Source organism: Enterobacter cloacae complex sp. CARB60 (genome assembly GCF_036487345.1).
GTDB classification, from domain to species: Bacteria; Pseudomonadota; Gammaproteobacteria; order Enterobacterales; family Enterobacteriaceae; genus Enterobacter; species Enterobacter asburiae_D.
Map to the genome: position 1 here is coordinate 2,869,483 of NZ_JAZKLC010000002.1, position 113,696 is coordinate 2,983,178.

A 113,696-nucleotide genomic window follows, 5' to 3' on the forward strand; every position below is an offset into this window, starting at 1 on the left:
TCTTTTTGCCCAACCTGATGATCGTTGCCACCAGCTTTCTGACCCGCGACGACGCTAGCTTCGTTTCGCTGGTCTTTACGCTGGACAACTACGCGCGCCTGCTCGATCCGCTCTATTTTGACGTGCTGCTGCACTCGCTCAATATGGCGCTGATTGCCACCCTTGCCTGTCTGGTGCTGGGATATCCCTTCGCATGGTTCCTCGCGGGCCTGCCGCAAAAGGTGCGGCCCCTGCTGCTGTTTTTACTGATCGTTCCGTTCTGGACGAACTCGCTCATTCGTATTTATGGCCTGAAGATCTTCCTCAGCACAAAGGGCTATCTCAATGAGTTTCTGCTGTGGCTGGGGGTGATTGATACACCGATCCGCATCATGTTTACCCCGAGCGCGGTGATTGTGGGCCTGGTCTACATCCTGCTGCCCTTTATGGTGATGCCGCTCTACTCCAGCATTGAGAAGCTGGATAAACCGCTGCTGGAAGCGGCAAAAGATCTGGGTGCCAACAGGCTGCAAACCTTTCTTCGCATCATTATTCCGCTGACGATGCCCGGCATTATCGCGGGCTGTCTTCTGGTGATGCTCCCGGCGATGGGCTTGTTCTACGTGTCGGATCTGATGGGCGGCGCGAAAAACCTGCTGATCGGTAACGTAATCAAGAGCCAGTTCCTGAACATCCGAGACTGGCCGTTCGGGTCCGCCACCAGCATTACGCTGACGGTGGTAATGGGCCTGATGCTGCTGGTCTACTGGCGCGCCTCACGCCTGCTGAATAAAAAGGTGGAACTCGAATGATCGGTCGACTGCTTCGCGGCGGTTTTATGACCGCCATTTATGCCTGGCTCTATATCCCGATCGTTATTTTGATCGTGAACTCGTTTAACAGCTCGCGGTTCGGGATTAACTGGCAAGGGTTTACGACCAGCTGGTACAGCCTGCTGATGAACAATGACAGCCTGCTGCAGGCCGCTCAGCACTCGCTGACGATGGCGATCTTCTCCGCCACCTTCGCGACGCTGATTGGCTCGCTCACCGCCGTGGCGCTGTACCGCTATCGCTTTCGCGGCAAACCGTTCGTCAGCGGCATGCTGTTTGTGGTGATGATGTCACCGGACATCGTGATGGCCATTTCGCTGCTGGTGCTGTTTATGCTGCTGGGCGTACAGCTTGGCTTCTGGTCGCTGCTGTTTTCCCATATCACCTTCTGCCTGCCGTTTGTGGTGGTGACCGTCTTCGCGCGCCTGAAAGGGTTCGACGTGCGCATGCTGGAGGCGGCGAAAGATCTGGGTGCCAGCGAGATGACCATCCTGCGTAAAATCATCCTGCCGCTGGCGATGCCTGCCGTGGCGGCCGGATGGCTGCTTAGCTTCACCCTGTCGATGGATGACGTTGTCGTATCCTCCTTCGTCACCGGGCCGAGCTATGAAATTCTGCCGTTGAAGATCTATTCAATGGTGAAAGTCGGCGTCTCACCAGAGGTTAACGCGCTGGCGACCATTCTGCTGGTATTGTCGCTGGTTCTGGTGATCGCCAGCCAGGTTATTGCTCGTGATAAAACAAAATCTCAGGGGACAATGAAATGAAAAAAATGCTCGCCGCTGCGGCGCTGGTGCTTGGCATGGGTGCCGCGCACGCTGATGACAGCAAAACGCTCTACTTCTACAACTGGACCGAATACGTGCCGCCGGGCCTGCTGGAACAGTTCACGAAGGAGACGGGCATCAAGGTGATCTACTCGACCTACGAGTCGAATGAAACCATGTACGCCAAGCTGAAAACGTACAAAGACGGCGCGTACGATCTGGTCGTTCCTTCCACCTACTTTGTCGACAAAATGCGCAAAGAGGGCATGATCCAGAAGATCGATAAAACGAAGCTGAGCAACTTCAGCAATCTCGATCCAGAGATGCTCAACAAGCCGTTCGACCCGAATAACGACTACTCCGTTCCGTATATCTGGGGTGCGACCGCGATTGGCGTGAACAGCGAGGCCGTCGATCCGAAAACGGTGACGAGCTGGGCCGATCTGTGGAAACCGGAATACAAAGGGAGCCTGCTGTTAACCGACGACGCGCGTGAAGTGTTCCAGGTGGCGCTGCGCAAGCTGGGCTACTCGGGCAATACGACGGATCCGAAAGAGATTGAAGCGGCGTATAACGAGCTGAAAAAGCTGATGCCTAACGTGGCGGCGTTCAACTCTGATAACCCGGCTAACCCGTATATGGAAGGCGAAGTGAATCTGGGGATGGTGTGGAACGGCTCCGCGTATGTGGCCCGCCAGGCCGGTACGCCGCTTGAGGTGGTCTGGCCGAAAGAAGGTGGGATCTTCTGGATGGATAGTCTGTCGATTCCGGCCAATGCGAAAAACGTTGACGGGGCGCTTAAGCTGATTAACTTCCTGCTGCGCCCGGACGTGGCGAAACAGGTTGCCGAGACGATTGGCTACCCGACGCCAAACCTCGCCGCACGCAAGCTGCTGAAGCCTGAAGTGGCTAACGATAAATCGCTCTACCCGGATGCCGAAACCATCAGCAAAGGTGAATGGCAGAACGATGTCGGTGACGCCAGCCGCCTCTATGAAGAGTATTACCAGAAATTAAAAGCGGGCCGCTAACCGGTATCGCGTTCCTCCTCACGCCGTCTGTACGGCGTGAGGAAGGATTAACTGACCGTATTCTCTCCTGCCCAGATCGTCGCCTTTCGCATCGCCTCAACCACATCCTCATCCGACAGACCCAGCGCCTCACGAACCCGGGTCGCCTCGTCCCACTGCTGCTGTTCATAGTAACGGCAAAGGCTCACCATATCGGCTAACCGTCCCTCCTGGTGGCACAGCGCATTGCTCACGCTCTGCGGCACCGCAATTTGCTTCATCAACTCGGCCATCGGCAGCTCAAGGAGGGTATCAAGCAGGGAAAACAGGCCGCACATGAAGGCATTTTCAGCCAGCGCCGGTTCTTTCATCGTCTCAGCTATCAGCTCACAGAACTTACCGCGCATCATACTCAGCGGGTAAAGCTCGCTGACGGTGTCATTGCCCGCACTGGCGAGGACCACCACGGCAACAAACCGTCGGAGCTGGTTTTCACCGAGATATCTGAGCACTTCACTCAGGGTTAACTTACTGAAATTACAGGCACCGATATGCTTAAATGCGGTGTGTTTCATGTAGCGCATGATTTTCCAGGACAGCGTGAGATCGGTTTTAATCAACGACTCAACGATCCGAAAATCAGGCTTATTGCGTCCGACCTCCATTTGCAGCCGAAAAATCGCCAGCTGATTTTGCGATAGACGTTTATATTTAATCACCTCGGGACGGCAGAAAAAATAGCCCTGAAACAGCGAGAACCCCTCTTCTCTGTATTGGTTGAATTCCTCTTTAGTCTCAATTTTTTCAGCGAGATATTTTATATGCGCGGTCTGTTTCTTACGCGATGCGAGATACTCTCTAATTTGCGCTAAGGTGTAATTTCTGACGTCGAATTTCAGTATCGAAATATAGGGTAAAAAATCATCCCATTCTGGTGCAAGGGTGAAATCATCAAGCGCAAACTGATAGCCGTGCGCATTCATCTCCCTGACGGCCTGCAGCAGTTCAGCCCCCGGCACAGCATCTTCAAGGATCTCAATGACCACGCTCTCTTTATCCAGCGCTTCTCCACTGCGGTCAATGACCATTCGTGACGGGAAATTAATAAACGACGTATGCGCCCCGGCGATGCGCTGGGACGGCACGCATAAAAACTGATCTGATATCATTCTGGAGGTGGCATATTCAGCCGACACGTCCGGAAAACGGTTTGTCATCCCATCTCTGAAGAGCAGCTCATAGGCCACCGTATTCATTTCAGGGTTAAAAATGGGTTGTCGCGCAATAAATCCGTACATATCCCATCCTCCTCTACAACTTTATTATTTATTAGCATCCTCTTTCTACACGACGATAACGAGCATTATCGAGCACTATTTTGATTGAATGCACAAAATAAAAGCATCCACACTAATTAACGGGATTTATATGTTCAGGATTTAAATTAAATATACCTGGCGATCTACAGAAAGAGGAAAAAATATCCGATAAGGAATATGTGCCTGCCCGACATGCACAATATTACGGGAGAAGAGAATGAAAGACGCCATGGTCCGAAGACAAAAAATAAGAGTCAAGACGTTGATGCTATTGTCCATTTTCCTCACCGTGACGGTGGGCTTTACGGCAACGATCGGGTTTATGATGTGGCAGTGGATGGCACAGCAGGAGGTTCTGGCCAAAAAACATATCCGCCAGATTGCCGAGGTGCAATCGTTGCAGGTGAGCAAACAGCTGGATTCTGCACTGACTGCCGCCCGGGACATGGGCAACAGCGCCCTGGCGCTGCGCGAGGCGGGGGTAACCGATCGCCAGAGTCTGAACCAGCTGCTCATCCACTACCTGTCGGCTCATCCACAGTTTCTCTCTATGTCGATGGCCTTTGAGCCCAACGCGTTCGACGATAAAGATGCCGCCTGGGCCGGTCAGAGCGGTGAAGATCCTGCCGGACGTTACGCCCGCTACGTTGACCGGGACGCCACCGGCAAACCGGCATTACACCTGCTGACGGACATCGAAACCCCCGGCAGCGGTGATTATTATCTGCTGCCGAAACAACGGCATAAAGATGTGATCATCGAGCCCTATATTTATCCCTACAACGGCGTGGACGTGATGCTCACCTCGATTGCCGCCCCCATCATGCGCGACGGTCAGTTTCTGGGCTCGGTCACTTCTGACTTCTCCCTCGCCACGCTGCAATCGACGATCGGCGCGATTAAACCGTGGAACGGCACTGGCTACGCCCTGCTCCTCTCCGCGGGTAATAACGTGGTGTCCAGCCCGGACAAGCGCGCGGCAGGCAAGCCTTACGCCGGTCAGATTACCGGTCATGACGTCACCCGGGTAAACGATCCGCTGCTGAAGGAGGACGTGTTTATCACCTGGCAGGACATCGCCGTCGGTAATAGCCAGACGCCGTGGAAACTCGCCATTATCACCCCGGTCAGCGAAGTGATGGCCGAAGCGCGCGCATTTTTACTGAAAGCCATCGTCCTGATGGTGTTAAGCATCGTGGCGGTTAGCCTGGTGATGGCGCAGATCTTTACCCGCAAAGTTGACCGTCCGGTAGGGGGTGAGCCTTCGGAAGCCGCCGGGATCGCCCTGGCCGTTGCCCGGGGGGATCTGAACAACACCATCCCGGTTCGTTACGGGGATACCCACAGCATTTTTTATGCCCTGCACACCATGCAGATGCAGCTCAAGCGCATCGTCGACAATATCAGCGAAGCCAGCCATTCCGTGCACGGCGGCACCAGCGAAATTTCGGCGGGCAACCTTGACCTCGCCTCGCGAACCGAAGAACAGGCGGCTGCAATTGTTGAAACGGCAGCCAGCATGGAAGAGATTTCGGTGACGGTGAAAAATAACGCCGACAACGCCCATAAGGCGACCACGCTGACCGATCGCGCCGCAAGCCTCGCCGGGCATGGCGAAACGCTGGTGAACGACGTGGTCGTGGTGATTGGGGAGATTGATGAGAGCGCGCGTAAGATCGGTGAGATTAACAGCATTGTCGACGGTATCGCCTTCCAGACCAATATCCTGGCGCTGAATGCTGCCGTTGAAGCGGCACGGGCTGGCGATCAGGGGCGCGGCTTCGCGGTCGTCGCAGGGGAAGTCCGCAATCTTGCCCAGCGAAGCGCTAACGCGGCAAAAGAGATCTCTCAGCTGATTGCCGAGTCCTCAGGCCGCGTAAGCAAAGGCGTTGAGCTGGTCAATGAAACCGGGGTGATGATGAAACAGGTGATTGAAGCGGTGTCGCATGTGCATCTGGTCATCAACGATATCGTTCAGGCGCTGGACGAGCAAAATCGGGGGATTAGCCAGGTGAGCACCGCCGTTAACCAAATGGACAGTACAACCCAGCAGAACGCCTCTCTGGTTCAGCAGATCTCTGCGGCAGCACTCTCGCTGGATGAGCAGGCTAAATCGCTCGAGAAGACGCTGGCGTTCTTCCATTCATAACTAAACGGGCACCCGCTGGGCGGGTGCCCGTTTACGCTCTTACCGTTACAGCCCTTTCAGCAGCTTGTCGACAAACTCCGGGACGACCGTACTTGCCAGACCGTAGTGTTTCTCTTCAAACTCGCTGCCCACCTGGCTTGGCTCAAGATTGAGTTCAACCGTATGCGCACCGTGCAGGCGCGCTTCGTGGACAAACCCCGCAGCCGGGTAAACATGTCCGGATGTGCCGATGGCAATAAACACGTCGGCCATCGCCAGCGCGCTGTAGATCTCATCCATTCCCAGCGGCATTTCGCCGAACCAGACCACGTGCGGCCGCAGGCGCGACGGGAACTGGCAGCAGTGACACTTATCCTCTGGCAGCACGTCCTCTTTCCAGTCCAGCACCTGACCGCTCCAGGCGCAGCGAACCTTGAGCAGCTCGCCGTGCATGTGAATGATGTTCTTATTACCGGCCCGCTCGTGCAGGTTGTCGATATTCTGCGTCACCAGCAGAAAACGATCGCCGAGCTCCTCTTCCAGCTTCGCCAGCGCCAGATGCGCCGCATTCGGCGCAACTTCAGGCTGCTGAAGCTGACGACGGCGGGCGTTGTAAAACGCCTGCACGAGATCCGGATCGCGGGCAAAGCCTTCCGGCGTGGCCACATCCTCTACGCGGTGCTCCTCCCACAGCCCGTCCGCCGCGCGGAAGGTTCGAATTCCTGACTCGGCGGAGATGCCCGCCCCGGTCAGCACCACCACTCTGGGTTTATCCATCGCTTCTGGCATCATTCTGTCTCTGAAAAAGATCCGCTGGCGCAAGCGCTCACGCAAGCGGCGTTTGTTTTTGCGAAAACGGCTGAGTCGACCCTGGCGACGCGACAGCATAGAAACCTCGTAAACTAATCGGTGAGATGAAGGAATGCGGCTCCGCGCATGCCTCCTGCGTCCCCGTGTCGCGCGCGTTCAATACGCGGCACGCGGGCAACCGGCAATAAATGTCGGGGCAAACGCCCGGACAACCGTTCCGTAATCGCGGTAAAGTTTGAAAGCCCTCCCCCGATCACCAGCAGATCCGGGTCGACGATGGTGAGAATATTTCCCAGACACACCGCCAGCAGATCCAGATAGCGCTCGACGTGCTCACGCGCCTGCGCATCCCCTTGCTCCCACAGGGTAATGATTTGAGGGGCCTCAAGTTTCTGATGATAGAAGTGTTCGTAAAGCCATGCAAACCCGCGGCCGGAGAGATAGTTCTCAATACAGCCGTGCTGGCCGCAGCCGCAGCGGGTCAGCGGAAAATCGCGCCCCACCACTTCCAGGGCATCCACCGGCAAGCGGATATGGCCAAACTCACCGGTAATGTAGCTGCGCCCGGTAATCGGCTTACCGTTAATCACAATCCCCCCGCCGACGCCGGTACCGAGGATCAGCCCCATCACCAGCGGATAGTGGCGGAATTCATCATCCCAGGCTTCGGAGAGCGCAAAGCAGTTGGCATCGTTGTCTAAACGCACGTCGCGTTCAAGGAGGGCAGAGAGATCGGCGCGCAGCGGTTTACCGCTGGCGGCAGGCACGTTGGCGGCATACAGCGTGCCGTCGTCGGTTTCGGGCATCCCGGGGATGCCGATGCCGACGCTGCCTTTCACGCCAAAGCGTTCATCGGCCTGCGCCACCAGCGCGACAATCGCGGTTAAAAATTCGTCGTAGCTTTCGCGCGGCGTGGGAACGCGGGTTTCCCACTGCAGTTTGAGGTCTTTATCAAACACGCCGAGCGCAATCTTGGTGCCGCCAATATCAAATCCATAATACATAATGCATTCCTCTTTCGACCTGGCGGCCCGAAAGCCGCTAGATCATGACGTAATTACTGGCCACTTAATACCCTCGCCGGATCGATTCGGCTTGCGCGACGCGCCGGATACCAGCTTGCCAGCAGACTCAGTAAAAGTGCTGTAACCAGCACATAAAAAACATCCAGCCAGTGCAGTTCAGACGGCAGGAAGTCAATAAAATAGATATCACCGGACAGGAACTGGTGGCCGATAAGCTTTTCGATCCCGTTGATAATTGGGGTCAGCTGCAGGGAAACCACCACGCCAATCACCACGCCGCAAAGGCTGCCAAACAGCCCGGCCAGCAAACCGTACCAGACGAAGATGGCGCGAATAAGACCGTCTTTCGCCCCCAGCGTACGCAGCACGGCTATGTCGCCGCTCTTGTCCTTGACCGCCATCACCAGCGTCGAGACGATATTAAAGCACGCCACACCAATCACCAGCACCATCGCCAGATACATAATGGCGCGGATCATCTGGATATCACGGTACATATACCCGTAAGTGCCGATCCAGCTTTTGATGTAGACATAGTTATTGGTCACGCTGCCCGCGTCGCGTACCAGCTTGTTGGCGTTAAAGACGTCGTTCACCTTAATGGCAATACCCGTCACGCTGTCGCCCATATCGAGATACTGGCGCGCATCTTCCATCGGCACCATGGCGAAGCTGTGATCGAGCTGACCGCTCAGCTGAAGAATACCGGTGACGTGCAGGCGCACGCGCTTAGGCTGCTGCAGCTTGTGGTCGGCGCTGGCGTTCGGGATCATGATTGACACCCAGTCGCCCTGCTTGACCTTCAGGGCATCGGCAACGCCTTTACCCATGATGATCTGCTGCTCGCCGGCCTTAAAGTTGGCCCACGCGCCGTTCTGCACATAGTTTGGCAGCGCGCTGAGACGCGCTTCCTGGACGGGGTTGACCCCTTTCACCTGAATGGCGCGCAGGTTTACCCCGCTCTCCACCAGCCCGGTAAAGTTGATGTAGGGCGCGGCCGCGGCAATGCCCGGCACTTTTTCAACTTTGTTGAGCGCATCGCTCCAGTTCGTCCACGGCTGGTTAACCGGCTCGATCTCCCCGTGCGGCACCACCGCCAGAATGCGGTTATTCAGCTCGCGCTCAAAGCCGTTCATTGCGCTCAAGCCCACAATCAGCACCGCCACGCCCAGCGCAATACCGATGGTCGAGATGACGGAGATCAGCGACACCATGCCGCCTCGACGGCGGCCGCGGCTAAAACGTAAACCGATGAGTAACGATAACGGTGACGCCATTACTCTGCTCCCATCAGGGTCAGTTCCGCATTCAGATGGCCGTCGCGCATCTCAAGCTGACGCCCCATGCGTTTTGCCAGCTGCAGATCGTGTGTCACGACCAAAAACGCGGTGCCCTGCGAGGCGTTCAGCTCGCCCAGAAGCTGGAAAATACTGTCCGCATTGCGGGCATCCAGGTTACCGGTAGGCTCATCCGCCAGCACCAGACGCGGGTTGTTAACCAGCGCACGGGCAATCGCCACGCGCTGGCGCTCGCCGCCGGAAAGCTCAGAGGGACGGTGGTTACCGCGATGGCCCAGCCCTACCGCTTTCAGCATGTCGCTGGCGCGAGCGTTTATTTCTGCCGGTTTCTTTTTACCAATCAGCAGCGGCATCGCCACGTTTTCCAGCGCCGTGAAATCCGGCAGCAGGTGGTGGAACTGGTAGATAAAGCCCAGCTCGCGGTTACGCAGCTCGGCCTTCGCCGCGGAGGACATTTTGCTCATCGGCTGGCCGGAGAAAATCACGTCGCCTTCGGTTGGCGTATCCAGCCCGCCCAGCAGATGCAGCAGCGTACTTTTGCCCGAGCCGGAGCTGCCGACAATCGCCATCATCTCGCCTTCACCCACGCTAAAGCTCACATTGTGCAGCACGTCGGTTTGCACAGTGCCTTCCTGATAGCGTTTGGACAGGTTGTCGCATTGCAACAGGATCTTATTCATAACGTAAAGCCTCAGCGGGTTGAGTGGCGGCGGCGCGCCAGGAAGGATAAAGCGTAGAAAGCAGCGCAATGGCCATCGCGGCCAGCGCAATACCGACCACCTGCAGCGGCTCGATAGCCACCGGCAGCGCCGCGCCGTCAAGCAGCGCGCCGATGATCGGCATTAAGTTATTAAGCTGGCTGGCAAGCAATGCCCCCAGCACGGCGCCGAGCAGCGCGCCGATGATACCGGCACTGGCCCCCTGCACCATAAACACCGCCATGATCTGGCGCGGCGTGAGCCCCTGGGTTTGCAGAATGGCGACTTCGCCCTGCTTCTCCATCACCATCAGGCCCAGCGAGGTGATGATGTTAAATGCGGCCACGGCCACGATCAGGCTCAGCAGCAGCCCCATCATGTTTTTTTCCATCCGCACGGCCTGGAACAATTCGCCTTTACGCTCGCGCCAGTCCTGCCATTTGGTACCGTCCGGCAGTTTTTGCTGGCTGAGGGTATCGACCTTCAGCGGCGCGTCGAGCCACAGGCGCCAGCCGGTGATATTCCCCGCCGGGTAGCGCATCAGGCGTGAAGCATCCTGAATGTTCACCAGCATCTGGTAGCCATCGACTTCGCTGTTGGCGGCAAAGGTACCAATCACGTTGAACAGGCGCTGGCTTGGCAGGCGCCCCATCGGCGTAAACTGGCTGGCAGAAGGCACCATCACGCGCAGCTGGTCACCACGGTTGACGCCAAGCTGGCCGGCAAGCTGCTCACCCAGAATCACATTGTATTTTCCGGCTTCCAGATCGGTCTGCTTCACGTTAACCAGATACGGCGTCAGCGGATCGTTTTGCGCCGGGTCGATACCCAGCATCACGCCGACCGCCACGCTGCGGGCGCTTTGCAGCACCACGTCGCCGGTCGTCAACGGCGCTACGCGCGTGACGCCCTGTAACTTCGCCGCGCTTTCCGGCAGCTGTTGCGGGTTAACCGAACCGTTGGAGGATGAGAGAACGGCCTGCGGCATCAGCCCCAGGATGTTGTTTTGCAGCTCGCGTTCGAAGCCATTCATGACGGAAAGCACCGTCACCAGTGCCATCACGCCAAGCGTAATGCCAATAGTCGAAAGCCAGGAGACAAAGCGACCGAAGCGGTCCGCGGCGCGCCCACGCATGTAACGTAAGCCTATGAAGAGTGCGACAGGTTGATACATGAAATCCGTCTGTTTGCTGATAGCAGACCCACGAGTATATAAGCGAATCCGTTAAGCGTAAATGACTGAAACCGTAAGCTTTGGTAATCATTTTTCCGAAAAATTCAGATAAATCAGGGTGCTATTGTCTGAATGCTCACCTCGCAACCTCCACCTTTTCCGAAAAACCTCCTGATACAGACTGTTACCCATTACATCCTGGTTACGTTTTACAACAATTGTTCGTTCGTTTATGGCAAAAAGGTAGTGGCGAACAATGAAGCAAAAAGCATTATGGATTAACCAGATAAAAGGGCTGTGTATCTGCCTGGTGGTTATCTATCATTCGGTTATCACGTTTTATCCGCATCTGATCGGGCTGCAACACCCGCTCTCCGGCCTTCTCGCCAAATGCTGGGTCTATTTTAACCTCTATCTCGCACCGTTTCGTATGCCGGTCTTCTTCTTTATCTCCGGCTATCTGATCCGTCGTTATATTGACGAGGTGGACTGGCGGACCAGTCTCGACAAACGGATCTGGAGCATTGTCTGGGTCCTGGCGCTGTGGGGCGTCCTGCAATGGCAGGCGTTGACCCACCTGAACGCCTGGCTGGCGCCCGAGCGCGAGCTTGCCACCTCGTCGAACGCGGCCTACGCCGACTCGTTCTCGGGCTTTGTGCTGGGGATGGTCACCGCCAGCACCAGCCTGTGGTATCTGTATGCTCTGGTGGTCTACTTTACGCTGTGTAAACTGCTGAGCCGCTGGAAGCTGCCGGTACTGGGACTGCTGGCGCTGGCAAGCATCGCGATTAACTTCCTGCCGCTGCCGTGGTGGGGAATGAACAGCGTGGTGCGCAACATGATCTACTACAGCCTCGGGGCGTGGTATGGCGCAGAGCTGATGGCGTGGATGAAAGGCGTTAACCTGCGCCGCATCTGGCTGGCAACCGGCGCTTTCGCCGCCGTCTCCGTGGTGCTGTGGTTTGCTAACGTTCCGCTGCTGCTCTCATTGCTGTCGATTGTGCTGATCATGAAGCTGTTCTACAGCCTCGAGCAGCGCTATGCCGTTCACCCGAACAATCTGCTGAACGTGATTGGATCAAACACCATTGCGATTTATACCACCCACCGCATCCTGATTGAGGCCTTTAGCCTGTTCCTGATTGGCGAGATGAATGCCGCATACTGGCCGGTCTGGGCTGAGCTGTGCTTAATTCTGGTCTACCCGTTTGCCAGCCTGCTTGTCTGTACCCTTGCCGGGCTCGGGGTGCGTAAAGTTTCTACCGCCCTGTTTGGGGACGTTTTCTTCTCTCCTCCGTCTACGCTGACCCTGTCACCTTCAACGCGTTAATGCCCTCTCCGCCCCCGTTTCGGGGGCGTTTAGCCCTGCCGTGCGGTTACGATTTGCTTATGTAAAACGATCGAGGATAATAAAGACATTGCGTATCAGTGATATGCCCCAATACTGTTGGTATATCCATAAGAGACTCTGACATAGCCATGCCTGAACACTATCGTTATTCCTTACCTGTCAAAGCGGGCGACCAGCGCCAGCTGGGTGAACTCACGGGCGCGGCGTGCGCCACGCTGGTGGCGGAAATCGCCGAGCGTCATCCAGGCCCGGTGATTCTGGTTGCCCCGGATATGCAAAACGCCCTGCGCCTGCACGATGAAATTCGCCAGTTCACCGATAGCCTTGTGTTCAGCCTGGTCGACTGGGAAACGCTGCCGTATGACAGCTTCTCTCCGCATCAGGAGATTATCTCCTCGCGCCTGTCGACGCTCTATCAACTCCCGACCATGCAGCGCGGCGTGCTGATTGTGCCGGTGAACACCCTGATGCAGCGCGTCTGTCCGCACAGCTATCTGCACGGTCACGCGCTGGTGATGAAAAAAGGCCAGCGCCTGTCCCGGGATGCCCTGCGCGCGCAGCTTGACGGTGCCGGCTATCGCCACGTCGACCAGGTGATGGAGCACGGAGAATACGCGACCCGCGGCGCGCTGCTCGATCTTTACCCGATGGGCAGCGACCAGCCGTATCGTCTGGACTTTTTCGATGATGAAATCGACAGCCTGCGCGTATTCGACGCCGACACGCAGCGCACGCTGGAAGAAGTGGAGTCCATCAACTTACTGCCCGCGCATGAGTTCCCCACGGACAAAACCGCTATCGAACTGTTCCGCAGCCAGTGGCGCGATAGGTTCGAGGTGAAGCGCGACGCGGAACATATTTATCAGCAGGTCAGTAAAGGCACGCTTCCAGCCGGGATCGAATACTGGCAGCCGCTGTTCTTCAACGAGCCGCTGCCGGCCCTGTTCAGCTACTTCCCGGCGAATACGCTGATTGTTAACACCGGCGATATCGACGCCAGCGCCAGCCGCTTTGAAAGCGAAACCCGCGCCCGCTTTGAAAACCGTGGCGTTGACCCGATGCGTCCGCTGCTGCCGCCGGAAGCGCTGTGGCTGCGCACCGACGAGCTCAACGCCGAGCTGAAGCGCTGGCCGCGCATGCAGCTGAAAACCGATTCGCTTGCCGATAAGGCCGCCAACACCAACCTCGCCTTCCGGACGCTGCCGGACCTGGCCGTTCAGGCGCAGCTGAAATCCCCGCTGGATAATCTGCGCAAGTTCCTGGAGTCGTTTACCGGCCCGGTGGTGTTCTCCGTTGAGAGTGAAGGCCGCCGCGAAGCTTTAGGTGAGCTGCTGGGACGCATTAAGGTGGCGCCGAAGCGCATCCTGCGTCTGAGCGAAGCGACCGGAAACGGTCGTTACCTGATGATTGGTGCCGCCGAACACGGGTTCATCGACACGCTCAACAACCTGGCGCTGATTTGCGAAAGCGACCTGCTGGGTGAGCGCGTCGCGCGCCGCCGTCAGGACAGCCGTCGGACCATCAACCCGGACACGCTGATCCGTAACCTGGCCGAGCTGCATCCTGGCCAGCCGATTGTCCACCTGGAACATGGCGTTGGGCGCTATCAGGGGATGACCACGCTGGAAGCGGGCGGCATCAAAGGTGAATACCTGATGCTGACCTACGCTAACGACGCCAAACTGTATGTTCCGGTATCGTCCCTGCATCTGATCAGCCGCTACGCGGGGGGCGCTGAAGACAATGCGCCGCTGCACAAGCTGGGCGGCGATGCCTGGGCGCGCGCGCGCCAGAAGGCTGCGGAAAAAGTGCGCGACGTGGCGGCCGAGCTGCTGGATATCTACGCCCAGCGCGCGGCCAAACAGGGCTTCGCCTTTAAGCATGATAAAGAACAGTACCAGCTGTTCTGCGACAGCTTCCCGTTTGAAACTACGCCGGATCAGGCCCAGGCCATCAACGCCGTGCTGAGCGACATGTGCCAGCCGCTGGCAATGGACCGCTTAGTCTGCGGCGACGTCGGCTTCGGCAAAACCGAAGTGGCGATGCGCGCCGCCTTCCTTGCGGTGGAAAACAACAAGCAGGTGGCGGTGCTGGTGCCGACCACCCTGCTCGCTCAGCAGCACTTCGACAACTTCCGCGACCGTTTCGCCAACTGGCCGGTACGTATCGAGATGCTGTCGCGTTTTCGCAGCACCAAAGAACAGACGCAGATCCTGGAGCAGGCCAGCGAGGGTAAAATCGACATTCTGATCGGCACCCACAAGCTGCTGCAAAGCGACGTGAAGTGGAAAGATCTGGGGCTGCTGATCGTCGACGAAGAGCACCGCTTCGGGGTGCGCCACAAAGAGCGCATCAAAGCGATGCGCGCCGACGTCGATATTCTGACCCTGACCGCAACGCCTATCCCGCGAACCCTGAACATGGCGATGAGCGGCATGCGCGATCTGTCGATTATTGCCACGCCGCCGGCGCGCCGTCTGGCGGTAAAAACCTTTGTTCGCGAGTACGATAATCTGGTGGTGCGTGAGGCCATTCTGCGTGAAGTGCTGCGCGGAGGGCAGGTCTACTACCTCTATAATGACGTGGAAAATATCCAGAAAGCGGCGGACAGGCTGGCGGAGCTGGTGCCGGAAGCGCGCATTGCTATCGGTCACGGGCAGATGCGCGAGCGCGAGCTGGAGCGGGTCATGAACGACTTCCACCACCAGCGCTTTAACGTGCTGGTGTGCACCACCATCATTGAGACCGGGATCGACATTCCGACGGCGAACACCATCATCATAGAACGCGCGGATCACTTTGGCCTGGCGCAGCTCCACCAGCTGCGCGGCCGCGTCGGGCGTTCGCACCATCAGGCGTACGCTTGGCTGCTGACGCCGCATCCGAAAGCGATGACCACCGACGCGCAAAAGCGCCTGGAAGCCATCGCCTCGCTGGAAGACCTCGGCGCAGGCTTTGCGCTGGCCACGCACGATCTTGAGATCCGCGGTGCTGGCGAACTGCTGGGTGAAGACCAGAGCGGCTCCATGGAGACCATCGGCTTCTCGCTCTATATGGAGCTGCTGGAAAACGCGGTTGATGCCCTGAAGGCCGGGCGCGAGCCGTCGCTGGAAGATCTCACCAGCCAGCAGACCGAGGTCGAGCTGCGTATGCCTTCCCTGCTGCCGGACGATTTCATTCCGGACGTGAATACCCGTCTCTCATTCTACAAGCGCATCGCCAGCGCGAAGAAGGAGAACGAGCTGGAAGAGATCAAGGTTGAGCTAATCGATCGCTTTGGTCTGCTGCCCGATGCGGCGAGAAATTTGCTGGACATCGCGAGACTGCGTCAGCAGGCGCAAAAGCTGGGGATTCGCAAGCTCGAAGGTAATGAAAAAGGCGGCGTGATCGAATTCGCCGAGAAGAATCACGTCAACCCGATGTGGCTGATCGGCCTGCTGCAAAAACAGCCGCAGCATTTCCGTCTGGATGGTCCAACCCGTCTGAAGTTTACCCAGGAGCTGACGGAGCGCAAAACCCGTATGGACTGGGTGCGTAACTTCATGCGTCAGCTGGAAGAGAACGCGATCGCTTAACCTCCATTACCCTGTTACCTGAGGAATTTCATGTAGTTTATTAACCGGAAGCGATGAAAGTTGCTTCCGGGAAATGAATAGCTTACAGCGACACCCTGGTCCGGCTGTAAATCGCTGAGGCGTTTCCTGCAGGCCGGGGCGAGGCGCAGGGATGCGCCGAGAGGGCGGGCTTTACAGGGATGTTACCTCCGCCCGTACCCGATAAGCCGGAAGGAATAAGCCGAAGGTACCGCGAAGCGGCGATTTACCGCCGGGAGCCCGGGTCGCCAGGGTGGTGGCGACTGAGCCACCCTGGCACGTTCACAGGTCATGTCGTTACAGAGTAGTAAAGAACATAAAGTGAACGGAATGACCACCAGAGCCGTATGTTCCCCCTCACCCCAGCCCTCTCCCTCAATGGAGAGGGGGGCGTCCGTGCAGGCATCATTTTATGGGGATCCCTTCCCCCTGTTAGCCGAGCGCTACGGGGGGACAATTTACAAACTCTTTGCACTTCACCCGATCTTCCCGACATACCCATTCGCCATAATTATGTTTAACGCCTTATAAAACAATAACCTTATCATTTGCATGGATTATGGTGATGATGACCTCTTCGCGTTTTACTCGCTGGATGACCCTGTTTGCGCTGGCAGCCACCGTCGCGGTTGCGCTTCCCGCTCGGGCAAACACCTGGCCCCTTCCCCCTCCCGGCAGCAAGGTGGTGGGTGAAAACCGCTTTCATGTGGTTGAAAACAATGGTGGTTCACTGGAAGCGGTTGCCAAAAAATATAACGTCGGTTTTCTGGCCCTGCTGCAGGCGAACCCCGGCGTCGATCCGTATGTCCCGCGCGCGGGCAGCGTACTGACCATCCCGTTACAGACTATCCTGCCGGACGCCCCGCGCGAGGGGATGGTGATAAACCTGGCGGAGCTGCGTCTGTACTATTACCCGCCGGGTAAAAACGAAGTGACCGTCTACCCTATCGGTATTGGTCAGCTGGGCGGCGACACGCTGACGCCGACGATGGTCACCACCGTCTCGGATAAACGCGCGAATCCAACCTGGACCCCGACGGCCAACATCCGTGCCCGCTATAAGGCCCAGGGGATCGATCTTCCTGCCGTGGTGCCGGCAGGCCCGGATAACCCGATGGGGCACCACGCGATCCGCCTTGCGGCATACGGCGGCGTCTACCTGCTGCACGGAACGAATGCGGACTTTGGCATCGGCATGCGCGTCAGCTCTGGCTGTATTCGTCTGCGCGATGACGATATCAAAACGCTGTTTAACGTCGTTACGCCGGGAACCAAAGTAAATATTATCAATACGCCGATTAAAGTTTCAGAAGAGCCCGGCGGCGTGCGGCTGGTTGAGATTCACCAGCCGTTATCGAAAAACATTGGCGACGATCCGCAGACGCTGCCCATTAACCTGAATGCCGCGATGGTAAGCTTTAAAACGAATGCGAATACCAATAGCGTGGTGATGGAGCGCGCGATGGAAGCGCGGTCTGGCATGCCGACCGATGTCACCCGGCATCACGACGTCGTCCAGCAGTCGATGTAAATCAGAAATAAAAAACGCCCTGCTAAGCAGGGCGTTTTTTATTGCAGTGACATAAATGAGGGTTTATGCCCGGCTTATTTGTAGATGACAGCCGTACCGTGCAGGGTGTTAGGACCGGTCACGGAGGTGATGCGGTAAGATTTTGCACCCATCTCTTGCGCTTTTTGTGCCAGCTGATCTTCCAGGGAACCCAGGTTAGTCCCGGCAGAGGCAGAGATTGTCCCGACTTTATGCTGGTCAGCAGGGGTGGATTGCACTTGTACAGCAGCAAAGCTTGCGAAAGAGAGTGAACTCAGGACAGCGGCAGCGATGAGAGTTTTGACGTTTTTCATGATGTTTACCTTTAGCAGATGAATTTGGGAGGTCGTTAATCATTTAGTTAACGATCGATAGGTAAATCATAAATGTGATCCAGGTCACGCGTCAACATAATTTTATAACGAGCGTTAACTTAATTTTAAAATTCTTATTTTTCATACATATATGATTAATTTATTTTTAAGCATTCTGCACTGGTGGTGGGTTGCGTTTATTTTTATAATGGTCATTCACCAAACCAACAGAGGACCACCGGCAAATGACAACCGATGTCACGAGTTGTGCGAAGAAAAGCCGTGGCCGACCAAAAGTGTTTGACAGGGATGCAGCGCTTGATAAGGCCATGACTCTCTTCTGGCAACATGGGTATGAAGCAACCTCGCTTTCCGATCTGGTAGAAGCCACCGGAGCCAAAGCGCCGACGCTGTATGCCGAATTTACCAATAAAGAGGGGCTGTTCAGGGCGGTGCTGGACAGATACATTTCGCGCTTTGCGGCGAAACACGAAGCCCAGCTGTTCTGTGAAGAGAAAAGCGTTGAACAGGCGCTTCGCGACTATTTCACCGCCGTCGCGACCTGTTTCACCAGTAAAGAGACGCCTGCGGGCTGCTTTATGATTAACACCTCTGCCACCCTTGCGGCGTCCTCTAAAGAGATTGCCAATACGGTGAAATCGCGGCATGCCATGCAGGAGGAGACGCTCAGCGCATTTCTGGCGCAGCGCCAGCAGCGCGGTGAAATCCCGGCGCAATGCAACCCTCAGCTGCTGGCGCAATACCTGAGCTGTATTTTGCAGGGGATGTCGATCAGCGCCCGTGAAGGGGCCACGCTGGAGAAACTGCAGCATATTAGTGAAACCACGCTGCGGCTGTGGCCTGAGCTACTGAAAATCTGACGCAAAAAAAAGCTCCTCAGCCTGAGCGCATGAGGAGCTAAATTCAGAGAACATCTTTTTTACACTTTGTTATTCAGAACCAGCTGGCCATTTCCATCCAGTGGAATTTGCGTGCCCGGGTCTTTATCCATGCGGATTTTGCCCTGCTGATCGCCAATTTTGTACGTCACGTCATAGCCCAGCATTTTTTCCGACTTGTCATAGACGGTTTTGCAGCGTTGCTGAGACGTGGTGTAGGTATCGTTATCCTGCATCGCGCCCTGCACCTGGTTACCGGCATAGCCGCCACCCAGCGCGCCGACCACGGTCGCCACATCTTTACCCCGGCCACCGCCAAACTGGTGACCAATCACCCCACCCGCTACCGCACCCAGAACAGAACCGGCAATGCGGTTTTCATCCTGTACCGGACGACGGTGCGTCACGGAGACGTTGCGGCACTCCTGACGAGGGGTTTTCACGGTTTCTTTAATCGGTGTAGCAGAAACCACCTGCGCATACTGCGGGCCACGATCTAATACGTTGAGACTAGCAACGGCAGCCACACCTAACGCAGCCGCGACGCCAATCCCTATACCCGCCAACATTGATTTATTCACGGGACTTCCTCCTTTGTTGCTATTGGTAACAATTTTGCAATGGAGGCAACGCTTCGCCAATAAGATAAAGGATCAAAAAAGGGGCGTTGAGAGGAGATATATTGTATTTAGGAGAACTCTTAAGCAGTCAAACTGTGATCTACAGCATGAAATGCTAAAAACTCCCTCCGGAGGGCCCGGAGGGAGTGGAAGATTAGTGCAGCTTCAGACGCGGACGGATCACGCGGTTGATTCTGCCCACCAGCATCATCAGCCCGGTTTTGAAGTAGCCGTGCAGCGCAATCTGGTGCATACGGTACAGGGAGATATACACGAAGCGGGCAATACGCCCTTCTACCATCATTGAGCCACGCATCAGGTTGCCCATCAGGCTGCCGACGGTAGAAAAGTTTGACAGCGACACCAGTGAACCATGGTCTTTGTAGACATAGGCTTTCATTGGCTTGCCTTTGTACTGCGCCAGAATATTGTGCAGCACCAGGCTTGCCATCTGGTGAGCGGCCTGCGCGCGCGGCGGCACGAATCCGCCTTCAGGACGCGCGCAGGAGGCACAGTCACCGATAGCAAAGATTTCAGGGTCACGCGTGGTTTGCAGCGTTGGCTCGGTTACCAGCTGGTTAATGCGGTTCGTTTCCAGACCGCCGATCTCTTTCATAAAGTCAGGCGCTTTGATACCTGCCGCCCAGACCATCAGATCCGCTTTGATATACTCGCCGTCTTTGGTGTGCAGACCGCCTTCGTCGGCGCTGGTCACCATGGTTTGCGTCAGCACCCGCACGCCCAGCTTGGTGAGCTCATTGTGCGCCGCACCGGAAATACGCGGAGGCAGCGCGGGCAGGATGCGTTCACCGGCTTCAACCAGCGTGACGTTCAGCGCTTCGTTAGTTAGCCCTTTGTAACCGTAGCTGTGCAGCTGTTTCACCGCATTGTGCAGCTCCGCAGACAGCTCAACGCCGGTCGCACCGCCGCCAACAATGGCGATATTCACCTTACCGTTCGCACCCATATTGCTGGTGTACTTCAGGAACAGGTTCAGCATTTCCTGATGGAAACGACGCGCCTGGTGCGGGTTATCGAGGAAGATACAGTGCTCTTTCACGCCCGGCGTGTTGAAATCGTTGGAGGTACTGCCCAGCGCCATGACCAGCGTGTCGTACGCCAGTTTACGCTCGGGAACCAGCAGCTCCCCTTTTTCATCGCGCAGCTCTGCCAGGGTGATGGTTTTGCTTTCACGGTTGATGTCCACCACCGAGCCCAGCTGGAACTGGAAATGATGGTTGCGCGCGTGCGCCAGATAGCTGAGCGCGTCCACGCCCTCATCCAGAGAGCCGGTCGCCACTTCGTGCAGCAGCGGTTTCCACAGGTGGCTGTGGTTACGATCCACCAGCGTAATTTTGGCTTTTTTACCGCGACCCAGCTTCTTGCCCAACTGTGTAGCCAGCTCCAGCCCGCCAGCACCACCGCCTACAATCACTATCTTTTTCAATGGCGTAGTCAACGTGACCCCCTCAAATTATTAACCAATTGTTAATTAAAAGTTATAAAAATAACCCTTAATTAACAACAGGTTACAGCACTGAAACCATTCAGGTGCATTGAGAATAACACGTCAGGCGCATTGGTCATACCAAAATTGATATGCATCAAGTTTTGATGGCTTAAAAGTAGACAATTCTGGTCAAAAAGAAAGCCCGGAACGCTTTCGCGGCCGGGCTTTAATGCCTGCGGGTAATTGATTAACCCAGCGTTTTAAACGCTTTGATACGCTGCAGATGCGGAGAGATGTTTTTGAACTTGTGGGTCTGTTCTTCGTCCCAGACGATCTCATAGTAATGATGCAGCAGTTCTGCTGCCCGATGGCTGTTAAGCGCTTCATCATTACGTGAAAGGATCACCAGGCAGCGATCGCGGTTTTTCTCACGAAAATTGCTGACGCACTTGGTCGCAATATCGACATACTCTTCCGGGCGGTCAATTTTGCCTTCCATGTTCTCGTTCGGGAACAGGTTAGGATTGAACACCACCTGACGGATGTCGCACAGGAAGCCAATCCGCTCCGCCCAGTAGCCACCCAGCCCCACGCCGCAGATCAGCGGGCGATCGTCGACGTTGAGCTGCAACATCTTGTCCACCTCTTTGAGCAGATGCTGCATATCATGCTTCGGATGGCGCGTGCTGTAGCTGATCAACCGTACATCCGGATCGATAAACTGCAGCTGCAGCACCTTCTCATGATTACCAGGACTGTTTGAGTCAAAACCGTGTAAATAGATGATCATCGTCTTCTCACCACGCTACGCCTTCCGGGAGGGTTTACAGGCTGGCTTTATGTGCCTGCCAGCGCTCATTCAGGTCTTCAAGCCGGGCGTTGACCGTCTTCCAGCGCGCCGAATCCATCAGCTCCTGACGGCTAAATGAACCTTTATGATACAATTGTGTAACACGCTCTGCATTGATCGGCGACAGGTTATCCAGCACGCTAACGGCACCTTTACGATTATTGCAGACCAGGATCATATCGCAACCTGCATCCAGCGATGCCTGACCGCGTTCAGCGTAGCTGCCCATGATCGCGGCCCCTTCCATCGATAAATCGTCAGAGAAAATCACGCCGTTAAAACCCAGCTCCTGACGCAGAACGGTTTTCAGCCAGTGCGGAGAACCGCTGGCCGGACGCGGGTCGACGTCGCTGTAAATAACGTGCGCGGGCATAATGGCATCCAGCTTGTTATCGGTGATAAGCGACTGGAAAACCGACATATCTTTGGCGCGAATTTCCGCTTCCGGGCGCGGATCGCGCGGGGTCTCTTTGTGGGAATCCGCCGTCACCGCCCCGTGACCCGGGAAGTGTTTCCCGGTGGTTTTCATCCCGGCATCGTGCATGCCGTCGATGAACCGGGTCGCCACTGCCAGTGCAATACGCGGATCTTCATGGTATGAGCGCTCGCCAATGGCAGCGCTGATATGCCCTACATCCAGCACCGGGGCAAAGCTAATGTCGATATCCATGGCAATCATTTCGCTGGCCATCAGCCAGCCGGCCTCCTGCGCCAGTTTTCCACCCTCTTCCGTGCCGAGCAGCGCGGCAAAAGACTGGGCGGCGGGCAGGCGGGTAAAACCGTCGCGAAAACGCTGCACGCGTCCGCCTTCCTGATCGACGGCCACCACCAGATGATTGCGCGACGCGGCGCGGATCTGACGCACCAGCTCGCGCAGCTGCGCCGGATCGTGATAGTTGCGGGTAAACAGGATCAGGCCGCCCACCAGCGGATGCGCCAGAATTTCACGCTCCTCCGCATCCAGCTCAAACCCTTCTACATCCAACATGACTGGACCCACATCCACCTCTCTTATCCTTTAGTTTGTAACTGACGCCAGGCATCGTCTGCCAGCGCAATAAATTGTTTGTCTTTGGACTGCCGATAGCGCATTTCAAACCAGCCGGCCATTAACATGACGACCCAGGGTCGCCAGCGTCTGACCACACGCCTCAGCGCGTCGGGGTCAATATGTGCCACCTGAGCGTAGTCCCTGATGAGCATCTGCCGCGCGGCTTCACTCTCCGTCCAGACTGCCGCCAGCTCCAGCGCCACATCGCCATCTCCGGCATACTCCCAGTCGATAAGCCTGATGCCCGCTGGCGTATGAACAATATTCCCGGCATGAACATCCATGTGCAACGGCGCGAGCCGAATCGGCTGCGGCTCTCCCGCTTTACGCAGCCGCTTAAGATGTGCCAGCCACATTGGGGTGCGTCTATCAGGCAGGGCTTGCTGCCAGTAATGCTCAAGCAGCGGGAATAACGTAATTCGCCATCCCAGGCGCGGCTGCCGGTGCAGATGATACAGCATCGCCGCAAGCTGTGGGGTGTCCGGCAGCGCGCTTTTAACTTCACCGTCCAGATAGTCGACGGCCATCCAGCCCTGTCTGAAAAAACGGGGTTCAGGCACGAGATCTGACGGAAGACGTCTCAGGGCACGAAACTGACGACGGAAATGGAAAGCAGGCGCGTAGGGATCGTGATTCTGCCGCAAGACCAGACGGTGTTCGCCCTGCTCTATAATGCAACTCGCGCCGCCAAGCCCGGAATGGGCCTGCGGCGCGATAAGGCGATACTGAGGAAAATAGCGCGTCAGAATTTCTTCAAGCGTGCCGTCATTGTTGCGTAACCGCACCTTTACCTGACCAGATAATTTCGCCTGTTTGAACCAGCATCAGCTGCATCTGCAGGGCTGGGGTATTCACGTTACCGGTGGCGTTAGAGTACAGCACATACTGTGCGCCAACGTTTCGGGCAATACCGATCGCCTTGCTACGTGAGCCGAGGCTATCCTGCGGCGACAGGCCCAGCTGCTGTTTGGCTACCGCGAGCTGTTGAGCCGAAACCAGCGTAAACTTGCCGTTGTTTGCCAGGGCATTGCGCAGGGTTTCCGTCGCTTCACCCGCGTTCAGCGAACCGTTGGTACGGTTGTTCACGCTGTCGACCAGCAACACGCTGCCCGCCGTCACGCCCTGCGCCTGCAGCATTTTACCGACCATCGGCTGCATTGCCCCGTTCCAGTCGTAATGGCGCACGCGCGGCGTGGGCTGTGAAGTCTGGTCCGGATGCTCAATCGGGCCTGGCTGGGCCGGAATAGACGGTACAGACGGCACGGTTGGCTGCTGCTGCGTTGGCGGTGTCGGCTGTTCAGTACCCGGTTTAGCCTCTTCCACAGGCGCAGGCTGTTCAGTTCGGGTCACACACCCTGCCAGGAACAGAGCGAAAGCTGTCACGAGCGCATAGCGGCTCAAATTTTTAATCAAGGTTCACCCCTCAGAGATAAAGATAAAGTCTCACCTTATGCGCACCCAGATAGTTGGCGCTGCCATAGAGCGTTACCGACGACCTGGCCGGAATGGTGACGCTGCGCGGCGCCTCCAGCGGATGCATTTCAAGACCTCTTACGTCATACCAGAAAAAACGGTAGTGGACCGTCACTGGTTCATGTCTTTCATTAAAGAGCGTAGAGGAGGCAGATGAGTTGATTTCACTGATGGTCAACGCGGGCTGTTGCGCCGTGATGCCCGCGGCAAGCACGGAGGATTCCATGACCAGCGTCTGTTCATCATTCACGGGGATCGCCGGACGCGAGCTGCACCCCACAATCATCATCGTCATTACCAGCGCTGCAATACGCCCTTTAAGCATGTCAGAGACCTTTATGTGCCAGCATCGGCCCCAGAGGACGTCCACCCAGCAGATGCATGTGAATATGATAAACTTCCTGGCCACCATGACGGTTGCAGTTCATGATCAAACGGTAACCGTCTTCTGCAATCCCTTCCTGTTCAGCGATTTTCGCGGCCACCGTCAGCATACGACCTAACGCCACTTCATGCTCGGTTTTTACGTCGTTTACAGTCGGAATCAGAATATTGGGAATGATAAGGATGTGCGTCGGGGCCTGAGGGGAAATGTCCCGGAAAGCCGTCACCAGTTCATCCTGATAGACGATATCTGACGGAATTTCGCGACGGATAATTTTACTGAAAATCGTTTCTTCAGCCATGACCTTTTCCTTTTTTGTTTAATCTGGCGCAATGCGTCCGCTGTAAACACACTGCCGGGATCGGTGTGTGACACAATTCAAGAGTATGAGCGAGTTTCTCCTGTCCTTTCAACCTCCTCCCTCGATTTCTTTCCTGAATGTTCATCAGCTGGGTGAAGAGTGACCGCTCATATGCCTCAACGGGCTGAAACATTATTTCAGTTCCGGTCGACACATCTGTTTACAGCATTAATAGCAATGCGTATATTTCGCATTTGCATTTTCATGCGCATTTTCAACATAGAAAACGACGCCAGCCCGTTTCTGCGGGACTGACGCATACCCTCTTCACCGTTATAAGGGTTTGATAATGTCTTTCATTAATCACACCAGGGATGGGCAACATCAGCCTGTCGCAACGCCTTCGTTGCTGGCAGTCTGCATTGCTATGGCATTGACGCCAGCCGCCGCTTTCGCTGCATCAACAGCCGAAGATACCGTCATCGTAGACGAAGGTTTTGACAATACACAGGATCCTTCCGCAAACCAGGCTCATGATTACAGCGTAAAAACCACCACCACCGGCACCAAACTGTTGCTGGTTCCCCGCGATATCCCGCAGTCCGTCAGCGTGATCAGCCAGCAGCGCATGGCCGATCAAAACCTGCAGTCCATCGGCCAGGTGTTAACTAACACCACGGGCGTAACGGCGCAGGTGCAGGACAGCGACCGTACCGTATTTTACTCGCGCGGATTTTTCGTTAGTAACTACGCCTATGACGACCTTCCAACCTCCATCAGCGAAGTGTGGAACTTTGGCGATACCGCCGCCGATACCGCGATCTACGACCGTATCGAAGTGGTGCGCGGCGCAACCGGCCTGATGTCCGGTACGGGCAACCCGGCGGCGTACGTCAATATGGTACGTAAGCATGCGGACAGCAATGAATTCAAAGGGAATGTTTCGGCCAGCTACGGCAGTTGGGACAAGCAGCGCTACGTGCTGGATTTGCAGGCGCCGTTGGTGGAGTCCGGTAAGGTGCGGGGCCGCCTGATTACGGGTTATCAGGATAACGACAGCTTCGTGGATAACTACCACTACCGGAAAAAATTCCTCTACGGCGTGATGGACGCGGATGTCACCGACAGGACTACCCTCTCTGTGGGGTATGAGTATCAGGAAAGTAATACCGACGACCCGACCTGGGGCGGACTGCCGACCTGGTACAGCGACGGGAGTAAAACCAATTACAATCGTAGCCAGACCGTCGCGCCTGACTGGGCCTACTCGGACAAGGATAGCACCCGCATCTTCGCTAACCTGACCCAGCGTTTCGACAACGGCTGGGAAGCACACATTAACGGCATGCATGCTGAAACCAACTTCGACTCTAAGCTGATGTATATGTCCGGTTATCCGGATAAAGAGACCGGCACGGGCATGGTGGGCTACGGCGGCTGGAACCGTGGGGAACGTAAACAGGATGCCGTAGATGCGTTCCTGCGCGGCGATTTCGAACTCTTTGGCCGTCAGCACGAAATGATGTTCGGCGGCAGCTTCAGCCGCCAGCGTAACCATTACGACAACTCAATGCCTGACGCGGTTTACGGCATGGTTGATGTGGGTAACTTTAAGAACTGGAACGGTAACATTGCCGATCCGCAGTGGACGCCGTGGAAGCTCTACAGCAAGGACGACATCCGCCAGTCCTCAGCGTATACCTCCGCCCGCTTCTCGCTGGCTGACCCGCTGCATCTGATCCTCGGCGCGCGTTATACCAACTATAACATTCGCTATAACCCGGCGGGCTCCCCGGACACCCGTCTGGAAAGCACTAAAGATGACGTTACGCCCTACGCGGGCCTGGTCTACGACATCAATGAAGACTGGTCGACCTACGTCAGCTATACCTCCATCTTCCAGCCGCAGGACAAGCGTAACGCCAGCGGACGCTATCTCGACCCAACCACGGGCAAAAGCTACGAAGCCGGTGTGAAGGCAGACTGGTTCAATACCCGTCTTACCACCTCGCTGGCGATTTTCCGCATTGAGCAGGATAACGTCGCAAGCAACACGTATACCTACATGCCGAGCGGTGAGTCGATCTATCAGTCGCTGGACGGCGTAGTGAGCAAAGGGATCGAGTTCGAGCTGAACGGTGCGCTGACCGATAGCTGGCAATTGACCTTCGGCGCGACACGCTACATTGCTGAAGATAAGAATGGCAACGCGGTGAGCGCCGATCAGCCGCGCACGACCATGAAACTGTTTACTCGTTATCAGCTGCCAATGCTGCCAGCGCTGACCGTTGGCGGGGGCGTAAACTGGCAAAACAAAGTATGGACGGATGTGGATGGCGCTCCGGCTGGCCGCAACCGTGCGGAGCAAGGCAGCTACGGACTGGTTAACCTCTTTAGCCGTTATCAGGTCACCAAAGATTTTGCCGTTCAGGCGAACGTCAACAACCTGTTCGACAAAGAGTATTACGATTACGTCGGCTCTTATGTGGTTTATGGCGCGCCGCTGAACGTCTCGGTGAGCGCGAGCTACGACTTCTGAGTGACAGAAGCCCGGTGGCGCTACGCTTACTGGGCCTACCCATCACACAGGCCGGGTAAGGCGCAGCCACCACCCGGCACCACAAACCGCAGTAATAAAAAAGGCAGCCATTCGGCTGCCTTAGTCTCCCCAGGTCACAACTTAGTTGCTGCGGATGTACTCATCCATTTCGGTTTTCAGGTTATCGGATTTGGTACCGAAGATTGCCTGTACACCAGAACCTGCAACAACTACGCCCGCTGCGCCCAGTTTTTTCAGACCCGGCTGGTCTACTTTCGCTACGTCGGCAACGCTCACACGCAGACGAGTGATGCACGCGTCCAGGTTAGTGATGTTCTCTTTACCACCGAACGCTGCGACCAGTGCCGGAGCCATTTCGCTGGTAGCGCCTGCTTTGCTGTCTTCTGTCGCATCTTCACGGCCTGGGGTTTTCAGGTCCAGTGCTTTAATCAGCACGCGGAAGATGGTGTAGTACGCAACCGCATAGCACGCACCCACGATTGGGAACAGCCACAGTTTGCTGCTGTTACCGGACAGAACGATGAAGTCGATCAGGCCGTGAGAGAAGGACGTACCGTCACGCATACCCAGCAGAATACAGATTGGGAACGCCAGGCCCGCCAGAATCGCGTGGATAACGTACAGGATCGGCGCAACGAACATGAAGGAGAACTCGATCGGCTCGGTGATACCGGTCAGGAACGAGGTCAACGCTGCGGAGATCATGATACCGCCCACTTTTGCACGGTTCTCTGGCTTAGCAGAGTGCCAGATAGCAATCGCTGCGGCTGGCAGACCGTACATTTTGAACAGGAAGCCACCAGACAGTTTACCTGCAGTTGGGTCGCCCGCCATGTAACGTGGGATATCGCCGTGGAATACCTGGCCTGCTGCGTTGGTGAATTCACCAATCTGCATCTGGAATGGAACGTTCCAGATGTGGTGCAGACCAAATGGCACCAGGCAACGCTCGATGAAGCCGTAGATACCAAACGCCACAACCGGGTTCTGGTAAGCAGCCCACTGAGAGAAGGTCTGGATAGCGGAGCCGATTGGCGGCCAGATGAAGGACAGGATCACGCCAGTGAAAATCGCTGCCAGACCAGAGATGATCGGAACGAAACGCTTGCCCGCGAAGAAGCCCAGATACTCAGGCAGCTTGATGCGATAGAAGCGGTTAAACATATACGTTGCAATCGCACCGGAGATGATACCGCCCAGAACACCGGTGTCCGCCAGGTGTTTCGCGGCGATCTCTTCTGCCGGTAAATGCAGAACCAGCGGCGCAACCACAGCCATGGTTTTCACCATGATGCCGTAGGCAACCACTGCAGCCAGCGCAGAAACGCCGTCGTTATTGGTGAAGCCCAGAGCCACACCGATCGCGAAGATCAGAGGCATGTTAGCAAAGACAGAACCGCCTGCTTCGGCCATCACGTGGGACACTACGGCTGGCAGCCAGCTGAAGTTAGCAGAACCGACACCCAGCAGGATACCTGCGATAGGCAGTACGGATACTGGCAGCATCAGCGATTTACCGACCTTTTGCAGGTTAGCAAATGCATTCTTAAACATAATTGAGAGTGCTCCTGAGTATTTGTGCTTTTTTTACGCTTTCACGCATTGGCCCGGGGGGAGTACCGTGCCGTGGACAGGACATCTAAGCGCCCTTTATTTATTACACAGAGTAAAATAATTCCCTCTGAGTTTGTTTGACGGCTATCACGTTTCAGCTTAAGGCGGTCGAAAAACTTTCAGTTATTTACAAAAAGCATGTCCGGATGTGTCTAAAAACACCCTCACCGCCCCAAATGAGGCGGTGAACTTTACTCGCTTTACTTATTAATTACGAGCCTAAAAAAAACAGGTGTATCAGACAGATTGCAGGCGGGCGGGGTCGATATGGAACAGCGTGGAGAAGTTTTCCGTCGTCACGCGGGCCAGCTCATCAATGCTGACGCCCTTCAGTACGGCCATGTACTCAGCCACATCTCTCGTCATAGCGGGCTGGTTCTCTTTACCGCGATGCGGTACCGGTGCCAGATACGGCGAGTCTGTTTCCACCAGAATGCGATCGAGCGGAACATAGCGTGCAGCATCACGCAGCTGCTCAGCATTACGGAACGTCACGATCCCCGAAAACGAGATATAAAACCCTAAATCAAGCAGCTTACCCGCCGTTTCTCTGTCTTCTGTGAAACAGTGTAGTACGCCACCGCAATCCGTCACGATTTCTTCCCGGAGGATCGCCAGCGTATCCGCACGCGCATCGCGGGTGTGGACGATAACCGGCTTGTTCAGCTCCCGGCCAATGCGAATATGGTTACGGAAGGACTCCTGCTGACGCGGTTTGGTTTCCGGCGTGTAAAAGTAGTCCAGCCCGGTCTCGCCCATCGCCACCACGCCCTCTTCTGCTGCCAGTCGGCGCAGATCCTCAACGTCGTACGCCTCGTCCTGATTCAACGGATGCACGCCGCAGGAGAACACCACGTTATCGCGAACGCCCACCAGCTCACGCATGGAGCGGTAGCCCGGCAGCGTGGTTGCCACCGCAAGACAGAATTTCACATCGCGGGCGGCGGCTTTTGCCAGCACGTCGTCCACGTTTTTATGCAGGGATTGATAATCCAGGCCATCAAGATGGCAGTGTGAGTCGACTAAAAACATAATGTCTCTCTCAGAGATGGGAAACTGGCGGTGTGACGCCGGGTTGCAGGTAATGTTCGATACGCAGTAACTGGTCGGTCAGTAAAAGCTCGCGATTAAGACCGGTCACGGTTAAAAGCTGTTCACGACTCTGGCAAATTTCATGGAGCATCGCGTGAAGAATCTTCCCTGAGAGGCGGTTCGCCAGCGTATTCACCAGCGGCCACGCATCCGGGTTGGTCAGAAGCGTTGCCCCTTGCTGGATTTTGAGCGCATCCAGCAGCAAGGAGGCCAGCCAGTGCAAACGCTCAACGGCCCGATCGCTGTTAAGTGCAGGCAGTAAACTTAGCCAGTCGTGACTGTTCAGTGAAGCGTCGACGGCCCGGCAGAGCGTTTCTCGCTCTGACCAGACGTCAGGCTGCAGTAATGCCAGCGCCGCAGCAGGCGCACCGCTGCTCAGACGCAAGGCGGTCAGCGCGCCCTCAGGTGACGTTGTCACCTCGCGCTCCAGCCAGCTCAGCGCCCACGATTCCTGGGGCACCGCCAGGTGATGGAGACGACAGCGGCTGCGCAACGTGGCAAGCAATCGTCCCGGGTCACGGCATGAGAGGAAAAACCACGTTTTTACCGGCGGCTCTTCCAGGGTTTTGAGCAGAGCGTTAGCGGCCGCCTCGGTGAGCAGCGTGGCATCTTTAAGCCAGACCACTTTAGCGCCGCCCAGCCGAGCGTGTTCATACAATTTTTCACCGACTTCACGCACGGCATCAATACCGAGCGCGCTTTTGCCCTTTTCAGGCTCAAGGGTGTAGTAGTCAGGATGCGTGCCCGCCTGCATCAGCTGACAGCCACGGCATTTGCCACAGCTCTTGTGCCCTTCCGGCTGCTGACACATCAGAAAACGGGTGATGGCATAAATCAGCGCATCATCACCCATCCCTGGCAATGCCTGAATCAGTAACGCATGATGCCCCCGACCCGCCTGATAGCTGCCGATCAGCTGTTCAAAGTGTGGGCGCAACCATGGATACCATTTCATGCCTGCTGCTCCTGCACCCACTGCGTAATGGTATGCTGAATGTCACGCGTGACGTCGTCCAGGGACTGCGTCGCATCAATGGTACAAATTGAGCTGTCCTGTGCGGCCAGTTCAAGATAGCGCGCACGGGTGCGGTTAAAGAAATCAAACGACTCTTGTTCAATGCGGTCCAGCTCGCCGCGCGCGCGGGCACGCTTGAGGCCCACTTCCGGAGTCACATCCAGATAGAGCGTCAGGTCGGGGCGAAAATCACCCAATACGGCATTACGCAGCGTGCCCAGCATTGTCTGGTCGATACCGCGTCCTCCGCCCTGATACGCCTGAGTCGACAGATCGTGACGGTCGCCGATCACCCACTTGCCGTCGGCCAGGGCGGGTTTGATAACCGTCTCAACCAGCTGAACGCGCGCCGCGTAGAACATCAGCACTTCGGCTTTGTCAGTGATAACTTCGTCGCCGACGGATTTGATATCCAGCACCAGGCTGCGCAGCTTTTCAGCCAGCTGCGTTCCGCCCGGCTCGCGGGTAAATACCATGTCCGCCACGCCAAGCGCTTTGAGCGTATCCACCACCACGTTGCGGGCGGTGGTTTTACCCGCCCCTTCGAGTCCCTCAATGACAATGTATTTACTGCGCATTTTTTTCCTTAAGTGCCTTCAGATAGTCCTGAACAGAGCGATTGTGGCTGGCAAGGTTGGTGTTAAAGGTATGCCCCCCTTTTCCATCCGCCACAAAATAGAGATACGGTGTTTTAGCAGGATGCGCGGCGGCTTTGAGCGACGCTTCGCTCGGCGTGGCGATCGGGCCCGGCGGCAAACCGCTAATCACGTAGGTATTATACGCCGTTGGCGTCTCCAGATCTTTTCTTGAGATCTTGCCGGTATAGCTCTCGCCCATGCCGTAGATAACGGTAGGGTCGGTTTGCAGACGCATGCCGATGCGCAGACGGTTGATAAAGACTGACGCCACCCGATCGCGCTCGGCGGCAACGGCCGTCTCTTTCTCGATAATCGAGGCCATGGTGACAAACTGATTTTGATCTTTATAGGGTAAACCATCCATTCGCCCTTCCCAGGCGGCATCCACGGCGGCGACCATTTTTTTGTGCGCCCGCTTCAGGATGGCAACATCGGTCGTGCCTGCCGTGTACATCCAGGTATCTGGCCAGAACCAACCTTCCACCCATTCCGGATGTTCAAGCTTCAGCGCGTCAGCCACCGTCTGATAGCTATCGTCTTTTAACGTATGTTTGATATACGGCGCGTCACGCAGCTGTTTGAGGTAATCGCTCAGGCGCATTCCTTCCACAAACCGCAGGGGAAACTGGGCTTCTTTGCCGCTTTCCAGCAGCTGCAGCATCTCTCTGACGGTCATTCCCGGCGTAAAGCGATAGGTACCGGCTTTAAAATGCGACAGCTCAGGCTCCACGCGCAATAACCACTGGAAGACCCGTGGACGATTGATAATCTTGTCGCCATAGAGCTGTTCCCCCAGCGCCTGACGGCCGGTTCCCGCTTTCAGGGTAAAGATCGTTTCGTCTTTAACCAGGATTTTGCTGTCCGCCAGCTGGCGAACTTTCCATACGCCAGCTCCGCCAGCGACGCCCAGCGCAACGATGAGGATAAGGACAAAGCGCAACATTTTTTTCATGACTATCTGGTTTGCTCACATATCGGGGCTAAAAACTGAAACAGCTCGCGCGAAGACCAGCGTTGTTGGCCATACGCGCGGACGGGTACAACAGGCATCAGCGCATTGCAGATGATGACTTCATCTGCGGTCTGTAGCGCGGCTTCTCCTGCGCTAACTTCGACAACGCGAAAGCCAGAGCGTGCCAGCTGTTGCAGACAAAACTGACGCATTAACCCATTTACGCCAGCGTGCTCCAGCGACGGGGTGAACACATCTCCCCCCTGCCGCCAGAGTAAATTAGCCGCACAGCATTCCGTAATGAACCCTTCGCTGTCAAGAACCAGCGCCTCATCGGCGTCCGTCTGTTCAAGATGAGTACGAATGAGCACCTGCTCCAGGCGGTTGAGATGCTTAAGCCCGGCCAGCATCGGGTTTCGTCCCAGCCGTACCGGGCTCAGCGCCAGCGTGACGCCGTCTTCTCGCCAGCGAGAGTAATGCGCGGGATAAGCAGAAACGGAGAGAATACGCGTTGGGTTGATACACGATGCGGCGCTGTAACCCCGGCCACCGCTACCGCGGCTGATGATGACCTTGAGTACGCCGCTGTGCTTCCCCGACGCGAGCTGGCACATTTCCTGGCGCAGTGTGTCCCAGTGCGTAAAGGGGATCATGAGCTTTTCACAGCCATGCTGCAGGCGTTGAATATGCGCCTCCAGCAGGCAGACATCGCCATCCAGAATGCGCGCCGTCGTAAAGCAACCATCACCGAACTGTATCGCCCTGTCGCTGGCAGGCAGCGTGTCCTGCTCAAGGCCATTGATTAAAAACATGGTGGCTCCTTATGCGTGGGCGTTTAGTCTGGCAGGATGTCATGCAGCCGACAAGAAGATTAGGCTTAATAAAAAAGGCCCGACAAGCGGACCTTTTTAAATGCTATCGGGACGACAGGATCAGATCTTTTTGAAGATCAGAGAGCCGTTGGTGCCGCCGAAGCCGAAGGAGTTACACAGGGTGTACTCCATACCGCTAACCTGACGCGCTTCGTGAGGAACGAAGTCCAGATCGCAACCTTCATCCGGGTTATCCAGGTTGATGGTTGGCGGAACAGCCTGATCGCGCAGCGCAAGGATGGAGTAGATTGACTCTACTGCACCCGCCGCACCCAACAGGTGACCGGTCATGGATTTCGTGGAGCTCACCATTACGCGGCTGGCAGATTCGCCGAAGATAGACTTAACCGCCTGAGCTTCAGCTTTATCGCCTGCAGGCGTAGAGGTGCCGTGCGCATTCACGTAGCCGATTTGTGCTGGGGTAATCCCCGCATCACGAATCGCGTTTTCCATCGCCAGTGCAGCACCTGCACCGTTCTCAGGAGGAGACGTCATGTGGTAAGCATCGCTGCTCATGCCGAAACCAACGATTTCAGCATAAATTTTCGCACCGCGTTTTTTCGCGTGTTCGTACTCTTCCAGTACGATCATGCCCGCCCCGTCGCCCAGCACAAAGCCGTCACGGTCTTTATCCCACGGACGGCTCGCCGCCTGCGGGTTATCATTACGGGTAGACAGCGCACGCGCCGCACCAAAACCGCCGACACCCAGTGGGGTACTGGCTTTTTCAGCACCGCCCGCAACCATAGCATCTGCATCGCCGTACGCGATAATGCGCGCGGCCTGGCCGATGTTATGTACGCCAGACGTACAGGCGGTCGCGATAGAAATGCTTGGCCCACGCAGGCCGAACATGATGGTCAGGTGACCCGCCACCATGTTAACAATCGTGGACGGAACGAAGAATGGGCTGATCTTACGCGGGCCGCCATTCATCAGAGATGTATGGTTTTCCTCGATCAGGCCAAGACCGCCAATCCCGGAGCCGATAGCGGCGCCGATACGGGTTGCGTTCTCTTCCGTAATCTCAAGGCCAGAATCCTGCATGGCCTGAACGCCAGCGACAATTCCATATTGAATGAAGGCATCCATCTTGCGCTGTTCTTTGCGCGAGATGATCTCTTCACAGTTAAAATCCTTTACTAAGCCAGCAAATTTCGTTGCATAGGCGCTAGTATCGAAATGGTCGATTAGGCTGATGCCGCTCTGACCGGCAAGGAGAGCTTTCCAGGTGGACTCTACGGTATTGCCGACAGGAGACAACATGCCAAGTCCGGTCACAACTACACGACGCTTAGACACGTTTGTCCTCCAGGGAGGGATAAAAAAAGAGATTCGTGGGACTAAAAAAGATAAAACTCAGGCGGTCGAATGACCGCCTGGAGATGTTCACTTACGCCTGGTGACCGTTGATGTAATCAATGGCAGCCTGAACGGTGGTGATCTTCTCAGCTTCTTCGTCCGGAATCTCAGTATCAAACTCTTCTTCCAGAGCCATTACCAGCTCAACGGTGTCAAGAGAATCTGCGCCCAGGTCTTCAACGAAGGAAGCGGAGTTCACAACTTCTTCCTGCTTAACGCCCAGCTGTTCGCCGATAATTTTCTTAACGCGTTCTTCGATAGTGCTCATACTCTTAAATTTCCTATCAAAACTCGCTTTCGCGATGGTTTTCGTAGTGTATAAAATGTTGAAAAATTTGCAACTAAATCCCGGCAGTTCGTACCACGATTTTACGTTATTTTGAGGCCATTCGCCCTAATAACGCAAATATTTTTCATCGTGGTTAAACCATATACATCCCGCCGTTGACGTGGAGGGTCTCACCAGTGATGTAACCCGCTTCGTCAGAGGCTAAAAATGCAACCGCACTGGCGATTTCTTTAGGGTCGCCAAGACGACCCGCCGGAACTGCCGCCAGCGTACCCGCACGCTGCTCATCAGTCAGCGCACGCGTCATGTCCGTTTCAATAAAGCCCGGAGCAACAACGTTTACCGTAATACCGCGGGACGCAACTTCACGCGCCAGCGACTTACTGAAACCAATCAGGCCTGCTTTCGCCGCAGCGTAGTTAGCCTGACCAGCATTTCCCATGGTACCAACCACAGAACCGACAGTGATAATACGACCATGACGCTTTTTCATCATAGCGCGCATTACCGCTTTTGACAGACGGAATACAGATGACAGGTTGGTTTCGATGATATCGTTCCACTCGTCGTCTTTCATTCGCATTAACAGGTTATCGCGAGTGATCCCGGCATTGTTTACCAGAATATCCACTTCGCCAAACTCTGCGCGAATATTTTCCAGAACAGATTCGATAGATGCAGGTTCAGTCACATTCAGCACCAGACCTTTACCGTTTGCACCCAGATACTCGCTGATGGCCTGAGCGCCATTCTCGCTGGTTGCTGTACCAATCACCTTCGCGCCGCGCGCAACCAGTGTTTCAGCAATTGCACGCCCGATACCGCGGCTTGCGCCAGTGACCAGGGCGATTTTTCCTTCAAAACTCATGGTATTCCTCTTTTATTGCGAGAGTGCCGCTGACATTGCTTCCGGCTCGTTAATCGCCGAGGCTGTCAGGGTGTCAACAATACGTTTCGTCAGACCGGTGAGGACTTTACCTGGGCCGACTTCATACAGATGCTCAACGCCCTGAGAGGCCATAAACTCAACGGTTTTGGTCCACTGTACCGGGCTGTAGAGCTGGCGAACCAGCGCGTCACGGATAGCTTCCGGCGTGGTTTCGCATTTCACATCGACGTTGTTCACAACGGAAATCGTCGGTGCGTTAAACGCAATTTTTTCCAGCTCAACCGCTAGTTTCTCGGCAGCAGGCTTCATCAGCGCACAGTGAGACGGCACGCTAACAGGCAGCGGCAGCGCACGTTTAGCACCCGCAGCTTTACAGGCCGCGCCGGCACGTTCAACCGCTTCTTTATGGCCAGCGATAACCACCTGGCCCGGCGAGTTGAAGTTTACCGGAGAGACAACCTGGCCTTCAGCGGATTCTTCACACGCTTTTGCAATTGCAGCATCATCCAGACCGATGATGGCAGACATGCCGCCCGTGCCTTCCGGCACCGCTTCCTGCATGAATTTGCCGCGCAGTTCAACCAGACGTACCGCGTCAGCAAACGCGATCACGCCGGCACACACCAGCGCAGAGTATTCACCCAGGCTGTGACCCGCGAGCAGCGCTGGCGCTTTACCGCCCTGCTGCTGCCAGACACGCCACAGCGCAACGGACGCGGTCAGCAACGCTGGCTGGGTCTGCCAGGTTTTGTTCAGTTCTTCGGCCGGCCCCTGCTGGGTCAGCGCCCATAAATCATAACCCAGTGCATCAGAAGCTTCACGGAAAGTCTCTTCAATTACCGGATAGTGTGCTGCCATTTCAGACAACATCCCAACGGTTTGAGAGCCCTGGCCCGGGAACACAAAAGCAAATTGCGTCATTTTTAATTCCTTATCCTAGAAACGAACCAGCGCGGAACCCCAGGTGAACCCGCCACCGAAGGCTTCAAGCAAGACCAGCTGGCCCCGTTTGATTCGCCCGTCGCGTACAGCTTCATCAAATGCGCACGGTACCGACGCCGCAGAGGTGTTGCCGTGACGATCCAGCGTCACCACAACGTTATCCATCGACATGCCGAGCTTTTTCGCGGTCGCGCTGATGATACGCAGGTTCGCCTGATGCGGCACCAGCCAGTCGAGCGCGGAGCGCTCAAGGTTATTCGCTTCCAGCGTTTCATCAACGATGTGTGCAAGCTCGGTCACCGCCACCTTGAACACCTCGTTCCCTGCCATAGTCAGGAAAATCGAGTTGTCCGGATTAACGCGATCGGCGTTAGGCAGGGTCAACAGTTCGCCGTAGCTGCCATCAGCATGCAGATGCGTCGAGATGATACCCGGCTCTTCGGACTGCCCCAGCAGCACCGCGCCCGCACCATCACCAAAAATAATGATCGTTCCACGATCGGTTGGATCGCAGGTGCGCGCCAGCACGTCAGCACCGATCACCAGCGCATATTTAACGGCACCGGATTTCACGTACTGATCGGCAACGCTCAGCGCATAGGTGAAGCCTGCGCACGCGGCAGCGACGTCAAACGCCGGGCAGCCTTTGATGCCGAGCATGTTTTGCACCTGGCACGCCGCGCTTGGGAAAGCATGCGTAGCAGACGTCGTGGCGACCACGATCAAACCAATCTGTTCTTTATCAATGCCCGCCATTTCGATAGCACGCTGTGCGGCTTCGTAACCCATGGTCGACACGGTTTCGTCTGGCGCGGCAATACGACGTTCACGGATACCTGTGCGCGTGACAATCCACTCGTCAGACGTATCTACCATTTTTTCCAGATCGGCGTTGGTACGCACTTGTTTTGGCAGGTAGCTGCCGGTACCTAAAATCTTCGTATACATGTACGCTCAGTCACTTTTAGCTAATACAGATTCCAGGCGAGCGGCAATCCGCTGAGGGACTTGTCGCTGCACCGCCTGCACTGCCTGTTCAATCGCGACAGCAAATGCTCGCTGATTGGCGGCGCCATGACTCTTAATCACGATGCCGCGCAATCCTAACAGACAGGCGCCATTATACTGGTCGGGGTTGAGGTGACTGAATCGCCGCGTCAGGCTCTTTTGTAACCAACGCTTCAATAAAATTAGCCACCAGGCGCTTTTTTTGCCTTCTCCCTGAGATTTCAGCAGAGAAAGGAACATGCGCACGACCCCTTCCATGGTCTTCAACGTAACATTTCCGGTGAAGCCATCGCACACCAGAACATCCGTTTTACCCGTCAACAACTCATTGGCTTCGAGATAACCAATATAGTTGATGGAGGGAACCTGTTTGAGCAATTCAGCCGCTTCGCGAATGCTGTCCAGGCCTTTGGTCTCTTCTTCACCAATGTTCAGTAACGCAACACGGGGAGTGTTGATCCCGACGACTTCTTCTGCCAGCACCGATCCCATCACGGCAAACTGAGCCAGCATAGTACTATCACAGTCGACGTTAGCGCCCAAATCGAGCACCACCGTTTTGCCCTTCTGCTGATGCGGTAACACCGTCACCAGCGCCGGACGCTCAATACCTTCAATAGGTTTGAGCAGTAATTTCGACAGCCCCATCAGCGCGCCGGTATTCCCCGCGCTAACGCAGGCCTGGGCTCGCCCTTCTTTCACCAGCTCCAACGCTATCCGCATAGAGCTGCCACGACTATTGCGAATAGCCTGCGAGGGTCGGGCATCACTGGCAATAACTGACTGCGCAGGAATAATCTGCAGACGCGAACGTTGTTCAAAGTCAGCTTTTGCGAGTAATGGCGTGATTGCGTCGGGATTGCCGACTAAAAGAAGTGTGAGTTGCGAATTAGAATTCAGTGCCTGCAATGCTGCAGGCACTGTCACGGAAGGGCCAAAATCGCCCCCCATGACATCTAACGCCAGGGTTAGACGTGTCAAGGTATCGTCGCAGCCTGGTTCGGTAAATTCCCCGTTTGCACGGGGAAATCCTCACTAAGCCTAATCACGCTTGCGCGTGATTACTTAGTGATAACCTTGCGGCCGCGGTAGAAACCGTCAGCGGTGATGTGGTGACGCAGGTGTTTCTCACCAGAAGTCTTGTCTACAGACAGGCTGGTAACTGCGGTCAGCGCGTCATGGGAACGACGCATGCCACGTTTGGAACGGGTTGGTTTATTCTGTTGTACGGCCATGGACCTTACTCCTCAATTACTTACGCTTTAAGCTGGCTAATACGGCAAATGGGTTTGGTTTTTGCGCTTCATCAGGCAGTTCCCCAAAGACCATGTCCGCCTCGGACACTTCACAGTGTTCAGAATCATGCACCGGAACCACTGGCAAGGTGAGGATGATTTCATCTTCAACCAGAGCCAGAAGATCGATTTCACCGAATTCGTTAACCTCAATCGGCTCATACGCTTCCGGGAGTGCTTCAGCCTGTTCGTCAGAACGAACCGGACTGAAACAATACGTTGTGTGAACATGCTGTACAAACGGTTTCCCGCAACGCTGACACTCGAGCGTTACCGTCACCTTTGCATCACCGGTTAAAACGGCGAGACGCTGGTTGTCGATAGCGAACGACATGGAGCATTCTACATCACTGTCCACACTGACTACGGATTCGGCAATACGCTCAGCCTGATCGGAAGTATAGATACCTTCATAATCGAGGCGTTTTTGAGCCGTACGAACCGGATCAAGAGTCAGGGGTAATTTTACCTTTTGCATAGGGCGCGCATATTAACTTTGTAACGTCATAGAGTCAAAGAAAAAGGCAACCAGAGCTGCCTTTTGCCAATTATTCGCACACATTGCGGCCTGTAGTTTAAAATGGCTGGCATCGATACGCTATATCTGGTGATAAAAATATGCCAAATCTCGTCCTTGCTTCCACTTCACCCTACCGCCGAACGCTGCTGGAAAAGCTCGGGATCCCGTTTGAATGCGCCGCACCAGAGGTTGATGAGACGCCACAGCGGGGCGAGTCACCGCGTCATCTGGTAACGCGTCTTGCTAAGGAGAAAGCGCAGTCGCTGGCCGCACGTTATCCCGCACATTTGATTATAGGCTCCGATCAGGTTTGCGTGCTGGACGGCGAAATCACCGGCAAGCCCCATACGGAGGAGAACGCCTGCCAGCAGCTTCTGCGTGCGCGAGGCACTATCGTGACCTTTTATACCGGCCTGGCGCTCTATAACTCCGCCACCGGTCATCTGCAAACGGAGTGCGAGCCTTTCGATGTGCATTTTCGCCATCTCAGCGAGCAAGAGATCATGGACTATGTGCGACGGGAACGTCCGCTGAACTGCGCAGGAAGCTTTAAAAGTGAAGGACTGGGAATTGCACTGTTCGACAAGCTGGACGGTCGCGATCCCAACACGCTGGTGGGGTTACCGCTGATTGCCTTGTGTCAGATGTTAAGACGAGAAGAGTGTAATCCGCTGACCATGTGACTTTTGCCCAGCGGCGCTTCGCTTGCATGGGCCTACGGGTTTCGTAGGCCGGGTAAGCGCAGCGCCACCCGGCTCATAATCAGCCGCGCAGAACCTTAAGACAGCGTTTCAACTGCTCATCCAGCGGCGCTTCAATACGGATGACTTCCCCCGTATTAGGATGGGTAAACTTCAGCGCTGCCGCATGCAGGAACAGACGCGACAGTCCCGTTCCCGCCAGCTGCTTATCAAACTCGCGGTCGCCATAGCGGTCATCAAAGGCGATTGGGTGCCCTGCAAACTGCGTATGCACGCGGATCTGGTGGGTACGACCGGTCACCGGACTGCAGCGCACCAGCGTGGCAAACTCATAGCGCTCTTCAACTTTAAAGCGCGTCTCAGACGGTTTCCCTTCCTGGCTCACACGGACAATACGTTCACCGCTTTGCAGAATGTTCTTCAGCAGCGGCGCCTGCACCACTTTTACATGGGACTGCCACTGGCCGCGAACCAGCGCCAGGTAATCTTTCTGCATCCCTTTTTCACGCAGCTGTTCATGCAGCGAACGCAGCGCAGAACGCTTTTTCGCCACCAGCAGTACGCCAGAGGTGTCACGGTCAAGACGGTGCACAAGCTCAAGGAAACGCGCTTCCGGGCGCAGGGCTCGCAGCCCTTCAATCACCCCAAAGCTCAGACCGCTACCGCCATGGACAGCCGTTCCTGACGGTTTATTGAGCACCAGAATGTGGTCATCTTCGTAAAGGATCACATCGCTCAGGGCCGCCACTTTCTGCAGCTTCGGGGAAACGGTCTCTTCTTCACGTTCCGCAACGCGCACCGGCGGAATACGCACTTCATCGCCCGCCTCGAGTTTGTACTCGGGCTTCACGCGCTTTTTGTTAACCCGCACCTCGCCCTTACGCAGGATGCGGTAAATCATGCTCTTTGGCACACCTTTCAACTGGGTGCGCAAAAAGTTATCGATACGTTGCCCCGCGTCATCTTCGGCGATAGCAACCATTTTTACGGCTGGAGTCTCTGTTTTCATGGTTGGCGATTCTAAATATCGTCAGCCATTAGCGCCACTCATTTTTCTATGCTTATATTTACTTTTATCCGGCCAGCTTCCCGTTTCGCGCAACCGATTTGGTGGTTATTAAACCAATCGCCGTTCTGAAGTGAAGAAACTGTGAGTAACCGGGTGATAATTGGTAAAAGTCATCTTGCTATAACCCGGCGAGCAGTGGAATAATGAGGCTGTTTTCCGTGTTAAATCCTGGTTAAGTAAGGATGTTGACGGAATGACCAATTTTGTCTGACCGATCATCCACGCAGCAATGGCGTAAGACGTATTGATCTTTCAGGCAGTTAGCGGGCTGCGGGTTGCAGTACTTCCCGGTATAAGGATTGTTCTCTGGAGAGTTCTACCCAGGCAATTCCCCTGATAATTGCGCTGTGTTTCCGTATGAAGCACAGGCAACCGACACTCTGCGCCTCTTAAGCGAGCGACAACCGTGAGGTTGGCGACGTGAACAGACACGAGGCCATCGGTTCATACCCCGGAAAGCGTCACCTTGCCCGCAGCTTTGTCGTCAATGTAAGAATAACGAGTAAGTTACGATGAAAAGAATGTTAATCAACGCAACTCAGCAAGAAGAGTTGCGTGTCGCCCTTGTGGATGGGCAGCGCCTGTACGATCTGGATATCGAAAGTCCTGGACACGAACAGAAAAAAGCGAACATTTACAAAGGTAAAATCACCCGCATTGAACCAAGCCTTGAAGCTGCATTTGTCGATTACGGTGCTGAGCGTCATGGTTTCCTCCCTCTGAAAGAAATCGCCCGCGAATATTTCCCTGCAAACTACAACGCCCATGGCCGCCCAAACATCAAAGATGTTCTGCGTGAAGGTCAGGAAGTTATCGTTCAGATTGATAAAGAAGAGCGCGGCAACAAAGGTGCCGCACTGACCACCTTTATCAGCCTGGCAGGGAGCTATCTGGTTCTGATGCCTAACAACCCGCGTGCGGGTGGCATCTCTCGCCGTATCGAAGGTGATGACCGTACCGAGCTGAAAGAAGCGCTGGCAAGCCTCGAACTGCCTGATGGCATGGGGCTTATCGTGCGTACCGCAGGCGTAGGCAAATCAGCCGAAGCGCTGCAATGGGACCTGAGCTTCCGTCTGAAGCACTGGGAAGCCATTCAGAAAGCAGCGGAAAGCCGCCCTGCTCCGTTCCTGATCCACCAGGAAAGCAACGTTATCGTGCGTGCCTTCCGTGATTATCTGCGTCAGGATATCGGTGAGATTCTGATCGATAACCCGAAAGTGCTTGAGCTGGCGCGCCAGCACATCGCCGCGCTGGGTCGTCCGGATTTCACCAGCAAAATTAAACTGTACACCGGTGAAATCCCGCTGTTCAGCCACTATCAGATCGAATCCCAGATTGAGTCCGCCTTCCAGCGTGAAGTGCGTCTGCCTTCTGGCGGTTCTATCGTCATCGATACCACTGAAGCGCTCACCGCTATCGACATCAACTCCGCGCGTGCAACGCGCGGTGGCGATATCGAAGAGACCGCCTACAACACTAACCTCGAAGCCGCTGATGAAATCGCCCGCCAGCTCCGCCTGCGCGACCTGGGTGGTCTGATTGTTATCGACTTCATCGACATGACCCCTGTACGCCACCAGCGTGCGGTTGAAAACCGCCTGCGCGAAGCGGTGCGTCAGGACAGGGCGCGTATCCAGATTAGCCATATCTCACGCTTTGGCCTGCTGGAGATGTCCCGTCAGCGTCTGAGCCCGTCTCTCGGTGAGTCCAGCCATCACGTTTGTCCGCGCTGCTCCGGCACCGGTACCGTGCGTGATAACGAATCTCTGTCCCTCTCCATTCTGCGTCTGATTGAAGAAGAAGCGCTGAAAGAGAACACCAAAGAGGTTCACGCCATTGTGCCTGTGCCCGTTGCCTCTTACCTGCTTAACGAAAAACGTGCAGCGGTAAGTGCGATTGAAGCGCGTCAGGGCGGCGTTCGCTGCATCATCGTGCCAAACGACCAGATGCAGACCCCACACTATCACGTGCTGCGTGTGCGTAAGGGCGAAGAGACGACCACCCTCAGTTACCTGCTGCCGAAGCTGCATGAAGAAGAGATGGCCCTGCCATCCGATGAAGAGCCTGCAGAGCGCAAACTGCCAGAGCAGCCTGCGTTAGCGACCTTCATCATGCCAGAAGCGCCACCGGAAGCAGCGCTGGAAAAACCTGCTGCCAAACCTGAGGCGCAGAAACCAGAAGTAGCGGCAGCGAAAGGCCAGCCTGCACAGCCGGGTCTGCTGAGCCGCTTCTTTGGCGCGCTGAAGAAGATGTTTGCTGAAGATGACGTTCAGCCAGAGCAGCCGAAAGAAGAGCCTAAAGCGGCCAAACCAGAGCGTCAGCAGGACCGTCGCAAGCGTCAAAACAACCGCCGCGATCGTAACGACCGCAGCGACCGTAATGACCGTAATGACCGTAATGACCGCAGCGAGCGTCGTGACAACCGTGACAATCGCTCTGAGAATGGCGAAGGCCGCGAGCAACGCGAAGACAACCGTCGCAACCGTCGCGAGAAACAACAGCCGAATGTTGAAGATCGTGAAATTCGCCAGCAGGCGGGCGATGAGTCCGAGAAGAGCAAACAGCGTGATGACCAGCAGCCGCGCCGTGAACGCAGCCGTCGTCGTAACGACGAGAAGCGTCAGGCACAGCAGGAAGTCAAAAACCTGAACCGCGAAGAGCCTGTTGAACAGCAGGACGGCGAGCAGGAAGAACGTACTCAGGTTATGCCGCGTCGCAAGCAGCGCCAGCTTGCTCAGAAAGTTCGCTTCACCTCTGAAGTAACCGAAGAGTCAGCCGTTGTCGCGGTTGAAACCAGCGAGAGCACAACCGGTACGCAGCTGGCGAAAGTTGATCTGCCAGCGGTCGTTGAAAACAACGTTGAGCAGGATGATAACGGTGAAAACCGTGATAACGCCGGTATGCCGCGCCGTTCACGCCGTTCTCCACGTCATCTGCGCGTCAGCGGCCAGCGCCGCCGTCGCTATCGTGACGAGCGCTACCCGACTCAGTCTCCAATGCCGCTGACCATTGCCTGTGCTTCACCAGAAATGGCCTCCGGTAAAGTCTGGATCCGCTACCCGGTTGCTCGCCCGGAGCAGGTTGTTGAAGAACAGCCTGTAACCGAAGAGGTGATTGCACCGGCAGCAGCGGTAGAAGACGTCGTGACTGAAGCGGCAACCGTGGTTGAACCTCAGGTTGTTGAAACTGAAGCCCCTCACGCAGTGGAAGTTGAAACCACCCATCCAGAAGTGATTGCCGCGCCGGTTGATGCCGCACCGCAGCTTATCGCCGAAGAAGATGCCGTGGTGGCTGAGGAAGTCGCTGAAGAGGCTGAACCTGTAGCCGCAGTGGAAGACACCGCTGAAACCCTCGTTGAAACCACCACTGAAGAAGTCGTTCAGGACGTTGAGATTCAGGTTGAACCGGTTGTCGAAGAACCGAAAGCGGCTGAAGTGAAACCTGAGCCGGTTGTTTCTGCGCCAGCCGCTGCCCACGTGGCGACAGCACCAATGACGCGCGCCCCGGCGCCGGATTACGTGCCTGAAGCCCCGCGTCACAGTGACTGGGTACGCCCGGAGTTCAACTTTGACGGTAAAGGCGCTGCAGGCGGCCACAGTGCAACGCATCAGGCGACCGCACCGGCAACGCGTCCGCAGTCTGTCGAATAACGACTCTGAAAGTAAAAAGCCGACCTTAGGGTCGGCTTTTTTTATGGCTGCTGCACGGGCTTTCTCATCCCGGTGACCTCCGGCATGACCTGCCGCATCAGCTCCAGAAAACGCCGCAAGCGTGCCGGATAATAACGGGACCAGGGGTAAACCAGATGCACCGGTAACGCCGCTGGCTGCCAGTCTGGCAGCAAATGCACCAGCCGCCCTTCCCGAATATCATCCTGTACCGTCCAGCTGGATACCACCGCCACGCCAAGGCCGGTGAGCGCCGTATTGCGTGCGACATACAGGCTATCGGTGCTGAGGCGTGGGGTAATCGCCACTCGCGCGGTGGCAGGTGATGCATCGTGAAAAAGCTCCACATGGCGCTGGTAGAAAGAGCTAATCGCTATCCAGGGAAACTGCTGCAAATCCTCCGGCGTGGTAACCGTCGGAAAACGGGCCAGAAGCGCCGGAGAAGCCACCACCGAGCGCGGCACTTCCGCCAGCAGCACGGATACGGTCGCCGGATCGACTTCCACGCCCACCCGAATAGCACAGTCAAGGTTGTCGCCGAGGAAGTCCGCCGACCGATCGTTGAGCATCCACTCAATCGAAAGCTGCGGATAGCGTTGCAAAAATTCGGTTACGGGTTTCAGAAGCTGGTCCTGACCAAACGCGTGGGGTGCCCGCACCCGCAGCACGCCTACGGGCTCATCTTCCGTGTGCCCCACCTCATCTTCCAGCGCCAGCCAGCTGTCAATCACCCGACGAGCGTGCTGATAGCAGCGCTCGCCATCATCCGTCAGCCGCGTCGTATGGGTGGTGCGCAGTATCAGGCGCACCCCCAGCATGGTCTCCAGCGACTGTAACCGTCTGCTCACCGTGGCCTGGGTGGTTGCAAGCTGCCGCGCCGCCGCAGAGAGGGAACCCGCCTCCACTATCCGGACAAACGTCCGCATTAACTCCACCCTGTCTATACGCTCAGCTCTTTTCATCGCATTTTCATTTATACGTTCAACGTATAAGCGTTTTACCACCGGGCCCGCTACCGTCGCAAGGCGTACTGATAAAAAATAGCCTCACACGACGAATGAGGAACATCTTATGAACACAACAAACGCCGCCCATGCCGTGAGCCGCTGGGTAATCTTAATGCTGGCGATAGGTGCAGGTTTCAGCGTGGCATCTATCTATTATGCCCAGCCTCTGCTGCCGCTGATGGGCGCAGACCTTCACCTGAGTATCGAAGGAATGGGCATGGTCCCGACGCTCACCCAGGCGGGATATGCCCTGGGGATCCTGTTCCTGCTACCGCTCGGCGATCGCCACGACCGCAGGACGTTAATCCTGATAAAGAGTGCGGCGCTGGCGCTGTTTCTTCTCGGCTGTAGCCTGACCGGGCAGATCCATTCTCTGCTGCTGGCAAGCCTGCTCATCGGCATGGCCGCCACCATGGCACAGGATATCGTCCCTGCTGCGGCCATTCTTGCGCCGGAGGGTAAACAGGGGAAAACCGTGGGCACGGTAATGACCGGGCTGCTGATGGGTATCTTATTATCAAGAACCGTAAGCGGCGTGGTGGGCGAAGCGTTTGGCTGGCGCGTCATGTACCAGCTGGCAGCGGCGAGCATTGCGTTCATCGGAGTGATGATGTGGTTTGTGCTTCCCCGTTTTGCCATTCACTCCACGCTGAGCTACCCCGCGCTGATGCGCTCAATGGAACATCTGTGGCGTCGCTATCCGGCGCTGCGCCGTGCGGCGCTGGCTCAGGGTTTTCTGTCGATTGCCTTTAGCGCCTTCTGGTCTACGCTTGCGGTCATGCTGCTGGAACGCTATCACCTGGGCAGTGCCGTAGCGGGGGGCTTTGGTATTGCAGGTGCCGCCGGTGCGTTAGCTGCCCCGCTGGCGGGGGGTCTTGCGGACAAACTGGGCGCAGGAAAAGTCACGCAGCTTGGTGCCGTTCTTGTGACCGTTTCATTCGCTCTGATGTTCCTGATGCCCGCGTTGAGCGTTCATGGACAGCTGATACTGATCGCCGTCTCTGCCGTCGGGTTCGACCTGGGTCTGCAGTCCAGCCTGGTCGCTCACCAGAACCTGGTATACAGCCTTGAACCGCAGGCGCGGGGTCGTCTCAATGCCCTGCTCTTTACGGTGGTCTTTATCGGGATGGCGCTGGGCTCCGCGTTAGGCAGCAATATCTACTCGCTAGCCGGCTGGACGGGCGTGGTCGCTCTGGCGACAGTCTGTGGCGTCATTGCGCTGGCAATCCGTCTGATAGAAAGCACACGTGTCGCCTCCGCACCGGCGGAAGTTGCATAAAAAAATGCCCAATCCAGACGGATTGGGCAGTAAAACATGCCCAGTTTCAAGACATGCTCTAAGAGGTCAAGATGTTATTTGTTCAGCTGGAACAGAGACATGCCCTGCATATCGCTAAACGCTTTATAAGACGCCTGCAAGGCCGCCTGCTGCATGGTGTAAGAGGAAATCGCTTCGTTCCAGTCAACATCCACCAGGTCACTCATCTGCTTGGTCTGACCCAGGGCGCGGTCATCACCCAGCGTATCGAGTTTTTCCAGCTCGTTCATCTTGGTTCCCACATCCGCAACGACCGTCAGGACATTGTTCTGGGCGTTTTTGATGCCGATTTGCGCATTGGTAATCACCTGGCTTTGCGCCGTTGCGGCAGCCGGATCGTTCTCAATCGGTGTCTTCAGCGACGCAATGGCAGAATCCAGGATTTTGAACATGTTTGTTTCGCCATATCCACCGCCCGGCAGCTGTTCCGCATTACTGGTAATGCTTTCGAAAATTTGCTGTCCGGTATGGCTAATGGTCATATTTCGCGCCGTATCAACCTGCTGCGTGATAGCCTCTGCACCGCCGTTGTAATCCCCGGTCGCGGCATCAAACGGTGCGCTCTCGGTTTTGTATCCCGCAAAGATAAAGCGACCGTTGCCATCCGTCGTGTTGGCCAGGTTCATAAGCTGATCGCGGATCCCCTGAATATCGGTCGCCAGAGAAAGACGGTCGTCATCGCTTAATGTGCCGTTTGAGGCGTAAACCAGCTTCTCGCGCACGCTTGAGATCGCGGTATTCACCTGGGTTAACACGTTATCTTCCAGCGAGACCTTCTGCGTTGCAAAGGTACGCGCGAGTGCGAACTGGCTGTTTTGCGACTGAGATTGCGACAGAACGATGGCCTGCGACGCGGCGATAGGATCGTCCGAAGGACGATTGACGCGCTTACCGGTGGACATCTGCTCACCGTAGCTCAGCCATCTGCTCTGGGAATCGGTGATCCCACGCATGTTCTGCTCATACATCATCTGGGTGCTAATACGCATTGTTCACCTCAACCTTAACGAATGTTGATAATTGCATCGAAGAGCGTACTGGCAGTTTGTAATACCTGGGCATTGGCCAGGTAATACTGCTGATAACGCTGCAAATTGCCATACTCTTCGTCGAGGTTTACCCCAGAGATGGTCTGCTGCTGCTTGATAAGCTGCGTTTCCACATTGGCTTTCGTCTGGCTACTCACCTTCAGTGACGCCGTTGAGCTACCGACGGTACTGACGAGAGAGGCATACGCATCGTTGAAGGTTTTATTCCCACCCACTACTTTGCCGTTTTGCAGATCGAGCAGTTTTTGACCGTTACGGTTGTCACTTTCGCCGCCGTTCTGCACCGATGCCATCGCCAGTTTGGACTCGTCGCTGATCGCGAGATCCATGTTCATGATGACGTTGGAAACAGGCTTCACGGTGAAACTATCTTTGGTATTTGCCGTGCCGCTGACGTTGACGTTAAGGCCATCAAACGACAGATTACCGCCGGCATCCGGGCTCATCGTAAAGCTGGTTTTGTCTGATGTGCGGGTGACCGTCCAGTCAGTGCCGTTAAACTGCAGCTTATAGTCTGTCGCCTGGACCTGTTTACTGTCCGTCACAGAGGCCGTGACAACGGCCGAGCCGCCGTTCTTGCTGTTGGAAAGCACCGCCGGAGAACCAAAGTTGAACAGCTTACCGCCCGCATCACCGTTTGCATCAAAACCGGCTTCATGCTGCGTGTTCATCGCATCGGCAAAGGCCAGCGCCATCTGGTTCAGGCTGTTACGGGCTTTATCCAGATCTTCATTACGGAAGCTCAGTAAACCGCCCAAAGAACCGGTGGTGATAAATTTCTCGGGGATCTCAATATTGCCCGCCACGTCATCGACGTAGGCGATGGTCGTACGAGCCGGATCGGCGCTGGACTTCACGGCCGCCAGCTGGCTGGCTTTGCTGCCCTGCACCAGGCTGTAACCGTTGCCGAGAGAGATATTAAACGTGCCGCTATCCTGTACCGAGACTTCCACGCCCACGATTTTGTTCAGTTCGGTCACAAGCTGATCGCGCTGGTCAAGCAGGTCGTTAGGTGAAGCACCCGCACCGACACCGGTCAGACGAGAAATCTGATCGTTCAGATTCGCAATCTGTGTCGCGTAGTTGTTGATCTGAGACACGCTGCTGGAGATGGCGGTATTAACCTGCGTATCCTGGTCACGGAGATACTGATCGGTGGTTTTAAACTGATTGACCAGACCACTCGCTTTACCCAGCACCGTCTGACGTGCAGCCGGGTCTTCCGCGTTGCTCACCAGGGTTTGCAGGCTTTTGAAAAAGTCTTGCAGGGTGGTGGAGAGCGAGTTGGTGGTATCGGAGAGCACATCGTCGATTTTTGACATCTGCTGATAGCGCGTCGTCAGACCGCTGCTCTGCGTCTGCGCGGCGCGCAGCTGGTTGGTGATGAAGGCGTCATACTCACGCTGTACACCGGAGACATAGACTCCGTTACCCACCCAGCCACCGCCGGTCAGCGTGCTGTTAGATGCGCCCAGCACCGTGGTCTGGCGGGTGTAACCTGCCACGTTATAGCTTGAAATATTATTACTGACGGTATTGAGTGCCGACTGCGCAGCACTGAGGCCACTCATGGCGCTGTTAATCAAACTGGACATGGGGGTTCCTTTTATACGTTCAGACACGAGTCCTGATGAAGGTTATCGGCAACCTCCACCGGGACTTGAGAACTTTCAGAACAGATTTTCAATATCTGTGCTATAGGCTTTGCTGACCTTCTCGCCCATGGATTTCAGCTGCTGGATCATGCTGGTGAGCTTACGCGCATAGTTCGGGTCAGTCGCGTAGCCCGCGTTTTGCAGCGCCTGAGCTCCCTGCTCCGCCGTCGCCGCCTGCGTAACGGCGGTATAACGCGGATTTCGGCTCAGCAGGCCGACATAATCGGACAATGCTTCCAGATAAGAGCTGTAGACGCGGAATTTTGCTTTGACCTTCACCGCCGCACCGTTCTCGTATTCGGTGGTCGTGATCTCCGTTGTCGGCCCCTTCCAGCTGGAGGTGGCCTTCACGCCGAAGATGTTGAAGCTCGGCTCGCCGTTTTCCTTGCGGATCTGGCGCTGGCCCCAGCCCGACTCCAGCGCAGCCTGCGCCAGAATCAGGTGATGCGGCACGCCGCTCTGTTCGCTGGCAAGACGCGCAGGCAGCGAAAGCTGCGCCAGGAAGTCTTTGCTGTCACCGGAGAGCGGCTCATCGCCGCTGCCCGTGGCTTTTGGCATGGCTTTACGCACCAGCTGCGTCAGAGCCTGGTTTTGGTAACTGGTCACCGTTTCCAGGTCGAACTTCATCGGCACCTGCTGCGGCTGCTCCTGAGGCTGAATGCCCTGCGCGGCTGCGGTCTGTTTCACAATCATGTCTGCCAGACCGAGGCCTTTACCGGCGGTCATCTGCTGCGCAATCTGCTGGTCATACATGCTGGTGTAGAGACGCGTTGAATCACTGCTGAACATCCCGTCTTTCGGCAGGGTTTCACGCATGCTTTTCAGCATCATCTGTACAAACATCCCCTCCACCTGGCGGGCGACCGGGCGGATATTCGCCGCCGGGTCTTTTCCTGCTTTGGTTTTCAGTTCGTTGAGCGACTGGGCGTCCCAGGCTGCACTGGTCAACAGTTTGCTATCGGTCAGCATTAGATGATTTCCAGTTTGGCGCGCAGGCAGCCCGCGCTTTGCATGGATTGCAGGGTGGACATCAGGTCCATCGGCGTTGCGCCCAGGGCGTTCAGGGCACGCACCACGCTGTTCAGGTTGGCGCTGGAGCGAACGCTCTGCAGTGACCCGCCGCTCTGACGCATATCAATCTGCGTTTGCGGCGTCACCACCGTCTGACCACCACCAAATGGCGTATTCGGCTGGCTCACGTTCGCGGAGCGGTTTACCGTCACGGAAAGGTTACCCTGCGCGACGGCACAGCTGTCCAGCGACACTTCCCGGTTCATCACCACCGAGCCGGTACGGGAGTTGATGATCACCTTGGCATCCTGTACCGGAACGTTCACTTCCATATTCTGGATATCCGCCAGCATGCGCACCTGGTTGCTGCTGCCGGTGGAGGTACGGATCTGCACGGTGCGCGCATCGAGTGCCGTTGCATTACCGTAGCCGCGGCTGCGGTTGATGGTATCGGCAATTTGCTGCGCCATCGTGAAGTCTTCATTATTGAGCTGCAGGTTAATGGTATTGCCTGTGCCAAACTGGGTTGGCAGTTCACGCTCAATGATCGCCCCGTTGGTGATACGACCGCCGTTCAGCTGGTTCACCTGCACGCTGCTTCCGCCTGCGGATGCTCCCGCCCCGCCAACCAGAATGTTCCCCTGCGCCAGCGCATACACCTGGCTGTCAACGCCTTTCAGCGGGGTCATCAACAGCGTACCGCCGCGCAGGCTTTTGGCGTTACCCATTGAGGAGACCACCACGTCAATGGTCTGCCCCTGACGCGCAAACGCCGGGAAGGAGGCGGTGACCATTACCGCGGCCACGTTTTTCAGCTGCATGTTGGTTCCCGCCGGCACGGTAATGCCGAGCTGGGAAAGCATGTTGTTCAGGCTTTGGGTGGTGAACGGCGTCTGTGTCGTCTGGTCACCGGTACCATCCAGCCCCACCACCAGGCCGTAGCCAATCAGGGAGTTTTCACGTACGCCCTGAACGCTGGTGAGGTCGCGAATACGGTCAGCCTGGGCAAAGGTTGCCACCAGCGCGAGCGCCACGGCGAAGATCGATTTAAACATGGGTCACCTCGCTTACATCGGCGATAAATTAAGGAAGAAGCGCTGCAGCCAACCCATATTTTGCGCTTCATTGATATAGCCGTTACCGACGTACTCAATGCGCGCATCCGCCACCTGGGTGGACGGAACGGTGTTGGTGCCGCTGATGGTGCGAGGGTTAACCACGCCCGAGAAGCGAATGAATTCAGTGCCCTGGTTGATGGCGATCTGTTTTTCACCCACAACGTGCAAGTTGCCGTTAACCAGTACCTGGTCAACCGTGACCGTCAGCGTACCGCTGAAGGTGTTGCTGGCGTTCGCGCCGCCTTTGCCGTTAAAGGTGTTGCCGCCGGACGCGTTCACATCAGCACGCGCGTTGCCGAACAGCCCTTCGAGATAGCGTGGCACGGTATCGAAGCCAAAATTGGTTTTGCCATCGCGGCTGGCGTTCGCCGACGAGCTCTTGCTCGCGCTGACGTTTTCCTGCAGCACAATGGTCAATGTATCGCCGACGTTACGCGGGCGGCGATCTTCAAACAGCGGCTGATAGCCGTAATTAATCGGCTGCGCGGTCTGGAAAATGGAGCCGTTTACCACTGGCGCTGGGCCAGGAACGGGTTGGGCAGTCGTCGCACCCTGGACCAATGGTTTAGACGGGATCAAAGCACACCCGCTGAGGGTGACAGCCAGAACAGTCAGTATCGGATAACGAAACGCCGCGTTTTTTTGCATTGCCTTCATCTTCGAAAACAGGGAGCCGGTGCGGCGTTTACCGCACCGGGCTACACCTTAGAGTTGCGTCAGTTTCTGCAGCATCTGGTCGGTCGTCGACACTGCTTTACTGTTAATTTCATACGCGCGCTGAACCTGGATCATATTCACCAGCTCTTCCGCCACGTTCACGTTGGACGTTTCAACATAACCCTGGTACAGCAGGCCCGCACCGTTCAGGCCCGGGGTGCTCTCATTGGGCGTACCGGAGGATTGCGTTTCGGTGTAGAGGTTCTCACCAATGCTTTCCAGACCGGTATCGTTCATGAAGGTGGTCAGGTTGAGCTGCCCAACCTGAACCGGCGCGGCCTGTCCCTGCTGAGTCACGCTGACCACACCGTCACGTCCGATGGTGATGCTCAGGGCGTTCGCCGGGATGGTAATCGCAGGCTGAACCTGGAAACCGCCCGCCGTCACCAGCTGGCCGTTCTGATCGACCTGGAACGAACCGTCGCGGGTATAGGCAGAGGTACCGTCAGGCAGCTGCACCTGGAAGAAGCCCTGGCCTTTGATTGCCACGTCTTTACTGTTGTTGGTCTGAGACAGGTTGCCCTGGCTGTGCAGGCGCTCGGTGGCCACCGGGCGAACGCCGGTACCGATCTGCAGGCCCGACGGCAGCGTCGTCTGTTCAGAAGACTGCGCGCCCGGCTGGCGGATGGTTTGATAAAGCAAATCTTCGAAAACGGCGCGCTGACGCTTGAAACCATTGGTGCTCACGTTTGCCAGGTTGTTGGCAATCACGTCCATATTGGTTTGCTGGGCGTCCAGGCCTGTTTTCGCGATCCATAAAGAACTGATCATAAGGAGTCCTGTTAACTCATAGCCAGAAGTTGGTTAGCCTTGCCCGCGTTTTCATCCACGCTGCTGATGATCTTCATCTGCATTTCAAAACGACGGGCGCTGGCGATCATGTCGCTCATGGCGGCTACCGGCTTAACGTTGCTGCCTTCCAGAACGCCGGACATCACGCGGATGCTCGGGTCGGCCTGTAACGTGGCACCACGCGTCGCCTGCGCCGCCTGGGTCAGACGGAACATGCCGTCATCGCCACGCTGCACGTCTTTGCCTTCCGCCTTAACCAGCTTCAGACGTCCGACGGGCGCAACGGTGTTGGCCGGGTCGCCCGGGTTCAGCGCCGAAATGGTGCCGTCCGCGGCGATAGTCAGCTCAGAGCCTTCCGGCACGGTCAGCGGGCCCGCTTCACCCATCACCGGATGACCCTGAATCGTCAGCTGGCCGGTCGCGCTCACCTGGATATTCCCGTTACGGGTATAGCCTTCGCTGCCGTCCGCAGTTTGCACCGCCAGCCAGCCGTCCTGCTGCAGGGCAACGTCCAGCGGGCGCGAGGTGTAGTCCATCTGCCCTGGCGTCATATCTGCGCCAGGGGTCGATGCCGTCACCAGCGTACGGGTCGGCAGGGAAAGCCCTTCAACCGGCACCGCGCGCAGCGCATTAAGTTGTGCGCGAAAGCCCGGCGTTGAGGCGTTTGCCAGGTTGCTGGCGGTAACGGCCTGCTGATTGAGCGTCTGACTTGCCGCGCCCATCGCGGTATATATTGCGTGATCCATTGCGCTTTCCTGTTAGCCGCTTAACGCAGGTTAACCAGCGTGTTGAGGATCTGATCCTGGGTTTTGATGGTCTGCGCGTTCGACTGATAGTTACGCTGCGCGACAATCATGTTCACCAGTTCTTTACTCATGTCCACGTTGGAGGCTTCCAGCGCGCCGTTGGTCAGCTTGCCGAAGTTACCGGTGCCTGCGGTACCCAGCAGCGCCACGCCGGAAGACTGGGAGGCAGACCAAACGTTGTCGCCTTCCGATTTCAGGCCTTCGTTGTTGGCGAAGTTAGCCAGCACGATCTGGCCCAGCACCTGAGACTGTTCGTTAGAGTAGCTTCCCACCACGGTGCCATCGTCGTTGATCTGGTAGCTGACCAGGTCGCCTGGCTTGTAACCGTTCTGATTGGTTGCCACAACGCTGTTCGCGCCGGTGTTCTGCTGCATGGAGTTCTGGAAGCTCAGGGAGAAATTCGCAGCCGTCGCACCGCCGACAGAGCCGGTGGTGATGTTGATGGCCGGCGTGGCGTTTGGCGTTCCGCTCAGTGCACCCGCAGCGTCGTAGTTATAGACACCCGCCAGGTTACCGTTCGCATCAAAGTTCATCTGCGCCGCTTTCGTCGCTGTAGAACCTGCTACGCTGCCGTCCTGAGTGTAAAGATCCCATTTATTGTTAGCTGTCTTCACGTAGTAGACATACATGTTATGGGCGTTACCCTGGCTGTCGAAGACGGTCACGGTACCTTTTTTGTTATAGGTATCCGGGTTAGTCGCATCGAACGGGGCAGTTTGAACAGGGTCGGTTGAGTTGAGGTTGATCTGCTGCGTCGCGGTGGTGGTGGCTTTCGCCGACATCAGCGTATTCGGAATGGTGATAGCCTGAGGGTTCGCACCGGTCTGAACGGTTGGAGGCGTTCCCGCTACCGGGTAGCCCGTCAGCTGCATACCCTGCATGTTCACCAGCGTACGGTTTTCGTCCAGCTTGAACTGGCCGTTACGGCTGTAGAACACAGAGCCGTTTGAATCGACCATACGGAAGAAACCGTTCTGGCTAATGGCAACGTCCAGACCGCGACCGGTATTGGTAGTGGTGCCGTCGGTAAAGTCCTGAGTGATGCCTGCAACCTTCACGCCGAGGCCGACTTTGGAACCGGCAAACATGTCTGCAAAGGAAGCAGAACCGGATTTAAAACCATAGGTCGCGGAGTTGGCGATGTTGTTGCCAATGACGTCCAGGTTGGTGGCCGCAGCATTCAGGCCGCTGACCGCTTGAGAAAAGGCCATGACTTACTCCTGATAAGTGTTAAGGCTTAGATAATCTGCCGAACTTCGTCGAGTGTGGTGGTACCAGAGGTACCCAAATCCAGTTTGTTGCCGTCGCTACCTTTAATTACGCCCTGGACCAGCGCGAACTGCAGCGGCTGCGCCACCAGCTGGGTTGTCCCGTTGCTGGCGCTGATCGCCACTTTGTAGGATCCGTTTGGTGCTTTTGTGCCGTCGGTCAGGCTGCCATCCCAGGTAAAGGTGTGAACGCCCGCCTTCAGCTCACCAATATCAATGGTGCGCACGACCGTGCCGTTGCCATCGGTAATGGTTGCGGTAACTTTCTCTGCTGGCTGCTGCAGCTCAACGCCAAACGGCGTGGTGGTCGTGGTGGCGTTGCCATCGGTGGTGCTGGTGCCCGCCAGGATCGTGGTACCCGGGATCATCACCCCGTGACCGATCAGGCTTGCCGCCTGCAGAGACTGGGCGCTATTAATCTGTCCAGAGACGGAACCAAGAGTGGTGTTGAGTTTCTCAATGCCGCTCACGGTGCTGATCTGCGCAAGCTGCGTGGTCAGTTCGTTGTTCTGCATTGGGTTGGTGGGATCCTGGTTCTTAAGCTGCGCCACCAGCAGCGTCAGAAAGCTGCCCTGAAGATCGGAGGCATTGCTCCCGGTGAGGGAGTTAGAACCCGTCGTACTCTTCGTGTTATTAACACCCGAGTTCGTAGGATCATTCACATTTACGGCGATGGACATGCATGTCTCCTTTACTGGCCGAGAGTGAGCGTTTTGAGCATCATGCTCTTCACGGTATTAAGCACTTCGACGTTGGCCTGGTAGCTACGGGAAGCCGACATGGAGTTCACCATCTCACCCACCACATCCACGTTTGGCATCTTCACGTATCCGCTGGCATCCGCGAGCGGGTTACCCGGCTCATACACCAGCCTGTCCGGCGCCTGGCTCTCTACCACATCAGACACTTTCACGCCGCCCGTCGCCGCGCCTGGCGCAGCATCGACCTGAAAGACAACCTGTTTGGCACGATACGGCTGGCCGTCTGGTCCGGTTACGCTGTCGGCGTTCGCCAGGTTACTGGCAGCCACGTTCAGGCGTTTGGACTGCGCGGTTAATGCCGAACCGGCAATATCAAAAATATTCAGCAAGGCCATCTATCAGTTCCCCCCCTGCAGGACGTTCATCATGCCTTTGATTTGTCCGCCGAGTACGGTCAGGCCCGTCTGGTATTTCAGGCTGTTATCGGCAAACTGCGTACGCTCCCGGTCCATATCCACGGTGTTACCGTCGAGTGAGGGCTGATCGGGAATGCGGTAAAGTAAATCGGTCGCTGGCGCGGTCATCGCCTGAGCAGGAATATGGCGAGAGGATGTCATAGCAAGTGCAACACCCGTTCCTTCGGCACGTCCACGCTCCATCACCTTTTTGAGTTCACTGGAAAAATCAATATCGCGCGCCTGAAACCCTGGGGTATCGGCGTTAGCGATGTTGGCGGCTAAAATCTCCTGCCGCTGGGCGCGTAAATTGAGCGCTTCCTGCTGAAAACGTAACGCGGCGTCGAGTTTATCGAGCATGTCTCCTCCGCTGATGGCAAAATTTCAGTTCACAGCTTAAATCTCACCCGGTCTCCCCTATCGACGGAATAAGCGCAAAATGCGTCGCTATTTATTGCGTTGATGCAAAACCACTGCAGGTAGAATTCATTCAACTCTGGAAACGGTGGAACTTGCGATGCAAACGTTAAAACGTGCCCTGATGGCAACTTTCTTGCTGTTTAGCCCTCTGGTACAGGCTGAAGGCTTACAGAATCAGCTGACGGCTTTTTTTGCTGAAAAGCTGGCGGGCTTTAGCGATGAGGTTAACGTTACCGTGCGCACCCCACCGAATCTGTACCCGACCTGTGACCAACCGTCATTCAGCGTGACGGGGACCACCCGGCTGTGGGGGAATGTGAACGTGCTGGCACGCTGCGCCAACGAAAAACGCTATTTACAGGTTGCAGTTCAGGCGACGGGCAATTATGTTGTCGCCGCCGTGCCCATTGCGCGCGGCACCGTGCTGCAGACGAACAGCGTGACGTTAAAGCGCGGCCGTCTGGATCAGCTGCCTCCACGCACCATGCTGGAAATGAACCAGGCACAGGACGCCGTCAGCCTGCGCGATGTCGCCCCCGGCCAGCCGATGCAGCTCTCAATGCTGCGTCAGTCATGGCGGGTAAAAGCGGGTCAACAGGTGATGGTCGTGGCCAACGGAGATGGCTTTAGCATCAACAGTGAAGGGAAAGCGTTAAACAATGCCGCGGTGGCGCAAAATGCCCGCGTCAGAATGTCCTCAGGCCAGGTGGTGAGCGGAACCGTCGATTCTGATGGGAATATTCTGATTAACCTATAATCTTTTTAAAGATTTTGCGGCGCGTGCCGATAAATATTCCATTAATGATGATGTCAGGCGCAAACGCCGCGAACCCTCGATGAGGACAACACTATGAGCATTGATCGTACATCAGCCCTGAAGCCGGTAAGCGCTGTACAACCTCGCGAAACGAATGACGCGACGACGCAAAAAACGCGTCTGGAAAAGCCGTCAACGTCCAACAGCACCAGCGTAACCCTGAGCGACGCGCAGGCAAAACTGATGCAGCCAGGCAGCAACGATATCAATATGGAACGTGTTGAAGCGCTGAAAACGGCTATTCGTAACGGTGAACTGAAAATGGATACCAGCAAGATCGCTGATGCCCTGATTCAGGAAGCACAGAGCTTCTTACAGAGTAACTAACCGTATGAGTCGACTGTCAGAAATACTGGATCAAATGACGGTTGTCCTGAACGACCTGAAAACGGTAATGGACGCTGAACAGCAGCATCTCTCTTCCGGTCACATCAACGGCAGCGCGCTGCAGCGTATTACTGAAGACAAAAGTTCGCTTCTGGCAACGCTGGATTATCTGGAGCAACAGCGCCGCGCTGAGCAAGATCCAAAGCGCAGCGCCAATGACGATATTGTTGAGCGCTGGCAAACCATTACCGAAAAAACCCAGCACCTGCGCGATCTTAACCAGCACAACGGCTGGCTGCTTGAAGGTCAGATTGAGCGTAATCAGCAGGCGCTTGAGGTATTAAAACCGCATAAAGAAACCGGACTGTACGGTGCGGATGGTCAGACGGCGACTGCGCGTATTGCGGGAGTTAAAAAGATTTCGATTTGAAGCCTGTGCGACAAATCATGCAGCGGGGAGCACCATAAGGTGAACTCCCCTTTTGGCGTTTATGCCGTCCGGCGGGCAAACTCTTTCACCTTGAAGCCCAGCACCGCGAGCGTGGCAAAGTAAGCCACCACCCCGACGCCCACCACGGCCATCAGCCGCATCAGACGGTAGGGCATGGTGCCCTGGGACCACTCCGGCATCACGTACATCATGCCGAGCAGCGCGGCTGCCATCACCAGTACCGCAACGATCAGGCGCACCAGGAAACTCCCCCAGCCCGGCTGCGGCGTGAAAATATCCTGCTTGCGCAGCTGCCAGTACAGCAGCCCGGCGTTCAGACAGGCCGCCAGACCAATCGACAATGACAGGCCTGCATGCTTCAGCGGACCAATAAACGCCAGGTTCATCAGCTGCGTCATAATCAGCGTCACAATCGCAATTTTTACCGGCGTTTTAATGTCCTGACGCGAGTAGAACCCGGGCGCCAGCACCTTGACGACAATCAGCCCCATCAATCCGACCGAGTAGGCAATCAGCGCGCGCTGGGTCATTGCGGCATCAAAGGCGGTGAATTTCCCGTACTGGAAGAGCGACACCGTCAGCGGTTTAGCCAGAATACCCAGCGCCACCGCGCTTGGCAGGGCCAGCAGGAAGCAAAGACGTAAACCCCAGTCCATCAGGCGGCAATATTCATCATGATTGCCGCTGGCAAAACTTTTCGACAGCGACGGCAGCAGGATGGTCCCCAGCGCCACGCCCAGCACCCCGGACGGGAACTCCATCAGACGGTCGGCGTAGTACATCCAGGAAACCGAGCCGGACACGAGGAAAGAGGCAAAGATGGTGTTGATGATAAGCGAGATCTGGCTGACGGAGACGCCGAGAATGGCAGGCCCCATCTGCTTGATCACGCGCATCGCCCCGGCATCTTTGAGATTGATGCGCGGCAGCACCAGCATGCCGATTTTTTTCAGATGCGGCAGCTGGTACGCCAGCTGCAGCACGCCGCCGACGGTGACCGCCCAGGCCAGCGCCAGCACCGGCGGGTTGAAGTGCGGCGCGGCGAACAGGGCGAAACCGATCATGCTGACGTTAAGAAACGTCGGCGCAAACGCCGGAACAGAGAAGCGGTTCCAGGTGTTGAGTATCGCCCCCACCAGCGAGGCCAGCGAGATCAGCAGAATATAGGGGAAAGTAATGCGCAGCAGCTGCGAGGTCAGCGCAAATTTGTCAGCCGTATCGGCAAAACCGGGCGCGGTCACCATAATCACCCACGGCGCGGCCAGCATCCCGAGTACGGTCACCACCGCCAAAGCCAGCGTCAGCAGCCCGGAGACATAAGAAACAAAGACGCGCGTCGCGTCTTCACCCTGCTTGCTTTTATATTCCGCAAGGATAGGCACGAATGCCTGAGAAAACGCCCCTTCAGCAAAAATACGACGCAGCAGGTTCGGCAATTTGAACGCGACGAAAAAGGCGTCCGTGGCCATCCCCGCACCAAATACCCGTGCCACAATGGCGTCGCGCGCAAAACCCAGCACGCGGGAAAACATGGTCATCGAGCTGACGGCCGCCAGCGATTTTAATAAGTTCATTAACGTGAATTTCCAGAACCATACGGATTTGTAGGCCGGGTAAGCGTAAGCGCCACCCGGCAAAGCCAACAAGCGGCGCTTAGTCTAACCGGATTTCAACGAATTACTATCCGCAGATGTTACAGCGAGTTATTCGCTCATGGCCTCGCGCCAGAGCCTTTCCACAATACGCTGCGCCAGAATGGCCTGCTCGCCGGACGTTTCAGGAACCGTCTGATTTTGCACGCAGGTGATAAAGTGGCGGGCGCATCCTGCGAAACCGCGCTGCTCCAGGGTGCTCTGCCAGCCTGGCGCCGGGAGCGTCACCACGCCGTTGCCCTTCTCTTCCCGCCACTCGCGCATGTCCGTAATGTCATACAGCGCGCCGTCGGTCACCGCCTGCACGGATTCACGCTGGCTTCCCGCCCGACGGTGCATGCTGGTGGTAATCTGAAGATGCTCAACGGCGAAATGGTGTTCCGCGTAGACCATCTGCCCCTGGTCATTCGTCAACAGGGTACCGCTTTTCAGCTGTGCATTACCGTTGCTCAGCCACAGCGCCGTATCCACAACGTGCAGATAATCATCCAGAAGGGTAAAGCGCAGATCGTTTGGCCCAATGCTGTCGGTACGGTGCTTATCCATCCGCAGCGAGGCGAGCGTGCCCGACTGCGCCTTCAGCTGCTGATAAAGCGGCGCAAAGCGGCGGTTGAAGCCCACCATCAGCGTCAGTTTTTTGCGCGCGGCCAGCTCAATCAGCCGTTCGGCATCCTGAACATTTTCCGCCAGCGGTTTATCCACGCAGACGTGAACCCCCGCATTGAGCAGCTCGCTCACCACCTGATAGTGGGTTGCCGTTGAGGTATGCACAAAAACCGCATCACACTCGCGGGCCAGATCCTGCAGGGAGGCGGCATACGGAATGCGCCAGGTTTCGCAGATACGTTCTGCCTTTTCGCGGGTGGGTGACCATGCCCCTTGCAGGGTCCAGTCCGTCGCCGCACCTAAAACAGGCAGCCAGGCTTTCTGCGCGATGCCGCCCAGCCCCACCACGCCTACGCGTAATTTTTTCACCGTCAGTCTCCCAAATGTGCCAGCAACGCATCCAGACGCTGTTTCAGCCCGGCGACCTCGTCCTCCAGCGCCTCTACGCGCGCGGCAAGACCGTCATTGATTACTGAGGATCCCGCATCGCTCTCCACGGTAGCGACATCGACGTCGCCGCTGAACAGATGCATATAGCGGCTTTCACGTTTGCCCGGCTCGCGGGCCAGACGCACCACGTATGGGCCGTCTTCACGAGAAGCCAGCCCTTCCAGGGTCTGCTCGACCTCCTGCATATCGCTGAACTCATGCATACGGGAAGCACGCGTGCGCAGCTCCCCCGGCGTCTGCGCCCCGCGCAGCAATAGCGTGGTGATGACCGCCACTTCCGCACTGCTCAGCTTCAGGTCACCGAATTCGGAGTTACAAAAGCGCTGTTCGTATTTGGTCACGCGGTTGCCGAAGCCGCTGACGGTGCGCAGATAGTGGCGTTTTACCAACGCATCCAGCACGTCCTGAACGTCATGCTCGCTGAGGTTCATCACCGGCTCGCGGTTGGTCTTCTGGTTGCAGGCCATGGTCACGGCATTGACGGAGAGCGGATACTGCTCCGGCGTGGTGACCTGTTTTTCGAGTAAGCACCCAATCACGCGCGCTTCTGTACCGTTTAGCTTATACTTCATCTTTTCTCCTTAACGACCTGCGGTCCAGTCCCGGGTGGTTAACGCCGTCAGAACGTGGTCGCGCCACTCTCCGTCTATCAGCAGATAGTCTTTGGCGTAACCCTCTTTCTCGAACCCTAAACGCGCCAGCAAATTGCCGCTGCGCTGATTATGCGGCATATAGTTCGCCATGATGCGATGGATATGCTGCGTGCGTTGCATATAGCGGATCGCCACCGTTAACGCCTCGTACATCAGCCCCTGCCCCTGCCATTTCTGGCCGATGGAGTAGCCAAGGTAGCAGGCGTGAAACGATCCCCGCACCACGTTTGAAAAATTGGCGATCCCGATAATCTCTTTCTCTTCAGGATCCAGCAGCGCGAAATAAAACGCGCTGCCCTGCTTGTGAAATTCCGTAATCATGCTGAGGCGCGCCTGCCAGCCGGAAGGGTAACAATGGCTCTCATCCCGAACGGGTTCCCAGGGTTTTAAAAACTGGCGATTCTCGGCGTAATAATCCGCCAGACGCCAGGCATCACGCTCATGCACCAGACGAACGACCAGCCTGTCCGTTGTCAGACGCACTTTTGGCACATTACTGCGATAGCCAAACATCGATACCACTCCTTCCCGTCACTTCTGCTTACCCATTAGCTTTACTATACCTGCGCCCGCGCCGTCTGTGAAAACAGTGACATACCATTTTGTCCTCTTTTCATTATTTTCGATGAGAACTCTCTATCAAAGCACCCTTTTGATAAAAAAATATTGTCACGCCCAGGGGTGGGAAAAAACGCGGCGACACCGCAGAATGTTAGCGTGCTCACCTTCTTATTTTCCCTGGAGGGAAAATGTCCCGCGTATCACAGGCCAGGAGCCTGGGTAAATATTTCCTGCTCGTCGATAACATGCTGGTCGTGCTCGGCTTTTTTGTCGTTTTTCCATTGATATCGATTCGCTTTGTCGATCAGATGGGCTGGGCGGCATTAATGGTTGGCATTGCCCTGGGGTTACGCCAGTTTGTCCAGCAGGGCCTGGGGGTCTTTGGCGGGGCCATTGCCGACCGCTTTGGCGCTAAGCCGATGATCGTTACCGGTATGCTGCTGCGCGCGGCAGGCTTTGCCACGATGGCGGTCGCCCAGGAGCCCTGGCTGCTCTGGTTCTCCTGTTTCCTCTCCGGTATCGGGGGCACGCTGTTCGATCCGCCGCGCACCGCGCTGGTGGTGAAGCTGATTCGCCCGCAGCATCGCGGTCGTTTCTTCTCGATTCTGATGATGCAGGACAGTGCCGGGGCGGTTATCGGCGCCCTGCTGGGAAGCTGGCTGCTGCAGTATGACTTCCGACTGGTCTGCGCGGCGGGGGCGGTGCTCTTTATTCTGTGCGCGCTGTTTAATGGCCTGTTCCTGCCCGCCTGGAAACTGTCGACGGTCAAAGCGCCGGTCCGGGAAGGGCTTGGCCGCGTCCTGCGCGACAAACGTTTTGTCACCTATGTGCTGACCCTGACGGGCTACTACATGCTGGCTGTGCAGGTCATGCTGATGCTGCCGATCATGGTTAACGACATTGCGGGCACGCCGGCGGCCGTTAAATGGATGTACGCCATTGAAGCCGCACTTTCCCTGACGCTGCTCTATCCGATAGCCCGCTGGAGCGAGCGGCGTTTTCGTCTGGAGCATCGCCTGATGGCCGGGCTGTTCCTGATGACGCTGAGCATGATGCCAATCGGCCTGGTGAACTCTCTCCAGCAGCTGTTTACGCTGATTTGCACGTTCTACATAGGGTCGATCATCGCCGAACCTGCCCGTGAAACGCTAAGCGCCTCGCTTGCGGATGCGCGTGCGCGCGGCAGCTATATGGGTTTCAGCCGGCTGGGGCTGGCGCTTGGCGGCGCATTAGGTTACGCCGGTGGCGGCTGGTTGTTTGACGCCGGCAAAGCGTTAAACCAGCCCGAACTCCCGTGGATGATGCTCGGCGCGGTGGGCTTTATGACGCTCCTTGCCCTGTGGTGGCAGTTCAGCCAGAAACGCAGCGCGAGCGGGATGCTCGAACCTGGCGCGTAGCCTTTCCCTCGGGCGGGAGCCCCTCCCGCCCCACTTCTCAGTTTTTTCTGCTGGTTTCTGCCAATTCACACTGACATACTGGCGTAACAGGACAGAAGCGCCGATTTTTCGTTGAGGAACACTATGAAGAAAATTGTCTTTGCCGCGGCATTAGTTGTCAGCGGTCTGCTGGTTGGCTGTAACCAGCTCACGCAATATACCGTCAGTGAACAGGAAATTAATCAGGCGCTGGAAAAACATAACAATTTTTCTAAAGACATTGGCGTGCCGGGGCTAGCGGACGCGCATATCGTGCTCACGAATCTGACCAGCCAGATCGGACGTGAAGAACCAAACAAAGTCACCCTGGCCGGTGACGCGGATCTTGATATGTCATCCCTCTTTGGCAATCAGAAAGCCAACATCAAGCTCAAGCTGAAGGCACTCCCAGTGTTCAACAAAGAGAAAGGGGCGATTTTCCTCCAGGAGATGGAAGTCGTCGATGCGCAGGTTTCGCCGGACAAGATGGCACCGGTTCTGCAAACCCTGATGCCCTATCTCAACCAGTCGCTGCGTAATTATTTTAACCAGCAGCCCGCGTACGTCCTAAGCGAAGACAAAAGCAAGGGTGAAGCTCTGGCGAAAAAATATGCAAAAGGGATAGAGGTGAAACCGGGAGAAATTATCATTCCTTTCACCGATTAACCTGAAGGGCGCTGCGGCGCCCTTTTTTTTACGGAAAAGTGTGCAAACGAAAACGTTTCCGCTTATGATTTGTGTCCGGCAAAAACAGCCATCCTTATGACTGATTCCTGACAAGCCGGAGCTTCCATGACTGCACAACCCCAGGTTCTTAAAATCCGCCGCCCTGACGACTGGCATATCCATCTGCGTGATGGCGATATGCTGAAAACCGTCGTGCCTTATACCAGCGAAATTTATGGCCGCGCGATTATCATGCCTAACCTGGTTCCACCAGTCACCACCGTCGATGCCGCGATCGCCTATCGCCAGCGCATTCTGGATGCCGTGCCTGCGGGACACGATTTTACCCCGTTGATGACCTGCTATCTGACCGACTCGCTGGACCCAAACGAAGTCGAGCGTGGGTTTAACGAAGGCGTATTTACGGCGGCGAAACTCTACCCGGCGAATGCCACCACCAACTCCAGCCACGGCGTCACCAGCATTGATGCCATCATGCCGGTTCTGGAACGCATGCAGAAACTGGGCATGCCGCTGCTGGTCCATGGTGAAGTCACGCATGCCGAGATTGACATCTTCGACCGTGAAGCCCGCTTTATCGAGACCGTGATGGAGCCTCTGCGCCAGCGCCTGCCCGCGCTTAAAGTGGTCTTTGAGCATATCACCACCAAAGACGCGGCAGAGTACGTGCGTGACGGCAACGAACTTATCGCCGCCACCATTACGCCACAGCACCTGATGTTTAACCGTAACCACATGCTGGTGGGCGGGGTGCGCCCTCACCTGTACTGCCTGCCGATTCTCAAGCGCAACATCCACCAGCAGGCGCTGCGCGAGCTGGTTGCCAGCGGCTTCTCCCGCGCGTTCCTCGGCACAGATTCCGCGCCTCACGCCCGCCACCGTAAAGAGGCGAGCTGCGGCTGCGCAGGCTGCTTCAACGCCCCAACGGCGCTTGCCAGCTACGCGACCGTATTTGAAGAGATGAACGCGCTGGAACATTTCGAAGCGTTCTGCTCCCTTAACGGCCCGCGCTTCTACGGCCTGCCGGTCAATGACACCTTCATCGAACTGGAGCGTAAAGCGAGCCACGTTGAGGAGTCCATTGCGCTGACGGATGACACGCTGATCCCCTTCCTGGCGGGCGAAACCGTCAACTGGACGGTAAAACGTTAAAAAATCAATGCCCCTTGTTGTCAAACCGACAATATGCCTGTATAAATAAACAGTATATTACACAGGGGGCATTTATGCGTATTGAAGTCACCATAGCCAAAACAACCGTTCTGCCTGCCGGCGCGCTTGATGCACTGGCAGGCGAATTATCCCGCCGTATTAACAACACTTTTCCCGACAACGCCGGTGCCGTAACGGTGCGTTACGCCGCGGCGAACAACCTCTCCGTCATGGGTGCTGCGAAAGAAGATAAAGACCGCATCAGTGAAATCCTGCAGGAAACGTGGGAAAGCGCAGACGACTGGTTTATCACAGATTAACACTGCTCCCTCATTGTGTTTTTTTGCCGGGTCGCCCCGGCTTTTTTTTGCCTAAAAATTCGGTAAGTTCAAATTAATTCGGCATCTTCTTTAAGAATCGTGAACAAGATGGTGTTTTATTGTTCGAACAATCCTAAAAAGCAGAAAAATGTGTTGCCACCTGTTTATTTTTCCCTTCGGAACCCTTATTACTTGGTATACTGAAGATGCTTTCAGAAAAACATGCATTGAACCTCAAAGCCGTTGTCTTCTAACACGCATTAAGGGGGTTATAATGGAAAAGAATAGTGAAGTGATCCAGACCCATCCACTTGTTGGCTGGGATATCAGTACCGTAGATAGCTACGATGCGCTGATGCTGCGTTTGCACTACCAGACCCCGAATCAACTCAACCGTGAAGAAGCGGAAGTTGGACAGACGCTGTGGCTTACAACAGACGTCGCCCGTCAGTTTATTTCTATTTTAGAGGCAGGTATTGCAAAAATAGAATCTGGCGACTATCAGGAAAATGAGTATAAACGGCACTAAGCTTATGCCCACTTTTCTCTCTACAGGCACCCTCGCGGTGCCTTATTTATTTCTCCCTTGTCTAACCCCGCGTTGTTAATTACTCTGCTAACAAAACATCAGTTTACGAGATGCATATGAGATACGACTTAATCATTATTGGTAGCGGCTCCGTGGGTTCCGCCGCCGGTTATTACGCAACACAGGCAGGCCTGAAGGTCCTGATGATCGATGCCCATCTTCCTCCCCATGCGGAGGGCAGCCATCATGGCGATACCCGCCTCATGCGCCATGCGTATGGAGAAGGCGAGCGCTATGTACCGCTGGTGCTTCGCGCCCAGACGCTGTGGGACGAGCTGGCGAAACAGACCGAAGAGCGTATTTTCGAGCGCACAGGCCTTATCAACCTTGGCCCTGCCCATTCTGATTTTCTCGCCAGCGTCGAGCGCAGCGCGAAAGCCTTTAATCTCGTTGTTGAGAAGCTGGACGCCACGGGCATTACCGCGCGCTGGCCTGAAATTACCGTCCCGGACGATTACATTGGCCTCTTTGAAGCCCACTCCGGCGTATTGCATTGTGAAACGGCGATCAAAACCTGGATCGGTCTTGCCGCGAAAGCCGGCTGTGCGCAGCTGTTTAACTGTCCGGTGGAGGCCATCACCCATGACGAGAATGGCGTCACGGTAACGACGATTGACGGCAACTATTCAGCGTCCCGCCTGCTCGTCAGCGCAGGAACCTGGGTCACTCGCCTGCTGCCGGAACTGCCGATCCAGCCGGTGCGCAAGGTCTTCTCCTGGTTCCAGTCGGATGGTCGCTACAGCGCGCAGAATAAATTCCCGGCCTTCACCGGCGAATTGCCGAATGGCGATCAGTTCTACGGTTTCCCTTCCGAGAAAGACGCCCTGAAAATCGGTAAACACAACGGTGGCCAGGCTATCACCTCCCCTGAAGAGCGTAAGCCTTTCGGCGCTTTCCCACAGGATGGTTCGGAAGCCTTCTCGTTCCTGCGTACTGTTCTTCCAGGCGTCGGTGGCTTGCTGTATGGCGCGGCCTGTACCTACGACAACACGCCGGATGAAGACTTCATCATTGATACGCTGCCCGGGCATGACAGCACCCTGCTTATCACCGGACTGAGCGGCCACGGCTTTAAATTCGCTTCCGTGCTGGGTGAAATCGCCGCGCAGTTTGCCCAGGGTATCACGCCGCAGTTTGATCTGACGTCCTTCTCACTCTCGCGTTTTAACGGATAATCCGCTACGGGCTCCGGACGTCCCGGGGCCCGTTTCATTCACACTGCATTACGGGGCGTTATGCGCAGGATCGTTAGTTTTCTGATGAATAATATTCGCGAGCATTTTATGCTCTATATCTTATTGTGGGCGCTGCTGGCCATTATTGATTTTGTTTACATTGTATTTTATTGAAAAGCAAAACTGACAATAACTGACATTAATTTAATTTTATTGAAACTCTCAATTTCATCTTGCACGAAGACATTGAATTACCTTTATCAATCCTGTTCAAAAGCGCTGAAATAAATAAAATAAAAATCAATAGACAATTATTTCAGTTGCAATATCACATCTTCCCGTTCATTTTTACCCTTCGGTTAATTTGAAAATGGACATTCTGATGCAATTGCGTAACTCCTCCCGGCGCTACGGAATAATATCCATAGCTTTGCACTGGATATTTGCTATCGCCGTCTACGGTATGTTTGGACTTGGGCTCTGGATGGTCACGCTCAGCTATTACGATGGCTGGTATCACCAGGCACCGGAGTTACATAAAAGCATTGGCGTCCTCCTGATGCTGGGCCTGGTTTTTCGCGTAATCTGGCGGCATGTTTCCCCGCCGCCCGCCGCGCCGAAGACCCACGGTAAAATGACCCGCCTGAGTGCAGTTGCCGCGCATATCGCGCTCTATGCGCTGCTCTTCGCCATCCTGATCAGCGGCTACCTTATCTCAACGGCGGACGGTAAGCCGATTAGCGTCTTTGGCCTTTTTGACGTCCCGGCAACGCTCAGCGATGCGGGCGCTCAGGCCGACACCGCAGGGGTCGTTCACCTCTGGCTTGCGTGGAGCGTCGTGATCCTGTCTGTACTGCACGGGCTGGCCGCCCTCAAACACCACTTTATTGATAAAGACGATACGCTAAAGCGCATGCTTGGCCGCTCGTCAGTTGACTCTGGAGCATAAAATGAAAAAACACCTGCTGGGTATCGCATTGGGTTCTCTGTTATTCACCGCCGGTTCCGCCGTGGCGGCCGATTATAAAATTGATAAAGAGGGCCAGCACGCTTTCGTCAATTTCCGTATTCAGCACCTGGGATACAGCTGGCTGTACGGTACCTTTAAGGATTTTGACGGTACATTCACCTTTGACGAGAAAAATCCTGCCGCCGACAAGGTCAACGTGACCATTAATACCAACAGCGTGGATACCAATCATGCTGAACGTGATAAACATCTGCGCAGCGGGGAATTCCTCAATGTCGGGAAATATCCACAGGCTACTTTCACCTCCACGGAAGTGAAAAAAGAGGGTGATAAGCTGAATATTACCGGCAACCTGACGCTTAATGGCGTAACAAAACCGGTCACGCTTGATGCTAAATTACTGGGTCAGGGTGACGATCCGTGGGGCGGTAAACGCGCAGGTTTTGAAGCGGCGGGTAAAATTCACCTGAAAGATTTTAATATCACAACGGATTTAGGCCCGGCGTCTCAGGACGTTGAGCTGGTTATTTCCGTTGAAGGTGTACAGCAGAAATCATAATAGATTCGCCCGGCAGGCTTTTGCCGTGCCGGGCGTTATTATCATTCCGGGTCGGGGATACCCAGTTTGGTATTCAGACGGCCGCGTGATTTATTGAAAATCTTGTTGCCGTTTTCACGTCCTGCGCGACGGCGACGCTGCTCTTCTTCCGGCAGGATGCTCTCTTCGCTGCACAGCTCGCTGCAGCAGCCGTTAAACTTCTCGGCACAGGCCGGGCACTGAATAAACAGCAGATGGCACCCGTCGTTTTTGCAGTTGGTATGGGTATCGCACGGCGCACCGCACTGGTGGCACTGGGCAATCACGTCTTCGGAAATACGCTCGCCCATACGCTCGTCAAAGACAAAGTTTTTCCCGATAAAGCGTACCGGTAAACCCTGCTCGCGGGCGCGGCGGGCGTACTCGATAATGCCGCCTTCAATATGCCAGACCTTATTAAAGCCGTTGTGCTTCATCCACGCGCTGGCTTTCTCACAGCGGATACCGCCGGTGCAGTACATAACGATCTTTTTATCTTTATGTTCCTGCATCATCTCGACCGCTTTGGGCAGCTGCTCGCGGAAGGTGTCGGCCGGGATTTCCATCGCGTTCTCGAAATGCCCCACTTCGTACTCATAGTGGTTACGCATATCAATGAACACGGCATCCGGATCGTCCAGCATCGCATTCACTTCCGCAGCCTTCAGATATTCACCGACATCCGCCGCGTTAAACTCAGGATCGTCGATACCGTCCGCCACGATGCGCTCACGCACCTTCATGCGCAGCACCCAGAAGGATTTCCCGTCATCGTCCAGGGCAATGTTCAGGCGCAAGCCGTCGAGGGCCGGATCGAACTGATAAAGCACGTCGCGGAAGGCACTGACTTTGCTTTCCGGTACGCTAATTTGCGCGTTGATGCCTTCACGGGCAAGGTAGACGCGGCCGAAGACGTTCAGCGCCGTGAACGCCTGATAAAGCGCATCGCGGGTCGCCTGCGGATCGTTGATGGTGAAGTATTTGTAGAAAGAGATGGTTGTGCGCGGTTCGGTTTCAGCCAACATGCGCGCTTTTAACATCTCATTCGACACGCGGTTGTGTAACACTGGCATGGTGTACAGTCCTGGAATCGTTAGAGAGAATGAAAAATCGGTCGGCATCATATAGCAAACAAAACCAATTTACATCCACACAATTTACGCTACATTTCACACACCCTGATTAATCAGGCTTAACAATTGCTGTATTCGTGCACGCTTCGAAAGCAGATATTTTGGCTACGTCTCAAAAAATGAGACACTAGCAAAACAGGACGTTTGAAAAACAGGATAGACATGACCCAGTTACCAAAATTTACTGCCGCCCTTTTGCATCCCCGCTATTGGTTGACCTGGCTTGGCATCGGCTTTTTATGGCTTCTGGTACAGCTTCCCTACCCTGTTATTTTTCGGTTGGGTAAATTTCTGGGCCGTTTCGCGCAACTGTTTATGAAGCGTCGCGCCAGAATCGCGTACCGCAATCTTGAGCTATGTTTTCCGCAGATGAGCGAGTCAGAGCGTCACGATATGGTCGCGAAGAATTTCGAATCCGTCGGGATGGGGCTCATGGAAACCGGTATGGCGTGGTTCTGGCCGGACAAACGCATGGCCCGCTGGAGCGAGGTGACGGGGACCGGCATGGAGCCGGTGCATACGCTTCAGGCCAATCAGACGGGCGTGCTGCTGATCGGCGTCCATTTCCTGACGCTGGAAATCGGGGCGCGCATGTTCGGCATGCTGGCGCCCGGCATTGGCGTTTATCGTCCTAACGATAACCCGGTCATCGACTTAATCCAGACCAACGGCCGCATGCGCTCCAACAAAAGCATGATCGACCGCAAGGATCTGAAGGGCATGATCCGCGCGCTGAAATCCGGTGAAGTGGTCTGGTATGCACCCGACCACGACTATGGCCCACAGGCCAGCGTATTTGTCCCCTTCTTCGCCGTTGAAGAGGCCGCCACAACGACCGGTACCTGGATGCTGGCGCGCATGTCCAAAGCCGCCATCGTGCCTTTTGTTCCCCGCCGTAAGCCGGATGGTTCAGGCTACGAGCTGATGATGCTGGAGCCGGAACTCGCGCCGCCGCTTGACGATGCAGAAACCACCGCGCGCTGGATGAACAGCGTTGTGGAGAAGTGCATTATGCTGGCGCCCGAGCAGTACATGTGGCTGCACCGCCGTTTTAAAACCCGGCCACAAGGCACGCCGTCCCGCTATTAATCCTCCTGCGGCCCTCAGGGCCGCATGCCGTTTTAGCTTTAAAAGCTCCTCCTCATTGCGGCATTCATAACCCAGGCGCATAATTAGCAGGCTTATTACTTTATGCTTCAGGTGCTCTGCACCTCATTATGCGGATTGTTATGTCACCCTCAGATGCCCCCATAAACTGGAAGCGTAACCTCACGGTTGCGTGGCTTGGCTGTTTTCTTACCGGCGCGGCGTTTAGCCTGGTCATGCCCTTCCTGCCGCTCTACGTCGAACAGCTGGGCGTGACGGGCCACAGCGCGCTCAATATGTGGTCTGGCCTGGTATTCAGCATCACGTTTCTCTTTTCCGCGATAGCCTCGCCCTTCTGGGGCGGCCTTGCCGATCGCAAGGGACGTAAAATCATGCTGCTGCGCTCGGCGCTGGGGATGGCCATTATCATGGCGCTGATGGGCGTGGCGCAGAACGTCTGGCAGTTTCTGATCCTGCGCGCGCTGCTGGGCCTGCTGGGAGGATTTATTCCCAACGCGAACGCCCTGATAGCCACGCAAATTCCCCGCCATAAGAGCGGCTGGGCGCTAGGGACACTCTCCACCGGCGGCGTGAGCGGTGCTCTGCTGGGACCGCTGGCCGGTGGATTACTGGCGGATAACTACGGCCTGCGCCCGGTCTTTTTCATCACCGCCTGCGTGCTTTTCCTGTGCTTTATCGTCACCCTGCTCTGTATTCGTGAAAACTTCACGCCTGTTGCCAAAAAAGAGATGCTCCACGCCAGAGAGGTGCTGACCTCGCTTAAAAATCCCAGACTGGTGCTGAGCCTGTTCGTGACGACAATGATTATCCAGGTGGCTACCGGGTCAATTGCCCCTATTCTGACGCTGTACGTTCGCGACCTGGCGGGTAACGTCAGCAATATTGCGTTCATCAGCGGGCTGATTGCCTCCGTACCCGGCGTGGCGGCGCTGCTGAGCGCCCCGAGGCTGGGAAAACTGGGGGACCGGGTGGGTCCGGAAAAAATCCTGATCTGCGCGCTGGTGATTTCCGTCCTGCTGCTTATCCCGATGTCGTTGGTGCAAACGCCATGGCAGCTGGGCTTACTTCGCTTTTTGCTGGGTGCCGCCGACGGCGCGCTGCTGCCCGCCGTACAGACCCTGCTGGTCTACAACTCCACGAACCAGATTGCCGGGCGTATCTTCAGCTATAACCAGTCATTCCGGGATATCGGCAACGTCACCGGACCGCTTCTCGGGGCAGGGATCTCCGCCAGTTTCGGTTTTCGCGCCGTCTTTATCGTGACGGCGGGCGTCGTGTTGTTCAATGCCATTTATTCGTGGTTCAGTTTATCCCGCGCGTTACGACCCGCGACGGAATAAGACGAACGCCTGACGGCTTATTTTCGCATTCATACTTGCAGAATCTTATATTCAGCTATTCTTTCCCTGAAACCTTCTGGAAAACAGGGAGACACCAATGACCATGTACGCCACGCTGGAAGAAGCTATTGATGCCGCTCGTGAAGAGTTCCTCGCCGACAACCCCGGCGTTGAAGAAGAAGATGCTGACGTGCAACAGCTTAATATCCAAAAATACGTTCTGCAGGACGGGGATATTATGTGGCAGGCCGAATTCTTTGCCGATGAAGGGGAAGAAGGGGAATGTTTGCCGATATTAAGCGGTGAAGGTGCGCAGGCCGTCTTTGATGGCGACTATGACGAAATCGAACTTCGGCAGGAATGGCTGGAGGAGAACACCCTGCACGAGTGGGATGAGGGCGAGTTTCAGCTCGAGCCACCGCTGGATACGGAAGAAGGTCAAACCGCTGCCGATGAGTGGGACGAGCGGTAATTTACGCTATTCGTAAGGGCCGTGGCTGGCATCGATCGGCAGCAACAGCGTGTCGAAAATCAGCGAGAACGGCAGATCGAGCACGGTCAGGTAGCGCCATGCGGAATCACGGAGATCCCATTTTACGCCCGGGTAATACTGATTCCCATGGCCTTGCCCTGGAATGGTGCGGCTGATGATACTGCCGCAGCCGCTGAGCAGGCATGCCATCATGACGACGATGATTATTCTCATCTCTAACCTCTAAAAAAATACCGGCCTCACAGCCGGTATTTTATCTGGCAGGTGGCGCTTCGCTTACCCGCCCTGCTTAACAACTTACTTCGCCTTCAGTGCAAGCGGATTCAGCTTCACGTCCTTATAGTAGCTCACCCACGAAGAGTATTTCTCCGGAGCGGACCACACGCGGTAGTGAAGTCGCGCCATTGTCACCGGGTCGCTCAACAGCACCAGTCGACGGTCGCGGTTGAGTTTTTCCGGGGTCTCGTTAAGCGCCTGCTCAACGTGACGATCGCGAGCAATCTCCAGCACCTGGCTGGCACGGTGACGCGCCGTCGCCATTGCCGTTGCCAGGGCGTTGAATGACGGGTTAAACACGGCGTGCATGAAGCCGTCATCCAGCGAGCGACTGCGGTTCTGTTCCAGATAACGATCGGTATCCACCAGCACCTGCGGCGGGGAATACTCTTCCGGGATCAGGAACAGTTTCCAGCGTTTGGTTCGCAGCCCCACCGTTGAACGGCTGGAAATTACGGACACAAACGGCGACAGGATCAGCGAGAAGACAATCGGCGCCAGCCAGAACAGGAAGCGCAGATCCAGCCAGGCCATCCCGGCCGCCCACACCAGACCCAGCAGCAGCTGAGAACCATGGCGCATAAAGGCTTCACTCCACGGCGTGGAGTCATCATCACGCTGCGGCGAGTTCCAGACCACTTCCCAGCCCAGGAACGCACTGACCACAAACACGGTGTGGAACAGCATACGTACCGGCGCCAGCAGCACGGAGAACAGCACTTCCAGCAGCAGAGAAAGGGTCACGCGGAAGAAACCGCCGTACTCTTTCGAGCCTTTGCACCAGATCAGGATGATACTGAGCAGCTTAGGCAGGAACAGCAGCACCATGGTGGAGGCAAACAGCGCAATCGCCAGCTCAGGACGCCACTGCGGCCACACCGGGAACAGCTGGCGCGGTTGCAGGAAGTATTGCGGCTCCGTCAGCGCATGGACGACCTGTAGCGCAGTGGAGAGCGCGAGGAACATAAACCACAGCGGTGCGGAGAGATAAGACATCACGCCCGTCAGGAACACCGCACGGTGAACCGGGTGCATCCCTTTTACCAGGAACAGGCGGAAGTTCATCAGGTTACCGTGACACCAGCGGCGGTCACGCTTGAGCTCGTCCAGCAGGTTTGGCGGCAGCTCCTCGTACGATCCCGGGAGGTCGTAGGCAATCCAGACGCCCCAGCCAGCACGACGCATCAGCGCTGCTTCAACGAAGTCATGCGACAGAATGGAACCCGCAAACGAACCCTCACCCGGCAGCGGCGCCAGCGCACAGTGCTCAATGAACGGCTTCACGCGGATAATGGCGTTGTGGCCCCAGTAGTGCGACTCACCCAGCTGCCAGAAGTGCAGACCCGCCGTAAACAGCGGCCCGTAAACACGGGTGGCGAACTGCTGGCAGCGCGCATAAAGGGTGTCCATGCCGGACGCTTTTGGCGAAGACTGAATAATGCCCGCGTTCGGGTTGGCTTCCATCAGGCGCACCAGACCGCTCAGGCAGTCTCCGCTCATGACGGAGTCAGCATCCAGCACCACCATATAGCTGTACTGGTTACCCCAGCGACGGCAGAAGTCATCAATGTTACCGCTTTTACGCTTCACACGACGGCGGCGACGGCGGTAGAAGATCTGACCTTCGCCCTGCACTTCAGCAATCAGCTCCATCCACGCTTTTTGTTCAGCCACGCAGATATCCGGGTTGTAGCTGTCGCTCAGGATGTAAACGTCGAAATGCTCTGCGTTGCCGGTCGCCTTTACGGACTCCCAGGTAGCACGCAGGCCCGCGAATACGCGGTCAACGTCTTCGTTACAGATAGGCATAATCAGCGCGGTACGGTGCTCGGGATTGAGGGGTTCATCCCCGACCGTTGACGCTGAAATGCTGTATTTGTCACGCCCCATCAGCAGCTGCAGGAAGCCCATCAGCGCGGTCCAGAAACCGGCCGAGACCCAGCAGAAGAGAACCGCGAACAGCAGGAGAATGCCGCTTTGCAGGATATACGGCAGCAGCTGCATGAAGGAGACCCAGATGTCCTGGCCCATCATGTCCGTCGGGTTGATAAACGCCCAGCCCTGGTAAGGCAGGATGGTTTTCATGTACCAGGTCGCGACGACGGTCTGCGCCAGCGTCAGAAGCAGCAGGATATAGCGACGGATTGTCCCCACGGTACGCCATTTCTGTTCGGACGCCTGCTCTTCTTTCGTCAGGCGCGACAGATAGCGCGGCGTCACATCACGCCCGCGCAGGCGATCCCAGAAGCGACCCACCGGGTTGGTGCGCCATGGATCCGGGAACATAGAGGAACGCGTGGCCTTCGGCATCGCCTGAAGCTGATCGCGTCCTTCATCGTCTTTAATCAACTGCCCTTCCGCCAGCGAGTCCGGCCAGGCCTGCTCCAGACGCGCCTTGACTGACCCGAGCGGCGTATCATCATCACGAGAAAACGTATGATGTTCACCATCCAGCGCGGTGTGAACCGCGCGGATGTCGCTCTTAGGCAGTGCCGCTTTTTCAATATCCGTCAGCGGCATGGCATCAATATATTCAGATGTATTATTCATTGGCAGGTAGCTGATAGCTCCAGGTTTCACTCAGCGGCTGATCGTTACTGACCAGCGCAGCACGCATTTCAGTGGTCTGTTTCGGATCTTTCACTTTCACGCGCAGGGTCAGACGCCAGCCTTTGGTTACCGGGTTGTAACGCACGGTATTTTCAACGATTTCACCGTTATCACCGATGCTGGCCTGAGCGGCAACGGCGGTATCCGGTGACAGTTTCTTCATATCCTGGCCTGCGAAGTCCACGACGAACGCCACGGTACCGTCAGGCTGACGGATAAGATTAGACTGCTTCACATCACCCGTTGAGCGGCGAGTCTGCATCACATACGCGTTATCCGGCGCATGCAGCTTATCTTCATCACGGCTGAAGGTAATGGTGTACTTGAAGTTCATCTCTTTACCGGCTTCCGGCAGCTGATCCGGTGTCCAGTAAGCGACGATGTTATCGTTGGTTTCGTCGTTGGTTGGAATTTCTACCAGCTCGACCTTACCTTTACCCCAGTCACCGTTTGGCGTGACCCAGGCGCTTGGGCGCTGATCATAGCGATCGTCCAAATCTTCAAAGCGGGAGAACTGACGACCACGCTGCAGCAGGCCGAAACCTTGCGGGTTTTCCATCGCGTAGCTGCTAACAGCCAGATGTTTCGGGTTATTCAGCGGACGCCAGATCCACTCACCGTTACCGGCATGAATAGACAGACCGTTGGAGTCATGCAGTTCCGGGCGGAAGTTGGTTGCCGGAGACGGCTGGTTCGGCCCAAACAGGAACATGCTGGTCAGTGGTGCAACGCCCAGTTTGCCCACTTTATCACGCAGGTAAACCTTGGACTGCACGTCAACCACCGTGTCACGGCCCGGCATAATCACAAAGCGATAGGCACCGGTTGCACGCGGGGAATCCAGCAGCGCATAAATGGTCAGACGTTTGTCCGTTGGTTTTGGACGTTCAATCCAGAACTCACGAAAACGTGGGAACTCTTCACCTGATGGCAGCGCGGTATCAATAGCCAGACCACGCGCAGAAAGCCCGTACACCTGCCCCGCGCCAATGACGCGGAAATAGCTGGCACCCAGCATGCTGACGATTTCGTCGTTTTTATCTTTGCTGTTGATCGGGTAAAGCACCTTAAAGCCCGCGAAGCCCAGGTCTTTCACCGTATCTTTGTCGTGTTGCACATTGCCAAAATTGAAGTAATCCGGGCTGTACTTGATCTTGCGTACTGCTGTCGCCGTCACTTCATTGATGGCAACAGGCGTGTCGAAGTACATACCCTGATGATAAAACTCAAGCTTGAACGGGGTCTTTATATTGTTCCAGTACGCTTTGTCGTGATTGAACTGGATCTGCTGATAGTCCGCGTACTTCATGTCGCGGAAAACGGAGGGCAAGTTACTTTTCGGCGCTTCGTAGCTCTTGCCTGCCATCGATTTTGCCTGTTTTGCGACATCGTCGATGTTAAAGGCCAGTGCCGATGAGGTATACAGTGATAACACCACTGCAGCACCCAACCAACGCATTTTCATCATCTGTGGTTTATGTTTCATAATAAGTAAGCACTTCCCCCTTTGTGTGCTTATATCGATCCGATCCATTTTAATGGAAACTCAGGCAATCCGACAACATTATCACTGCTTTGTTCAGCTGCTGGCTCATGGAATAAGCAAATGAAAGAACCCGCTTTTCACTTTGCGTGCTTATCCTGGAGACAGGGTGTCGGTCTTGGTGTAGGGTTGGCTTCGAATGTAACCATTATGAGTCTTAGGGATAAGACGAAAAGTCTGAGAATGCACAACGTTATATGAGCACAACACCAATACAACGGGAATATTTCCTCGACTCGATCCGGGCATGGCTGATGCTATTGGGGATCCCCTTTCACATTTCACTGATTTACTCCAGCCACACCTGGCATGTGAATAGCCAGATGCCCTCCTGGTGGCTGACGCTGTTTAATGACTTTATTCACGCCTTCCGTATGCAGGTGTTTTTCGTCATATCCGGCTATTTCTCTTACATGCTGTTTCTGCGATACCCGCTCAAGCGCTGGTGGAAAGTGCGCGTAGAGCGCGTGGGGATCCCCATGCTGACCGCAATTCCGCTTTTGACGCTGCCTCAGTTCATTATGTTGCAGTATGTAAAGGGCAAGGCGGAGAACTGGCCGAATCTTACGCCGTATGAAAAGTACAATACGCTGGTCTGGGAGCTGGTGTCTCACCTGTGGTTCCTGCTGGTCCTGGTGGTGCTCACAACGGTGAGCCTGTTGATTTTCAGCCGCCTTCGCCACCATCTAAGTACGAAAGCCGACACCTTTTTCGCCAACGTTACGATGGGCAAACTGTCAGTGCTCTTCTTGCTGTTGGGGATTGCCTATGCCGCCGTGCGGCGGACCCTGCTTATCGTCTACCCGCCGATTTTGAGCGACGGGCTATTTAATTTTGTGGTGATGCAGTCGCTGTTCTACATTCCGTTCTTTTTAATCGGCGCGCTGGCCTTTATTCATCCGAAGCTTAAATCGCTGTTTGTCACCCCGTCACCGTGGTGCGCGCTGGGAGCCACGCTCGCGTTCGCGGCCTATCTGTTGAATCAGCGCTACGGCAGCGGCGACGCCTGGATGTATGAAACGGAAAGCGTGATCACTATGCTGCTGGGCCTGTGGATGGTGAACGTGGTATTCGCGCTGGGCCACCGTTTGCTGAACTTCAAGTCCAGCCGCGTGACCTACTTCGTTAATGCTTCGCTGTTTATCTATCTGGTGCATCACCCGTTGACGCTTTTCTTCGGGGCTTACATCACACCGCACATCGCTTCGAACACGCTGGGCTTCTTTACCGGGCTGGTGTTTGTGGTGGGGGTGGCAATCGTACTCTACGAGATCCATCTGCGGATCCCGCTCCTGCGTTTCCTCTTTTCAGGAAAACCACCGGCGAAAGCTTCATAAACAACGCGGCGCACTCGATGCGCCGCGTTTGCTTCAGCTTTCCAGCTCTTGTCTGCGCTGAGTCAGAAGCCGCTGATAAAGATGCGTGGTGTCGTCGTCGAAACAGACAAAAATCACCTTCTCCGGCAGCGGTTTTAAAGACAGATAGCGATAAACGGTTTCTACGGCGATCGTAGCGGCGGCGGCCTTAGGGTAACCATAGACGCCGGTGCTGATGGCCGGGAACGCCATCGTTTTATAGCCGTTGTCGGCGGCCAGTCGCAGACAGTTTCGGTAAGCCTCTTCCAGAATACTCGCTTCGTGCTGGTCGCCGCCATGCCAGACGGGCCCTACGGCATGAATAACCGCTCTGGCGGGCAGATTGCCCGCAAGCGTAATCACCGCGTGACCGGGAGGACATTCGCCCTGCTGTTGCCGCACGGTTTTACAGGCTTCCAGCAGCTGCGGTCCGGCAGCACGGTGGATAGCGCCGTCCACGCCGCCTCCCCCCATCAGGGATGGATTGGCCGCATTGACGATAACGTCGACGTGCATTGTCGTAATATCGCCATGAATAATGTCAATTTGCGGTTTCATAAAGCCCCTCTGCAACCCGCCATTTTCTTAAGTGTATCGCAGAGGAGACCGGGAGAAAAAACTATCAGAAAAAATCCTCTTCCACCGCAGGGCGGGAGAATGCGCATTAGTGATACTGGATTTCGACAACCGCGAGCGTTTTTTCAGGATTAAGGTATTTCATATTGAGCGTCGCCAGGCTTGAGTCGCTCACTTTCCCGTTAAGCGCCTCTTCATAGCTGACCATACGCGTTTGCATACGGTTATTATTTGGACATGACATTGCAAACTGTTGCTTCAGGGGAGTGACTTCACAGGGGTCTGCGACAATGGCACCGCGAAAATGAATGACACCACCGTCAACAATCGTGGCCGAATAAGCCGGGATACTCAAAGCAGAAACGACCAGACCCAGACCTGCCGCGAGTCGAGCAAAATAATTGTTCATTATAGATACTCCTCAATGAAAATCGTCCATGAGGGGTAAACGCGCTTCATTTATTACGGCAAACGAAGTTTCACGTTACGGAACATAACGACCTGGTCCCTGATATCAGCATAGCTCAACGGCGCAGACCCGCCACATTCGCAACATATTGATTTCATGAATATTTAAAGCGAACGTTCCGCTGGCGACCACTGTTGTGATAAATGTAGCGATTTACCGTCTGAAACGGTGACAACGATTTTTACCGTGTCTCCCGCGCTTATATTTAAACTCAGGCGCATTAAATCAATCGTCTGATTAGCGGGTATAAAAAGTGTGTTTTGCTGTCGGGAAGAGCTTTGTCCCCCCTGCCCTTCTCGCACGGAAACGATCTGAACCTGACAATCACACGATTGCGCCAGAGTGACCTGGGGAATAATGGTGGTCATATTTTCCTGCTGTGACGTTTTGAAGGTTATCTGGCTGGAAAGCGCGGCAAGGAGAATTAAGGTATTCATGATGAACTCCCGAAAAAAAACAGGGCTGATGCCCTGTTTTTTTTTGTAGCACAGATTTCAGTATTAATACTGATGAGCTGTCGCGTGGTTACCAAAACCGATCTGGGTCACGTTTACAGTAGAGTTAGACGCAGTCTGGTCTACCAGTGCACCGTTAAGACCACCATACTGGCTAACATTCATTTTGGAATCTTTACTGTTCCACTGATCAAGGGTTGCACTGTTACCAAAACCGTTCTGGGTCAGGTTGATGCTACTGTCATCAGACCCCTGGCCAACGTCGGCACCGTTACCGCCACCCGTCTGGCTAATATTCAGGACGGAATTTCTGGCGTTTGTCTGCAGAGCCAGCGCGGAGTTACCGCCACCGTTTTGATAAATATTCAGGGTTGAATTTGGGCCGCCATATCCGCCATGTCCATGCCCATGTCCATGACCCCAACCGCCCTGATCGATCAAACCAGCCATAGCACTACCAGAAACTACGATTGCTGCAAGTGCTGCCACTTTAATAAATTTCATGGTAAACCCCCATCGGATTGATTAAATTCGTCGCGAAAAGCTAGCGTTGAATAACGCGAATAGCCATCTGCGACTGTTTCTGTACTACAACTGCGGTTTTCTGCGTACCGTACTGCGTAATACTTGCTCTATTACCCGACCCTTTCTGGATAATTTTCGCACTATTACCATATCCATCTTGCGTAATACCTGCATCATTCGCGTTACCGCTCTGATCGATCCAGGCTATATTGTAACTCCCTGATTGATCAACCCTGGCTCTATTGCCTGCCCCATCCTGGGAAACAATGGACATTAATTTTGAACCGTCCTGGCGTACCTGAGCGTCGTTAAATACACCCTGTTGACCAATAATGGCTGCCTGATTTAGTGATGAAAGACTTAATTCGTTAACCGCAAAGTTATATTCAGGATTTGCCATATCTGAATTAGCTGCAGTTACCAATCCAGGCGCACTCAGTAATGTAAACATCATAAATAACGATGTGTTTTTCATGTTGTCACCCTGGACCTGGCTATTTAATCACACCATAACCCAATAACACTGTTGCTTGTTAAAACGACTCGTATTGTGTTAACGCGTCGTTACGGTGAAGAGTATGTCCGCTGAAACATTTTAAATATCTCACCCGCGCGGCTTATTTTTATTTATCGGATCACCACAAAGTCGTAATTTACATCAAAAATCACTTTAATCAGGCCAGCTTATATTTTTTATTAAATGTGTCTTGCAAAGGTGTTGTACAACGAGACGAAGGCTGTCCGCGCCTCTCTCGGATTGTTTAAACGTAACGGCAGGAGAACATCTTTACACAGTGCGTGACACGCAGCCTGTTTTCTTAAGCCAGACAGTCGTTCATTCCTGGACTTAGAAATATTCTGCAACTCATACTTAATAAACGTTTTAGATAAATAATAAAAAACCATATATATCATGCAATTAAAAATATTTGTATGATTTTTAAAATCTGTGCATCTCTATATAGATGTACAACTTTCTCATCAATTCTTGCCATTCATTATCGTCTGATTTCACAAATTAATATTGATTTTTACATTATGTTACATGTTTAACACTTGCTTTAAACTTCGTAAAAGCTAGATTGAAATTAGATGTACGAAATTGGTTTTATATTTACCTCCCTGCGGAGGTTATGGTCTGATTCTACACACAGCAGTGCAACATCTGTCAGTACTTCTGGTGTCCTCTTTTAAACAGGAGGACAGCTGCCAGGTGCCAAAAAAAGTGGGGTTTCATCATGTATAATGAAGTCCATAGTTTACATGGTCATACATTACTGTTGATCACAAAACCTTCTTTGCAAGCGACAGCGTTATTACAACATTTAAAGCAATCTTTATCACTGAACGGGAAATTGCATAATATTCAACGTTCTTTTGATGATATTGCACCTGGCAGCATCATTCTGCTCGATATGATGGAAGCTGATAAAAAGCTTATCCATTACTGGCAAGATATTTTAAGCAGGAAAAACAATAATATCCGCGTGCTATTATTGAATACACCTGATGAGTACCCTTTCAGAGATATTGAAAGCTGGCCGCATATCAATGGCGTGTTCTACGTCACTGAAGAAGAAGACCGGGTGGTAGAGGGGCTGCAAGGTATATTGCGCGGAGAGTGTTATTTTTCGCAAAAACTTGCCAGCTATCTCATCACGCACTCCGGAAATTATCGCTATAACAGCTCAGAGTCAGCGCTGCTCACGCACCGTGAGAAAGAGATCCTGAACAAGTTACGCATTGGTGCTTCAAATATTGAAATCGCCCGTTCGTTATTTATCAGCGAAAATACGGTAAAGACGCACCTTTATAATCTTTTCAAGAAGATAGCTGTGAAAAACCGAACTCAGGCTGTTTCGTGGGCAAACGATAACCTCAGGCGTTAAACACATGAAGCGCACGTTGAGTTGGATCGCCGCAGCGAGTTTCCTGCTCGCTGCAGGGAATCTGAAGGCCGTCGAGGTCGAAGTTCCCGGATTGTTAACTGACCACACTGTCTCCTCTATCGGGCACAGTTTTTACCGCGCCTTCAGTGATAAATGGGACAGTACTTACAAGGGTAATATAACAATCAACGAGCGGCCCAGTGCACGATGGGGGAGTTGGATAACAATAACGGCTAATCAGGACGTTATTTTCCAAACCTTTTTATTCCCCACAAAAATGGACTTCGATAAAAACGTAGCCATAGCACTGGCACAATCAGAAGACGCTATCAATCGCCTGCAAATAGATAAAGCCCTATTAAGCACCAGCGATTTAGCAAAAGACGAGTTCTAGCGAACCGATATGCGGAGGCTGTCATGCGTATTGCATATGCAGTTGTTTCGATAATGCTGATAACACCCATAAGCTGGGCCGGAAACATGACGTTTCAGTTCCGTAACCCTAACTTTGGCGGTAACCCTAACAACGGCGCGTTCATGTTGAATGAAGCTCAGGCGCAAAATTCCTATAAAGATCCAAGCTTTAAGGATTTTAACGTTGATACCCCGTCTGCACTGGATAATTTCACTCAGGCTATCCAGTCGCAGATTTTAGGTGGGTTACTGACCAACATTAATACTGGGAAACCCGGCCGAATGGTGACTAACGACTTTATTGTCGATATCGCCAACAGAGACGGACAACTGCAGTTGAACGTGACCGATCGTAAAACCGGAAAAACCTCAACGATTCAGGTTTCCGGCCTACAAACTAATTCAACTGACTTCTAAACAATAGCTAAATAAGGACAACGATCATGCAGCGCTTCCTGATATTTGTTGCAGTGTGCTTATTGAGCGGTTGTTTAACTGCTCCACCTAAAGAAGCTGCAAAACCAACATTAATGCCTCGGGCCCAGAGTTATCGTGATTTAACGCATTTACCTTCCCCTACGGGGAAAATATTTGTCTCTGTATATAACATTCAGGATGAAACCGGACAATTCAAACCTTATCCGGCAAGTAACTTCTCCACGGCAGTGCCGCAAAGCGCCACCGCCATGCTGGTTACCGCGCTCAAGGATTCGCACTGGTTTATTCCTCTGGAACGTCAGGGGCTACAAAACCTGTTGAATGAACGCAAAATCATTCGTGCCGCACAGGAGAATGGCACCGTCGCGGACAATAACCGGACGCCGCTGCAATCCCTGGCGGCAGCGAACGTGATGATTGAAGGATCGATTATTGGCTACGAAAGTAACGTTAAATCGGGTGGTGCAGGAGCACGTTACTTCGGTATCGGTGCGGATACCCAGTACCAGCTCGACCAAATCGCCGTTAACCTGCGTGTGGTCAACGTCAGTACGGGCGAAGTGCTCTCTTCGGTGAATACCAGCAAAACCATTCTTTCTTATGAAGTCCAGGCTGGGGTATTCCGCTTTATTGATTACCAGCGCTTGCTGGAGGGTGAAATTGGCTACACCTCTAACGAGCCGGTCATGATGTGTCTGATGTCAGCCATTGAAACCGGCGTGATTTTCTTAATCAATGATGGTATCGACCGCGGGCTGTGGGATCTGCAAAACAAAGCAGAAGTCCAGAACCCGATACTGGTGAAATACCGCGATATGTCAGTCCCTCCGGAATCCTGACAGGAAGCGCATAAAAAAGGCGAGATAACTATCTCGCCTTTTTTTATTCACTCACTGCAGTAATGTTTTGCGCTTTTTCCCGCCGGGACGCCAGCCAAAGACCGCTGTTTTTCATGGCATAGCCAAACAGCAACCCCAGCGCCAGTGAGGGAACAACCAGCTTCCAGTCCCCCTGCCCTGCAAAGGTCGCACATGCTCCCATAAAGGTGCCCGGCACAAACGAAAGCAGCAGATGCTTAGCCTGGATGCACATTAAAAAGGCAACGACACCCGTCATCACGTATCCCAGTATTTCCAGATGCGGCGCCAGCGCGCTGCCTTTCATGATTACCAGCGCCCAGATAACACCGCTCATCAGCGTGCAGCCTGAGATAAAGAGCCCTTTGATTCCCCCCTGCGGGCAGGCGAAATAGGCGGTGCAGCCGAGGAACCCGGCCCAGCTGAGCAATCCGAGAGACACGGCCACCCATCCCCAGAGTCCGGAGAGAATACCTGTCGTTATTGCGATACAAAGTAATATGTTCATGGTGCGCATCTTAGCAGAAGCGCACCATAGAAATGAGATCGGCAGCACATTACGTGCAAGTTGAAAAGTTGAGTTGCAGAATTTATGTGACCTAAATCACTCTTCGTTCTCTTCTTCCAGCTCATCCCACATTGCCGCGATAGCGTCGCGGGTCAGCGGGGCCAGCGTTCTCCAGAATGGCGAGGTGGCATGCGCTTCAACTTTACCCAGGAAAGTCCCGACCCACGGCAGCAGGTACGTTTCGAACAGGGTTTCGATGGCTTCGTTCTCATCATCACCGGCGTTGTCTTCGATCCAGGACGCCGCCAGCAGCAGCGTACCGATATGATCGGCTGGCGTATCGCTCAGCGGCATACCGCGCGTGGAGAGGAAAGCACGGACTTCGGCTTCCGTTGCCCCGTCCTGCCAGGCTGAACGGTATGGCGAAACGCGGCACTCATCGCCGACGAACAGCGCATTGTAGTCCGTCGCAATCTGCTGCATGTCGCAGCTTTTTTGCAGACGTTCCAGTAAATCATCCTGTTCCAGCGGCCAGTTCTGCGCCAGTTTACCTTCACGGATTAACGTAAAAAGGGGAACCAGCAGCGGGTCTTGCGGCTGGCGATAGTAGAGCGTACCCAGCACGCGGCAAAGGATGGAAAACTCGTTCATTTTTATGATTCCATTACACAATTAAAGATCGGCAAATTCGGCAATCGGTTCCATTCCGCGCGACTCGAGGAAATCGAGCATGCGGCGTGGGGTCACGTTCAGGATTTGCGCTTCCGGGAAGTTAACATCATTCAGCACTTTCAGGCACTCGCTGAAATCACCCAGCGTAAACGCGGTATGAGAGTCTGAGCCCAACGCTACCATGCCGCCCGCATCACGCACGGCGGCCGCCACTTCGCGACAGTTGGCTTCACTGCCCTTACGCGAATGAACAAAGGAGGAGTTATTAATCTCCAGCGCTACGCGGTGCTTCGCCGCCGCCTGTGCGACAGCCTGAATATCAATCGGGTACTTCGGGTTGCCCGGGTGACTGATAATATGCACATTGCCGCTGGCAATGGTGGCAATCATCGCCGCAGTGTTGGTGTCTTTATCCTGAGGCGGGAAAACCGGCTCATGGAAACCGGCGAGGATAAGGTCAAGAGACGTCAGCATCGGGCCGGTGCAGTCGATCTCACCGTCGATATTTTTGATGTTCGCCTCAATGCCGCGCAGTATCCCAATGCCGTCCACCAGACGTGGCCAGATCCGCATATTCACAAAATGCCAGTAATGCGGCGCATCCGCCATGTCCGGGCCATGATCGGTGATCGCGAACAGCTTAATGCCTTTAAGCTTCGCCTGGGCGATATAATCATGGAGGTTGCTATACGCGTGGGTGCTGGCGACGGTGTGCATATGCAGGTCAACGGGATACATCTCTCTCTCCTCTGCGGTTTTTCCAAAGGATAGCAGTTATCAGCGGCGAATATTAGCAAAAACCCGGCGAACGCCGGGTTTCTCTCAGTAGCCGCGCTGTCTGTCGACCTGTCCGGTGACCGCGTTACCCTTTTCCATTTCGCTGATGGTATGGGATATATACGCCACCGCTTCTGCCGGACGCGTCACGGCAGCCACGTGCGGCGTCATCGCCACGCGCGGATGCGCCCACAGCGGGCTTTCCGCGGGCAGCGGCTCACGGCTGTAAACGTCCAGCATGGCGCCTTTTAGCTTTCCGCTGTCCAGCGCCTTCAGCAGATCGCCTTCCACGACATGGACTCCGCGCGCCAGATTCATTAAATAGCTCTGCTCGGCTAACTGGTTCAGGAGAGTACTATTGATGATGCCCACCGTTTCGGCGGTGTTCGGCAGCAGGTTGATAAGCACGCGTGTCCCTTTCAGGAATGCAGGAAGCTCATCCGTTCCGGCAAAGCTCTCAACGCCCGGATAATCCTTACGGCTGCGGCTCCAGCAGCGCAGCGGGAAGCCCCACGGAGCGAGTGCTTCTGCCACTTTTGAGCCGAGCACACCTGCGCCGAGGATCCCGACGGTAAAGTCTTCATGTCGATAATCCGGCAGCGGCTCCCAGTGGGCCTGCTGTTTAAAGGCCTGATAATCGTCGAAGCGGCGGAACCAGTGCAGCACCTGGCTCACGGCATATTCCTGCATTTGCAGGCCCATTCCGGTGTCTTCGAGACGGAACAGCGGAATATTTTCAGGCAGCATTTCTGGATGCGCTTTCAGTTTACTGAGAATCGAATCAACGCCCGCACCCAGGGCGAAAACCGCCTTCAGTTTACGCCCCTGCAGCATCTCAACCGGCGGATGCCAGACCAGCGCATAGTCGGCATGTTCATTATCGCCACGCTTCCACTCGCGAACGCGTGCGCCGGGCAGCGCCGCCGAAAGTGCGTCGATCCAGTAAGCGGTATCAAATGTAGGGTGATAGAAGAGAATATCCATGGTCATTCCTGCCTCTTGTTGCGCTGTTTTGTTTTCATTTTCAAGTGGATTGCCAGCATAACAAATTTATCAGGAAACCGCGTTGCTGATAAAAGAGGCGCTTTGTGCACATTTCGGAATCAGGTTGCTTGAAGTTTGTCTAAACGCGCTAAATTACTGAAAAAGTGAGTTGACGGCAGTTCGGCTTTTCCTTACATTAGCGCCCGTCCCGGCAACAACGGGATGACAATATGGTGAGGTGTCCGAGTGGCTGAAGGAGCACGCCTGGAAAGTGTGTATACGGCAACGTATCGGGGGTTCGAATCCCCCCCTCACCGCCATATTTGAGATGAGAGCTCGTACGAAAGTACGGGCTTTTTTCTTTTATATTCTCCGACAAGGGGGGGATGAGAACCCCCGACCGGGGTTCGACAACTGGCGACAGCCAGTTGGACAGACTGAGAGCGAAGCGAACAGGCTGCCCGCAGGGCGAGCGAAGCGAGTCAATCCCCCCCGTTGATATATGCAGCTCGGTGCGGCCTGAGCCCCTCACCCTGACCCTCTCCCCAGGGGAGAGGGAACTGTTATTCTTCCACCATCCGCGCATACTCTTCGGTAAGAAAATCCACCAGCGTCCTGACCGACGGCAGCATGCCGCGCCGCGAAGGATAAACCGCGTGAATCACTTCCCGACGGGGTTCCCACGCGTCCAGCACCCGTACCAGTTCCCCTGACGCAAGCTGATCCTTCACCATCAATATCGGCAACTGTACAACGCCTACGCCCGCCATCGCCGCTTCCCGCAGTGCCAGCATGTCGGTGGTAATAAAGCGCGGGGCGTAGTGGATCTCCGCTTTCGCTCCCGCAGGACCACTGAGTTCCCATTTATGCACCTGTTTACCGGCCCCCATACTTAAGCCAGGCCATTCACTGAGCTCAGAAGGCATTCGAGGTTTACCCATACGTTCAATCAAGTGCGGACTCGCCACCAGGCAATGCCCCCTGTCAGCCAGCACCCTTAAGACCAGATCGCTGTCATCAAACGGACGCGGGCGCACGCGGATCGCCACATCAATGCCTTCGCCAACAAGATCGACCCGACGATTGGTGGCCTCAAGCTGGAGATTAATCCCGGGATAGCGCGCCATAAACCGCGCCAGCATTGGTCCCACGTGGACGTGCAGTAACGTGACGGGACAGGTGATCCTGACGACGCCGCGCGGCTCAGCCTGCAGCGCAGCAACGGCCTCTTCTGCCGCTTCTGCTTCTATCAGCATTGCCTTACAGTGCTGATAGAAAGTCTGTCCCACTTCCGTCACCGTAAACTGCCGCGTAGTGCGCTGTATCAACCGCACGCCAAGCCGCTCCTCCAGCTGCGCGATCCTGCGGCTCAGTTTGGACTTGGGTTGGTCAAGCGCCCTTCCCGCCGCCGCAAACCCCCCGTAGTCCACCACCTTCACAAACCAGACGAAGTCATTGAGATCCTGCATAAATCCTCATCGTTCTATTTTAGGAACAGTGAATGCCATTTTCACTATCTACCGGGATATTAACTCTGAATATAAGCTAATTACATCAACAGAACATCAGGAGTTAATCATGAAAAACGTAACAGGCGTTTATACCGCCCCCCGCCAGCACTGGGTTGGCGATGGTTTCCCGGTCCGCTCGATGTTTTCTTACCAAACCCACGGCGAGCCGCTGAGTCCGTTCCTGCTGCTGGACTACGCGGGCCCGTACACCTTTCCGGCAGATGGGGCGAAACGCGGCGTAGGCCAGCACCCTCACCGGGGTTTTGAAACGGTCACCATCGTCTATTCCGGTGAAGTAGAGCATCGCGACTCCACGGGCAAAGGCGGCGTTATTGGCCCCGGCGACGTGCAGTGGATGACGGCAGGCGCAGGCATTTTGCACGAGGAGTTCCACTCCAGCGCGTTCTCGCAGAAAGGCGGAGAACTGAAAATGATGCAGCTTTGGGTCAACCTTCCGGCGAAAGACAAGATGGCGGCACCGGGCTACCAGAGCATTACGAAGGACGCGATCCCGGTCGTGACGCTACCGGATAACAGTGGTTCGCTGCGCGTCATTGCCGGTCGCTACGACACGGTAACCGGCCCGGCGCACACCTTCTCACCGCTCAACGTCTGGGACATCGCGCTGAACCAGGGAAGCCATCTGACGCTCAATCAGCCCGAAGGCTGGAGCACCGCGCTGGTCGTGCTTGAAGGCAGCATCACGGTGAACGGCACAACGCAGGCAGGTGAAGCCCAGCTGATCGTATTGAGTCAGGAAGGCGACAAACTGCACCTGGAGGCAAACAGCGATGCCAAAGTGCTGCTGATGGCCGGAGCGCCGCTGAATGAACCTATCGTGGGCTATGGCCCGTTTGTGATGAACAGTAAAAGCGAAATCAACGAAGCCATTCGTGATTTCAACTCCGGCCGCTTCGGCCAGATCTGAAGGTAATAAAGGAGAAGAACATGTCTACACCTGCGAATTTTAACGGCACTCGTCCGGTTATTGATGTGAACGATGCGGTGATGTTGCTTATCGATCACCAGAGCGGCCTGTTCCAGACCGTTGGAGATATGCCAATGCCGGAACTGCGCGCCCGTGCGGCTGCGCTGGCAAAAATCGCGACCCTGGCGAAGATCCCGGTTATCACCACCGCGTCCGTCCCACAGGGACCGAACGGACCGCTTATCCCGGAGATCCACGCTAACGCGCCGCATGCGCAATATGTTGCCCGTAAAGGTGAGATCAACGCCTGGGATAACCCGGAGTTCGTGGCCGCGGTGAAAGCGACCGGACGCAAGACGTTGATTATCGCGGGCACGATTACCAGCGTTTGCATGGCCTTCCCGTCAATCAGCGCAGTGGCGGACGGGTATAAAGTGTTTGCGGTGATTGATGCCTCCGGCACCTACAGCAAGATGGCGCAGGAGATCACCCTGGCGCGGGTTGTGCAGGCCGGTGTGGTGCCAATGGATACGGCGGCGGTGGCCTCTGAGATCCAGCGAACCTGGAACCGTGAGGACGCGGCTGAGTGGGCTGAGGTGTACACCCACATCTTCCCGGCTTACCAGCTGCTGATCGAAAGCTACGGCAAAGCACAGGAAGTGGTTAAAAACAGCGAAGTGCTCGATTCACAGCGCTAATCCCCTGCTCCACGGCGTAAAAACCGTGGAGCTGATTAATGCTTAACCGAACAGGCACTAAAGCTGAAAATCTGCTTGACCGTATTAGCGCAACTCCCTATAGTAGCGCCCCGTTGCCCCCCAAGCGGTCAGGCAGCAAAACAATATGGTGAGGTGTCCGAGTGGCTGAAGGAGCACGCCTGGAAAGTGTGTATACGGCAACGTATCGGGGGTTCGAATCCCCCCCTCACCGCCATATTTGAAGAAGAGCTCGCATGAAAATGCGGGCTTTTTTTTTGCATTGCCTGATACGGGTATTGTAGGTCGGGTAAGCGCAGCGCCACCCGACAAAAAGCCCGCACAAAAAACAAAGCCCGGTTTCCCGGGCCTTGAACACAATAGCAAACTCAATAATACGCTTGCAGCGTGCGCTGACAGAGCGCCGAGCGCACGCAGTCATCTTTGGTGAAGCGTACCACCCCAATCATCTCATCTTCCTCAAAACGTGACATGGCGTCGCTCAACCCGGATTTCACGCCGGATGGCAGGTCACACTGGGTAATATCGCCGTTAACGATAACCGTCACGTTCTCCCCGAGGCGCGTTAAAAACATCTTCATTTGCGCAGCGGTCACGTTCTGAGCCTCGTCAAGAATGACGACCGCATTTTCAAATGTACGTCCGCGCATATAGGCGAACGGCGCGATTTCCACCTTGCCAATCTCTGGTCGCAGGCAGTACTGCATAAAGGATGCACCCAGCCGCTTCACCAGCACGTCATAGACGGGCCTGAAGTACGGGGCAAACTTCTCCGAAATATCTCCGGGCAAGAAGCCGAGATCTTCATCAGCCTGCAGTACCGGACGGGTAACAATAATTCTCTCCACGTCCTTATGGATCAATGCTTCCGCCGCTTTGGCTGCACTAATCCAGGTTTTCCCGCATCCGGCTTCACCGGTTGCAAAGATGAGCTGTTTACTCTCGATAGCATTCAGGTAGTGCGCCTGAGCCTCATTGCGCGCCACAATTGGAGAATTATCACGGCTGTCTCGGGCCATGCCAATTGCTTCTACGCCACTCATCTGCACAAGCGAGGTGACCGATTCTTCTTCACGCTGTTTATGGCTACGTGAATCCCGTCTCAGCACACGTTTTGCTTCGCGACGAGCTTTGATCACTGCTTTTTGTCTTCCCATGGATAGCACCTTGAGTTGTTGGTATTCATCACACGCGCCAGCTTCGGCACGATTATGCGCACGAACATCAGAGGGTTGGCTTCCTTGTAAGCCATTGCTTGCTTTATCGGATGACGATACGGAACAGCTACGCGCACCGTTCTGCACGTCGGTCGAATCAGATTCTGGAGGAAGGGGGGAGAATTTAGTGGTGAGGAAATCGCTGCCGGAGTCTGAGCCTCCGCGCCGGGTGCTGCGGTTGTTATGTTTACCTTGTCCAGTACAGGACGCAACCATTCGCGATCTCCATAGTGATTCAGCATCACTGCCGGGAACTACCGCTGTCTTATCTTAAGTACATCAGGAGTTATCATAAATGCAACATTTATTTTACCTGAATGCAACTTTTAAGACTGTCCCTACAGGTGGAATCAGTCTCATATAGAAATATTACAGAAATATAACAGGAGGATAGTCATATGAAAAAATAATGTCCCCGCGAACTGTCGCAGGGACGATTATCAGGCCTCGATAAGACCTTGAGCGAGGTACGCGTTGCTGTCGCGCACGCCCGGCAGGGCAAAGAAATAGCCGCCGCCGATGGGCTTAATGTACTCTTCCAGCGCTTCGCCGTTGAGCCGCTTCTGTACGGTCAGGAAGCCTTTTTCCAGATCGTGCTGATAGCAGACGAACAGCAGCCCCATATCGAGCTGGCCGGAGTTGGTCACGCCCAGCGAATAGCTGTAGCCCCGACGCATCATCAGGCTGGACTGCGTCTCTTTGGTGCGCGGATTGGCCAGACGAATGTGGCTGTCCAGCGCGATGGTATCGCCATTGGGATCGCTGGCGTAGTCAGGCACGTCGTGCTCGTTCTTCATGCCGAGCGGTGCCCCGCTTTGCTTATCCCGACCAAAGATCGTCTGCTGCTCTTTCAGCGGCGTGCGGTCCCAGAACTCCACGTGGAACTGAATAATGCGCACCGCCTGATAGCTGCCGCCCACCGCCCACGCCGGTTCGCCCTGATCTGCCGTCACCCATACCACGTCTTTCATCAACGCCGCATCGCTGCTGTCCGGGTTGGCCGTACCGTCCTTAAAGCCCAGCAGGTTAACCGGGGTCTCTTTGCCTTTGCTTCGGGCGGCGTGGTCAGAGATAAACCCTTCCCGCTTCCAGCGCACGCTCAGCAGATCCGGCGTGTGCTTGATAATATCGCGCAGGGCGTGGATCACCGTGTCCTGGGTATTGGCACAAATTTGCAGAAGCAGGTCGCCATGGCACAGCGCCGCGTCGAGGGAGTCATTCGGGAAGCGCGTCATTTTCTGCAGCGCTTTCGGCTTCTGTTTTGCCAGCCCGTAGCGCGCGTCAAACAACGACTCACCGAGCGAAACGGTAATGGTCAGGTTATCCGGGGCGATAAACGGCCCCAGAATGCCGGAGTCCATCGGCGGCAGCCGCGGGTTCGGCGTATCGGGCGCCGGTCCGCCCGCGGTAAGAAACGCGATGCGCGTCGTCAGCAGGCGGAACAGACGCGCCAGATCGGCTTTATCGCTGGCCAGCGAATCAAAGGCCACCAGCATCATAGACGCCTGCTGCGGCGTCAGGATGCCCGACTGATGCTCGCCATAAAACGGCTGCGTCTCCATACGGGCATTGGGTGACAGCGTGCCGGGCGCGCTTTGCGGTTTCGCCGCATGCGCTACCGGACAACCACCGGCCAGCGCAAGGGCGCCCCCCAGCGCCCCTACCCCTTTTAACAATCGACGACGTGAAGGCTCAACCACGTCGTTCTCGCTATGCTTATTCATCGTGCTTAGTCCAGACCCAGTACGCCACGCAGCAGAGAAAGGTCTTCCGCCAGGGCGGTAATCGGGCCTTTCAGCGCGTTACGGTCGGCATCGGTCAGCTTGTCGTAGGTTTCAAACCCGTCTTTGGTACGGTATTTCGCCAGAATAGCGTCGACTTTTTTGAAGTTGGCATCCACTTTGGCCAGCAGTTCGCCGTTCTCTTTCTGCAGCTGTGGACGCAGCAGGTTAACAATTTTCTGCGCGCCGTCGACGTTGGCCTGGAAGTCCCACAGGTCGGTATGGCTGTAGCGATCCTCTTCGCCGCTGATTTTGCTGGCGGCCACTTCTTCAATCAGACCGGCCGCGCCGCCCACCACTTTTGACGGCGGGAAGGCCAGCTCGCTGATGCGCTTTTGCAGCTCCAGCACGTCGCCGTTCAGCTGCTCGGCGTATTTCTCCATCCCTTTGGTGGAGTTGTCGCCAAACAGGGCTTTCTCCAGACGGTGGAAACCGGTGAATTTCGGATCGGCGGCCTTCTGCTCGAAATCATCTTCTCGGGCATCAATGCTGCCATCAAGGTCAGAGAACAGCTCGGCAATCGGCTCGATACGCTCGTAGTGCTGACGGGTTGGCGCATAGAGGGATTTCGCTTTTTCGATGTCACCGGCTTTCACCGCATCGGTAAAGGCTTTGGTTGCCGTCGCCAGGTCCGCCGTCTCTTTCGTGACGTAGGCTTTATACGCGGTAATCGCGTCCCCCAGGCTCAGCACCGCTGCGCCTTTCGCCGCATCGGCCGTCGCTTCACCTTTGACGATAAGTTTCCCTTTCGGGTTGGTCAGCAGGCCGCAGGTCATCTCATACTCGCCCGGCTGCAGGTTGGCGGTCATCTTCTGGCTGAACCCAGGGGCGATATTTTCACGCTCCTCCACCACCAGAACCCCTTTCAGGATCTCCCATTCCAGCGCCTTCTGGCTGTGGTTCTGAATAATGAACTGGGTTTTACCGCTGTTCACCGTGAGGGTCATCGGCTCGCACTGCTTATCGTTGACGGTGACTTTAACCTGAGGAACATCCGCGCCCCAGGCGGAGAATGCAGAAGCGAACAGCGCGGCAATGCCTGCGCATAACGCACTACGACGGAACTGAATTGCCATGACTCTTCCCTTTAAAAGTATGTTGTAACTAAAACAAAAATTATGGCGTAACGCGCGACGCCTGCGAGCCGGTACGCGGCGGCATAGCGAACAGCACCAGCGCCGGAACCAGATAAATAAAGTACATCGCCACTTCGCTGACGCTCGGCGTTTCCTGATAGCCGAAGATACCTTCGAGCAGGGTGCCGGTCAGAGAATGGGTGGAGAGCACGTTGCTGAGGTCGAACGCGACGTCCTGGAAATGGTTCCACAGGCCCGCCTCGTGGAAGGCGCGTATCGCCCCTGCCGCCAGCCCTGCCGCCACCAGCAGAATAAACAGGCTGGTCCACTTGAAGAAGGCGCCCAGGTTCAGGCGAATACCGCCCCAGTAAAGCAGAAAGCCCAGCACGACGGCGGTTGCCAGCCCGAGCATCGCGCCAACCGGCGGCCAGATGCCGACATCCTGCTGAAACGCCGCCAGCAGGAAGAAAACAGACTCCAGGCCTTCACGCGCGACGGCGAAAAAGACCATCATAATGAGCGCCCAGCCGTGGTTATTGCCCTTTTGCAGCGCGTTATCCACCGCCTGCTCCAGCTGCACCTTCACGTTGCGCGAGACTTTACGCATCCAGAACACCATCCAGGTAAGGATCGCTACCGCAATCACGGCAACGATCCCTTCGAACAGCTCCTGCTCTTTCTGCGGGAACTCCCCGGTGGTTTCGTTGATGAGGATACCGAGGCCCAGACAGAGCGCCGCGGCAAGGAATACCCCGACCCACATGACGCCAATCCAGCGCCCGCGCTGGGTTCGCTTCAGATAGCTGGCGATGAGGCTCACGATGAGGGCAGCTTCGAGCCCTTCACGTAACATAATGAGAAATGGAACAAACATGCCGACACCTTAAATGTTTATCGCGGTCAACTGATGCAAAGAAAGGTAAATTCTTGTGATAGTGATTATCATTACGGCGAAAAGAAACACAAGCGAAATGTGCGGTGTTTTGATGACGAGTTGTAAACGCAAAGCCTGTTAATAGTTGCCGACGTTACCGTTAAGTTTATAACTTATAATAAAATTGCCCATTTACGGTTAACCAGCACTGTGGCTAAATATCCTCCTCAAAAACCAACTGAAAATAAACCATGTTTAAGATTGTCCATTTCCTGCTGGCGCTGGTGATAATTCTCGCGCTTGCCTGGCTGGTGAGTTTCGACCGCCGAAAAATTCGCATTCGTTATGTTTTACAGCTTATTGTCATTGAAATTGCCCTGGCGTTCTTTTTCCTGCACGCCGAAAGCGGGTTATTCCTGATTAAATACGTCTCGGGATTTTTTGAATCACTGCTTAAATTTGCCGGTGAAGGCACCAATTTCGTCTTTGGCGGAATGGGGGAAAAAGGGCTGGCGTTCATTTTCCTCGGCGTGCTTTGCCCAATTATTTTTATTTCCGCGCTGATTGGTATTCTTCAGCACTGGCGGATCCTGCCGATTTTTATTCGGGTAATCGGTACGCTGCTGTCAAAACTGAACGGTATGGGCAAGCTGGAATCCTTTAACGCGGTGAGTTCCCTGATCCTCGGCCAGTCGGAAAACTTCATTGCCTACAAGGGCGTGCTGGGCGATCTCTCCTCTCGTCGTCTCTTCACCATGGCGGCCACGGCCATGTCGACGGTCTCCCTGTCGATTGTCGGCGCGTATATGACCATGCTCGACGCCAAATTTGTCGTCGCGGCGCTGATTCTGAACATGTTCAGCACCTTTATTATTCTCTCGGTCATCAACCCGGCGCGCCCGGAAGCGGAGCCGGATATCAAGCTGGAAAAACTGCACGAATCGCAGAGCTTCTTCGAGATGCTCGGCGAGTATATTCTGGCCGGTTTTAAAGTGGCGATGATTATTCTGGCGATGCTGATTGGCTTTATCGCCCTTATTAGCGCCGTTAACGCCCTCTTCTCCAGCGTATTTGGCATGAGCTTCCAGCAGATTTTGGGCTACGTGTTTTATCCGCTGGCATGGCTTATCGGTATTCCGCTGAGTGACGCCCTGAACGCGGGCAGCATTATGGCGACCAAGCTGGTGGCGAATGAATTTGTGGCGATGATTGAGCTGCAAAAAATCGCGCATCAGATGTCCCCGCGCGGACTGGGCATTTTGTCCGTCTTCCTGGTGTCGTTCGCGAACTTCGCCTCCATCGGCATTGTGGCGGGGGCGATTAAGGGCCTGAACGAGCAGCAGGGGAACGTGGTATCGCGCTTCGGCCTGCGTCTGGTGTACGGCGCGACGCTGGTGAGCCTGCTGTCGGCGAGCTTTGCGGGGTTGGTGCTGTAAGTGTTTTTGCCGGGTGGCGCGCAGCGATCCCGGCCTACAAAACAACAACGGCGGGTTATCCCGCCGTTTTTATTAAAACTGCACGCACACCGGCTGGTCGACGCGCATCACCGACTCCTGCGCGAAGCGTGATTTATAAATCCCGCGTAACGCTTCGATGTTCTTCTCGCTCTGCGCATCTTTACCGTGGATCAGCATCAGCGCTTTGCTCGGCTCACGCGCCACTTTTCCGTCGTTCCCCAGCCACTGCCCGCGCGCGTCAAACACCGTTAAGCCATCGCGAAAGCGCGGCGTCACGTCCTGGTCAACAAACTGCTGCCACTCGTTGCCGGTAATCTGCGCCCCAGCCGGACGATTCAGTCCGAAATAGAGCGTGGTTTGCTGCATCTGGTTATCCGCTTTGCAGGTCTCTACCGCTGCGTGTTGCGATGGCGCATTGCACCCAGCCAGCATCAATAATGCCGCCGCCATTAACCCTGTTTTGATTGTCATGCTTCGCTATCCTCATTGTTATAAGCACAGCGATATCAACGTAAATTGCAGAATTTAGCAAGAGAGGTTTATTCCCTCTCCCCTTTGGGGAGAGGGTTAGGGTGAGGGGAAAATTATTCCGGCTGCAGCTTAGACGGCGGCGCGGAGTGGTAGTGCGCGTCGGCTTCAGCAAAGCGTTTCTGCATGGAGGCAGACGGTGCTTTACCCAGCAGGCTGAACACCACGATGCCGATGCTGCCGAAGAGGAAGCCTGGGATGATTTCGTACAGGCCCAGCCACGCGAACTGTTTCCAGACGATAACGGTCAGCGCACCGATGATCATCCCCGCCAGCGCGCCGTTACGGGTCATACGTGACCACATGACGGAGAACAGCACGACCGGACCAAACGCCGCACCAAAGCCCGCCCACGCGTAGCTCACCAGGCCCAGCACGCGGTTTTCCGGGTTGGCCGCCAGCGCGATGGCAATCAGCGCCACCACCAGCACCATAAAGCGCCCTACCCACACCAGCTCTTTCTGGCTCGCGTTTTTACGCAGGAAGGCTTTGTAGAGGTCTTCGGTGATCGCACTGGAGCAGACCAGCAGCTGGCAGCTCAGGGTGGACATCACCGCCGCCAGGATCGCGGAGAGCAGAATACCGGCAATCCACGGGTTAAACAGAATTTGCGCCAGCTCGATGAACACGCGTTCGGCGTTCTGGTTCACCGCGCCCGCCTGCGCCGGGTTGTTGTTGAAGTACGCGATACCGAAGAAGCCGACCGCACACGCGCCCGCCAGGCACAGGGTCATCCACGTCATGCTGATGCGACGGGCATGAACGATGGTGTGGTGAGAATCCGCTGCCATAAAGCGCGCCAGGATATGCGGCTGACCGAAGTAGCCCAGGCCCCAGCCCATCAGCGACACGATGGCAACGAAGTTCAGCCCTTTCAGCATGTCGACGTTTTCAATGCTCTTCTGCTTGATCACTTCCAGCGAATCGGCAAAGCCGCCAACGGTGAAAATCACAATCACCGGGGTCAGGATCAGGGCGAAGATCATCAGGCTCGCCTGCACGGTGTCGGTCCAGCTCACGGCCAGGAAGCCGCCCACGAAGGTATAGAGGATGGTCGCCGCAGCACCGGCCCACAGGGCGGTTTCGTAGCTCATGCCGAAGGTGCTTTCGAACAGACGCGCGCCGGCAACAATGCCGGAAGCACAGTAGATGGTAAAGAACAGCAGGATAACCACCGCGGAGATAATGCGCAGGATGCGGCTGTTATCTTCAAAGCGTCCGGTGAAGTAGTCCGGCAGCGTCAGGGCGTTGTTGTTGGCCTCGGTATGCACGCGCAGACGGCCTGCCACCAGCTTCCAGTTGATCCACGCGCCGACGGTCAGGCCGATGGCGATCCAGCTTTCAGAGATACCGGAGATGAAAATCGCGCCAGGCAGCCCCATCAGCAGCCAGCCGCTCATGTCGGATGCGCCCGCAGAGAGTGCGGTCACCATCGGGCCTAAACTGCGTCCGCCCAGAATGTAGTCGTCAAAGTTCTTCGTTGACCGCCACGCCAAAAACCCTATCAGGATCATGCCAAAAATATAAACGAGAAATGTCACCAGCATCGGTGTGCTAATAGCCATTCAAATTCTCCAAAAGTGTCGAGCGACAGCCGTCCGGGCTGCCTTGTTATATGATCACCGGAACGAGGTGAATGTATCTTGTGTTTCGGTTGGGCGCGCTATCCTGCCGTATGCGCCTTCCGCTGACAAACGATTTAACACTGCATTTACATCAATTTCATCCCCGGTTTGATACAAGTTTTCTGTAGGTTGCACTCGCTCACGCTTTTGCGGGTTGCACCTTTGAAAAGTGTTAACTCCCGCATAAAAACAGGCTTCACGTAAAGCCGCCAGCACGATTTTCCAGCTAACCATTCGTTAACAATCCATTCATTTTCCGGGTTGCAAACCAGGTCACATTTAACACGGTTGCACAAAGTTGCAACATGGTGGATATTTCACGCTATCAACAGAATGCTATTACAGAACAACAGGAGCTTTGGCATGGGTATGACCACCATGGGGGTTAAGCTGGATGACGCCACCCGCGAACGGATTAAGACCGCAGCAACCCGCATTGACCGCACGCCGCACTGGTTAATTAAGCAGGCGATTTTTAACTATCTCGAAAGACTCGAGAGCGATGAGGGCCTGCCAGAGCTGCCTGCCCTGCTGGCCGGTGCAGCAAACGAAAGCGAGGAAGCGCCCGCCGCTGGCGACGAGAACCATCAGCCGTTCCTTGAATTTGCCGAGCAGATCCTGCCGCAGTCCGTCAGCCGTGCCGCCATTACCGGCGCCTACCGCCGTGCCGAAACCGACGCCGTGCCGATGCTGCTGGAGCAGGCTCGCCTGCCGGAAGCCATTGCCGCACAGGCGCACAGCCTGGCGTATCAGTTAGCCGACAAGCTGCGCAACCAGAAAACCGCCTCCGGCCGCGCCGGGATGGTTCAGGGTCTGCTGCAGGAGTTTTCCCTCTCGTCTCAGGAAGGCGTGGCGCTGATGTGCCTGGCGGAAGCGCTGCTGCGTATTCCGGATAAAGCCACCCGCGACGCGCTGATCCGCGACAAGATCAGCAACGGCAACTGGCATTCACACATTGGCCGCAGCCCGTCGCTGTTCGTCAACGCGGCCACCTGGGGCCTGCTGTTTACCGGCAAACTGGTCTCGACCCATAACGAAGCCAACCTCTCCCGCTCCCTGAACCGCATCATCGGTAAGAGCGGCGAGCCGCTGATCCGCAAGGGCGTGGACATGGCGATGCGCCTGATGGGCGAGCAGTTCGTCACCGGGGAAACCATTGCCGAAGCGCTGGCGAACGCCCGCAAGCTGGAAGATAAAGGTTTCCGCTACTCGTACGACATGCTGGGCGAAGCGGCCCTGACCGCCGCCGACGCGCAGGCCTACATGGTCTCTTACCAGCAGGCGATCCACGCCATCGGTAAAGCGTCCAACGGTCGCGGGATTTATGAAGGCCCGGGCATCTCCATTAAGCTCTCCGCCCTGCACCCGCGCTACAGCCGCGCGCAGTATGACCGGGTAATGGAAGAGCTCTACCCGCGCCTGAAGTCCCTGACCCTGCTGGCGCGCCAGTATGACATCGGCATTAATATCGACGCCGAAGAGGCCGACCGTCTGGAGATCTCCCTCGATCTGCTGGAAAAACTGTGCTTCGAGCCGGAGCTGGCAGGCTGGAACGGCATCGGTTTCGTTATCCAGGCCTACCAGAAGCGCTGCCCGTTCGTCATTGATTATCTGATTGACCTGGCAAGCCGCAGCCGTCGTCGCCTGATGATCCGTCTGGTGAAGGGCGCCTACTGGGACAGCGAAATCAAACGCGCCCAGATGGACGGGCTGGAAGGCTATCCGGTGTATACCCGCAAGGTTTACACCGACGTCTCTTACCTCGCCTGTGCGAAAAAGCTGCTCGGCGTGCCGAACCTGATCTATCCGCAGTTCGCTACCCACAACGCCCACACCCTGGCGGCGATCTACAGCCTGGCCGGGCAGAACTACTACCCGGGCCAGTACGAGTTCCAGTGCCTGCACGGCATGGGTGAACCGCTGTACGAACAGGTGACCGGTAAAGTGGCGGACGGCAAGCTGAACCGCCCGTGCCGTATCTATGCCCCGGTAGGCACCCACGAAACCCTGCTGGCGTACCTGGTGCGTCGTCTGCTGGAAAACGGCGCGAACACCTCCTTCGTTAACCGCATCGCCGACACCACCCTGCCGCTCGACGAGCTGGTGGCCGACCCGGTGCAGGCCGTTGAGAAGATGGCGGCGCAGGAAGGCCAGATTGGCCTGCCGCATCCGAAGATTGCCCTGCCGCGCGAGCTGTACGGCAAAGGCCGCGTCAACTCGGCGGGTCTGGATCTCGCCAACGAACACCGTCTGGCATCGCTCTCCTCTGCCCTGCTCAACAGCGCATTGCAGAAGTGGCAGGCCAAACCGATTCTGGAGCAGTCCGTCGAGGACGGCGACATGCAGCCGGTCATTAACCCGGCAGAGCCAAAAGATATCGTCGGCTACGCGCGTGAAGCCACCGAAGCGGAAGTGGATCGGGCGCTGGACAGCGCGGTAAACAACGCGCCAATCTGGTTCGCCACGCCGCCGCAGGAGCGCGCCGCGATTCTGGAACGCGCCGCGGTGCTGATGGAAGATCAGATGCAGTCGCTCATCGGCATTCTGGTGCGCGAAGCGGGTAAAACCTTCAGCAACGCCATTGCCGAAGTGCGCGAGGCCGTCGACTTCCTGCACTACTACGCCGGTCAGGTGCGCGATGATTTCGATAACGAAACCCACCGTCCGCTGGGTCCGGTCGTCTGTATCAGCCCGTGGAACTTCCCGCTGGCGATCTTCACCGGCCAGATTGCCGCCGCCCTTGCCGCAGGCAACAGCGTGCTGGCAAAACCGGCCGAGCAGACCCCGCTGATTGCCGCGCAGGGCATCAACATTCTTCTGGAAGCCGGCGTGCCGGCGGGCGTGGTTCAGCTGTTGCCGGGCCGCGGTGAAACCGTCGGCGCCAAACTGACCTCCGACAACCGCGTGCGCGGCGTGATGTTTACCGGCTCAACCGAAGTGGCGTCTCTGCTGCAGCGCAACATTGCCACCCGTCTGGATGCGCAGGGTCGTCCTACGCCGCTCATCGCGGAAACCGGCGGGATGAACGCCATGATCGTTGACTCCTCTGCCCTTACCGAGCAGGTGGTGGTCGACGTGCTGGCCTCCGCGTTCGACAGCGCCGGTCAGCGCTGCTCCGCCCTGCGCGTGCTGTGCCTGCAGGACGACGTGGCGGACCACACGCTGAAGATGCTGCGCGGCGCGATGGCCGAATGCCGCATGGGCAACCCGGGCCGTCTCACCACCGACATCGGGCCGGTGATCGACGCGGAAGCCAAAGCCAACATCGAAAACCACATTCAGACCATGCGCGCGAAAGGCCGTCCGGTATTCCAGGCGGTGCGCGAGAACAGCGAAGATACCCGCGAATGGCGGACCGGCACCTTTGTGCCGCCAACGCTGATTGAGCTGGCAAGCTTCGACGAGCTGAAAAAAGAGGTCTTCGGCCCGGTGCTCCACGTGGTGCGCTACAACCGTAACAACCTGAACGAGCTGGTTGAGCAGATCAACGCCTCCGGCTATGGCCTGACGCTCGGCGTGCATACCCGTATCGACGAGACTATCGCGCAGGTGACCGGCAGCGCCAAGGTGGGCAACCTGTACGTCAACCGCAACATGGTCGGCGCAGTCGTGGGCGTACAGCCGTTTGGCGGCGAAGGTCTCTCCGGCACCGGTCCGAAAGCGGGCGGTCCGCTTTACCTGTACCGTCTGCTGGCGAACCGTCCGGAGAACGCCCTGGGCGTCACCCTGGCGCGCCAGGATGCGGACTATCCGGTGGATGCACAGCTGAAAGCCGTACTGACGCAGCCGCTGGAGGCGCTGATCGCCTGGGCGGAAAAACGTCCTGAGCTGCGTGCCGTTGCCCGGCAGTACGGCGAGCTGGCCCAGGCGGGCACGCAGCGTCTGCTGCCGGGGCCAACCGGCGAGCGCAACACCTGGACGCTGATGCCGCGCGAGCGCGTGCTGTGCGTGGCCGATAACGAGCAGGACGCGCTGGTGCAGCTGGCCGCCGCGATGGCAACCGGGTGTGAAGTGCTGTGGCCGGAAGATGCGCTGCATCGCGATCTCGCCAAACAGCTGCCGAAAGCGGTCTCGGCCCGCATTCGCTTTGCGAAGGCCGATGCGCTGCTGACGCAGCCGTTTGATGCGGTGATTTACCACGGTGATTCCGACCAGCTGCGCGAACTGTGCGAGCAGGTGGCGGCCCGCAGCGGGGCGATTGTTTCGGTACAGGGCTTCGCCCGCGGTGAAACCAACCTGCTGCTGGAGCGTCTGTACGTAGAGCACTCGCTCAGCGTCAACACGGCGGCGGCAGGCGGTAACGCCAGCCTGATGACCATCGGTTAATCGTGTAAACTTTCCCCGGTGGCGCTACGCTTACCGGGGCTACAAAACAACCCCAGGCCGGATAAGCGCAGCGCATCCGGCTTTTTTACACGGAGGGAAAGATGAAACATTATCTGATCGCAGGCGCAGCACTGCTGCTCAGCGCCAGCGCGCTGGCCGACGAGTGCGACAAAGCGACCACCCAGCTTGAGCTGAATACCTGTAGCGCGCAGCAGTACCAGGCTGCCGATAAAAAGCTCAACCAGACCTATCAGGCCGCCATCAAACGCGCGGCGGCACCTCAGCGCGACCTGCTGAAAAAAGCGCAGCAGGCGTGGATTACCCTGCGCGACGCGGACTGCGCGTTTATCGGTTCGGGGACGGAAGGCGGGAGCGTCCAGCCAATGATTGTTAACCAGTGCCTGGCGGAAAAAACCGTCGAGCGCGAAGCGTTTCTGGCCTCGCTGATGCAGTGTGAAGAGGGCGACTTAAGCTGCCCTCTCCCGCCGGGAAACTAGCGCACGCGGATCCCTTCAATAATCATCCGCTGCACGTTTTCCAGCGTGCTGTGGAAAAACGCCTCGTCCTGCAGCGTTTTACCGGTCACCGCCTCAACCTGGGCCGCAAAGTCAGCGTAATGCTGGGTGGAGGCCCAAATCATAAAGATCAGATGATGCGGGTCGACCGGGGCCAGCTTTCCGCTGGCGACCCATCCGGCAATAATGGCCGACTTATCGTCCACCAGCTGCTTTAAATCTCCGGTGAGTTCCGCCTGCAACAGCGGCGCGCCCTGCAGCATCTCAAGACAAAACAGCCTTGATGCCTGCGGGTAATCGCGCGACACCTCCAGCTTCAGGCGAATGTACTCTTTGATCGCCACCAGCGGGGCCAGCTCTGCGCGAAACGCTTTCAGCGGCGCCAGCCAGATATCGAGGATCTGCTGCATCACCGCGATATAGAGCGCCTCTTTCGACGGGTAATAGTAGAGCAGATTGGTTTTGGATACCCCGGACTGCTCCGCCACCTGCTCAAGGCGCGTGCCGTGAATACCAAACTGCGAAAAGGTCTCCAGCGCCGCGCTGAGGATCGCCTGCTTCTTGGCGCTCACCGCCTGCGAACGTTTACCTGGTGTTTTCACTGCGCCTTGTGCCATTCCCGCTCTCCTTATTCTGCGTTGCCCTCAGCATAGCAAAACCCCCGTCTCGCCACGACATCCTGCACTCCGATCGCGCATGAATGCCTGTTTTCTGTGCAATGTTTTTGACCATTTAGTCCACATTTAGCCGCATCAATCCACCAACTTCTGGTTAACACATTAATAACACTGCCATTTTCAAAACTGGCACCGCCTTTGCACAAACACCGTTACACCTGCGACGTAATGAAGAGAGGTTCGTGATGAAAATTGGCGTATTTGTACCCATCGGCAACAACGGCTGGCTTATCTCGACCACTGCACCGCAATACATGCCGACCTTTGAGCTGAATAAAGCCATCGTGCAGAAAGCGGAGCACTACCATTTCGACTTTGCGCTTTCGATGATCAAGCTGCGCGGCTTTGGCGGCAAAACCGAATTCTGGGATCACAACCTGGAGTCCTTTACCCTGATGGCCGGGCTGGCCGCGGTCACCTCGCGTATTCAGATCTACGCCACCGCCGCCACCCTTACTCTCCCCCCGGCGATCGTAGCGCGCATGGCCTCCACCATCGACTCCATCTCCGGCGGGCGCTTTGGCGTTAACCTGGTCACCGGCTGGCAAAAACCCGAGTACGAGCAGATGGGGCTCTGGCCGGGTGACGACTACTTCTCGCGTCGCTACGACTACTTGACCGAATACGTGCAGGTGCTACGCGATCTTTGGGGCACCGGCAAAAGCGACTTCAAGGGTGACTTCTTCACCATGAACGACTGTCGCGTCAGCCCGCAGCCGTCGGTGCCGATGAAGGTGATTTGCGCCGGGCAGAGCGACGCGGGAATGGAATTCTCGGCGAAATACGCCGACTTCAACTTCTGCTTCGGCAAAGGCGTGAACACGCCTGCCGCCTTCGCCCCGACCGCCGCGCGGATGAAAGAGGCCGCAGACAAGACGGGACGCGACGTGGGCTCCTACGTGCTGTTTATGGTGATTGCCGACGAAACCGACGACGCCGCGCGCGCGAAATGGGAGCGCTATAAGGACGGTGCCGACGAGGAGGCCCTGAGCTGGCTCACCGAGCAGAGCCAAAAGGATACCCGCTCCGGCTCAGATACCAACGTTCGCCAGATGGCCGACCCGACCTCTGCGGTCAATATCAACATGGGCACCCTGGTCGGCTCGTACGCCAGCGTCGCCAGAATGCTTGACGAAGTGGCGGCCGTTCCCGGCGCGGAAGGCGTCCTGCTTACCTTCGATGATTTCCTCACCGGCGTGGAGACCTTCGGCGAGCGCATCCAGCCGCTGATGCAGTGCCGCGCCCACATCCCTGCCGTCACGAAGGAGGTGGCGTAATGACCACTCTTAACGCACGCCCGGAAGCCATCACCTTTGCGCCGGAGCAGAGCGCGCTGATCGTGGTGGACATGCAAAACGCCTACGCCAGCCAGGGCGGCTATCTGGATCTGGCGGGGTTCGACGTCTCCACCACCCGGCCGGTGATTGAGAACATCAAAACCGCCGTCGCCGCCGCGCGCGCCGCGGGCATGCTCATCATCTGGTTCCAGAACGGCTGGGATGACCAGTACGTCGAGGCCGGCGGCCCCGGCTCGCCCAACTTCCACAAGTCGAACGCCCTGAAAACCATGCGCAAGCGGCCCGAACTGCAGGGCAAGCTGCTGGCGAAAGGCGGCTGGGACTATCAGCTGGTGGATGAGCTGGTCCCGCAGGCGGGCGACATCGTCCTGCCGAAACCGCGCTACAGCGGCTTTTTCAACACCCCGCTCGACAGCCTGCTGCGCAGCCGGGGCATTCGCCATCTGGTGTTCACCGGGATCGCCACCAACGTCTGCGTGGAGTCGACCCTGCGCGACGGCTTTTTCCTCGAGTATTTTGGCGTTGTGCTGGAAGACGCGACCCACCAGGCCGGGCCGGAATTTGCCCAGAAAGCGGCCCTGTTCAATATCGAAACCTTTTTTGGCTGGGTCAGTAACGTCAATGATTTCTGCGACGCCCTGACTCCCCCGCTCGCCCGCATCGCCTGAGGAGACACCTGATGCCAAAATCCGTGATTATTCCGACGGGCACCAGCACGCCCATTGCCCCGTTTGTTCCCGGCACCCTCGCAGACGGCGTGGTGTATGTCTCCGGCACGCTGCCGTTTGATAAAGACAACAACGTGGTGTTCATCAACGACCCAAAGGCGCAAACCCGCCACGTGCTGGAGACGATCAAAACCGTGATCGAAACGGCGGGTGGCACGATGGAGGATGTGACCTTCAACAGCATCTTTATCACCGACTGGAAAAACTACGCCGCGATTAACGAGATTTACGCCGAATTCTTCCCCGGCGATAAACCGGCCCGGTTCTGCATTCAGTGCGGGCTGGTGAAGCCAGAGGCGCTGGTTGAAATCGCCACCGTTGCGCACATCGCGAAGTGAGGCAGGTATGAAACTCTCCGTCTCGCCGCCCCCGTTCGAGGGTGCGCCCGTGGTGGTCTTTATTTCCGGTCTCGGCGGCAGCGGCAGCTACTGGCTGCCCCAGCTGGCCGCGCTGGAGCCGGAGTATCAGGTGGTGTGCTATGACCAGCGGGGAACGGGCAATAACCCCGACACCCTGCCGGAAGGGTACAGCCTTGCGCAGATGGCGGACGAGCTGGCTCAGGCGCTGGCGGATGCCGGGATTGCCCGCTACAGCGTCGTGGGTCACGCGCTGGGTGCGCTGGTCGGCCTGCAGCTGGCCCTCGACAGGCCCGACGCCCTCACCGCGCTGGTATGCGTCAACGGCTGGTTGACCCTCAACGCCCACACCCGCCGCTGCTTTCAGATCCGCGAGCGCCTGCTGCATTACGGCGGCGCGCAGGCGTGGGTCGAGGCGCAGCCGCTGTTTCTCTACCCGGCGGACTGGATGGCCGCCCGCGCTCCCCGCCTGGAGGCAGAAGAGGCGCTGGCGCTGGCCCATTTCCAGGGCAAAACCAACCTGCTGCACAGGCTCAGCGCCCTGAAAAAGGCCGACTTCAGCCGCCATGCCGCGCGCATTCGCTGCCCGGTACAGATCGTCTGTTCCGCCGACGACATGCTGGTGCCCTCCGTCTGCTCGTCGGAACTGCAGGCGGCGATCCCGCACAGCCGCAGCGCGGTGATGCGCCAGGGCGGGCATGCCTGCAACGTCACCGAGCCGGATACCTTTAACACCCTGCTGCTAAACGGGCTTGCCAGCCTGCTGCACAGCCCGGAACCCGCTTTATAAGGAGCTTTAATGAGCGAAGCCATTACGCCCGCCGCGCTGGAAACGCTGTTCACCGGCGCCCGCACCCATAACGGCTGGCAGGATATGCCCGTCAGCGACGAAACGCTGCGCGAAATCTACAGCCTGATGAAATGGGGGCCAACGTCCGCCAACTGCTCCCCGGCGCGGATTGTGTTTGTGCGAAGCGCAGAGGGAAAAGAGAAGCTGCGCCCGGCGCTCTCCAGCGGCAACCTCGAGAAAACCCTCACCGCCCCGGTCACGGCCATTGTCGCCTGGGACGGGGAATTCTACGAACGCCTGCCCGAGCTGTTCCCGCACGGCGATGCAAAGAGCTGGTTTACCACCAGCCCCGCGCATGCGGAAGAGACCGCCTTTCGCAACAGCTCAATGCAGGCCGCCTACCTGATTTTCGCCTGTCGCGCGCTGGGGTTGGACACCGGCCCGATGTCGGGCTTTGACCGCCAAAAGGTCGACGAGGCCTTTTTCACCGGCACCACGCTTAAAAGCAATCTGCTGATCAACATTGGCTACGGCGATACCCGCAAACTGTACGGGCGCCTGCCGCGTCTGGACTTCGACGATGCCTGCGGGCTGGCGTAAGGAGCAATTATGACGACACCGGATAAACAAACCTTTCGCGACGCCATGGCCTGCGTTGGCGCGGCGGTCAACATCATCACCACCGACGGCCCGGCGGGGATGGCAGGCTTCACCGCCAGCGCGGTGTGCAGCGTCACGGATTCACCGCCCACCCTGCTGGTGTGCCTGAACCGCGGCGCGTCAGTCTGGCCAACGTTTAGCGAAAACCGCACCCTTTGCGTGAATACCCTGAGCGCCGGGCAGGAGCCTCTGTCCAATCTGTTTGGCGGGAAAACGCCGATGGAGGAACGCTTTGCCGCCGCCCGCTGGCAGACGGGCGACACGGGCTGCCCGCGCCTGGAGGATGCGCTGGCCTCGTTTGACTGCCGCATCAGCCAGGTGGTGAGCGTCGGCACCCACGACATTCTGTTTTGCGACATTGTTTCGATTATCCGCCACCCCGCGCCGCAAGGGCTGGTGTGGTTTGACCGCGGCTACCACGCGCTTATGCGCCCCGCCTGTTAACCCGCTCTAAGGAGACAGACCATGTTCGGATTTCCCCACTGGCAGTTGAAATCGACCTCCACAGACGCAGGCGTGGTCGCGCCGGATGAACGCCTCCCGCTCGGGCAGACGATGGTGATGGGCGTTCAGCACGCGGTCGCCATGTTTGGCGCCACGGTGCTGATGCCGATGCTGATGGGACTCGATCCCAACCTCTCCATTCTGATGTCGGGTATCGGCACGCTGCTGTTCTTTTTCGTCACCGGCGGGCGCGTGCCCAGCTATCTCGGATCCAGCGCCGCCTTTGTCGGAGTGGTCATCGCCACCACCGGGTTTAACGGCCAGGGGATCAACCCCAACCTGAGCGTGGCCCTCGGCGGCATCATCGCCTGCGGTCTGGTGTACACCCTGATTGGTCTGGTGGTGATGAAAATCGGTACGCGCTGGATAGAGCGAATGATGCCCCCGGTCGTGACGGGCGCCGTGGTGATGGCGATTGGTCTGAACCTCGCCCCGATTGCGGTCAGGAGCGTCTCCGCCTCGCCGTTTGAAAGCTGGATGGCGGTGATCACCGTGCTGTGCATCGGCCTGGTGGCGGTGTTCACGCGGGGCATGGTCCAGCGGCTGCTGATCCTGGTTGGGCTGATTGTTGCCTGTCTGGTTTATGCCCTGCTGGCGAACGTTTTCGGTCTGGGCAAGCCGGTTGATTTTACGCTGCTGCATCAGGCCGCCTGGTTCGGCCTGCCGAAGATCACCTCCCCCACATTCAACACCCAGGCGATGATGCTTATCGCACCTGTCGCCGTTATCCTGGTGGCGGAGAACCTGGGCCACCTGAAAGCGGTCGCCGGAATGACCGGGCGCAGCATGGATCCGTACATGGGCCGCGCGTTCGTCGGTGACGGGCTGGCGACCATGCTCTCCGGTTCCGTAGGCGGCAGCGGCGTCACCACCTATGCCGAAAACATCGGCGTGATGGCGGTGACCAAGGTCTACTCGACGCTGGTCTTCGTGGCGGCGGCGGTGATGGCGATGCTGCTCGGCTTCTCGCCGAAGTTCGGCGCGCTGATCCACACCATTCCGTCACCGGTCATCGGTGGGGCATCGATTGTGGTGTTTGGGCTGATCGCCGTGGCCGGGGCGCGCATCTGGGTGCAGCATCGGGTCGATCTCAGCCAGAACGGCAACCTGATTATGGTGGCGGTCACGCTGGTGCTGGGCGCGGGCGATTTTGCCCTGACGCTGGGCGGGTTTACGATTGGCGGGATTGGCACGGCGACCTTCGGCGCGATCCTGCTTAACGCCCTGCTGAGCCGCCGGAAAGGGGATGAAGCGCAGGCGGAAGCCATCACCCCCTCCACCTGAAATGAGTGCTACTTTCTTGCCGGGTGACGCTACGCTTACCCGGCCTACAACTGGCATGTAGCGCCGCCGGGCAAAACGGGCAGCGTGCGCGTTGTTAGCTATCTGCCCCTTGTTCAGCGCTCACCCCGGCAATCGCCTTGCGTCGTTTTTTTAGCTTTAACTCGCTCACCAGCACCCCGGCGACAATAAATGCCGCGCCAACCAGGGCCAGCAGCGGCAGACGCTCCCCGGCCAGTCTCCCGAAAATGCCCGCCCAGACCGGTTCACCGGTATAAATCACCGTCGCGCGAGTTGGCGATACGCTGCGCTGCGCCCAGTTCATGGTGACCTGAATAATGGCGCTGAAGATACCGAGCCCCAGTGCGACCACCACCAGACCGGTGGACATCGGCGGCACAGATTCTCCGGCCGGAATCATCGTCGCAAAGGCCACCAGCGAGGCCGTCGCCAGCTGCACCACCGTGACGCGCTTGACGTCCACCTTCCCCGCCCAGGCGCTAATCAGAATGATTTCCGCCGCAATGGCAATCGCCCCAATCAGGGTGATGATTTCGCCCGGCCCCAGCGCCAGCAGGTTATTTTCCGGCCCGGCCAGCAGGATCAGGCCGATAAACGCCAGCACGATGCCAATGCAGGACATCAGGCCCGGAATTCTGCCGAGACAGAGCCACTGCAATAGCGGCACCAGCGGCACGTACATGGCGGTAATAAACGCGGATTTACTGCTGGGGATAGTTTGTAATCCCCACGTCTGCAGGCTGTAGCCCATCGCAATAGCAACGCCAATCGCTACCCCAGCCTTCAGCTCTTTGAGCGTTAACCCGCGCAGGGTTTTCAGGGAGATGAGCGCTACGGCAATCGCCGCCGTCGCGAAGCGCAGGCCAACGAAAAAGAATGGATCGCTGAGGGTCACCGCGTACTGAACGGCCAGGAACGTCCCACCCCAGAACATGGTGATGAGAATGAGGATGGCTTCCTGCGGTTTTACGGAGAATTTGAAGCGTGAGACAGACATGCGGCACTCGCAATTAAGATCAATGCTCTAGTGTGCGTTGCCTTTGGTTACAGTTCAATGTTGCAGAAATAAAAAAACCGCCGGGAGATCCCGGCGGCAGGGTTCAACCCGGCGTGTTACTTACTGCTGCTGCCGTGGCTGTTTTTGCCCCCTTTCTTGCCAGCTTCAGATGCGCGTTGCGGGTCATTCTTGAAGTTGCCCCCGCTGTGCTGGCCACCTTTACGGCCTGCTTCTGATGCTCTTTCACGGTCTTCTGCGAAATTACCTGAACCACCACGATGGTTTGCCATCTCTAACCTCCAGAATGTGAAACATTAGACATCATATTGCATTCAGTAAAAGAGGATTCTTTCACCTCGCAACACAAGGACAGTGCCTTTATCTGTGCCGCGTGAAACTAAGCTTAGTGGAATGCCGCTATCCGGCAAGCCGCAGGTAATATCCTGCAACATGAACTCAGCCTTTCGGGTGAGATGACGCGACGGGGATGCATAAGCCTTTCTTATCATTTCAGAAATCTGCCGTGTAAAAGTTGTATCATTTTGCTACAACGCCTTTTTGTAACCATATTGTTATAAATCAAAGAAATGCCGTTCATTTTTGCAGTCTGGCTGTGATGGCATATCTTTAAAAGAACGCAGCGATCCGCTGTCAGAAAAACCAACGAGGAGTGATGCAAAATGGCAAAAGTTCTGGTGCTCTATTATTCCATGTATGGACACATTGAAACCATGGCTCACGCGGTAGCAGAAGGTGCAAACAGGGTTGATGGCGTTGAGGTTGTGGTGAAGCGCGTACCGGAAACCATGCACGCTGAAGCCTTCCTGAAAGCCGGGGGCAAAACCCAAAACGCCCCGGTCGCTACCCCGCAGGAGCTGGCGGATTATGATGCCATTATCTTCGGCACCCCGACCCGCTTCGGCAATATGTCGGGCCAGATGCGCACCTTCCTCGATCAAACCGGCGGACTTTGGGCATCCGGGGCGCTCTACGGCAAACTCGCCAGCGTATTCAGCTCAACCGGCACCGGCGGCGGTCAGGAGCAGACGATTACCTCAACCTGGACTACCCTTGCTCATCACGGGATGGTGATTGTGCCGATTGGCTACGGCGCGCAGGAGCTGTTTGACGTTTCCCAGGTGCGCGGCGGTACGCCATACGGCGCAACCACCATTGCCGGTGGGGATGGCTCACGTCAGCCAAGCAATGAAGAACTGTCTATCGCCCGCTATCAGGGTGAATATGTCGCGGGTCTGGCCAAAAAACTGAACGGCTAACACCCAACAGGAGGACAAGCATGCCAACTCAAGAATCCAAAGCTCACCAC

General features: G+C 56.0%; 116 protein-coding genes and 2 tRNA genes (2 of these 118 only partly in view). 48 read left to right on the top strand and 70 right to left on the bottom strand.

Annotation, left to right across the window (positions count from 1 at the left end):
* The 3 genes in view from potB to potD are tightly spaced (each overlapping or abutting the next) and all read left to right on the top strand, a layout consistent with a single transcriptional unit that may run on beyond the window.
* Positions 1–791 carry the 3' portion of a spermidine/putrescine ABC transporter permease PotB gene (gene potB / locus V4835_RS14750; RefSeq protein ID WP_331412610.1) on the top strand. The gene continues 67 nt to the left of window position 1, outside the view, so only the last 791 of its 858 coding nucleotides appear in the window; its start codon lies beyond the left edge, outside the window; the stop codon is at positions 789–791.
* On the top strand, positions 788–1,579 hold the full coding sequence (potC, locus tag V4835_RS14755; RefSeq protein WP_048979233.1) for a spermidine/putrescine ABC transporter permease PotC: 792 nt from the start codon (positions 788–790) through the stop codon (positions 1,577–1,579). The genes potB and potC overlap by 4 nt, the downstream gene beginning before the upstream one ends.
* Positions 1,576–2,610 carry a spermidine/putrescine ABC transporter substrate-binding protein PotD gene (potD, locus tag V4835_RS14760; RefSeq protein ID WP_063144608.1) on the top strand — a complete coding sequence of 345 codons (1,035 nt, stop codon included), beginning with the start codon at positions 1,576–1,578 and terminating at the stop codon, positions 2,608–2,610. Before potC ends, potD begins: the two co-directional genes overlap by 4 nt.
* A gap of 47 nt (positions 2,611–2,657) precedes the next feature.
* Here the strand turns inward: potD and V4835_RS14765 are convergent, their stop codons facing one another.
* The gene (locus V4835_RS14765; protein ID WP_331412612.1) at positions 2,658–3,887 is read right to left on the bottom strand and encodes an EAL and HDOD domain-containing protein; all 1,230 of its coding nucleotides are present in this window, start codon (positions 3,885–3,887) and stop codon (positions 2,658–2,660) included.
* A gap of 238 nt (positions 3,888–4,125) precedes the next feature.
* Between V4835_RS14765 and V4835_RS14770 the strand changes: the two genes are divergently transcribed.
* Positions 4,126–6,057, top strand: coding sequence for a methyl-accepting chemotaxis protein (locus V4835_RS14770; protein WP_331412613.1), 1,932 nt, complete (start codon positions 4,126–4,128; stop codon positions 6,055–6,057).
* 45 nt (positions 6,058–6,102) lie between these two features.
* On the opposite strand, the gene cobB is transcribed toward V4835_RS14770, so the two are convergent.
* From cobB to lolC, 5 genes are read right to left on the bottom strand one after another with little or no spacing between them, the layout of a single operon-like run.
* Positions 6,103–6,924, bottom strand: coding sequence for a Sir2 family NAD+-dependent deacetylase (cobB, locus tag V4835_RS14775; protein WP_121425907.1), 822 nt, complete (start codon positions 6,922–6,924; stop codon positions 6,103–6,105).
* Positions 6,925–6,938: 14 nt separating this feature from the next.
* Positions 6,939–7,850: an N-acetylglucosamine kinase gene (gene nagK / locus V4835_RS14780; RefSeq protein WP_331412616.1), complete on the bottom strand. Its 912-nt coding sequence runs from the start codon at positions 7,848–7,850 to the stop codon at positions 6,939–6,941.
* 53 nt (positions 7,851–7,903) lie between these two features.
* Positions 7,904–9,148, bottom strand: coding sequence for a lipoprotein-releasing ABC transporter permease subunit LolE (gene lolE / locus V4835_RS14785; protein WP_063144613.1), 1,245 nt, complete (start codon positions 9,146–9,148; stop codon positions 7,904–7,906).
* Positions 9,148–9,849: a lipoprotein-releasing ABC transporter ATP-binding protein LolD gene (gene lolD / locus V4835_RS14790; protein ID WP_010429765.1), complete on the bottom strand. Its 702-nt coding sequence runs from the start codon at positions 9,847–9,849 to the stop codon at positions 9,148–9,150. Before lolD ends, lolE begins: the two co-directional genes overlap by 1 nt.
* Positions 9,842–11,041 (bottom strand): lipoprotein-releasing ABC transporter permease subunit LolC, encoded by a 1,200-nt coding sequence (gene lolC / locus V4835_RS14795; protein WP_032668182.1) that lies wholly within the window; start codon positions 11,039–11,041, stop codon positions 9,842–9,844. Before lolC ends, lolD begins: the two co-directional genes overlap by 8 nt.
* 256 nt (positions 11,042–11,297) lie before the next feature.
* On the opposite strand from lolC, the gene V4835_RS14800 reads away from it, so the two are divergent.
* From V4835_RS14800 to ldtC, 3 genes are all read left to right on the top strand, one after another.
* A complete protein-coding gene (locus tag V4835_RS14800; protein WP_331412619.1) occupies positions 11,298–12,371 on the top strand; it encodes an acyltransferase family protein in 1,074 nt (357 codons plus the stop codon).
* Between the two features lie 149 nt (positions 12,372–12,520).
* Positions 12,521–15,967: a transcription-repair coupling factor gene (gene mfd / locus V4835_RS14805; RefSeq protein ID WP_331412621.1), complete on the top strand. Its 3,447-nt coding sequence runs from the start codon at positions 12,521–12,523 to the stop codon at positions 15,965–15,967.
* Positions 15,968–16,550: 583 nt separating this feature from the next.
* Positions 16,551–17,516, top strand: coding sequence for a L,D-transpeptidase LdtC (ldtC, locus tag V4835_RS14810; RefSeq protein WP_331412623.1), 966 nt, complete (start codon positions 16,551–16,553; stop codon positions 17,514–17,516).
* 74 nt (positions 17,517–17,590) lie between these two features.
* Here ldtC and bhsA read toward each other — a convergent pair whose 3' ends face one another.
* Positions 17,591–17,848, bottom strand: a complete 258-nt coding sequence (bhsA, locus tag V4835_RS14815; protein WP_023616599.1) for a multiple stress resistance protein BhsA — start codon at positions 17,846–17,848, stop codon at positions 17,591–17,593.
* 245 nt (positions 17,849–18,093) lie between these two features.
* On the opposite strand from bhsA, the gene V4835_RS14820 reads away from it, so the two are divergent.
* Entirely contained in the window at positions 18,094–18,729 is a 636-nt protein-coding gene (locus tag V4835_RS14820) for a TetR/AcrR family transcriptional regulator (protein WP_029739866.1), read from the top strand.
* Between the two features lie 59 nt (positions 18,730–18,788).
* On the opposite strand, the gene V4835_RS14825 is transcribed toward V4835_RS14820, so the two are convergent.
* The 8 genes from V4835_RS14825 to hinT all read right to left on the bottom strand — a co-directional run bounded on the left by V4835_RS14825 (position 18,789) and on the right by hinT (position 24,877).
* Entirely contained in the window at positions 18,789–19,328 is a 540-nt protein-coding gene (locus V4835_RS14825) for a glycine zipper 2TM domain-containing protein (protein WP_063144618.1), read from the bottom strand.
* Between the two features lie 193 nt (positions 19,329–19,521).
* The gene (locus V4835_RS14830; RefSeq protein ID WP_023335290.1) at positions 19,522–20,826 is read right to left on the bottom strand and encodes an NAD(P)/FAD-dependent oxidoreductase; all 1,305 of its coding nucleotides are present in this window, start codon (positions 20,824–20,826) and stop codon (positions 19,522–19,524) included.
* 238 nt (positions 20,827–21,064) lie between these two features.
* Positions 21,065–21,607, bottom strand: coding sequence for an alpha/beta hydrolase YcfP (gene ycfP, locus V4835_RS14835; RefSeq protein ID WP_008500781.1), 543 nt, complete (start codon positions 21,605–21,607; stop codon positions 21,065–21,067).
* Positions 21,608–21,641: 34 nt separating this feature from the next.
* A complete protein-coding gene (gene nagZ, locus V4835_RS14840; RefSeq protein ID WP_202774434.1) occupies positions 21,642–22,667 on the bottom strand; it encodes a beta-N-acetylhexosaminidase in 1,026 nt (341 codons plus the stop codon).
* A gap of 11 nt (positions 22,668–22,678) precedes the next feature.
* Positions 22,679–23,503, bottom strand: coding sequence for a thiamine kinase (gene thiK, locus V4835_RS14845; RefSeq protein ID WP_331412626.1), 825 nt, complete (start codon positions 23,501–23,503; stop codon positions 22,679–22,681).
* A complete protein-coding gene (lpoB, locus tag V4835_RS14850) occupies positions 23,484–24,128 on the bottom strand; it encodes a penicillin-binding protein activator LpoB (RefSeq protein WP_442877328.1) in 645 nt (214 codons plus the stop codon). The genes thiK and lpoB overlap by 20 nt, the downstream gene beginning before the upstream one ends.
* Positions 24,129–24,141: 13 nt before the next feature.
* Complete coding sequence (locus tag V4835_RS14855; protein ID WP_063144624.1) at positions 24,142–24,516, bottom strand: YcfL family protein; 375 nt, start codon at positions 24,514–24,516, stop codon at positions 24,142–24,144.
* Position 24,517: 1 nt separating this feature from the next.
* Entirely contained in the window at positions 24,518–24,877 is a 360-nt protein-coding gene (hinT, locus tag V4835_RS14860) for a purine nucleoside phosphoramidase (protein ID WP_006809243.1), read from the bottom strand.
* Between the two features lie 349 nt (positions 24,878–25,226).
* Between hinT and fhuE the strand changes: the two genes are divergently transcribed.
* A complete protein-coding gene (fhuE, locus tag V4835_RS14865) occupies positions 25,227–27,416 on the top strand; it encodes a ferric-rhodotorulic acid/ferric-coprogen receptor FhuE (RefSeq protein WP_331412628.1) in 2,190 nt (729 codons plus the stop codon).
* Between the two features lie 141 nt (positions 27,417–27,557).
* Here the strand turns inward: fhuE and ptsG are convergent, their stop codons facing one another.
* From ptsG to yceD, 14 genes are all read right to left on the bottom strand, one after another.
* Positions 27,558–28,991 carry a PTS glucose transporter subunit IIBC gene (gene ptsG, locus V4835_RS14870; protein ID WP_331412629.1) on the bottom strand — a complete coding sequence of 478 codons (1,434 nt, stop codon included), beginning with the start codon at positions 28,989–28,991 and terminating at the stop codon, positions 27,558–27,560.
* A gap of 297 nt (positions 28,992–29,288) precedes the next feature.
* Positions 29,289–30,083, bottom strand: coding sequence for a metal-dependent hydrolase (locus tag V4835_RS14875; protein WP_331412631.1), 795 nt, complete (start codon positions 30,081–30,083; stop codon positions 29,289–29,291).
* Positions 30,084–30,093: 10 nt separating this feature from the next.
* Positions 30,094–31,098: a DNA polymerase III subunit delta' gene (gene holB, locus V4835_RS14880; RefSeq protein ID WP_331412632.1), complete on the bottom strand. Its 1,005-nt coding sequence runs from the start codon at positions 31,096–31,098 to the stop codon at positions 30,094–30,096.
* Positions 31,095–31,736, bottom strand: coding sequence for a dTMP kinase (tmk, locus tag V4835_RS14885; protein WP_331412634.1), 642 nt, complete (start codon positions 31,734–31,736; stop codon positions 31,095–31,097). The genes holB and tmk overlap by 4 nt, the downstream gene beginning before the upstream one ends.
* Positions 31,726–32,748: a cell division protein YceG gene (yceG, locus tag V4835_RS14890; protein WP_331412635.1), complete on the bottom strand. Its 1,023-nt coding sequence runs from the start codon at positions 32,746–32,748 to the stop codon at positions 31,726–31,728. The genes tmk and yceG overlap by 11 nt, the downstream gene beginning before the upstream one ends.
* Positions 32,749–32,750: 2 nt before the next feature.
* Entirely contained in the window at positions 32,751–33,560 is an 810-nt protein-coding gene (pabC, locus tag V4835_RS14895; RefSeq protein ID WP_331412637.1) for an aminodeoxychorismate lyase, read from the bottom strand.
* Between the two features lie 120 nt (positions 33,561–33,680).
* Positions 33,681–34,922 carry a beta-ketoacyl-ACP synthase II gene (fabF, locus tag V4835_RS14900; RefSeq protein WP_023335279.1) on the bottom strand — a complete coding sequence of 414 codons (1,242 nt, stop codon included), beginning with the start codon at positions 34,920–34,922 and terminating at the stop codon, positions 33,681–33,683.
* A gap of 91 nt (positions 34,923–35,013) precedes the next feature.
* A complete protein-coding gene (gene acpP / locus V4835_RS14905) occupies positions 35,014–35,250 on the bottom strand; it encodes an acyl carrier protein (protein WP_003857954.1) in 237 nt (78 codons plus the stop codon).
* Between the two features lie 154 nt (positions 35,251–35,404).
* Positions 35,405–36,139, bottom strand: coding sequence for a 3-oxoacyl-ACP reductase FabG (gene fabG / locus V4835_RS14910; protein WP_008500795.1), 735 nt, complete (start codon positions 36,137–36,139; stop codon positions 35,405–35,407).
* Positions 36,140–36,151: 12 nt separating this feature from the next.
* Positions 36,152–37,081 carry an ACP S-malonyltransferase gene (fabD, locus tag V4835_RS14915; protein WP_331412639.1) on the bottom strand — a complete coding sequence of 310 codons (930 nt, stop codon included), beginning with the start codon at positions 37,079–37,081 and terminating at the stop codon, positions 36,152–36,154.
* Between the two features lie 15 nt (positions 37,082–37,096).
* On the bottom strand, positions 37,097–38,050 hold the full coding sequence (locus V4835_RS14920; protein WP_032658014.1) for a beta-ketoacyl-ACP synthase III: 954 nt from the start codon (positions 38,048–38,050) through the stop codon (positions 37,097–37,099).
* Positions 38,051–38,056: 6 nt separating this feature from the next.
* Complete coding sequence (gene plsX / locus V4835_RS14925) at positions 38,057–39,091, bottom strand: phosphate acyltransferase PlsX (protein WP_060568787.1); 1,035 nt, start codon at positions 39,089–39,091, stop codon at positions 38,057–38,059.
* 80 nt (positions 39,092–39,171) lie between these two features.
* The gene (rpmF, locus tag V4835_RS14930) at positions 39,172–39,345 is read right to left on the bottom strand and encodes a 50S ribosomal protein L32 (RefSeq protein WP_003857964.1); all 174 of its coding nucleotides are present in this window, start codon (positions 39,343–39,345) and stop codon (positions 39,172–39,174) included.
* 16 nt (positions 39,346–39,361) lie between these two features.
* Positions 39,362–39,883: a 23S rRNA accumulation protein YceD gene (gene yceD, locus V4835_RS14935; RefSeq protein ID WP_014883375.1), complete on the bottom strand. Its 522-nt coding sequence runs from the start codon at positions 39,881–39,883 to the stop codon at positions 39,362–39,364.
* A gap of 140 nt (positions 39,884–40,023) precedes the next feature.
* Between yceD and V4835_RS14940 the strand changes: the two genes are divergently transcribed.
* On the top strand, positions 40,024–40,608 hold the full coding sequence (locus V4835_RS14940; protein ID WP_331412640.1) for a Maf family protein: 585 nt from the start codon (positions 40,024–40,026) through the stop codon (positions 40,606–40,608).
* Positions 40,609–40,687: 79 nt separating this feature from the next.
* Here the strand turns inward: V4835_RS14940 and rluC are convergent, their stop codons facing one another.
* Entirely contained in the window at positions 40,688–41,635 is a 948-nt protein-coding gene (rluC, locus tag V4835_RS14945; protein WP_024909023.1) for a 23S rRNA pseudouridine(955/2504/2580) synthase RluC, read from the bottom strand.
* 572 nt (positions 41,636–42,207) lie between these two features.
* Between rluC and rne the strand changes: the two genes are divergently transcribed.
* The gene (gene rne, locus V4835_RS14950; RefSeq protein WP_331412641.1) at positions 42,208–45,345 is read left to right on the top strand and encodes a ribonuclease E; all 3,138 of its coding nucleotides are present in this window, start codon (positions 42,208–42,210) and stop codon (positions 45,343–45,345) included.
* Between the two features lie 41 nt (positions 45,346–45,386).
* Here rne and V4835_RS14955 read toward each other — a convergent pair whose 3' ends face one another.
* A complete protein-coding gene (locus tag V4835_RS14955; RefSeq protein WP_074147299.1) occupies positions 45,387–46,289 on the bottom strand; it encodes a LysR family transcriptional regulator in 903 nt (300 codons plus the stop codon).
* 145 nt (positions 46,290–46,434) lie between these two features.
* Between V4835_RS14955 and V4835_RS14960 the strand changes: the two genes are divergently transcribed.
* The gene (locus V4835_RS14960; RefSeq protein WP_331412642.1) at positions 46,435–47,649 is read left to right on the top strand and encodes an MFS transporter; all 1,215 of its coding nucleotides are present in this window, start codon (positions 46,435–46,437) and stop codon (positions 47,647–47,649) included.
* A 74-nt stretch (positions 47,650–47,723) separates the two neighbouring features.
* Here the strand turns inward: V4835_RS14960 and flgL are convergent, their stop codons facing one another.
* The 11 genes from flgL to flgB all read right to left on the bottom strand — a co-directional run bounded on the left by flgL (position 47,724) and on the right by flgB (position 57,620).
* Positions 47,724–48,677, bottom strand: a complete 954-nt coding sequence (gene flgL, locus V4835_RS14965) for a flagellar hook-associated protein FlgL (RefSeq protein ID WP_063144641.1) — start codon at positions 48,675–48,677, stop codon at positions 47,724–47,726.
* A 14-nt stretch (positions 48,678–48,691) separates the two neighbouring features.
* The gene (gene flgK / locus V4835_RS14970) at positions 48,692–50,332 is read right to left on the bottom strand and encodes a flagellar hook-associated protein FlgK (RefSeq protein ID WP_331412643.1); all 1,641 of its coding nucleotides are present in this window, start codon (positions 50,330–50,332) and stop codon (positions 48,692–48,694) included.
* Positions 50,333–50,407: 75 nt separating this feature from the next.
* Positions 50,408–51,361 (bottom strand): flagellar assembly peptidoglycan hydrolase FlgJ, encoded by a 954-nt coding sequence (flgJ, locus tag V4835_RS14975; protein WP_331412645.1) that lies wholly within the window; start codon positions 51,359–51,361, stop codon positions 50,408–50,410.
* A complete protein-coding gene (locus V4835_RS14980) occupies positions 51,361–52,458 on the bottom strand; it encodes a flagellar basal body P-ring protein FlgI (protein ID WP_331412646.1) in 1,098 nt (365 codons plus the stop codon). The genes flgJ and V4835_RS14980 overlap by 1 nt, the downstream gene beginning before the upstream one ends.
* Positions 52,459–52,470: 12 nt before the next feature.
* The gene (gene flgH, locus V4835_RS14985) at positions 52,471–53,169 is read right to left on the bottom strand and encodes a flagellar basal body L-ring protein FlgH (protein WP_024909015.1); all 699 of its coding nucleotides are present in this window, start codon (positions 53,167–53,169) and stop codon (positions 52,471–52,473) included.
* 57 nt (positions 53,170–53,226) lie between these two features.
* On the bottom strand, positions 53,227–54,009 hold the full coding sequence (gene flgG / locus V4835_RS14990) for a flagellar basal-body rod protein FlgG (RefSeq protein ID WP_008500810.1): 783 nt from the start codon (positions 54,007–54,009) through the stop codon (positions 53,227–53,229).
* 11 nt (positions 54,010–54,020) lie between these two features.
* A complete protein-coding gene (locus V4835_RS14995; protein WP_029740347.1) occupies positions 54,021–54,776 on the bottom strand; it encodes a flagellar basal body rod protein FlgF in 756 nt (251 codons plus the stop codon).
* Between the two features lie 20 nt (positions 54,777–54,796).
* Positions 54,797–56,047 (bottom strand): flagellar hook protein FlgE, encoded by a 1,251-nt coding sequence (flgE, locus tag V4835_RS15000; RefSeq protein WP_331412647.1) that lies wholly within the window; start codon positions 56,045–56,047, stop codon positions 54,797–54,799.
* Between the two features lie 26 nt (positions 56,048–56,073).
* A complete protein-coding gene (gene flgD / locus V4835_RS15005; RefSeq protein ID WP_063144650.1) occupies positions 56,074–56,784 on the bottom strand; it encodes a flagellar hook assembly protein FlgD in 711 nt (236 codons plus the stop codon).
* 11 nt (positions 56,785–56,795) lie between these two features.
* Positions 56,796–57,200, bottom strand: a complete 405-nt coding sequence (gene flgC / locus V4835_RS15010; RefSeq protein ID WP_008500814.1) for a flagellar basal body rod protein FlgC — start codon at positions 57,198–57,200, stop codon at positions 56,796–56,798.
* A 3-nt stretch (positions 57,201–57,203) separates the two neighbouring features.
* Positions 57,204–57,620: a flagellar basal body rod protein FlgB gene (gene flgB / locus V4835_RS15015; RefSeq protein WP_023311135.1), complete on the bottom strand. Its 417-nt coding sequence runs from the start codon at positions 57,618–57,620 to the stop codon at positions 57,204–57,206.
* A gap of 157 nt (positions 57,621–57,777) precedes the next feature.
* On the opposite strand from flgB, the gene flgA reads away from it, so the two are divergent.
* The 3 genes from flgA to flgN all read left to right on the top strand — a co-directional run bounded on the left by flgA (position 57,778) and on the right by flgN (position 59,254).
* A complete protein-coding gene (gene flgA / locus V4835_RS15020) occupies positions 57,778–58,437 on the top strand; it encodes a flagellar basal body P-ring formation chaperone FlgA (RefSeq protein ID WP_331412648.1) in 660 nt (219 codons plus the stop codon).
* Positions 58,438–58,530: 93 nt separating this feature from the next.
* The gene (gene flgM / locus V4835_RS15025) at positions 58,531–58,824 is read left to right on the top strand and encodes a flagellar biosynthesis anti-sigma factor FlgM (protein ID WP_023335261.1); all 294 of its coding nucleotides are present in this window, start codon (positions 58,531–58,533) and stop codon (positions 58,822–58,824) included.
* A gap of 4 nt (positions 58,825–58,828) precedes the next feature.
* A complete protein-coding gene (flgN, locus tag V4835_RS15030; protein WP_025755834.1) occupies positions 58,829–59,254 on the top strand; it encodes a flagella biosynthesis chaperone FlgN in 426 nt (141 codons plus the stop codon).
* 59 nt (positions 59,255–59,313) lie between these two features.
* On the opposite strand, the gene murJ is transcribed toward flgN, so the two are convergent.
* The 4 genes from murJ to rimJ all read right to left on the bottom strand — a co-directional run bounded on the left by murJ (position 59,314) and on the right by rimJ (position 63,149).
* Positions 59,314–60,849 (bottom strand): murein biosynthesis integral membrane protein MurJ, encoded by a 1,536-nt coding sequence (gene murJ / locus V4835_RS15035; RefSeq protein WP_331412650.1) that lies wholly within the window; start codon positions 60,847–60,849, stop codon positions 59,314–59,316.
* Between the two features lie 129 nt (positions 60,850–60,978).
* Complete coding sequence (locus tag V4835_RS15040; RefSeq protein ID WP_311390710.1) at positions 60,979–61,902, bottom strand: Gfo/Idh/MocA family protein; 924 nt, start codon at positions 61,900–61,902, stop codon at positions 60,979–60,981.
* Between the two features lie 2 nt (positions 61,903–61,904).
* Entirely contained in the window at positions 61,905–62,555 is a 651-nt protein-coding gene (locus tag V4835_RS15045) for a YceH family protein (RefSeq protein WP_331412652.1), read from the bottom strand.
* A 9-nt stretch (positions 62,556–62,564) separates the two neighbouring features.
* Complete coding sequence (gene rimJ / locus V4835_RS15050; protein ID WP_008500822.1) at positions 62,565–63,149, bottom strand: ribosomal protein S5-alanine N-acetyltransferase; 585 nt, start codon at positions 63,147–63,149, stop codon at positions 62,565–62,567.
* Positions 63,150–63,385: 236 nt separating this feature from the next.
* Between rimJ and mdtH the strand changes: the two genes are divergently transcribed.
* The 9 genes from mdtH (at position 63,386) to V4835_RS15095 (ending at position 70,064) form a co-directional block, all read left to right on the top strand.
* Positions 63,386–64,594, top strand: coding sequence for a multidrug efflux MFS transporter MdtH (gene mdtH, locus V4835_RS15055; RefSeq protein WP_063144660.1), 1,209 nt, complete (start codon positions 63,386–63,388; stop codon positions 64,592–64,594).
* Between the two features lie 123 nt (positions 64,595–64,717).
* Positions 64,718–65,278, top strand: coding sequence for a lipoprotein (locus V4835_RS15060; protein WP_023311126.1), 561 nt, complete (start codon positions 64,718–64,720; stop codon positions 65,276–65,278).
* Between the two features lie 126 nt (positions 65,279–65,404).
* Positions 65,405–66,451, top strand: a complete 1,047-nt coding sequence (gene pyrC / locus V4835_RS15065) for a dihydroorotase (RefSeq protein WP_331412653.1) — start codon at positions 65,405–65,407, stop codon at positions 66,449–66,451.
* Between the two features lie 74 nt (positions 66,452–66,525).
* Positions 66,526–66,771, top strand: a complete 246-nt coding sequence (gene dinI / locus V4835_RS15070; RefSeq protein ID WP_028012694.1) for a DNA damage-inducible protein I — start codon at positions 66,526–66,528, stop codon at positions 66,769–66,771.
* Between the two features lie 274 nt (positions 66,772–67,045).
* Positions 67,046–67,300, top strand: a complete 255-nt coding sequence (gene bssS, locus V4835_RS15075) for a biofilm formation regulator BssS (protein WP_008500827.1) — start codon at positions 67,046–67,048, stop codon at positions 67,298–67,300.
* Between the two features lie 116 nt (positions 67,301–67,416).
* A complete protein-coding gene (solA, locus tag V4835_RS15080) occupies positions 67,417–68,535 on the top strand; it encodes an N-methyl-L-tryptophan oxidase (protein WP_331412654.1) in 1,119 nt (372 codons plus the stop codon).
* Between the two features lie 60 nt (positions 68,536–68,595).
* Positions 68,596–68,709, top strand: coding sequence for a YceO family protein (locus V4835_RS15085; protein WP_032638658.1), 114 nt, complete (start codon positions 68,596–68,598; stop codon positions 68,707–68,709).
* 208 nt (positions 68,710–68,917) lie between these two features.
* Positions 68,918–69,484 carry a cytochrome b gene (locus V4835_RS15090; protein WP_331412655.1) on the top strand — a complete coding sequence of 189 codons (567 nt, stop codon included), beginning with the start codon at positions 68,918–68,920 and terminating at the stop codon, positions 69,482–69,484.
* Between the two features lies 1 nt (position 69,485).
* On the top strand, positions 69,486–70,064 hold the full coding sequence (locus V4835_RS15095; protein ID WP_063145758.1) for a YceI family protein: 579 nt from the start codon (positions 69,486–69,488) through the stop codon (positions 70,062–70,064).
* Between the two features lie 41 nt (positions 70,065–70,105).
* On the opposite strand, the gene trhO is transcribed toward V4835_RS15095, so the two are convergent.
* Entirely contained in the window at positions 70,106–71,155 is a 1,050-nt protein-coding gene (gene trhO, locus V4835_RS15100; protein ID WP_023335250.1) for an oxygen-dependent tRNA uridine(34) hydroxylase TrhO, read from the bottom strand.
* A 222-nt stretch (positions 71,156–71,377) separates the two neighbouring features.
* Between trhO and V4835_RS15105 the strand changes: the two genes are divergently transcribed.
* From V4835_RS15105 to V4835_RS15115, 3 genes are all read left to right on the top strand, one after another.
* On the top strand, positions 71,378–72,304 hold the full coding sequence (locus V4835_RS15105; RefSeq protein ID WP_331412657.1) for a Kdo(2)-lipid IV(A) acyltransferase: 927 nt from the start codon (positions 71,378–71,380) through the stop codon (positions 72,302–72,304).
* Between the two features lie 140 nt (positions 72,305–72,444).
* Entirely contained in the window at positions 72,445–73,662 is a 1,218-nt protein-coding gene (gene mdtG, locus V4835_RS15110) for a multidrug efflux MFS transporter MdtG (RefSeq protein WP_331412659.1), read from the top strand.
* 97 nt (positions 73,663–73,759) lie between these two features.
* The gene (locus V4835_RS15115) at positions 73,760–74,134 is read left to right on the top strand and encodes a MysB family protein (protein WP_023311118.1); all 375 of its coding nucleotides are present in this window, start codon (positions 73,760–73,762) and stop codon (positions 74,132–74,134) included.
* Positions 74,135–74,140: 6 nt separating this feature from the next.
* Here the strand turns inward: V4835_RS15115 and V4835_RS15120 are convergent, their stop codons facing one another.
* The 3 genes from V4835_RS15120 to mdoG all read right to left on the bottom strand — a co-directional run bounded on the left by V4835_RS15120 (position 74,141) and on the right by mdoG (position 78,509).
* Entirely contained in the window at positions 74,141–74,368 is a 228-nt protein-coding gene (locus V4835_RS15120) for a YceK/YidQ family lipoprotein (protein WP_024908995.1), read from the bottom strand.
* An 84-nt stretch (positions 74,369–74,452) separates the two neighbouring features.
* The gene (mdoH, locus tag V4835_RS15125) at positions 74,453–76,981 is read right to left on the bottom strand and encodes a glucans biosynthesis glucosyltransferase MdoH (RefSeq protein WP_331412660.1); all 2,529 of its coding nucleotides are present in this window, start codon (positions 76,979–76,981) and stop codon (positions 74,453–74,455) included.
* On the bottom strand, positions 76,974–78,509 hold the full coding sequence (gene mdoG, locus V4835_RS15130; protein ID WP_080460236.1) for a glucans biosynthesis protein MdoG: 1,536 nt from the start codon (positions 78,507–78,509) through the stop codon (positions 76,974–76,976). Before mdoG ends, mdoH begins: the two co-directional genes overlap by 8 nt.
* A 272-nt stretch (positions 78,510–78,781) precedes the next feature.
* On the opposite strand from mdoG, the gene mdoC reads away from it, so the two are divergent.
* A complete protein-coding gene (mdoC, locus tag V4835_RS15135; protein WP_063145765.1) occupies positions 78,782–79,921 on the top strand; it encodes a glucans biosynthesis protein MdoC in 1,140 nt (379 codons plus the stop codon).
* A 33-nt stretch (positions 79,922–79,954) separates the two neighbouring features.
* Here the strand turns inward: mdoC and ymdB are convergent, their stop codons facing one another.
* The 5 genes from ymdB to csgB form a co-directional block, all read right to left on the bottom strand.
* Positions 79,955–80,497 (bottom strand): O-acetyl-ADP-ribose deacetylase, encoded by a 543-nt coding sequence (gene ymdB, locus V4835_RS15140; RefSeq protein WP_024908992.1) that lies wholly within the window; start codon positions 80,495–80,497, stop codon positions 79,955–79,957.
* Between the two features lie 106 nt (positions 80,498–80,603).
* The gene (locus tag V4835_RS15145; RefSeq protein ID WP_063145766.1) at positions 80,604–80,924 is read right to left on the bottom strand and encodes a type 1 fimbrial protein; all 321 of its coding nucleotides are present in this window, start codon (positions 80,922–80,924) and stop codon (positions 80,604–80,606) included.
* Between the two features lie 164 nt (positions 80,925–81,088).
* The gene (csgC, locus tag V4835_RS15150) at positions 81,089–81,421 is read right to left on the bottom strand and encodes a curli assembly chaperone CsgC (RefSeq protein WP_148243262.1); all 333 of its coding nucleotides are present in this window, start codon (positions 81,419–81,421) and stop codon (positions 81,089–81,091) included.
* Positions 81,422–81,484: 63 nt separating this feature from the next.
* Positions 81,485–81,943 (bottom strand): curli major subunit CsgA, encoded by a 459-nt coding sequence (gene csgA / locus V4835_RS15155; protein ID WP_331412662.1) that lies wholly within the window; start codon positions 81,941–81,943, stop codon positions 81,485–81,487.
* Between the two features lie 40 nt (positions 81,944–81,983).
* Positions 81,984–82,439: a curli minor subunit CsgB gene (gene csgB / locus V4835_RS15160; protein WP_063145769.1), complete on the bottom strand. Its 456-nt coding sequence runs from the start codon at positions 82,437–82,439 to the stop codon at positions 81,984–81,986.
* Positions 82,440–83,202: 763 nt separating this feature from the next.
* On the opposite strand from csgB, the gene csgD reads away from it, so the two are divergent.
* From csgD to csgG, 4 genes are read left to right on the top strand one after another with little or no spacing between them, the layout of a single operon-like run.
* Complete coding sequence (gene csgD, locus V4835_RS15165; RefSeq protein ID WP_023335238.1) at positions 83,203–83,853, top strand: biofilm master transcriptional regulator CsgD; 651 nt, start codon at positions 83,203–83,205, stop codon at positions 83,851–83,853.
* Between the two features lie 4 nt (positions 83,854–83,857).
* Positions 83,858–84,247, top strand: coding sequence for a curli production assembly/transport protein CsgE (csgE, locus tag V4835_RS15170; protein ID WP_023335237.1), 390 nt, complete (start codon positions 83,858–83,860; stop codon positions 84,245–84,247).
* Between the two features lie 23 nt (positions 84,248–84,270).
* Positions 84,271–84,684, top strand: coding sequence for a curli production assembly/transport protein CsgF (csgF, locus tag V4835_RS15175; protein WP_023335236.1), 414 nt, complete (start codon positions 84,271–84,273; stop codon positions 84,682–84,684).
* Positions 84,685–84,710: 26 nt separating this feature from the next.
* The gene (gene csgG, locus V4835_RS15180) at positions 84,711–85,544 is read left to right on the top strand and encodes a curli production assembly/transport protein CsgG (RefSeq protein ID WP_063143912.1); all 834 of its coding nucleotides are present in this window, start codon (positions 84,711–84,713) and stop codon (positions 85,542–85,544) included.
* Positions 85,545–85,587: 43 nt separating this feature from the next.
* Here the strand turns inward: csgG and V4835_RS15185 are convergent, their stop codons facing one another.
* The 4 genes from V4835_RS15185 to ghrA form a co-directional block, all read right to left on the bottom strand.
* Positions 85,588–86,070 (bottom strand): DUF1097 domain-containing protein, encoded by a 483-nt coding sequence (locus V4835_RS15185; RefSeq protein WP_331412664.1) that lies wholly within the window; start codon positions 86,068–86,070, stop codon positions 85,588–85,590.
* 96 nt (positions 86,071–86,166) lie between these two features.
* Positions 86,167–86,721, bottom strand: coding sequence for a TorD/DmsD family molecular chaperone (locus V4835_RS15190; protein ID WP_033145180.1), 555 nt, complete (start codon positions 86,719–86,721; stop codon positions 86,167–86,169).
* 21 nt (positions 86,722–86,742) lie between these two features.
* Positions 86,743–87,480 carry a phosphatase gene (locus V4835_RS15195; protein ID WP_063143914.1) on the bottom strand — a complete coding sequence of 246 codons (738 nt, stop codon included), beginning with the start codon at positions 87,478–87,480 and terminating at the stop codon, positions 86,743–86,745.
* Between the two features lie 84 nt (positions 87,481–87,564).
* Positions 87,565–88,503 carry a glyoxylate/hydroxypyruvate reductase GhrA gene (ghrA, locus tag V4835_RS15200; RefSeq protein WP_331412666.1) on the bottom strand — a complete coding sequence of 313 codons (939 nt, stop codon included), beginning with the start codon at positions 88,501–88,503 and terminating at the stop codon, positions 87,565–87,567.
* Between the two features lie 232 nt (positions 88,504–88,735).
* On the opposite strand from ghrA, the gene V4835_RS15205 reads away from it, so the two are divergent.
* A tRNA-Ser gene (locus V4835_RS15205) sits at positions 88,736–88,823 on the top strand.
* 243 nt (positions 88,824–89,066) lie between these two features.
* Here the strand turns inward: V4835_RS15205 and V4835_RS15210 are convergent.
* On the bottom strand, positions 89,067–89,972 hold the full coding sequence (locus tag V4835_RS15210) for a LysR family transcriptional regulator (RefSeq protein ID WP_331412667.1): 906 nt from the start codon (positions 89,970–89,972) through the stop codon (positions 89,067–89,069).
* 109 nt (positions 89,973–90,081) lie between these two features.
* Here V4835_RS15210 and V4835_RS15215 point away from each other — a divergent pair, with 109 nt between their 5' ends.
* The 3 genes from V4835_RS15215 (at position 90,082) to V4835_RS15225 (ending at position 91,875) form a co-directional block, all read left to right on the top strand.
* Positions 90,082–90,942: a pirin family protein gene (locus V4835_RS15215; protein WP_331412668.1), complete on the top strand. Its 861-nt coding sequence runs from the start codon at positions 90,082–90,084 to the stop codon at positions 90,940–90,942.
* A gap of 20 nt (positions 90,943–90,962) precedes the next feature.
* Positions 90,963–91,640 (top strand): isochorismatase family protein, encoded by a 678-nt coding sequence (locus V4835_RS15220; RefSeq protein ID WP_032638688.1) that lies wholly within the window; start codon positions 90,963–90,965, stop codon positions 91,638–91,640.
* A gap of 147 nt (positions 91,641–91,787) precedes the next feature.
* Positions 91,788–91,875: transfer RNA gene (locus V4835_RS15225), tRNA-Ser, on the top strand.
* Between the two features lie 151 nt (positions 91,876–92,026).
* On the opposite strand, the gene phoH is transcribed toward V4835_RS15225, so the two are convergent.
* From phoH to efeU, 4 genes are all read right to left on the bottom strand, one after another.
* Complete coding sequence (gene phoH, locus V4835_RS15230) at positions 92,027–92,815, bottom strand: phosphate starvation-inducible protein PhoH (protein ID WP_008503509.1); 789 nt, start codon at positions 92,813–92,815, stop codon at positions 92,027–92,029.
* A gap of 500 nt (positions 92,816–93,315) precedes the next feature.
* On the bottom strand, positions 93,316–94,599 hold the full coding sequence (efeB, locus tag V4835_RS15235) for an iron uptake transporter deferrochelatase/peroxidase subunit (protein ID WP_331412669.1): 1,284 nt from the start codon (positions 94,597–94,599) through the stop codon (positions 93,316–93,318).
* A 5-nt stretch (positions 94,600–94,604) separates the two neighbouring features.
* Positions 94,605–95,732 (bottom strand): iron uptake system protein EfeO, encoded by a 1,128-nt coding sequence (gene efeO / locus V4835_RS15240; RefSeq protein WP_063143920.1) that lies wholly within the window; start codon positions 95,730–95,732, stop codon positions 94,605–94,607.
* Positions 95,733–95,772: 40 nt separating this feature from the next.
* On the bottom strand, positions 95,773–96,606 hold the full coding sequence (gene efeU, locus V4835_RS15245; protein WP_063143921.1) for an iron uptake transporter permease EfeU: 834 nt from the start codon (positions 96,604–96,606) through the stop codon (positions 95,773–95,775).
* A gap of 251 nt (positions 96,607–96,857) precedes the next feature.
* Between efeU and V4835_RS15250 the strand changes: the two genes are divergently transcribed.
* Positions 96,858–98,042, top strand: coding sequence for a NupC/NupG family nucleoside CNT transporter (locus tag V4835_RS15250; protein ID WP_045354577.1), 1,185 nt, complete (start codon positions 96,858–96,860; stop codon positions 98,040–98,042).
* Between the two features lie 72 nt (positions 98,043–98,114).
* Here V4835_RS15250 and V4835_RS15255 read toward each other — a convergent pair whose 3' ends face one another.
* The 3 genes from V4835_RS15255 to V4835_RS15265 form a co-directional block, all read right to left on the bottom strand.
* Positions 98,115–98,534, bottom strand: coding sequence for a DUF3574 domain-containing protein (locus V4835_RS15255; protein ID WP_032658073.1), 420 nt, complete (start codon positions 98,532–98,534; stop codon positions 98,115–98,117).
* Between the two features lie 113 nt (positions 98,535–98,647).
* Entirely contained in the window at positions 98,648–100,156 is a 1,509-nt protein-coding gene (putP, locus tag V4835_RS15260) for a sodium/proline symporter PutP (protein WP_331412672.1), read from the bottom strand.
* Positions 100,157–100,210: 54 nt separating this feature from the next.
* Entirely contained in the window at positions 100,211–100,450 is a 240-nt protein-coding gene (locus V4835_RS15265; protein WP_331412673.1) for a hypothetical protein, read from the bottom strand.
* Positions 100,451–100,579: 129 nt separating this feature from the next.
* On the opposite strand from V4835_RS15265, the gene putA reads away from it, so the two are divergent.
* A complete protein-coding gene (gene putA / locus V4835_RS15270) occupies positions 100,580–104,542 on the top strand; it encodes a trifunctional transcriptional regulator/proline dehydrogenase/L-glutamate gamma-semialdehyde dehydrogenase (protein WP_331412675.1) in 3,963 nt (1,320 codons plus the stop codon).
* Between the two features lie 101 nt (positions 104,543–104,643).
* Positions 104,644–105,039, top strand: a complete 396-nt coding sequence (locus tag V4835_RS15275) for a lysozyme inhibitor LprI family protein (RefSeq protein WP_063143924.1) — start codon at positions 104,644–104,646, stop codon at positions 105,037–105,039.
* Here the strand turns inward: V4835_RS15275 and rutR are convergent.
* The gene (rutR, locus tag V4835_RS15280) at positions 105,036–105,674 is read right to left on the bottom strand and encodes an HTH-type transcriptional regulator RutR (protein WP_221549621.1); all 639 of its coding nucleotides are present in this window, start codon (positions 105,672–105,674) and stop codon (positions 105,036–105,038) included. The genes V4835_RS15275 and rutR overlap by 4 nt on opposite strands.
* A gap of 245 nt (positions 105,675–105,919) precedes the next feature.
* On the opposite strand from rutR, the gene rutA reads away from it, so the two are divergent.
* The 7 genes from rutA to rutG are packed head-to-tail and all read left to right on the top strand — an operon-like array spanning position 105,920 to position 111,354.
* Entirely contained in the window at positions 105,920–107,011 is a 1,092-nt protein-coding gene (rutA, locus tag V4835_RS15285) for a pyrimidine utilization protein A (protein ID WP_331412678.1), read from the top strand.
* Positions 107,011–107,700, top strand: coding sequence for a pyrimidine utilization protein B (gene rutB / locus V4835_RS15290; RefSeq protein ID WP_331412680.1), 690 nt, complete (start codon positions 107,011–107,013; stop codon positions 107,698–107,700). The genes rutA and rutB overlap by 1 nt, the downstream gene beginning before the upstream one ends.
* Positions 107,701–107,711: 11 nt before the next feature.
* A complete protein-coding gene (gene rutC, locus V4835_RS15295) occupies positions 107,712–108,098 on the top strand; it encodes a pyrimidine utilization protein C (RefSeq protein ID WP_331412682.1) in 387 nt (128 codons plus the stop codon).
* Between the two features lie 7 nt (positions 108,099–108,105).
* The gene (gene rutD, locus V4835_RS15300) at positions 108,106–108,906 is read left to right on the top strand and encodes a pyrimidine utilization protein D (protein WP_331412684.1); all 801 of its coding nucleotides are present in this window, start codon (positions 108,106–108,108) and stop codon (positions 108,904–108,906) included.
* A gap of 9 nt (positions 108,907–108,915) precedes the next feature.
* On the top strand, positions 108,916–109,506 hold the full coding sequence (locus tag V4835_RS15305) for a malonic semialdehyde reductase (RefSeq protein WP_202774950.1): 591 nt from the start codon (positions 108,916–108,918) through the stop codon (positions 109,504–109,506).
* A gap of 9 nt (positions 109,507–109,515) precedes the next feature.
* A complete protein-coding gene (gene rutF, locus V4835_RS15310; protein WP_023327078.1) occupies positions 109,516–110,010 on the top strand; it encodes an NADH-dependent FMN reductase RutF in 495 nt (164 codons plus the stop codon).
* A 21-nt stretch (positions 110,011–110,031) separates the two neighbouring features.
* Entirely contained in the window at positions 110,032–111,354 is a 1,323-nt protein-coding gene (gene rutG / locus V4835_RS15315; RefSeq protein ID WP_331412687.1) for a pyrimidine utilization transport protein G, read from the top strand.
* Positions 111,355–111,448: 94 nt separating this feature from the next.
* Here rutG and V4835_RS15320 read toward each other — a convergent pair whose 3' ends face one another.
* Positions 111,449–112,369 (bottom strand): DMT family transporter, encoded by a 921-nt coding sequence (locus tag V4835_RS15320; RefSeq protein ID WP_331412688.1) that lies wholly within the window; start codon positions 112,367–112,369, stop codon positions 111,449–111,451.
* Between the two features lie 116 nt (positions 112,370–112,485).
* On the bottom strand, positions 112,486–112,659 hold the full coding sequence (locus V4835_RS15325) for a general stress protein (RefSeq protein ID WP_024909630.1): 174 nt from the start codon (positions 112,657–112,659) through the stop codon (positions 112,486–112,488).
* A 390-nt stretch (positions 112,660–113,049) separates the two neighbouring features.
* Here V4835_RS15325 and wrbA point away from each other — a divergent pair, with 390 nt between their 5' ends.
* Positions 113,050–113,646 (top strand): NAD(P)H:quinone oxidoreductase, encoded by a 597-nt coding sequence (wrbA, locus tag V4835_RS15330; RefSeq protein ID WP_063143932.1) that lies wholly within the window; start codon positions 113,050–113,052, stop codon positions 113,644–113,646.
* A gap of 20 nt (positions 113,647–113,666) precedes the next feature.
* A protein-coding gene (locus V4835_RS15335; protein WP_008499832.1) for a YccJ family protein crosses the window boundary here: on the top strand, positions 113,667–113,696 show its beginning. 198 nt of this gene lie beyond the right edge of the window; the window shows 30 of its 228 coding nt (coding positions 1–30); its start codon is at positions 113,667–113,669; its stop codon lies beyond the right edge, outside the window.

Coding starts and splice junctions, on each gene's coding strand:
- potC (WP_048979233.1), top strand. CDS start 788: ATGATCGGTCGACTGCTTCGCGGCGGTTTTATGACCGCCATTTATGCC.
- potD (WP_063144608.1), top strand. CDS start 1,576: ATGAAAAAAATGCTCGCCGCTGCGGCGCTGGTGCTTGGCATGGGTGCC.
- V4835_RS14765 (WP_331412612.1), bottom strand. CDS start 3,887: ATGTACGGATTTATTGCGCGACAACCCATTTTTAACCCTGAAATGAAT.
- V4835_RS14770 (WP_331412613.1), top strand. CDS start 4,126: ATGAAAGACGCCATGGTCCGAAGACAAAAAATAAGAGTCAAGACGTTG.
- cobB (WP_121425907.1), bottom strand. CDS start 6,924: ATGCTGTCGCGTCGCCAGGGTCGACTCAGCCGTTTTCGCAAAAACAAA.
- nagK (WP_331412616.1), bottom strand. CDS start 7,850: ATGTATTATGGATTTGATATTGGCGGCACCAAGATTGCGCTCGGCGTG.
- lolE (WP_063144613.1), bottom strand. CDS start 9,148: ATGGCGTCACCGTTATCGTTACTCATCGGTTTACGTTTTAGCCGCGGC.
- lolD (WP_010429765.1), bottom strand. CDS start 9,849: ATGAATAAGATCCTGTTGCAATGCGACAACCTGTCCAAACGCTATCAG.
- lolC (WP_032668182.1), bottom strand. CDS start 11,041: ATGTATCAACCTGTCGCACTCTTCATAGGCTTACGTTACATGCGTGGG.
- V4835_RS14800 (WP_331412619.1), top strand. CDS start 11,298: ATGAAGCAAAAAGCATTATGGATTAACCAGATAAAAGGGCTGTGTATC.
- mfd (WP_331412621.1), top strand. CDS start 12,521: ATGCCTGAACACTATCGTTATTCCTTACCTGTCAAAGCGGGCGACCAG.
- ldtC (WP_331412623.1), top strand. CDS start 16,551: ATGATGACCTCTTCGCGTTTTACTCGCTGGATGACCCTGTTTGCGCTG.
- bhsA (WP_023616599.1), bottom strand. CDS start 17,848: ATGAAAAACGTCAAAACTCTCATCGCTGCCGCTGTCCTGAGTTCACTC.
- V4835_RS14820 (WP_029739866.1), top strand. CDS start 18,094: ATGACAACCGATGTCACGAGTTGTGCGAAGAAAAGCCGTGGCCGACCA.
- ycfP (WP_008500781.1), bottom strand. CDS start 21,607: ATGATCATCTATTTACACGGTTTTGACTCAAACAGTCCTGGTAATCAT.
- V4835_RS14855 (WP_063144624.1), bottom strand. CDS start 24,516: ATGCTTAAAGGGCGTATTGCAGCGCTGGTAATGACGATGATGATTGTG.
- hinT (WP_006809243.1), bottom strand. CDS start 24,877: ATGGCTGAAGAAACGATTTTCAGTAAAATTATCCGTCGCGAAATTCCG.
- fhuE (WP_331412628.1), top strand. CDS start 25,227: ATGTCTTTCATTAATCACACCAGGGATGGGCAACATCAGCCTGTCGCA.
- ptsG (WP_331412629.1), bottom strand. CDS start 28,991: ATGTTTAAGAATGCATTTGCTAACCTGCAAAAGGTCGGTAAATCGCTG.
- V4835_RS14875 (WP_331412631.1), bottom strand. CDS start 30,083: ATGTTTTTAGTCGACTCACACTGCCATCTTGATGGCCTGGATTATCAA.
- holB (WP_331412632.1), bottom strand. CDS start 31,098: ATGAAATGGTATCCATGGTTGCGCCCACACTTTGAACAGCTGATCGGC.
- tmk (WP_331412634.1), bottom strand. CDS start 31,736: ATGCGCAGTAAATACATTGTCATTGAGGGACTCGAAGGGGCGGGTAAA.
- yceG (WP_331412635.1), bottom strand. CDS start 32,748: ATGAAAAAAATGTTGCGCTTTGTCCTTATCCTCATCGTTGCGCTGGGC.
- pabC (WP_331412637.1), bottom strand. CDS start 33,560: ATGTTTTTAATCAATGGCCTTGAGCAGGACACGCTGCCTGCCAGCGAC.
- acpP (WP_003857954.1), bottom strand. CDS start 35,250: ATGAGCACTATCGAAGAACGCGTTAAGAAAATTATCGGCGAACAGCTG.
- fabG (WP_008500795.1), bottom strand. CDS start 36,139: ATGAGTTTTGAAGGAAAAATCGCCCTGGTCACTGGCGCAAGCCGCGGT.
- fabD (WP_331412639.1), bottom strand. CDS start 37,081: ATGACGCAATTTGCTTTTGTGTTCCCGGGCCAGGGCTCTCAAACCGTT.
- V4835_RS14920 (WP_032658014.1), bottom strand. CDS start 38,050: ATGTATACGAAGATTTTAGGTACCGGCAGCTACCTGCCAAAACAAGTG.
- rpmF (WP_003857964.1), bottom strand. CDS start 39,345: ATGGCCGTACAACAGAATAAACCAACCCGTTCCAAACGTGGCATGCGT.
- yceD (WP_014883375.1), bottom strand. CDS start 39,883: ATGCAAAAGGTAAAATTACCCCTGACTCTTGATCCGGTTCGTACGGCT.
- V4835_RS14940 (WP_331412640.1), top strand. CDS start 40,024: ATGCCAAATCTCGTCCTTGCTTCCACTTCACCCTACCGCCGAACGCTG.
- rluC (WP_024909023.1), bottom strand. CDS start 41,635: ATGAAAACAGAGACTCCAGCCGTAAAAATGGTTGCTATCGCCGAAGAT.
- rne (WP_331412641.1), top strand. CDS start 42,208: ATGAAAAGAATGTTAATCAACGCAACTCAGCAAGAAGAGTTGCGTGTC.
- V4835_RS14955 (WP_074147299.1), bottom strand. CDS start 46,289: ATGCGGACGTTTGTCCGGATAGTGGAGGCGGGTTCCCTCTCTGCGGCG.
- V4835_RS14960 (WP_331412642.1), top strand. CDS start 46,435: ATGAACACAACAAACGCCGCCCATGCCGTGAGCCGCTGGGTAATCTTA.
- flgL (WP_063144641.1), bottom strand. CDS start 48,677: ATGCGTATTAGCACCCAGATGATGTATGAGCAGAACATGCGTGGGATC.
- flgK (WP_331412643.1), bottom strand. CDS start 50,332: ATGTCCAGTTTGATTAACAGCGCCATGAGTGGCCTCAGTGCTGCGCAG.
- flgJ (WP_331412645.1), bottom strand. CDS start 51,361: ATGCTGACCGATAGCAAACTGTTGACCAGTGCAGCCTGGGACGCCCAG.
- V4835_RS14980 (WP_331412646.1), bottom strand. CDS start 52,458: ATGTTTAAATCGATCTTCGCCGTGGCGCTCGCGCTGGTGGCAACCTTT.
- flgH (WP_024909015.1), bottom strand. CDS start 53,169: ATGCAAAAAAACGCGGCGTTTCGTTATCCGATACTGACTGTTCTGGCT.
- flgG (WP_008500810.1), bottom strand. CDS start 54,009: ATGATCAGTTCTTTATGGATCGCGAAAACAGGCCTGGACGCCCAGCAA.
- V4835_RS14995 (WP_029740347.1), bottom strand. CDS start 54,776: ATGGATCACGCAATATATACCGCGATGGGCGCGGCAAGTCAGACGCTC.
- flgE (WP_331412647.1), bottom strand. CDS start 56,047: ATGGCCTTTTCTCAAGCGGTCAGCGGCCTGAATGCTGCGGCCACCAAC.
- flgD (WP_063144650.1), bottom strand. CDS start 56,784: ATGTCCATCGCCGTAAATGTGAATGATCCTACGAACTCGGGTGTTAAT.
- flgC (WP_008500814.1), bottom strand. CDS start 57,200: ATGGCCTTGCTGAATATTTTTGATATTGCCGGTTCGGCATTAACCGCG.
- flgB (WP_023311135.1), bottom strand. CDS start 57,620: ATGCTCGATAAACTCGACGCCGCGTTACGTTTTCAGCAGGAAGCGCTC.
- flgA (WP_331412648.1), top strand. CDS start 57,778: ATGCAAACGTTAAAACGTGCCCTGATGGCAACTTTCTTGCTGTTTAGC.
- flgM (WP_023335261.1), top strand. CDS start 58,531: ATGAGCATTGATCGTACATCAGCCCTGAAGCCGGTAAGCGCTGTACAA.
- flgN (WP_025755834.1), top strand. CDS start 58,829: ATGAGTCGACTGTCAGAAATACTGGATCAAATGACGGTTGTCCTGAAC.
- murJ (WP_331412650.1), bottom strand. CDS start 60,849: ATGAACTTATTAAAATCGCTGGCGGCCGTCAGCTCGATGACCATGTTT.
- V4835_RS15045 (WP_331412652.1), bottom strand. CDS start 62,555: ATGAAGTATAAGCTAAACGGTACAGAAGCGCGCGTGATTGGGTGCTTA.
- rimJ (WP_008500822.1), bottom strand. CDS start 63,149: ATGTTTGGCTATCGCAGTAATGTGCCAAAAGTGCGTCTGACAACGGAC.
- mdtH (WP_063144660.1), top strand. CDS start 63,386: ATGTCCCGCGTATCACAGGCCAGGAGCCTGGGTAAATATTTCCTGCTC.
- V4835_RS15060 (WP_023311126.1), top strand. CDS start 64,718: ATGAAGAAAATTGTCTTTGCCGCGGCATTAGTTGTCAGCGGTCTGCTG.
- pyrC (WP_331412653.1), top strand. CDS start 65,405: ATGACTGCACAACCCCAGGTTCTTAAAATCCGCCGCCCTGACGACTGG.
- dinI (WP_028012694.1), top strand. CDS start 66,526: ATGCGTATTGAAGTCACCATAGCCAAAACAACCGTTCTGCCTGCCGGC.
- bssS (WP_008500827.1), top strand. CDS start 67,046: ATGGAAAAGAATAGTGAAGTGATCCAGACCCATCCACTTGTTGGCTGG.
- solA (WP_331412654.1), top strand. CDS start 67,417: ATGAGATACGACTTAATCATTATTGGTAGCGGCTCCGTGGGTTCCGCC.
- V4835_RS15085 (WP_032638658.1), top strand. CDS start 68,596: ATGCGCAGGATCGTTAGTTTTCTGATGAATAATATTCGCGAGCATTTT.
- V4835_RS15090 (WP_331412655.1), top strand. CDS start 68,918: ATGCAATTGCGTAACTCCTCCCGGCGCTACGGAATAATATCCATAGCT.
- V4835_RS15095 (WP_063145758.1), top strand. CDS start 69,486: ATGAAAAAACACCTGCTGGGTATCGCATTGGGTTCTCTGTTATTCACC.
- trhO (WP_023335250.1), bottom strand. CDS start 71,155: ATGCCAGTGTTACACAACCGCGTGTCGAATGAGATGTTAAAAGCGCGC.
- V4835_RS15105 (WP_331412657.1), top strand. CDS start 71,378: ATGACCCAGTTACCAAAATTTACTGCCGCCCTTTTGCATCCCCGCTAT.
- mdtG (WP_331412659.1), top strand. CDS start 72,445: ATGTCACCCTCAGATGCCCCCATAAACTGGAAGCGTAACCTCACGGTT.
- V4835_RS15115 (WP_023311118.1), top strand. CDS start 73,760: ATGACCATGTACGCCACGCTGGAAGAAGCTATTGATGCCGCTCGTGAA.
- V4835_RS15120 (WP_024908995.1), bottom strand. CDS start 74,368: ATGAGAATAATCATCGTCGTCATGATGGCATGCCTGCTCAGCGGCTGC.
- mdoH (WP_331412660.1), bottom strand. CDS start 76,981: ATGAATAATACATCTGAATATATTGATGCCATGCCGCTGACGGATATT.
- mdoG (WP_080460236.1), bottom strand. CDS start 78,509: ATGATGAAAATGCGTTGGTTGGGTGCTGCAGTGGTGTTATCACTGTAT.
- mdoC (WP_063145765.1), top strand. CDS start 78,782: ATGAGCACAACACCAATACAACGGGAATATTTCCTCGACTCGATCCGG.
- ymdB (WP_024908992.1), bottom strand. CDS start 80,497: ATGAAACCGCAAATTGACATTATTCATGGCGATATTACGACAATGCAC.
- V4835_RS15145 (WP_063145766.1), bottom strand. CDS start 80,924: ATGAACAATTATTTTGCTCGACTCGCGGCAGGTCTGGGTCTGGTCGTT.
- csgC (WP_148243262.1), bottom strand. CDS start 81,421: ATGAATACCTTAATTCTCCTTGCCGCGCTTTCCAGCCAGATAACCTTC.
- csgA (WP_331412662.1), bottom strand. CDS start 81,943: ATGAAATTTATTAAAGTGGCAGCACTTGCAGCAATCGTAGTTTCTGGT.
- csgB (WP_063145769.1), bottom strand. CDS start 82,439: ATGAAAAACACATCGTTATTTATGATGTTTACATTACTGAGTGCGCCT.
- csgD (WP_023335238.1), top strand. CDS start 83,203: ATGTATAATGAAGTCCATAGTTTACATGGTCATACATTACTGTTGATC.
- csgE (WP_023335237.1), top strand. CDS start 83,858: ATGAAGCGCACGTTGAGTTGGATCGCCGCAGCGAGTTTCCTGCTCGCT.
- csgF (WP_023335236.1), top strand. CDS start 84,271: ATGCGTATTGCATATGCAGTTGTTTCGATAATGCTGATAACACCCATA.
- csgG (WP_063143912.1), top strand. CDS start 84,711: ATGCAGCGCTTCCTGATATTTGTTGCAGTGTGCTTATTGAGCGGTTGT.
- V4835_RS15185 (WP_331412664.1), bottom strand. CDS start 86,070: ATGAACATATTACTTTGTATCGCAATAACGACAGGTATTCTCTCCGGA.
- V4835_RS15190 (WP_033145180.1), bottom strand. CDS start 86,721: ATGAACGAGTTTTCCATCCTTTGCCGCGTGCTGGGTACGCTCTACTAT.
- V4835_RS15195 (WP_063143914.1), bottom strand. CDS start 87,480: ATGTATCCCGTTGACCTGCATATGCACACCGTCGCCAGCACCCACGCG.
- ghrA (WP_331412666.1), bottom strand. CDS start 88,503: ATGGATATTCTCTTCTATCACCCTACATTTGATACCGCTTACTGGATC.
- V4835_RS15210 (WP_331412667.1), bottom strand. CDS start 89,972: ATGCAGGATCTCAATGACTTCGTCTGGTTTGTGAAGGTGGTGGACTAC.
- V4835_RS15215 (WP_331412668.1), top strand. CDS start 90,082: ATGAAAAACGTAACAGGCGTTTATACCGCCCCCCGCCAGCACTGGGTT.
- V4835_RS15220 (WP_032638688.1), top strand. CDS start 90,963: ATGTCTACACCTGCGAATTTTAACGGCACTCGTCCGGTTATTGATGTG.
- phoH (WP_008503509.1), bottom strand. CDS start 92,815: ATGGGAAGACAAAAAGCAGTGATCAAAGCTCGTCGCGAAGCAAAACGT.
- efeB (WP_331412669.1), bottom strand. CDS start 94,599: ATGAATAAGCATAGCGAGAACGACGTGGTTGAGCCTTCACGTCGTCGA.
- efeO (WP_063143920.1), bottom strand. CDS start 95,732: ATGGCAATTCAGTTCCGTCGTAGTGCGTTATGCGCAGGCATTGCCGCG.
- efeU (WP_063143921.1), bottom strand. CDS start 96,606: ATGTTTGTTCCATTTCTCATTATGTTACGTGAAGGGCTCGAAGCTGCC.
- V4835_RS15250 (WP_045354577.1), top strand. CDS start 96,858: ATGTTTAAGATTGTCCATTTCCTGCTGGCGCTGGTGATAATTCTCGCG.
- V4835_RS15255 (WP_032658073.1), bottom strand. CDS start 98,534: ATGACAATCAAAACAGGGTTAATGGCGGCGGCATTATTGATGCTGGCT.
- putP (WP_331412672.1), bottom strand. CDS start 100,156: ATGGCTATTAGCACACCGATGCTGGTGACATTTCTCGTTTATATTTTT.
- V4835_RS15265 (WP_331412673.1), bottom strand. CDS start 100,450: ATGGTTAGCTGGAAAATCGTGCTGGCGGCTTTACGTGAAGCCTGTTTT.
- putA (WP_331412675.1), top strand. CDS start 100,580: ATGGGTATGACCACCATGGGGGTTAAGCTGGATGACGCCACCCGCGAA.
- V4835_RS15275 (WP_063143924.1), top strand. CDS start 104,644: ATGAAACATTATCTGATCGCAGGCGCAGCACTGCTGCTCAGCGCCAGC.
- rutR (WP_221549621.1), bottom strand. CDS start 105,674: ATGGCACAAGGCGCAGTGAAAACACCAGGTAAACGTTCGCAGGCGGTG.
- rutA (WP_331412678.1), top strand. CDS start 105,920: ATGAAAATTGGCGTATTTGTACCCATCGGCAACAACGGCTGGCTTATC.
- rutB (WP_331412680.1), top strand. CDS start 107,011: ATGACCACTCTTAACGCACGCCCGGAAGCCATCACCTTTGCGCCGGAG.
- rutC (WP_331412682.1), top strand. CDS start 107,712: ATGCCAAAATCCGTGATTATTCCGACGGGCACCAGCACGCCCATTGCC.
- rutD (WP_331412684.1), top strand. CDS start 108,106: ATGAAACTCTCCGTCTCGCCGCCCCCGTTCGAGGGTGCGCCCGTGGTG.
- V4835_RS15305 (WP_202774950.1), top strand. CDS start 108,916: ATGAGCGAAGCCATTACGCCCGCCGCGCTGGAAACGCTGTTCACCGGC.
- rutF (WP_023327078.1), top strand. CDS start 109,516: ATGACGACACCGGATAAACAAACCTTTCGCGACGCCATGGCCTGCGTT.
- rutG (WP_331412687.1), top strand. CDS start 110,032: ATGTTCGGATTTCCCCACTGGCAGTTGAAATCGACCTCCACAGACGCA.
- V4835_RS15320 (WP_331412688.1), bottom strand. CDS start 112,369: ATGTCTGTCTCACGCTTCAAATTCTCCGTAAAACCGCAGGAAGCCATC.
- V4835_RS15325 (WP_024909630.1), bottom strand. CDS start 112,659: ATGGCAAACCATCGTGGTGGTTCAGGTAATTTCGCAGAAGACCGTGAA.
- wrbA (WP_063143932.1), top strand. CDS start 113,050: ATGGCAAAAGTTCTGGTGCTCTATTATTCCATGTATGGACACATTGAA.